The organism is Pseudomonas songnenensis, assembly GCF_003696315.1.
GTDB classification, from domain to species: domain Bacteria; phylum Pseudomonadota; class Gammaproteobacteria; order Pseudomonadales; family Pseudomonadaceae; genus Stutzerimonas; species Stutzerimonas songnenensis.
Genome location: NZ_RFFN01000002.1, coordinates 226,899 through 340,069, shown reverse-complemented (window position 1 = coordinate 340,069; position 113,171 = coordinate 226,899). Strand labels below are relative to the sequence as shown.

The following is a 113,171-nucleotide window of genomic DNA, read 5'->3' as shown; positions in this document are numbered from 1 at the left end:
GGCGACCGTTGGGGCGCTCGTTTCGCGTCAAGCTCTGGCCGACCCTGATCCTGCTGGAGAACGGTCAGGAGCTGGGGCGCGTCGTACGGCCGCAGCAGGCCCAGGCAATCGATCAGGCCCTGGGCGAGACGGGGAAGAACTGAGCCTCGCGACAGCGAGCGTGGCTTCGATCCGAACGCTCGGCATGTGCGCTAACGCTCATCCGGCGGCCAGCCGTGGCATAATCCGCCGTCCAGTTTTACAGGAGCCTTTGGAGAGTCGTTTATGTCCGGACCAGATCAACGCTTGTGCCTATACGGAATCAAAGCCTGCGACACCATGAAAAAGGCCCGTACCTGGCTCGACGAACACGGACTGAACTACGACTTCCATGACTACAAGAGCGCCGGCATAGACCGCGCCCATCTGGAAGCCTGGTGCAATGAACACGGCTGGCAAACCGTTCTCAACCGTGCAGGCACCACCTTCCGCAAGCTGGACGACGCTGCAAAGGCCGATCTTGACCAGGCCCGGGCCATCGAGCTGATGTTGGCCCAACCGTCGATGATAAAACGCCCTGTACTCGACCTGGGCGATAGAACCCTGATCGGCTTCAAGCCAGATCTTTACGCTGCCGCAGTGGCGGCGCCGAACTGATAGCCGCCCACCAGACGGCGCGGCCGACAAAAAAGGAAATCCTATGTCCGCAACCCTATTCAGCCTCGCCTTTGGCGTCGGCACCCAGAACCGCCAGGGCGACTGGCTGGAAGTCTTCTATGCCCAGCCACTGCTGAAGCCGGCCGGCGAGCTGGTAGCTGCCGTTGCCCCGCTGCTCGGCTACGCCGGTGGCAATCAGGCCATCACCATCACGACCAGCCAGGCAGCCCAGCTGGCCGATGCGCTCAAGCCGCTCGATGCCACTCAGTACGCCTTGCTGACCCGCCTGGCCGAGAGCCAGCGCCCGCTGGTCGCGACCCTGCTGGCCGAAGACGCACCGCTGAGCTCGACCCCCGAGGCGTACCTCAAGCTGCACCTGCTCTCCCACCGTCTGGCCAAGCCGCACGGTCTGAACCTGACTGGCATCTTCCCGCTGCTGCCGAACGTCGCCTGGACCAACCAGGGCGCCGTGGACCTGAGCGAGCTTGCCGAGCGCCAACTGGAAGCGCGCCTGAAGGGCGATCTGCTGGAAGTCTTCTCGGTAGACAAGTTCCCGAAGATGACCGATTACGTCGTACCGGCCGGCGTGCGCATCGCCGACACCGCCCGCGTGCGCCTCGGCGCCTATGTGGGTGAAGGCACCACCGTCATGCACGAGGGCTTCATCAACTTCAATGCTGGCACCCAGGGTCCGGGGATGATCGAAGGCCGCGTCTCGGCCGGCGTGTTCGTCGGCAAGGGTTCGGATCTGGGTGGCGGCTGCTCCACGATGGGCACGCTCTCCGGTGGCGGCAACATCGTGATTTCCGTTGGCGAGGGCTGCCTGATCGGCGCGAATGCGGGCATCGGCATTCCGCTGGGCGACCGCAACACCGTGGAATCCGGCCTGTACATCACCGCCGGAACCAAGGTCAGCCTGCTCGATGAGAACGATCAGCTGGTCAAAGTGGTCAAGGCCCGCGAACTGGCCGGCCAGGGTGACCTGCTGTTCCGTCGCAACTCACAGACCGGCGCAGTGGAGTGCAAGACTCACAAGTCGGCCATCGAGTTGAACGAGGCGCTGCACGCGCATAACTGACGCAGGAGCAGCGGCAAGCTGCGAGCCATGAGCGCCTGCCTTGCCGCATCCCCTGCAGCTGGAGGTTCGCCGCTTATGGCCCTGCTCTCTCCCTGGCGTGCCGACTTCCCCGCTCTGGCGGTGCTCGAAGCGCAAGGCCAGACCTACCTCGACAGCGCCGCCACGGCTCAGAAGCCGCAGGCGCTGATCGATGCCCTCAGCGGCTACTACACCTGCGGTGCGGCCAACGTGCACCGTGCCCAGCACCAACCTGCCGAACGCGCCACCCGTGCCTACGAAGACGCCCGCATCAAGGTGGCCAAGTGGTTGAATGCCGCCTGCCCGACGGAAATCGTCTTCACCCGCGGCGCAACCGAAGCTCTGAATCTGCTCGCCTACGGACTGGAGCACCTGATCGAAGCCGGCGATGAGATCGTCATCAGCGCCCTCGAACATCACGCCAATCTGCTGCCCTGGCAACAGCTGGCCAAACGTCGCAATGCCAGGTTGCAGGTGTTGCCCATCGATGCCTCCGGGCGTATCGACCTCACTGCGGCTGCCGCGCTGATCGGCCCGCGCACGCGGCTGCTGGCAGTGAGTCAGCTGTCCAACGTGCTCGGCTGCTGGCAGCCGCTCGACCCGCTGCTGCGCCTGGCCAAGGCACAGGGCGCGCTGACTGTCGTCGATGGTGCGCAAGGCGTGGTTCATGGTCGCCATGACATGACCACTCTTGGCTGCGACTTCTATGTGCTGTCCAGCCACAAGCTCTACGGGCCCGACGGCGTCGGTGCGCTCTATGGCCGCGGCGAATCGCTGCTGCAGCTGCGTCACTGGCAGTTCGGCGGCGAGATGGTGCGGATCGCCGACTACCAGAGCGCCGAGTTCCATGCCGCGCCACTGGGTTTCGAGGCGGGAACGCCACCGATCTCTGGCGTCATTGGCCTCGGTGCCACGCTGGACTATCTGGCCGGGCTCGACGTTGCCGCGATCGAGCGCCACGAACAGGCATTGCATGATCAACTGCTCGCCGGGCTTGCCGCACGCGACGGCATCCACCTGCTCGGCTCCCCGCAAGTCGCCCTCGCCAGCTTCGTCGTCGATGGCGTGCATCACGCCGACCTGGGTCACCTGCTCACCGAACAGGGCATCGCCGTGCGCAGCGGCAATCACTGCGCCATGCCGCTGATGAAGCACCTCGGTCTGGATGGCGCCACGCGCGTCTCGCTCGGGCTGTACAACGATGAAACCGACCTCGAGCGCTTCTTCAGCGCGCTGGATCAGTCCTTGGCGCTGTTGCGATGACTGCTCTGCCGCAAGCGGCCGCCGAGGCGCTGGACACCTTCGGCCAGGCATCCGGTTGGGAGCAGCGCGCACGCCTGCTGATGCAGTGGGGCGAACGGCTGGAACCGCTGGACGAGAGTGAGCGTAGCGAAGCCAATCTGGTATCGGGCTGCGAAAGTCGCGTGTGGCTGGTGGGCGCGCCACATGCGGGCCGATGGCATTTTCGCGCGGCCAGTGATGCCCGACTGATTCGTGGCCTGTTGGCCGTGCTGCTGGCGAGGGTGAACGGTCTGGATGCGGGTGAGCTGGCGGGGGTGGACATGGCCGACTGGTTCAATCGCCTTGGGCTGTCACGACAGCTATCGCCCTCGCGCAGCAACGGCATGAACGCCGTGCTGCAGCGAATGCGTGAGCTGACCGGCTGATCCGGCCAGAAATGGTGATCAGCGCTTGCGCAGGATCACACTGCCGATCGAATAGCCGGCGCCGAACGAGCTGAGCACGCCCAGGCTGCCGCTGGGCAGGTCGTCCTGATGCTTGTGGAACGCGATCACCGAGCCGGCCGAACTGGTGTTGGCGTAGGTGTCGAGAATCACCGGTGCCTCTTGCTCGGTGGCGTCACGGCCGAGCAGCTTGCGCACGATCAGGTGGTTCATGTTCAGGTTGGCCTGGTGCAGCCAGAAGCGCTTGACCGACTCTACCGCAATGCCGTTCTCGCCCAGATGCTCACCGATCAGCTCCGCCACCATCGGGCAGACTTCCTTGAACACCTTGCGGCCTTCCTGGATGAACAGCTTGTCCGGATTGCTCATGTACTCTTCGGCGGTGCGGTTGAGGAAGCCGAAGTTGTTGCGGATGTTGTTGGAAAACTCGGTTACCAGCTTGGTGCTAAGCACTTCCCACTGATGCGCGGAGGTGGCCAGGTCTTCACGCTCGATGACGACCGCGGTGCAGGCGTCGCCGAAGATGAAGTGGCTGTCGCGGTCGCGGAAGTTCATGTGCCCGGTGCAGATTTCCGGGTTGACCATGAGAATCGCGCGCGCTTGGCCCAGCTTGATGCTGTTGACCGCGTTCTGGATACCGAAGGTCGCGGACGAGCAGGCAACGTTCATGTCGAAGCCGAAGCCCTTGATGCCGAGGGCGGCCTGCACCTCGATGGCGATGGCCGGATAGGCGCGCTGCAGATTCGAACAGGCGACGATCACACCATCGATATCGGCCGCCGTCTTGCCGGCGCGGGCCAGCGCTTCTTCGGCTGCCTTGACCGACATCTCGCAGAGAATCGACCACTCGTCATTGCTGCGTTCCGGGATGCGCGGGACCATGCGCTCCGGATCAAGGATGCCGGCCTTGTCAGTGACATAGCGGCTTTTGATGCCGGAGGCCTTCTCGATGAATGCGGAACTCGACTCGGCCAGCGGCTGGATCTCGCCGGCCTCGATGGCCGCGGCATTTTCGCTATTGAAGCGGTGCACGTAGCTGTTGAAGGACTCCACCAGTTCGTCGTTGGAGATACTGCTGGCAGGGGTATAAAGGCCGGTACCGCTGATGACGACGTTGTACACAGTCGTTCCTCTCGAATAGGGCTTGATCGTACTGACGGTGGGACGGTACGGCGGCTAGCCTTGGCCAACCACGATCATTCCAGCGCCTCTTATGGCGGCTATTGTGCATGAAAAGCTGAAAGAATCCGTAACATTGCACAGATTCCAGGGGCAGGAATTAAGCCATTTGACGGATCTACGCGTGACCATGCAGTCCAAATATGAAGAGGGCGCCAAATGGCGCCCTCTTTGGTTCGACAAGGTACTTGGCAGTTCTATTTTATGCCCTGCCCAAGCACGACTCCGCCGACTTCCTGGCCATAGAGATTGACGCCGTCGTTGGCGTGATAGCGCACGCGCGTCTTCTCCACGGAGCCTTCGACCAGCCGCGGATCCTGTGGCCGCTCATGGCTGTTCATATAGGCCGCGACATGCCAGGCGTCGTCGTCACTGAGCGATCCACCTTTGCCCAGCGGCATGCTCTCCTTGATGAACGCAGCCGCGGTATTGATCCGATGCATGCCGGCGCCCCAGTTGAACGAATCCTTGCCCCAGAGCGGCGGGAAGACATAACCGTCGCCGGCCTTCTGCCCCTGCCCGCTATCGCCATGGCAGATCGCACACTGTTCGGCATAGATCTGCTTGCCCTTGGCAAGGTCGAATCCCGCCTTCGGCTGTGGAACCTCCGGGTAGGCACGTCCCGGCAGTTCCTGGCCGGTCGGCGCTCCGGTGGAGAGCCAGTAGGAATAGGCCGTCAATGCATTGATCACGTGACTATCGGCGGCCGGCGGCTTGCCGTTCATGCTGAACTGGAAGCAGCCCTGCACCCGCTCGGCGTAGCTGTTGACCTTGTCATTCTTCTTTCGGTAGGCCGGATACATCGGATAGGCGCCCCACAGCGGAGCGGAGTTGGCCTTGCGACCTTGCTCGATGTGGCAATTGGTGCAGTTCATGCCATTGCCGACGTATTCGGCCGCATATTTCTGAGTGTCGACGAAAATCGCCCGCCCCTGCTGAACCAGCTCCCCGTAGGCGTTGGCGGGCAGCTCGCTCTCCTTGGGCGGCTGAAAATACTGCTCGCCGGCGTCCTTCGACGTCTGCTGAGTCAGCTGCGACTGGTCGTCCATCTTGATTTCGGCAGCATGCAGCGGGCTGCCGACAGCCATGGCCAGCAGGCCGAGCATCAGGTGCGCTCTCATTGGCTGACCTCCTTGAGTCCCACGCTGGCGAAGTATTCCGATACCGCCTGAACCTCGGCATCGGTCATGGAGCGGGCGATATGCCCCATCAGGTCGTTCGGATCGTTCTTGCGCGTACCCTGACGCCAGGCATTGAGCTGCGCACTGAGGTACTGCGCCGACTGCCCAGCCAGCGGCGGAAAGCTCTCGCCGACACCCACGCCGCCCGGCCCATGACAAGCCACGCACTCGGGAATGTTGCGCCCCCAGGCGCCTCGCAATGCCAGCGTGGCGCCGGCACCTTCGGTTTTCTCCGCACGACCGATCGCGGCGTAGGACGGTGCAGGCATCGCCTCCAGGGTCGCAGCAATCGCCTGGATCTCGTCATCGGTCAGCGCAGCAGCGATCGGCTGCATGATCGGATTGGCTCGGCTACCCGAGCGGAAGTCTGCAAGTTGCTTGCGCGTGTACGCGGCATCAATTCCTGCAAGGCGCGGAAAGCCTGCAGCCGCCATCCCCATGCCATCGGCACCGTGGCAGGTGCCACATGCCATCGCGGCAGGATTGGCGCCCCCCTGCGCATAGATCTTTTGCCCGTCGGCAGCCTGTGCCTGCATTGTCAGCAACAACGCAGCCACACCGGCCAAGGGCCAGCGAGTTAGTTTCATGAAAGGCCTCATCAGCTGTTGTAGTTATGCTGTCGCGCCACCGGTGTCGTTATCCCGACGCTCTTGTACGTGTGCGGCAGCTTGTCGCAGACGGGACGCTAACACAGCGCAGCGGCAGCCCTCCAGAAACAGAATAAGCTTAGAACTGCTTTGCATATGCCTAACACAGCGGTACGCCCGCCTGGCAGACGCGCATGAACCGATGAGCTTGGTTATCCTTGCGCGCTCACTACCGCAGGACTGCCCATGAAAGACCAACTTGCCGAACTGATCACACTCATCAGCTCCGGCTGCATGACTGATGATGAAATCGCCCGCGTCGCCGATGAGGCCGCCCAGGCCTACGCTGATCCGCAAGCCTTTCTGAAGGCCAATCCCGACATCAACTACGACGACAGCTTCCCCATCCCGCTGGGCGAATGGGTCGTAGTGGGCAGCCTTCCGGAAACAGTGCTGTTCCAGGCGGATGATTACCAGACGCTCTTTAGCGAGATCGTCGCCTCATTCGGCGACAGCGTGACCTTCGTTCTCAAGCCCAAGCAGCTAGCCAGGACCGAGCCACTGACGGCGCTGAATCGCATCCAGGTGCAGCTGAGCAGCCTCTATCCCGAGAAAGGCGGCTACGTGCTGGTGGACTTCAGCGAACCACTGGATGACGAGCTGCAGGCAGTCCTGGTCTATACCTGCGACGTGCCGCGGCTGATGGAGCTGGCGGTGGAAGTGGGCATCTATGCAGCGCCTGCTCTGGAAGCGCTGCGCCAGGAACTCGGGCAGTAGCGGCCAGCCGTGCCGGGACCAGCCACTACGCCTTGCGCCGGCGTAGCGGCTCGAGCAAGGCCGAGAGCCCGTTGTGATCGATCTCGTGCATCAGCGCGAGTAGCTGGCCGAGACTGCCGGGCGGAAAACCAGCGCGGGCGAACCAGTTGAGGTAATGGCCGGGCAGATCGGCGATCAACCGGCCTTTGTATTTACCGTATGGCATCGTCTGCGTCACCAGACGTTCGAGATCTTCAGGCTTCATGATGGAGGCAGCAGGGTCACGGGCGCCTGATACTGCCACAACCGGACCGTTTTGGTGCTGGGCCGTGACCGCGAACCTGACTGCCGGCTGCTTGCTCACCACTCGGAACATCTGACCAGAATCGCAGGTCGCCGGGTCTTGAGAGCGCACCGATTTTCTTCGCATTGCTGATGCATGACATACAGCAGCGCTATCCGCCGTATAGAAAGCCTTGCCTGGCACAGCCCGGCCGGCGGCTGGACAATTGCACACAAGTCAGCAAACGAAGCCGCCCTACTGTCGAACGGAGAACAGTCATGTCGCAAGCGCCCAAACCACTACCGGAGCTGGATGACGCCACCCTGGCCTTTGCCGAGCAGGTATTCGATAGCGCCCGCGGCGGTGACAGCGTACGCCTCGGTGAACTGCTTACCCAGGGCATGCCAGCCAACCTCTGCAACCACGCCGGCGACAGCCTGCTGATGCTCACCAGCTACCACGGCCACCTGGAAGCCAGCCGGATACTGCTGCAACACGGCGCCGATCCGCAGCTGCGTAACCGTCGCGGGCACACACCGCTCGCCGGCGCGGCGTTCAAGGGTGACCTGGCGATGGTCGAATTGTTGCTCGAGCACGGCGCCGACGTCGAAAGCCGCTGTGAGGATGGCAAGACCGCCCTGATGATGGCCGCAATGTTCAACCGCGTGGCAATCGTCGAGCACCTGGCGACGCAGGGCGCCGATCCGCGGGCCAGCGATAGCCATGGTGCAACGGCGCTGGCCGCGGCACGCATGATGGGCGCGGCCGACACCGAGGCATTGCTCCAGCGCCTTGGCGCATGATGCGCACTGAACGTGCCGGGACCATCGCCGACCTAATGCAGTGAAGTCATCCCCGCCAACTGCAGACAGGAGGCGACTCCCATGGCACTGCCCTCGACCGTGAACAGGGTTCCTGCGCACACCGCCGAACACGTCAACCAGCAGATTCGACTGCGCACCGAGCGCTCGGTGGCGTACTACCGACAGCACCCGCAACAGATCGGCCATCGGCTGCGCGAGCTGGATCGGGAATGGGACATCGAGCGTACCCTGGAAGCGAATGCGGCAACGCTGGTCGTAGCCGGTGCTGTACTGGGCCTGACGGTCAACCGCAAGTTCCTCGGTATTCCGATGGTGGTGGGCGGCTTTCTGCTGCAGCACGCGCTGCAGGGCTGGTGTCCACCGCTACCGCTGTTTCGCCGCCTGGGGCTGCGCACCGCCGCGGAAATCCAGCACGAGCGCTCGGCGCTCGAAGCCACCCGCAGCCACTCCTGACCGGGTAAACCGCCTTGGCCAGCCGTACTGCTGAACCAGTCAGTCCGTAGCGAGTGCCACCGCGGCATCGTCACGCTGCAGCGGCTGCGCCAGGGAAATGCGATTGCGCCCGAGGCGCTTGGCGTCGTACAACGCCGAATCCGCGGCATGTACCCAGGCGAGTACATCACTCATGCGCGGGTCGCACTCGGCAATGCCGATGCTCAGGCTGGCGCTCAGCTTGGGCGCCAGCGGGAAGTCCAACGCGGCAATTTCGGTGCGCAGTCGCTCGAGCACTTCCCAGGCGTCCTGTGCACGTGCGCCCGGCAGGACGACGCAGAATTCATCCCCACCGTAACGCCCAGGCATGTCCTCGGCACGCAGATTGCGCCGAATGCACTGGCCGACCTGACGCAACAGCTCGTCTCCGATGACATGGCCATGCCGGTCATTGACCAGCTTGAAATTGTCCAGATCGATCAGTGCCAGGCTGGCCACGCCGCGGGTGGCCTGGCAGTGGGAAAACTCCAGCTGTAGCAACTCGTTCCAGTACCCACGATTGAACAGACCGGTGAGGCTGTCGGTGCGGCTCAGGCTGCGCAGCGCCCGCTTGTTTTCGCCGAGTTGAGATGCCAGGCGATAGAGCACCATGCCGATGGTCAACGGATGCACCACCAGCATCGGCAGACATGCATACATCTGCAGCTGACTGGTATACGGGGAAAACTCGAAACCCAGTACCAGCACCGACAGCCCCGCGCCGATCAACTGTGCCGACAAACCCTGCAAGACGAATCGCGCACCGCCGGTGGCGGTGTTGTTCATCGCCATCATCGATACCAGCATGGCCGAAGGCAGCACATTGAATCCCATCGTGGCGACCCAGAAACCACCCATCAGCGAGTCGAACAACACGAATCGGCGTTCGCTGATGGTTGCTGAGCGGGCCCGCTGGGACAGGCTCAGCGCCAGCGATGGCCAGATGAAACAGAAGCCGACCAGCACCCCCCACACCCACCCGGGCGTTTGTCTGTCCAGCAAGACGGCAGCCACACAGATGAAACCGACCGCCAGCCCGATGGCTCTGGGAAAGAAGGCGCGCACCGCGAAGGATCCTGGCCTCGTAACCACGGCGGATAAATTCAAGGAGGATCTCGTCTGGCAGCCGGCGGAGCACTCAATATAGCTCGACGCCATCACGCCATGGAAAGAAAAACCTTGTTTTTTGCAGCAGAATTAAAAACCCAGACGTCAGCAAAAAACGGTGTGACGGATCTCTAGGCACGCCCGATTGCAGCGAATACGGCGTTCGTATGCTCGGCAAGCACGGCTGGCGCCAGCTCCACTTCCAACCCGCGACGACCGGCGCTGACGTAGATGCTCGCCTGCGCCTGCGCAGAACTGTCGATAAAGGTACGCAGGCGCTTCTTCTGCCCCAGCGGACTGATACCACCGACCAGATAACCGGTGGCCCGCTGGGCCGCCATCGGATCGGCCATCTCCACCTTCTTCACACCGGCCGCCTGGGCCAGCGCCTTGAGATCGAGGGTGCCGGCGACGGGCACCACGGCGACCAGTAGCTCGTTCTTCTCGCTACAGGCGAGCAGCGTCTTGAATACCCGTGCCGGCTCCAGCCCGAGCTTTTCCGCCGCCTCCAGACCATAGGACGCAGACTTGGGATCGTGCTCGTAGCTGTGTACGGCGTGTTCGGCTCGGGCTTTTTTCAACAGGTCGATGGCAGGTGTCATGGCTTTGTAGTGCTAATGATTGATGAATGGCGGTAACGTAAGGCGACAAAGAATCGGTAGTTATAAGCGCCCATGAATCATCCTCTTCTTGCACCGCTCGCGGAAGTCTACGACCTGGCCGTGGTGGGCGGCGGCATCAATGGCGCAGGCATCGCCGCCGATGCGGCCGGGCGCGGCCTGTCGGTGTTCCTCTGCGAACAGGGCGACCTGGCCGGCCATACCTCCTCCGCCAGCAGCAAGCTGGTACACGGTGGGCTGCGTTATCTCGAACACTACGAGCTGCGCCTGGTCCGCGAAGCGCTGGCCGAGCGCGAAGTGCTGCTGGCCAAGGCGCCGCACATCATCACCCCGCTACGCTTCGTGCTGCCCTACCGCCCGCATCTGCGGCCGTCGTGGATGATCCGTACCGGGCTGTTTCTCTACGATCACCTCGGCAAGCGCGAGAAACTCGGCGGTTCGCGCAGCCTGCGTTTCGGTGCTGACAGCCCGCTCAAGGACGAGATCACCCATGGTTTCGAGTACGCCGATTGCTGGGTCGATGACGCCCGGCTGGTGGTTCTCAATGCCATGGCGGCACGCGAGCTGGGGGCCCATATCCACACCCGCACTCGCTGCGTCAGTGCGCGCAGCAGCAAGGCGCTCTGGCACCTGCATCTGGAACGTGAGGATGGCAGCCGGTTTTCGATCCGCGCACGCGCCCTGGTCAACGCCACCGGCCCCTGGGTGGCTTCGTTCATCGAAGAGCAACTCCGGCAGACATCCCCGCACGGCATGCGCCTGATCCAGGGCAGCCATATCATCGTGCCGCAACTCTATGAAGGTGAGCACGCCTACATCCTGCAGAACGAGGACCGGCGCATCGTGTTCATCACGCCGTACCTCGGCCAGTTCAGCCTGATCGGCACCACCGACCACGAGTACCACGGCGACCCGGCGCGGGTGCAAATCACCGACGAAGAAATCGACTACCTGCTGGCCATCGTCAACGCGCACTTCAAGCATCAACTGAGTCGCACCGATATCCGCTACAGCTATGCCGGGGTCAGACCGCTTTGCGATGACGAGTCCGACCAGCCCTCGGCGATCACCCGCGATTACACGCTGACACTCAGCAACAGCGCCGGTGAGGGACCGTTGCTCTCGGTATTCGGCGGCAAATTGACCACCTATCGCAAGCTCGCCGAAGCGGCACTGGCGCAGCTGGCGCCGCTGTTTCCCGAAATGACACAGCCCTGGACGCACGACGCCGCCCTGCCTGGCGGTGAGCATCTGGACGAGCCATCGGCTCTGGCCCACGCGCTCTGCGCCAGTTATCCATGGCTGCCCGGTCCGATCGCCCGGCGCTGGGCACGCACCTATGGCAGCCGCAGCTGGCTGCTGCTCAAGGGCACCGATTCGCTGCAGGACCTTGGCGAGTGTTTTGGCGCCGGCCTGCACGCGCGTGAGGTGGACTACCTGATGGTCGAGGAATGGGCGCAGACGGCAGAAGACATCCTCTGGCGCCGCACCAAGCTCGGCCTGTTCATGCAGCCCGCGGAAGTCGCACTGCTGCAGCGTTATCTGGACAGCCGGACAGCCGAGCGCCTGACCCACTTCGACCACGTCGCCCAGGGCTGACGCACCACGGCGCAGCGCCCGCACTGGAGCGCTGCGCCCGCGTCGACCTCAGGCGACCTTGGCGTTGCGCGAGGCACGCAGCTGACGGGCAGCCGCCACCATGTTCACCAGCGCCGCTTCGGTCTCCGGCCAGGCGCGGGTCTTCAGCCCGCAATCCGGATTGACCCAGAGCCGCTCGGCCGGGATGCGCTCGGCGGCCTTCTCCAGCAGCTGCACCATTTCGGCAGTATCCGGAACGCGTGGCGAGTGGATGTCGTAGACCCCCGGGCCGATGTCATTGGGATAGTCGAAGGCGCGGAAGGCTTCGAGCAGCTCCATCTGCGAGCGCGAGGTCTCGATGGTGATGACATCGGCATCCATCGCCGCGATGGACTCGATGACGTCGTTGAACTCGCTGTAGCACATGTGCGTGTGGATCTGCGTCTCGTCGCGCACGCCGCTGGCACACAGACGGAACGCCTCGACCGCCCAGTCCAGATAGTGCTGCCACTGCGCGCGACGCAACGGCAAGCCCTCGCGGAACGCCGCCTCGTCGATCTGGATGATGCGGATGCCGGCGGCTTCCAGATCGCACACCTCGTCGCGGATCGCCAGCGCCAGCTGCCGTGCCTGAACCTCCCGCGACACGTCCTCACGAGCGAACGACCACATCAGCATGGTCACCGGGCCGGTGAGCATGCCCTTCATCACCCGGTCGGTCTGCTGCTGGGCGTAGCGAATCCAGTCGACGGTCATCGGCTGCGGACGGCTGAGGTCGCCGTAGATCACCGCCGGTTTCACGCAGCGCGAGCCGTAACTCTGTACCCAGCCGAACCGGGTAAAGGCATAGCCATCGAGCTGCTCGGCGAAGTACTCGACCATGTCGTTGCGCTCCGCTTCGCCATGCACCAGCACGTCCAGGCCGATCTGCTCCTGCACCGCCACCGCATGGCGGATCTCGGCCTGCATCGCCTCGGTGTAATCACCGAGCGGCAACCGGCCCTGCTTGTAGGCTTGCCGCGCCAGACGGATAGCCGGCGTCTGCGGGAACGAGCCGATGGTCGTGGTGGGGAACGCCGGCAGGTCGAGCCGCGCGCGCTGGTGTTCGATGCGCGCAGCGAACACCGAGGTACGCTGGCTGTCTTGTGGCTGGATGGCATTCAGGCGTGCCTGGACCTGCGGCTTGTGGATGCGTGGCGAGTGCTGACGTGCCGCCTGCACCGCACGGCTGCGCGCCAGCTCGACCGCGACATCCTCGTTCGTCGGCTCGTTGATGGCTCGGGCCAGGGTCGCCACTTCGGCGCATTTCTGTACGGCAAAGGCCAACCAGCCTTTCAGTTCATGATCGAGCCGGTCCTCGCGCTCAAGGTCCACCGGGCTGTGCAGCAGGGAGCAGGACGGCGCCAGCCAGAGGCGGTCACCCAGCCGCTCGGCGGCATGCCGCGCCACCTCCAGGGCCTTCTCCAGGTCGCAGCGCCAGACGTTGCGCCCATTGACCAACCCCAACGACAGCACCTTGTAGGTCGGCAACCAGTCGAGAATCAGCGGGTACTGCTCCGGCGCACGCACCAGATCGATATGCAGGCCGTCCACCGGCAGCGCCGCCGCCAGGCTGAGGTTATCCTCCAGTCCGCCAAAGTAGGTGGCGACCAGCTTCTTCAGCGGGGCGCGCTGCAGCAGGTTGTAGGCGCGCTCGAAGGCATTCTTCCAATCCTGCGGCAGGTCGAGGGCGAGGATCGGCTCGTCGATCTGCACCCACTCGATGCCCTGCGCCGCCAGACGGTCGAGCACCTCGCCGTAGACCGGCAAGAGTCGTTCGAGCAGCTCGAGCTTGTCGAACGCCTCGCCCTTGGCTTTGCCCAGCCACAGGTAGGTCAGCGGGCCGATCAGCACCGGCTTGACCGCATGGCCGAGCGCCAGCGCTTCTTCGACTTCCTCGAACAGTTGCGACCAGGACAGCTGGAACTGCTGATCGGCGCTGAACTCCGGCACCAGGTAGTGATAGTTGGTATCGAACCACTTGGTCATCTCCTGGGCCTGGCCGCCACCGCAGCAGCTGTGCGTCACGCCACGGGCCATGGCGAACAGCGTGTCCAGCGTCGGTTGGCCATCGGCCGGGCGGAAGCGCTGCGGCACCACGCCGAACATCAGCGAGTGCGTAAGAACCTGGTCATACCAGGCGAAGTCGCCTACCGGCAGCAGCTGGATGCCGGCATCGGCCTGGGCTTGCCAGTGTTGTGCACGCAGCTGACGACCAACCAGGCGCAACCCCTGCTCGTCCAGCTCGCCCTTCCAATATGCCTCCAGGGCTTTCTTCAGCTCGCGGTCCGCACCAATGCGTGGAAAACCGAGGTTGTGCGCTACAGCCATTTCTCACTCCAAATGTCGTTCTGCATGAATGGGCTGATTGTCCGCGCCATGACTGCGTGAAACAAACTCACGTAATTACATTTGAAATATAGAAATATTCATGCAGGAGCATTTCGACGCCTCGGGGCTCTAAAAGAAACCTCCTCCTACCAGGCGTGTTCATGAACCCGGATCAGCCACCGCAGAACCTCGAAAGCCTGCTGCAGCGTCTCGAACAGGCCGGCGAAGCCGACCAGCCGGTATCCATCGAGTGCATGCTGCAGGCCACCGATGAGCGCAGCTTCGGTGCCCTGTTGCTGGTGCCAGGCCTGCTGGTGTTCTCGCCGCTGTCGGGCATTCCGGGATTGCCCAGCGTGTTCGCGGTGATGGTTTCGTTGATCGCGCTTCAGCTGCTGATCGGCCGCAAGCACTTCTGGCTGCCCAAATGGCTGTTGCGCCGTAGCGCCTCGCGCAGCAAGTACGACAAGGCCATAGCCTTCCTGCATCGCATTGCCGGCTTCGTCGACCGGCTGCTCAAGCGGCGGCTGACCTTCCTTACCAACGGCCTGGCGAATCGGCTGAATGCCGTGCTGTGCCTGGCAATCGCGGCCACCATGCCGCCGCTGGAGCTGATCCCGTTCGGCAACTCCACTGCCGGCGCGGCGTTGAGCGTGCTGGGGCTGGGCATGATGGCCCGCGACGGCGCGATGATCGTTGCCGCGCTGCTGTTCTTCTTTGGCCTGGCCTACATGGTTTCGCGGCTCTGGTTCTGATGGTGCCCAGCCCCAACGCATAGCGGCGACTCGACAGCATCCGAATGCTAAGAGACACTTGCGGCGGATGAGCATCGCTCATTTGCATATCCATTTCCGGGACGCCGCGCCTGCCTTTCAGCGGCACCATGCTCCCGCTTCGCAAGGTAGTTCGACATGCTGGAAATTCGTCACCTGAAGACGCTTCATGCACTTCGGGAAACCGACAGTCTCGTCGAAGCCGCCGAGCGCCTGCACCTGACGCAGTCGGCGCTTTCCCATCAATTCAAGGAACTGGAAGAACGCCTCGGCCTGCAGCTGTTCGTGCGCAAGACCCGCCCGGTGCGTTTCACCAGTGCCGGCCTGCGCCTGCTGCAACTGGCGGATCTGATGCTGCCGCAACTGCGCAGTGCCGAGCGTGACCTCGCCCGCCTGGCCGGCGGCACCGCCGGCCGCCTGCACATGGCCATCGAGTGCCACAGCTGCTTCCAGTGGTTGATGCCAACCATCGACCAGTTCCGCGATGCCTGGCCCGAAGTCGAACTGGATCTGGCTTCGGGCTTCTCCTTCGCCCCGTTGCCGGCCCTGGCGCGTGGCGATCTGGATCTGGTGGTCACCTCCGATCCGCTGGAGCTGCCCGGCATCACCTACGTGCCACTGTTCACCTACGAGGCGCTGCTGGCGGTGGCGAACCAGCATGCACTGGCCACGCGGCCGTACATCCGCCCGGAAGACCTGGCCAGCGAAACGCTGATCACCTACCCCATCGAGCGTGACCGCCTGGATATCTTCACCCGCTTCCTCGAACCGGCCGATATCGAACCGGCGCAGGTACGCACCTCGGAACTCACGGTGATGATGATGCAGCTGGTGGCCTCGGGACGCGGTGTCTGTTCGCTGCCGAACTGGGCGCTGCACGAGTACAGCTCGCGGGGCTACGTCACCGCCAAACGGCTGGGCGACAAAGGGCTGTTCGCCACGCTTTATGCGGGCATCCGCGCCGACATGCTCGATTCACCCTTCATGCGCGACTTCCTGCTTACCGCCAAGGACACCTCCTTCGCCACGCTCGAAGGCGTCAGTGCCGCGCCGAAGGTGCGCTGACAGCCGCTCAGCGCCGCCGCGCCAGGCACACACCAAGGCCGATCAATCCGGCAGCCACTCCACCGATCAACAGCCAGCGCTTGTCATCATCCGGCGACGAGCGCCAGCCGCCATCGATGCGCCGCTGGCCCAGCGGCGGATGAAAGAGGTTGCCTGACGAAGGCGCCACTCGCTGCGCGCGGCCAAGTGCGAAACCGGTCAGCAGTCCATTGATACGATCGAAGCCCGGGGTGAGGAAATGCGCCAGGCGCAGCACTGTGGCAGTCGCACCGACCGACGTGGTGTGACGCGGATGCAGGGCCAGACTGACCATGGCATCGGCCACCTGACGTGGATCGAGCAGCGGTGGCGGCGGCTGCAACGAGCGTCCGGCGTAGTTGCCGCCGTCGCGAAAGCCGGGGGTATCGACAATGCCGGGATACACATCGCAGATATGAATCCCCGGCCAGGCGCCCAGTTCGCCGCGCAGCGCCTGGGACAGGCCGCGCAGGCCGAACTTGCTGGCCGAATAGGCTGCCGCGAACGGCTGCGCTACCCAGCTGCCGACCGACAGCGTATTGATCAGCACTCCGCTCTTTTGCTGCTTGAAATACGGCAGCACCACATGGGCGCCGCGCAGATAGCCGAGCAAATCGGTCTGCACCACCTGTTCATGGGCATCCAGTGGCGTCTCGTCGAACGCGCCGACCGCGCCGATACCGGCATTGTTGATCCACACATCGATACGCCCCTGACCAAACTCCGCCGCGGCGCTGGCCAGCGCTTCGACCTCGTCGCTATGGGTGACGTCGGTGGCTACTACCAGGACTTCGCCACCGAGCGCCCGGCACTCTTCGGCGGTTTCCGTCAGCGCTTCGACGTCGCGCGCAGCAAGCACCAGTCGCGCGCCCTGGCGGGCAAACGCCTGGGCAGCGGCGCGACCGATGCCACTGGACGCGCCGGTGAGTACCACCAGGGCGCCGTAGAGATTTCCGTGGGCCATCGCCGTTCCTCCGCAGTCTGCTGTCGTAGTTAAGGTGACAGCGACAACGGCGAGATCATTCCCCCCGGTGGTCGGCGCGCTCAGGCCTGAGCGACCGTCCCGGCGGCCTCGTCGGCCCAGGGGTCGTAGGTGCCGAAGCTCCACAGATGCCCTTCGAGGTCCCGGCAGGTGAAGCCGCGACCGCCGTAGTCCTCATCCTTGAGCTCGACGACGATCTGCGCACCGGCCGCCTTGGCCTGGGCGTAGAGCGCATCGGCGCTGTTGACGATCACGTAGATGCCCTGGGTCGATGCGCCGCCAATCTCGTCGGGCTGGCGCAGCTGCTGGCCGTACGCGGAATCCACCACCGGCCCGACCATCAGCATGCCGTTGCCGAAAGCCAGCTGTGCGTGGGTGATGCCGACCTGTTCGTCGCGGTACAGGCGCTGGCACTCGAAACCAAAGGCGTGACACAGCCAATCGATGGCCTTGTCCACGTCGCGATAGCGAAGACAGGGGATCAGGCTGGCCGAGGTGTTCTTGCTCTGCTGTGACATACGCAGCTCCCATCATGGACGGCCGGTTGCCGGCCCTCTCCTGTTGAGAGCCGCGCAGAGCGGATCAAATTCCCTTCAGATGCGCTCGCTCAAGCCCAGCCGGATGCCGAGGGCGATGAGCACCGAGCCCAGCGCCCGGTCGAGCCACTGGCTGACGGCCGGATTGTTGCGCAGCGTCTGCGAGGCCCGGGCCGCCAGCAAAACCAGCGCGCTTTCGACAATGATCGCCACCACGACCACCAGCACGCCAAGTACCAGCAATTGCAGCGGTACCGCACCATGCTCGGGGCGAACGAACTGCGGCAGGAATGCCATGAAGAAAATGGCGGCCTTGGGATTCAGCAAATCGACCAGCACACCCTGACGATAGGCTTTCCAGGCCGAGGTACGTGGCGCGGCTTGCAAGGCCAACGACGCTCCGCTCCCGGCCGAGCGCAGTGCCTGATAGCCGAGATACAGCAGGTAGGCGGCACCGACGTACTTGACCACCGTAAACGCGAGCGCCGAAGTGGCGAGGATGGCCGAGATGCCCAGCGCGGCGAACGCCACGTGCACCAGCGCACCGCTGCATACGCCACAGGCGGAAATGATGCCGATGCGGCGGCCGCCACTCAGGGTGCGCGAAATCACGTAGAGCAGATCCGGCCCGGGCGACAGATTCAGTGCCAGCGCAGCCGAAAGGAACACCAGCCAGAAGAGCGGATCACCCATTTGCCAATCTCCTTAGTCCATCAGGCCGCATGAGCGGCTTCCGTTCAGAAGCCCGACTCTAGGGCCAACGCTGAAGCGCTACCAGCAGAACTTTCCAATCACGCTTCGTCGGCAATCTGACACCTATTTCAACTTTTGACTTTTTTTTGTCGCATAGCTGAACTACTTTCAAGTGCGCTCCGTAACGCACCACTGACGAGTACGGGAAATTACGGATTCCCACCCACATTCAGCAAAGGACATGCGAATGAACGATCAAGCTGTGTCGGCTTTCCAGCCCACCCATCCTCGCGTGATGCTGCTTTCCGCCAGCAGGCTTCTCCACAGCACGCTGCGCCAGCATCTGCATGACGGCCCCGACTGCACCCTCGTCCATATGACCGCACCGCGACCGGAGCAGGCGGACGCGGCATTGATCCTGCTCGACATCGCCAGCTTCGACCGCGACGAATGCATCCATCTGCTGCGGCAGATCGGCGACGCCCCGGTAGCGCTGATCAATGCCCAGCCGGAGCAGGCGCGGCGATTGGTCGAAACGCACCCATGGATCCGCGGCGTGTTCTACCGCGCAACCCCACGCAACATCTTCGTGCGTGGGGTCCAGGCCATGCTGGCGGGCGGCGACTGGTTACCCAGGCAGCTGATGGAAACGCTGCTGTGCCGCTACCGCCAGCTCAGCAACTCGCATCAGGTGATCGACGAACTGACGCTGCGGGAAAAGCAGATCCTCGCCCTTGCCGGGCAAGGCCTGTCCAATGCTGCCATCGGTGAAAAGCTGCACCTGAGCATCCACACCATCAAGAGCCACGTGCACAACGCGCTGCGCAAGCTCGGCGCCAGCAATCGCGCGCAGGGGGCATCACTGGTGCTGGCCCACGTCGGCGAGGCGGTGTCGTGAAACGCACCGCCGCACTGCTTCTGCTGCTGTTGGGCCTGAGCGCCCACGGCGACGAAGCCGAGCTGCAGGGCTTCATCACCAACAACACCATCTCCCGCTCCGGACACGAATTCTACGTGCGCTTCTGCGAACGCCTGAACGACATCAGCGGCCTGGACTTCAACCTTGCCGTCAAGGAAAGGCCCTCGGCGCGCTGGGGCGTTCTGGTCTGGGTCGAGCACGAGAACCAGACGCTGTATCGCCGCTTCCTGCAGCCCAACGTGGCGGACATGAAGGAGCCGGCCTACGAGGCGGCCGACTTCGTGGTGGAGGAGATCAACCGGCGCAAGATCGAAGCGCTGTTCGAAGACAACATAGACATGGCCAAGGACGAGTTATGAAACAGCAAACCCGCAAGACGCTCGGCGCGCTGCTCGGCAGCCTGCTGCTCAGTGCTGGCGCCAGCGCCACTGAACTGGTCTACACCCCGATCAATCCATCCTTCGGCGGCAGCCCGCTCAACGGTGCCTGGCTGCTGGGCAACGCGCAGGCCCAGAACAGCAAGAAGGACCCGGACGCTCTGGATCGCTCCTCGCTGCTGGGCAAACAGTCGACACTGGATCGCTTCACCAGCCAGCTCGAATCACGTCTGTTGAATGATCTGCTCAACGACGCCAGAGACGGCAAGACTGGCGCGATAACCACTGACGACTTCTTCGTGCGTGTCTACAACGGCGACGCCGGCATGCTAATCGTCGAAATCACCGACCGGCTCACCGGCGAAATGTCCGAAATCATCATCGGCAAATGACCCAAGGAGAAACAAAGGCCATGAGAAGCCTATTCGTAGCCATAGGGATGATGGCTGTACTTCAGGGTTGCGCCGTACGCGAGCCCATGTCTGCCGATCAACACCCGCCAACCCTGACCCCGCGCACTTCGACCTATCAGGATCTGCTCGCCCTGCCACGCCCGAAAGGTCCGCTGGTGGCCGCGGTGTACGGTTTTCGCGACCAGACCGGCCAGTACAAGCCGACGCCGGCCAGCTCGTTCTCCACCGCCGTGACCCAGGGCGCGGCCAGCATGCTGGTCGATGCCATGCAGGCCAGCGGCTGGTTCGTGGTACTCGAACGCGAAGGCCTGCAGAACGTGCTGACCGAACGCAAGATCATCCGCGCCTCCCAGGCCAAGCCGGACGTTGCACCCAATATCCAGTCCGAGCTGCCTTCGCTGCTGGCGGCGAACATCATCATGGAAGGCGCCATCGTCGCCTACGAGACCAACGTGCGCAGTGGCGGCCAGGGTGCGCGCTACCTGGGTATCGGCCTGTCCCAGGAGTACCGCGTCGATCAGGTCACGGTGAACCTGCGCGCCATCGATGTGCGCAGCGGCCGGGTGCTCTCCAACGTGATGACCACCAAGACGATCTTCTCTGTCGGCCGTAGCGCCAACGTCTACAAGTTCATCGAGTTCAAGGAGCTGCTCGAAGCCGAAGCCGGCTACACCACCAACGAGCCGGCGCAGCTCTGCGTGCTTTCAGCGATCGAGGCGGCCGTGGCGCACCTGATCGCTCAGGGCGTCGATCGGCGCCTTTGGCAAACAGCCGAAGGCCACGGCAGCGAGCATCCGGAACTGAGCAAGTACCTGAGCAAGCTGAACTGACCCAACTCGTCGGTGCAACGCCGACGAGGTTTCATACCGCGCTGCTATCCCACCAGACAAAGGTCCGTCGATCGGTCGTTGGCGGTTCCGCCGGCGGCTGGCCGGCGCGGCCGCTGTCGCCGCGAACTTGCCTGTTTTGCACCAGATCGCAGCACTTTCAATCATTGGATGGATGTTCGCCGTCCCGATTCGGGGCAAGTATGTCGACACATGAGCTTAATCAGGAACGGACCCATGACCTGCTCGCAACGGATTGCGTATGAGCTGCTGCTACCCGTCATTCTGCTGATGGCTTCCTGCAGCTTCGCCGACAGCGCTCCCCCTGCCGACCTCGCCCCCGCCGAATTGTCCCGCATCAGCAGGGACCTTTCCGGGCTCGGCCAAAACCCGGTCAACGCTCAGGGCGCGATGGCAGTCGTTCAGCAATCCGGCCATGACATGGCCGGCCGCATCGTGCAAAGAGGTGCGGAGCTGGAGGCCTACATCATCCAGAGCGGCTACGCCAATAGCGCGTCCATCGAGCAGATCGGCCTGGGCAATGCCGCGTTGATCAGCCAGCACGGGTTCGACAACGACGCCCACATCGAACAATTCGGCTCGGACAACCGCGCCGCCATCGCACAGCAGGGCTCGAGCAATCGCGCCCTCATCGAACAGACCGGCAGCGGGCACAGCAGCAATGTCAGCCAGAGCGGCCAAGGTCTGACGGTAGTGGTTCGCCAGTACCGCTAATCCCAGGGAAATACCGCTGTACTTAAAACATCCATGGAGTGACAAAAATGTTTAAGTTAAAACCTCTTGTAGCAGCCATTCTGACTGTCGCCACTGCCCAGGCTTTCGCGGCCAACAACACCTCGGAGCAGAACCAGCTGGGCATCAACAACGTCGCAGAAGTGCTGCAAAGTGGCGGTTCGGGCAACCTGGCCAAGCAGGGCCAGGGCGGCTTCGCCAATAACGCGATGATCGAACAAACCAGCTCTTACAGCTCGACTGCAACGCAAAACCAGGCGGGCAATTTCAACGTCGCCGATACCCAACAGCACGACACCTTGTTGACCGGCTCGACGCAGAACCAGCGCGGTTGGGGCAACGATGCGCTGGTCGAGCAGACCGGCACCTACAAGACCGGTGCCACGCAGAACCAGAACGGTATCCATAACGTTGCCGAAACCTTCCAGACCGGCACGACGATGACCACCGCCACCACCAACCAGACCGGCAAGGACAACTACGGTCTTGTCACCCAAACCGCCAGCTACGGCAGCCAGGCCACCCTGAGCCAGAATGGTGATCTGAACAACGGCAGCATCACTCAATCGCTCAGCGCCAGCGACCGGGCGACCATCGACCAGCACGGCGTGGACAACGATGCTCATATCACCCAGCTCGCCAGCAGCGGCTCCATTGCCGAAGTCGAGCAGTTCGGCTGGCGCAACGACGCCATGGTTTCGCAGACCGGTCTGCAGCACGAGGCATACGTGCTGTCCGATGGCAGCAGCAACACCGTCGACGTGAATCAGAACGGCAACGCCCAGAACGCATTCGTCCTGCAGAACGGCACCGGTAACGACTCCAGCATCGTGCAGACCAATGGCTGGTTCGGCGGCAACAACACCGCCACTACCGAGCAATTCGGTACTGGCAACGAAGCCGATGTCTATCAGAACGGCCGCAACCAGACCGCCAAGACCATCCAGGAAGGCAGCTACAACGTTGCGTCCGTTGACCAGCAGGGCCGCGGCAACCACCTGCACTTCCACCAGGACGGCACCGGCAACGAGCTGAACGCCGTACAGAACGGCACCGATAACGAAATCATCGGGGTCAGCTACGGCTGGGCCAACAGCAGTGATATCGAACAGAACGGCCGTGACAACCTGGCCACTGTCCGCCAGGAAGGCTCGCTGAACGATGTGATGCTGAGCCAGAGCGGCGCCGACCACCTGATCAAGGTGACTCAGCACGGCTTTAGCAACGAGGCGATCGCCAACCAGGCAGGCTATGGCAACGCCGCCTACATCACCCAGAACGGCACGAACAACAGCGCCCTCGTCACCCAGCACTAAGCTGCTTCGCTCCACCAACTGCCGGCCACGTGCCGGCAGTTGCGTTTCTGCGGTGCCGCCTGGTCAACGGGCGCTGCCGGCCCGCGCACCGTTTCGGTGGCGAGCCTGGCAATCAGCCATCCGCCGCGCCCCAAACTGAAGCAAGCTGACGCATCGGTCAGATCATGCGCATCTGTGCTTCGGCCTGCGAGGCCGCCTGCCGGAATTATCCAGTAGCAAGACCTTTAAATAAAACATTTAAAATCAATTACTTAACCTAAAGCTACAGACGCATCGACGTATTGGCGCGGCGCTTGCTATGGGACCAAAGCCTGACCGCTTGGACAACTTACAAGCTCATTCAAATGCCAATACGGAGACACACCCAATGAAGCGCAGCCTGACCACCGCAGCCCTCGCGGCCGGGTTCATCCTCAGCAGCCAAGCCATGGCCAGCCCCATGCTCTGGCAGAACAACAGCCTTACCTATCTTTATGGCAAGGATTACAAGGTGGATGCTGGGGAAATCCAGCAAACCATTACCTTCGAACATGCCAGCGGCTGGACCTGGGGTGACATGTTCCTGTTCGTCGACAACAAGTGGTACAACGGCATCTCCGGCAGCGATGGCCACACCTACTACGGTGAATTCAGTCCCCGCCTGTCACTGGGCAAGATCACTGGCGCCGACCTGTCCTTCGGGCCGATCAAGGATGTCCTGATCTCCGCCACTTACGAGCGCGGTGAAAGCCAGGCCGACGGCACGCCCAACCAGAACTACCTGCTCGGCCCGGCCGTGGATCTCGCCATCCCCGGCTTTGATCGCTTCGCGCTGAACACCTACTACCGCAAGCCTGACGGCACTACCGGCAAGCCGAGCGGCCAGTGGCAGATCACTCCGACCTGGGCGATGACCTTCCCGGTAGGCAAGTCGGACATTCTCTTCGACGGCTATATCGACTGGGTCGTCAACGACAAGAAGAACAGCAACACCGAGCTGAAGAAGAACTTCCACTTCAACCCACAGATCAAGTACGACTTGGGCAAGGCGTTGGACTACACGCCAGGCAAACTCTATGTCGGTATCGAATACGACTACTGGTCTAACAAGTACGGCATCGAGGACGGTGGCTTCGTCAGCAAGAACTTCGTCGGCCCGACCGACCAGAACACCTTCAGCGCCATCGTCAAAGCGCATTTCTGATGCCCTCGCCGCCCGTACACCGGGCGGCGCTTTCAGCGCCCTGCCCACCGACCGCATCCACGCAAGCACAACGACTGCAATGATCGGTGAATCTCGTGCAGAATCGGCCTGCTTCGGCATCACCCGGCGGCGACTCGACGGCCAGGCACCGGCTCTGCGTCCAGCGCACGACCACCCCGAAGACGCCATCATCAACTCCACATCGGCTTGCCCCGCCCCGGGCGCAGGCCAACCGCCAGTGCGCCAACGGACAGGGACCATGGACAAGAACAACGCAGCGCAGCCGCTCTACACCGCCCACGGCAAACCCGCTGGCCGCATTCGCCAGAAGAACGAGGAAACCATCCTCGCCGCGGCTGCCGAGGAGTTCGCCCGTTACGGCTTCAAGGGCACCAGCATGAACGCCATCGCCAGCCGTGCCGGTCTGCCCAAAGCCAATGTGCACTACTACTTCAACAGCAAGCTGGGGCTGTATGTGGAGGTCATGCGGCACATCCTCGAACTCTGGGACACGGCCTTCGACGACGTGACCGTGGACGACGACCCGGCCACCGCCCTGGCCGAATACATCCGCATCAAGATGGAATTCTCGCGGCGCCATCCCGAGGCCTCGAAAATCTTTGCGATGGAGGTCATCAGCGGCTGCGAATGCCTGTCCGAGCACTTCAACCAGGACTATCGCAACTGGTTCCGCGGCCGCGCCGCGGTATTCGACGCCTGGATCGCCGCCGGCAAGATGGACCCGGTCGACCCCATGCACCTGATCTTCCTGATCTGGGCCGGAACGCAGCACTACGCCGACTTCTCCGACCAGATCCGCCGCATCAACGGCAAGCGCATGACCCGTGCGGACTTCGCCCATGCCAGCGACAACCTGATCGCCATCATCCTCAAGGGCTGCGGGCTCAAGCCACCGGCAGCGGAGCGCTGAACGCTTGGCCCGCAAGCTGCGCATCCACTCGCCGGCCATCCATTACTTCGACATGGTGCGCCGCTGCCAGTCGATCCGCGAAGCCTCGCGCCGGCTCAACGTTGCCTCCTCGGCGGTCAACCGGCAGATTCTCAAGCTCGAGGACGAGATCGGCACGCCGCTGTTCGAACGACTGCCCGGCGGCCTGCGCCTGACCGCTGCGGGCGAGATCTTCGCCCGCCACGTCATCGTCGTGCTGCAGGACACCGAGCGTGTGCGCTCCGAACTGGACGCGCTGCAGGGCCTGCGCACCGGCCACGTGGAAATCGCCACGGTATCGGGCGTCACCACCGATCTGCTGCCCGGCGTGCTGGAGCAGCTGCGCGAGCGCTATCCGCGCGTCACCGTCGGCGTGACCAGCCTCGGCTCGCAGGCGATTCCTGAAGCGGTGACCAGCGGCCAGGCCGATATCGGCCTGGCGTTCGCGCTGCCGCGTACCGCCGACCTGCAGCAGCTGGGCGTCGGTCATTTCCGCCTGGGCGCCATCGTCAACCCGGCGCATCCATTGGCCGAACGCGCGGACGTCAGCTTCGCCACTTGCGCCGAGTATCCGCTGATCCTGGCCAAGAGCGACCTTTCCATCCATCACCTGCTGGCGCCGCTGCTGGCGCGTACCCGCCCGCGACACAAGGCGCCGCTGGAAACCAGCTCCGTGGAGCTGGCCCTGCAGATGGCCAAGCGCGGCGCCGGCGTTGCCTTCCAGACACGCATCGGCATCGAGGCTGAACTGGCCAGCGGTACGCTCTTGCATGTGCCGTTGAACGACAGCGGCTCGGTATTCAGCGACCTCGGCGTGTACGTGCGCAGCTCGCGCTACCTGCCGGTCGCGGTGGATGCCTTCGTTCGCGCGCTTGCCGAGGAAATCGCCACCCGCGAAGCAGCGCAGGATGCCGACCTGCCCGCCACGATGCCGAAGCGACGCTGAACGTCCGCCGCGGATATCGCTCTATTGAGCGAACCCAACGCTCAGGAGCGTCATTGATGGCATCACGTCTGCTCACCGTACCGGCCGCCTTGCTACTTTCACTGACCGCCCTTTCATCGCTCGCTGCGGACGGTACACCGCTGGGCTGGGTGGAGCGCGGCCTGATCCTTCCTGAACAGGTCACGGTGAAATTCAAGCTCGACACCGGCGCCCTGACGTCGTCCATGCACGCCGAGGATGTCGACTACTTCGAGAAGGACGGCGACAAGTGGGTGCGCTTCGATCTGGACCTCAAGGACGTCGAGCACGACAAGCTGGTCAAGTCGCGCATCGAGCGCAAGCTGCAGCGCGAGCTGACCGTGCGCGGTGCCGGTGGCAAGGAAGATCGGCCCGTGGTGCTGATGAAGGTCTGCGTCGGCGATCGCCTGCTCGAAGAGGAGTTCTCGCTTCGCGACCGCGACGAGATGAACTACCCCGTCCTGCTCGGCCGTCGCACGCTGGAAAAGCTCGGCCCGGTGGACTCGGCGCGCACCTTCACCATCGAGCCCAACTGTTCCGAACTGGCCAATCGCTGAAAAGCTACGCGACGAACAGCATCGCCTTGAGCCCGCTCTCGGGGCTGATGTCGGGGAACTCCGGCGGGTTTTCCAGGCGCTGCTCGAAGCGCAGCTGCGGCGCCTCGGCAGCCATACCCTGGATCAGGAAGTCCGCGCCGATATCCGGGTCGTTCACACAGGCCAGCACCTGGCCGCCGGCATTCAGCAGTTCCGGCAGCTTGCGCAGGATCTTCTGGTAATCGCGGGTCAGGGCGAAGCTGCCCTTCTGGAAGGACGGCGGGTCGATGATGATCAGGTCATAGGGCCCGAGCCTGCGCACCTTGCCCCAGGATTTGAACAGCTCGTGGCCGAGAAAGCTCACCCGGCTGAGGTCATGACCATTGAGGCGATGGTTCTCCCGCCCACGGGTCAGCGCGGCACTGGCCATGTCCAGGTTGACCACATGCTCGGCGCCACCAGCGATCGCCGCGACGGAGAAGCCGCAGGTGTAGGCGAACAGGTTGAGCACCCGCTTGCCCTGCGCCTGTTCCTGCACCCAGCGTCGGCCGTAGCGCATGTCGAGAAACAGACCGTTGTTCTGCTTTCGCCCGAGATCGAGCTTGTAGCGCAGGCCGTTCTCGCTGATCTGCCACTCGGCGGGCACATCGCCCAGCAACGCCTCTGTCGGCGCATCCGGCAGATAGCGATGCTGCAGCAGCAAGCGCTGCGCCTGGCTCTGCTGCCAGGCCGCGGATTCGGTCAGCGCCATGAGCATCTGCCCTAGCGCCGCCCGTTCCGCCTCGCCGGGATCACGGAACAGCGCCACCAGCACCACACCCTGCAGCCAGTCGACGGTGAGTTGTTCGAGCCCCGGATAGCAGCGGCCGCGGCCATGAAACAACCGCCGCGTCTCGTCGGGCACGTTGGCCAACGCGTCGAGCAGGTGATCTTGCAGGGCGGAGAGGTGTTCAGGCGTCATGGGCGGGCATCGTCGGCAGCGTGGCCGCGCATTCTAAACGCAGCCGCCGCCGGCGCCAGGCTTCAGATATCCAGGCAGATCTTGCCGAAGTGCTGGTTGGTTTCCTGGTAGCGGAACGCCTCGACGATATCGTCCACGGCGAAGTGCTTGTCGATCACCGGGCGGATGCCGTTGGCGTCGATGGCGCGGATCATTTCCTGCTGCTGAGCGCGACTGCCGACCAGCACACCCTGCAGACGCAGCTGGCGCACCAGTGCCGGTACCAGCGGCAGCTCGCCGGCAACGCCAGTGAGAATGCCGATCACCGAGATATGCCCGCCGATGCGCGCCGCGACCATCGATTGCTCCAGCGTTGCCGGCCCACCGACTTCGATCACATGGTCGACGCCGCGGCTATCGGTGAGCTGACGCACCGTCTCACCCCAGGCTGGCGTGCTGCGGTAGTTGATCAGGTGATCAGCGCCCATTTCGCGCAGGCGCTCCAGCTTGGCGTCGCTGGACGAAGTGGCGATAACCGTGGCACCGGCCATCTTGGCGAACTGCAGGGCAAAGATGGAAACGCCGCCGGTGCCCTGGATCAGCACGCTGTCACCGGGCTTGAGCTTGCCGTCGGCCATCAGCGCACGCCAGGCGGTGAGGCCGGCGGTGGTCAGGGTCGACGCCTCGGCATGGCTGTAGCCCTTGGGTGCATGGGTGAACGACGTGGCGCGAGCGGTGACCATTTCCCGTGCGTAACCATCGACGCCATCGCCCGGCACCGTGGCGAAACCTTCGATCAGCGGCTCACCGGCCAGCCAGTCGGGGAAGAAGGTGCTGACCACCGCATCGCCGACCGCAAATTCGGTCACGCCTGCACCCACCGCCACCACTTCACCGGCACCATCGGCCATGGGAATACGCGGCTCGCTCGGCCCCCACATGCCGCTGACCACCGCGAAGTCGTGATAGTTGAGCGAGTTCGCGCGCAGGCGCACGCTGATCTCGCCGGCCCCTGGCGTGGCGGCCTCGCTGGTGCCGACGACGACCCGGTCGTAGCCGCCACCGGGCTGCACGAAAATGGCTTTATGGCTCATGGCGTTCTCCTCTGCTAATGGAATGACCTGCATGGGAGCGGACGGCAACGACATCGTTCTACCTGCCAAAGCCTGCTGCGCATCGCTGCACGAGCGCCGCTCGAATGCGCGACAGCATAGCCAATCCGCCATCGACGTGGCTGCCGCGAACTTACGTCCTTTAGTACCGTCGAAAGCGCGTCCGCCAATACCTACGGCTCGCTTGCAACCTGCCGTACACGATGATCCAGTGCCGTCCCGGAACCGCAATCTCATGCTCGAGCTTCGCCATCGCCCCCAACAGCTGACTACACCACGTCTGCGCACAGCCATCGCCGTAGCCCTGCTGACCATCACCGCGCCTGCCCTGGCCGCCCTGTCGGACAGCGAAATGGCTGCCCGCGACGCCGAGAACAAGCGCCTGACCGCTGAGCTCATGGCCAAGCCGAACGAGCTGACGCAGCCGCTGGAGAGCAAGTACAACCACGTCATCACCTATGGCCAGTCGCTGGCATCGGCGGCCGAAGGCTGGCCGGCGCTGTCCGTCGCGCCGCGTTACGACAACCTGATGCTCGGCGATTCGCCGAGATCGGCCGCCTTCAGCGGTGCAACGTTCAAACCGGTCGGTGACGCCGCGTTCACACCGCTGCGCGCCGTGGTGCAGCAGAAGAGCAATGCGGCGGTGCTGCTCGATAAGGAAAAGGTCGCCAAACTCGACCCGAAGGCGCAGGAGGAAGGTGAATCTGTGGAAGTCGGCGCGCTGAACATGGCGCGGCGGCTGTATCTGCATCACCTGGGCCGAGACACCGACCCCGATCACCTGCTCGTCGCCAGCAACGCGTCGACCTCCGGCCGCTCCGTCGCACAGCTGTCGAAAAGCGGCGGCACCAACGAGTATCGCCGTGTGACCCAGGCCGTGGACCAGGCCAAGGCACTGGCCGACGCGCAGCAGGCCAGTTACAGCATCAGCGCGTTCTTCTGGCTGCAGGGCGAGTTCGATTATTCCCACACCAACGGCGGCAAGAACGACAAGGATTACTACAAGGCCAAACTGCGCCAGCTGCGCGACGACCTCTACGCCGACACCGCCAAGGCCATCGCCGGGCAGGAAAAGATGCCCGCCTTCTTCAGCTACCAGACCGACGCCAAGTCCTCGGTCAAGGACGGCTCGCTGGCCATCGGCATGGCGCAGTGGGAACTGGCCCAGGAAGAACCCGGCTGGTACCTGGTCGGGCCGGTCTACCCCTACACCGACAAGGGCGTGCACCTGTCGGCGAACGGCTATCGCTGGTTCGGCCAGATGCTCGGCAAGGTCTACCACCACGTCGTCGTCGAGCGTAAAGGCTGGACCCCACTCGCACCGCGCCAGGCCACGCTGGACGGCCGCGATGTGCTGATCGACTTCCACGTGCCGCACCCGCCCCTGGCGTTCGACCAGCCCTACATCGGCCACCAGGCCCGCGATGTGAAGGACAAGGGTTTCGTGCTGCGTGACGACCAGGGCGAAGTGCCCATCGACGCTGTCGACATCGTCGCCGACACCATCGTGCGCCTGCGCGCCGGTCGCGACCTCAGCGGCCAGCCACGCATCAGCTACGCCAGCCACCAGGTCGGCGGCGCCGGCCAGCTACGCGACAGCGACCCGATGCGCGCCGACGCCACCTACGAATACCTGCCCGACCTCATGCCTGCCGAAGCCAACATCAAGGCACTGGTGCACCAGCCCTACCCGCTGCACAACTGGAGCATCGCCTTCGATATCGCCGCTGAAAAAGGCACGCCGGCACAACAGCCGGTCAGCGAGTAACACCACGGCGCCGGTCACACCGGCGCTTCGATCCCCAGCACGCGCATGCGCCGGTACACCGTCGGGCGCGACACGCCAAGCTCCCGCGCGACGGCGCTGACGTTCCAGCGATGCCGCCGCAGCTGCTCGCGCAGAGCCGTCGCCGACTCGGGTTCGACCGCGGCGGCCGACTGACGACAGCGCGCCAGAATCGGTGGCAGGCATTCGTCCGGCAGATCCTGCACGGTGATCTCGTCACCCTCACAGGTCGCCAGCGCGTACTGCAGTACGTTGCGCAGCTCGCGGATGTTGCCCGGCCAGGGATAGGCCAGCAGCGCACTCATGGCATCGCCACGCAGGTGCGGATTGCCCGGCCGGCCCTCGGCGAGTTCGGCGAACACCCGCTCGATGAGAAAGCCCTTGTCGGCGCGCTCGCGCAGCGGCGGCAGCTTCAGCGAGGCGCCGTTCAGGCGGTAGAACAGGTCCTCGCGAAACGCACCGCTTTCGACCATCTGCCGCAGGTCGCGGTGGCTGGCGGCCACCACGCGGATATCCACCTTCACCGGTTTCTCGGCACCCAGCGGCATCACTTCCTGCTCGGCCAGCACCCGTAACAGCCGGGTCTGCAAGTGCAGCGGCATGTCGCCGATTTCATCGAGGAACAGCGTGCCGCCGTCGGCCTGCTGGATCAGTCCGCGCATGCCCTTGCTACGGGCGCCGGTAAAGGTGCCAGGGGCGTAGCCGAACAGCTCGCTCTCGATCAGCGACTCAGGCATCGCGCCGCAGTTGATCGCCACGAAGGGTTTGCTGCGCCGGCAGCCACTCTCATGCAGCGCCTTGGCCAGGCGTTCCTTGCCGGTCCCGGTCTCGCCATTGAGCAGCACGTTCAGCGGCTCGCTGCACAGGCGTCTGGCGCGCGCCAGCATCTTGCGCATCACCGGGTCGTCGTCAGCCAACGCATCGAGCGCGGAATGCCCGCCGGGCGCGCTGCGTTCGGCCGGCTCCGGCGCACGGCGACGCGGCTCCATCAAGGCGGCGAAGAACAGCTGGTGGCGATGGGTGCGAAAGGCACGGACCTGGTCGTGACTGGCGTAGGGAATGCTCAGCACATCGCCCAGCTCGCAATCGAACAGCTGATCGATGCGCGCCTGCGCCGGGGTGCCAAAGGGGCCCGGCATCATCAGCCCGTGTTCGGCCAGCAGACCCCGAGCGGCGGTATTGCCGGCGAGCAGCTCGCCATCGTCTCCCAGTGCCAGCAGGTAGCGGCGGTTGATCAGGACGAACTCGCGGGAGCCGTCGAAACAGAGGATTGGCCGCTCGCGGTAGACGCGCATGAAATAGGCATCCTCGATCATCCGCGCGTACTGCTTGACCAGCTGCAGGGCGAAGGTCTGGGAATCCTTGGTCGGTGGTGAATGCAGCGCGGAGATATCCAGCACAGCCAGCAGCTGGCCTTGCGGGTTGAACATGGGCACGGCGGTACAGGTGAGGTTGGTATGCCAGACGCTGAAGTGATCGTGCTGGTGACAGGTGAGCGCCTGCTGTTCCTTGATGCAGGTGCCGACTGCACAGGTGCCGGCGTGGTCCTCGCCCCAGTCCGAACCGAGGAACAGGCCGGTCTTGCGGTGCGCCTTTTCGTCTGCCGGGTCGCCGAGAAACTGCACGGCGATACCGCGGTTGTCGGTCAGCAGGATCACGTAACCCAGCTCGGCGATCTGCCGGTACAGCTGCTCGACCCCGGCGCGGGCGACATTGATCAGCTCGTCGGCCTGATCCTGATGCTCGCGCAGCACCTGCCGCGGGACGAAACGGGCTTCGGCAGGTCGCGCCGGGTCCAGGCCGTAGTCGTGCACGCAGCGGCGCCAGGAGCGCGCGATGATCGGGTCGCGATCACCGGGCAGGTGCGGCGCATTGGCCAGCGATAGCACCGCGTCGATATGGCTGACCGGACCGGATAGCAGATTCATGCCTTCTCCTCGAAGCGCTCGCGCCAGACTGACGCGGGCTACTCCAGCGAAACGCTTTATTGTTATTGCAATAAACGAAGGATAAACCATTGAACCGCACAGACCAGCCTGAACTTTAGAAGCACTTTGCCTGCACATATTGTTTCTCGCAGCACTGTAAAGCGCTTTACAGCCCTTTACAGGTGTAACGTTCAAAGCGCTTTACACATTAAACACAACAACACCATAAAGTTATCTAAAAACCATATGCATCAATCACTTATCCAAAGATAAAGCCACAACTAAAAGTTGGCATGACACCTGCTCCTACTGTTTTGCGGAACAAACTCTTCGCATAACAAGATCGCCAGCATTCCGATCACCACGGAACTGCCGGTAATAATCAGGAGCCATGTCATGCACGATTCAGCTCGCCCGCAGGGCACGCTAAACCGGCGACGCTTTCTTTCCATTTCCGGCCAGTCCTTGCTGGCACTCAGCCTGTCGCAACTGATCCCGGTGAACCTGCTCGCCGAGGAACGCCTGCCAGACCTGCCCGATGGCCTGCTGCGCATGGGCCGCGACGTCTTTCCCCACGATTTCATCAGCGATCGCCACTACGTACAGCCCTTGCTCGGCCTGATGGACGAGCAGCCCGCGCTGGTCGCTCGCGGCCTGGACGACCTGCAGCAGCAGGCGCGCCAGGCCCATGGCTCGACATTCGAACAGCTCGACGAGGCCGAGCGGGTGGCCCTGCTGACCGACATCGAGAACACCCCCTTCTTCAAGGCCGTGCGCAGCAGCCTGATGTTCGGCCTGTACGACAACAAGGCGCTGTTCCCGCTGTTCGGCTACGAGGGTTCGTCCTGGGAGTACGGCGGCTACGTCAACCGCGGCTTCAACGATCTGAACTGGCTCTGAGCACCCCGTGCACACGGGATAACAACAAGAACAAGATGAGGAATACCCCATGGCAACTTTTGCCCAGGATGACGATGGCGTCGTGGTGATCATCGGCTCCGGTGCCGGCGGCGGGACGCTCGCCAACGCGCTGGCCAAGCAGAAGATTCGAAGCGTGGTGCTGGAAGCCGGCAAGCGCCACTCGCTGGAGGACATCGAGAACGACGAGTGGGCGATGTTCAAGAAGATCTCCTGGCTCGACAAACGCCAGGCCGCCGGTGGCTGGCACCTGACCGAAAACAATCCGACCCTGCCCGCCTGGATCGTCAAGGGCGTCGGCGGCAGCACGGTGCACTGGGCCGGCATCGCCCTGCGCTTTCGTGACTTTGAATTCAGGATGCAGAGCATCAACGGCGACATCGCCGGCGCCAACCTGCTCGACTGGCCGGTGACGCTGGAGGAAATGGCGCCCTGGTACGAGAAGGCCGAAAAGCACATGGGCGTGACCGGGCCGAGCACCGGCATGGCCTATCACCCCTGGCACAACTCCTTCAAGGTGCTGGCCACCGGCGCCAAGCGGGTCGGCTACAAGGAGATCCTCTCCGGGCCGATGGCGATCAACACCGAGCCCTACGACGAGCGCGCCGCCTGCCAGCAGCTCGGCTTCTGCATGCAGGGCTGCAAGATGGGCGCGAAGTGGTCGACGCTCTACACCGACATCCCCCGCGCCGAAGCCAGCGGCTACTGCGAAGTGCGGCCGCAATCGATGGTGCTGCGCATCGAGCATGATGCCAAGGGCCGCGCCAATGCCGTGGTCTACGCCGATGCCAGCGGCACCATCCAGCGGCAGAAGGCCCGGGTGGTCTGCGTGGCGGGGAACTCCATCGAGTCGCCGCGCCTGTTGCTCAACTCCGCCTCGGCGATGTTCCCCGACGGGCTGGCCAACTCCTCCGGCCAGGTCGGGCGCAACTACATGACCCACACCACCGCCGGCATCTTCGCGGTGATGCCCAAGCCGGTGAACATGCACCGCGGCACCACCTGCGCCGGGGTCATCTCCGACGAGTCCTACAACGATCCGTCGCGCGGCTTCGTCGGTGGCTACCGTCTGGAAATCCTTGCCCTCGGCCTGCCCTTCCTCTCCGCGTTCCTCGACCCGACACCCAAGGGCTGGGGCAAGCAGTTCACCTCGCGGATGGAAAAGTACAACCACATGTCCGGAGTCTGGCTGTGCGGCGAAGACCTGCCGCTGGAGAACAACCGCATCACCCTGCATGACAGCGAAAAGGATCAGTACGGCCTGCCGATTCCGGTGGTGACCAAGAGCGACCACCCGATGGATGCGGCCATGCGCAAGCACGGCGTCGCCGCTACCGCCAGGTGCTACGAGGCCGCCGGCGCCACCGACATCATCGAGCTGCCGCCCTACCCGGCCAGCCACAACATGGGCACCAACCGCATGAGCGCCAAGGCCCGTGACGGCGTGGTGAACAAGTGGGGCCAGAGCCATGACATCCCCAACCTGTTCGTCTCCGATGGCAGCCAGTTCACCACCAGCGGCGGCCAGAACCCCACCCTCACCATCGTCGCGCTGGCCCTGCGCCAGGCCGAGCAGATCGGCCGTCTGCTCAACGAACGCGCGATCTGACCCGCCACTACAAGGGAGTCCACCCATGACCCAGCCCAACAACTCACAGCGCCTGTGGATGTACGAGCAGATGCTGACCAGCCGCTACATGGAGGAATCCATCGAGCGCATCTACATGGAAGGCAAGACGCCGGTGTTCAACATGGCCAAGGGGCCGATTCCCGGCGAGATGCACCTTTCCAACGGCCAGGAGCCGTGCGCCGTGGGTGTCTGCGCCCACCTCGATGCCGGCGACATCGTCACCGCCACCCACCGCCCGCACCACATCGCCGTGGCCAAGGGCGTCGACCTCAACGAGATGATGGCCGAGATCTTCGGCAAGGCCACCGGGCTTTCCGGCGGCCGCGGCGGGCACATGCACCTGTTCGATGGCCGGGTGAATTTCTCCTGCTCGGGGATCATCGCCGAAGGCATGGGGCCGGCCGTCGGCGCCGCATTGTCGCGGCAGATGCAGGGCAAGCCCGGGGTGGCCGTGTCCTTTATCGGCGAGGGTGCGGCCAACCAGGGCGCCTTCCACGAAACGCTGAACCTCGCCGCGCTGTGGAAGCTGCCGGTGGTGTTCGTCATCGAGGACAACGCCTGGGGCATCTCGGTGGCCAAGGCCAGCGCCACCTGCATCGCGCAGCACCACGTACGCGCGGCGGCTTACGGCATGCCCGGTGTGTTCGTCGAGAACAACGACCCGGACGGCGTGTTCCGCGCCTCCGGTGAAGCCATCGAGCGCGCCCGTGCCGGGGGCGGCCCGACCCTCATCGAGATCGAGACCTATCGCCTGGCCGGCCACTTCATGGGTGATGGCGAAACCTACCGCCCCGAGGGCGAGAAGGACGGCCTGATGAAAAAGGACCCGATTCCTGGCTACCGCCAGCGCCTGATCGACGAAGGCGTGATGACGGAGGCCCAGGCCGAGGACATCGCCGCACGCGCCCGCGGACGCATCGACGAGGCCGTGCAGTTCGCCCGCGAAAGCCCGTACCCGCGGCCGGAAGAGGCGCTGGAACAGGTCTTCGTGTGAGCCCATCCGAAAACAACAAGAGGAACGCCCGATGAACAGCCAAGCCACCATGACCGCCGCCGTCTGGCACGGTCGCAAGGACATCCGCCTGGAACAGGTGCCACTGCCCGGCGCACCGCAACCAGGCTGGGTGCAGATCCGCGTGCACTGGTGCGGCATCTGCGGTTCCGACCTGCACGAATACCTCGCCGGCCCGGTGTTCATTCCGGTGGATGCGCCGCACCCGCTCACCGGCATCAAGGGCCAGTGCATCCTCGGCCACGAGTTCTGCGGCGAGATCGTCGCCACCGGTGAAGGCGTCGAGGGTTACGCGCCGGGCGACAAGGTCGCCGCCGATGCCTGCCAGCATTGCGGTCAGTGCCGCTTCTGCAAGACCGGCCAGTACAATCTCTGCGAACAGCTGGCCTTCACCGGCTTGATGAACAACGGCGCCTTCGCCGAATTCGTCAACGTGCCGGCCGAACTGCTCTACCGCCTGCCGGAAGGCTTTCCGCTGGAGGCCGGTGCGCTGATCGAACCGCTGGCCGTCGGCATGCACGCGGTGAAGAAGGCCGGCAGCCTGCTCGGCGAAACCGTGGTGGTGGTCGGCGCCGGCACCATCGGCCTGTGCACCATCATGTGCGCCAAGGCTGCGGGAGCCGGCCAGGTGATCGCCCTGGAGATGTCCGCCGCACGCAAGGCCAAGGCGCTGGAAGTCGGCGCCAACCGGGTCATCGACCCCAGCGAGTGCGACGCCATCGCCGAGATCAAGGCGCTCACCGGCGGCTACGGCGCCGGCGTCTCCTTCGAGTGCATCGGCCACAAGTCCACCGCCAAGCTCGCCATCGACGTGATCCGCAAGGCCGGTCGTTGCGTGATGGTGGGCATCTTCGAGGAACCCTCGGAATTCAACTTCTTCGAGATCGTCGCCACCGAGAAACAGGTGATCGGCTCGCTCGCCTACGCCGGTGAATTCGCCGACGTCATCGCCCTGATCACCGACGGCCGCATGGACGTGACCCCGCTGATCACCGGTCGCATCGGCCTGGACAACATCCTCGAGCAGGGCTTCGAGGAGCTGGCCAACCACAAGGACCGCAACGTCAAGATCATCGTCAGCCCCGCCGCACTGGCCGGCTGAGCAGGAGAACCCCATGACCACAGCAGTAAAGGAAAGAAAACTCACCGTCGCCCGTGCCATGGCCGAAGCCGTGGCCCAGGAGATGCGCCTGGACCCGAAGGTGTTCGTGATGGGCGAGGACATCGGCCAGCTCGGCGGCGTATTCGGCAACACCCGTGGGCTGTATGACGAGTTCGGCAAGACGCGCATCCGCGATACGCCGATCTCCGAAACCGCCTTTATCGGTGCCGCCGTGGGCGCCGCCTCGGACGGCATGCGGCCGATCGTCGAGCTGATGTTCGTCGACTTCTTCGGCGTCTGCATGGACGCCATCTACAACCTGATGGCGAAGAACACCTACTTCTCCGGCGGCAAGATACCGGTGCCGATGGTGCTGATGGCCTCCACCGGCGCCGGCTACTCGGACGCCGCCCAGCACTCGCAGTGCCTCTACGGCACCTTCGCCCACCTGCCGGGCATGAAGGTCGTGGTGCCGAGCAACGCCTACGACGCCAAAGGCCTGATGACCGCGGCGATTCGCGATGACAACCCGGTGGTGTACCTCTTCCACAAGTCACTGCAGGGCATGGGCTGGCTGGGCACCGAGAAAGGCGCCACGGTGCCGGTGCCGGAAGAGCCCTATATCGTCGAGATCGGCAAGGCGAAGACCGTGCGCGAAGGCCGCGACGTCAGCCTGGTCAGCCTCGGCGCCGGTGTGCACCACGCCCTGCGCGCCGCCGCGCAGCTGGAAAAGGACGGTGTCAGCGCCGAGGTCATTGACCTGCGCAGCCTGGTGCCGCTGGACCGCGAACATGTCATCGCCTCGGTACGCAAGACCGGCCGGCTGATCGTCATCGACGAGGACTACCACAGCTTCGGCGTCAGCGGCGAAATCATCGCCAGCGTCGTCGAGCACGACATCGGCATGCTCAAGGCGCGCCCGCAGCGGGTGGCCTTCCCCGATATCCCCATCCCCTTCACCCCGGTCATGGAGCAATGGGCCCTGCCCAACGCCGACAAGATCGTGGCCGCCTACCACGCCATGCATAAGGAATGATGTTTATGAGTACCCCCATCGTGATTGCAGACGACCTCTGGGAAGGCGACGCCGAAGCGGTGATCACCTCCTGGCTGGTCAGCGACGGCGCCGAAGTGGCCGCCGGTGACTTGGTCGCCGAGGTCATGTCGGAAAAGGCCCAGTTCGAGATCGAAGCGCCGGCTGCCGGCGTGCTGAAGATCATCGAGGAAGAAGACGCGGTGATCGCCAAGGGTGCGGTCATCGGCCAGGTGGAATAGCCATGACTCGACTGGAAATCCTGCCCGAGCGCGCGCCCGAACGGGTGCCGCTCAAGGGCATGCGCAAGATGATCGCGGCGAAAATGCACGAAAGCCTGCAGACCACCGCGCAGCTCACTCACCACAGCGAATGCCGGCTGGATGCGCTGAAAACCCGCCGCGCCGAGCTGAAGGCCGAGGGCAGCGCGGTGTCCGTGCAGGACCTGTTGCTGCTCAAGGTGATCGAGACGCTCAAGGCCCATCCCGGACTCAATGCCACGCTGGAGGACGAGGTGATCCACCAGCATGCGGCGGTGCATCTGGGCCTCGCCATCCCACTGCCGGGCGACCTGCTGGTCGCCCCGGCGCTGTTCGACGCCGAACAGCTGGACGGCGAAAGCCTGTGCCTGGCGCGCAAGGCGTTGGTGGACAAGGCCCTGGCCGGCAAGCTGTCGGTCAAGGAGCTGACCGGCGCCACCTTCACCGTCTCCAACCTAGGGCTGTCGCGGGTGCACCACTTCACCCCGATCCTCAATCCGCCGCAGGTGGCGATCCTGGGGGTCGGCGGCATTCAGCGGCGGCTGGAACTCGGGCCGAGCGGCGAACTGGTGGAAGTCGAGTGGATGGGCCTGTCGCTGACCTTCGACCATCGCGCTGTCAACGGCTCGCCCGCGGCCGAGTTTCTCGATGATCTCTGCCGGCGCATCGAGGAATACGCGGCATGAACGGCATCGCCCGGTTCAGCGTGGGCGCCGGCCTGAATGCCGAGCGGGCCCTGCTACAGCGCGTCTGCGACGGGTTGTTCGACTGCCAGCTGCTGCTCTGGCGCCCCACCGGTCAGGCGCTGGTGATGCCCGGCAGCTTCGAGCGCCGGCCCGGCTTCGCCCTGGCCAGCCAACGCTGCGCGGCGCAGGGCTGGCCGATTTTGCTGCGCGATACCGGCGGCGAGCCGGTGCCGCAATCATCGGCGGTGCTCAACATCGCCCTGGCCTGCGCCCTGCCGGCCGGCGACGAGGTCGGCAAGCGCATCGACATCGCCTATGAACGGTTGCTCGAACCCCTGGCGCTGTGGCTGGCGGAGAACGGCCTCAAGGCCGGCGTAGGCGCGGTGCCGGGTGCATTTTGCGACGGCCGCTTCAACCTCACCCTGGAGGGCCGCAAGCTGGCCGGCACCGCCCAACGCTGGCGGCGCAGCCGCGATGGACGCCCCGTGGTGCTGGCTCATGCCGCGCTGCTGATCGAAGACTGGCGCGAACCCATGGCCGACGTGGTGAACCGCTTCTACCACGCCTGCGCCAGCGACCTGCGCTGCCAGGCCGGGAGCCATCTGGCGCTCGCCGAGCGACTGGCCGATGCCTGGGCAACCGCCACATCCCTGCCCGAGTGTTACCAGCGTGTTCTCGCCTGGCAGGGTCTGGAACTCGGCGCCCGCGCCAGCACTTATCCGCCCGAAGGCCTCGCCGCCGGACGGCACTCCCCCTTGCTTTGAATAACAACAACACGGCAGGCCATCCGGCCCGGCCATGCATCGGAGGAAACACCATGAGGCATCCCACACCTTCCCTGCGCCAAGGCGGCACCACCCAGCCAGCGCGATGTACGGCAACTCTCTGCGGAGCGTTACCGCCGGGGTACAACCGCCACTAACGCTGACAACAAAAGCGCAACTAAACCGGACCTGTAGTTATTGCCGTTTAAATAACAATCCCGAAAGGCAGCGATATACGCGCACGTCATGTTGCCCGCTATTACAGAGCGCAACACAGGAAGTCGTTTTTACAAATAAATAACTATCAGCAGAGCTTTATCCGCGAATGCTCGTTTGAGGGATGCCTGAAGCGAGAAACAACCCTAAACAAGGAAATAATAAAAATGAAATTTAAACAGTCGAATTTAAGGGTACAGATAATCATGGCGGCCTCGCTTCTTGCGATGACGTCACTGCACGCATCAGACAGAGTCATTACCGACAAGGAATTATCTGATGAATCCAACACCACTGATTGGCTGGCTTACGGGCGAACACACTCCGAACAGCGATTCAGCCCGCTTAAAGACATCAATGTAGAAAACGTCAGCGGGCTCAAGCCTGAATGGTACGCCCCACTGCCGGATCGCTCCGATATCGTCGGAACGCCTTTGGTTGTCGATGGCGTCATGTATTACGTTGGCGAAATGAACAGAACACGTGCGTTCGATGCACGCACGGGCAAGATGCTCTGGGAATATGATCCGCAAGTTTCCAAAGAGATCATCGACAACAACATGAAGAAGGTCTTCTGGAAGCATAACCGCGGCCTTTCAACCTATGGCGACAAGCTATTCATCACCACCTGGGACGGCCGCCTGATTGCGATCACCCGAAAAGACGGCAAGGAAGTCTGGCAGACCCGGACCTTCGATCACGACCAGCCGTTGAATATCACAGGCCATCCCAAGGCCTTCGACGGCAAAGTATTCGTAGGTAATGGCGGGACAGAACTCGGTCCGATGCGCGGTTATGTGACCGCTTATGATGCCGAAACGGGTAAGCAGGTCTGGCGTTTCTATATCGTCCCTGGCAACCCTGCCGATGGATTCGAGGATGCCGCTCAGGAAATGGCGGCCAAAACCTGGACTGGCCGGTGGTGGGAAAACGGCGGCGGCGGCAATGCCTGGCATGGCTGGACGTACGACGAGAAATACAACCAGCTCATCTTCGGTACAGGCAACGGTGGGCCATGGAATATCAAGGTGCGTAGCCCGGACGGCGGCGACAACCTGTTCCTGTGTTCGGTCGTGGCTGTAGATGCGGATACGGGCGAATACAAATGGCACGTCCAGACTGCACCAGGCGACACCTGGGACTACAACTCGAACATGGACATCGTGCTGGCCGATCTGAAAATCGATGGCAAGGATGTTGATGCGGTACTGCATGCGCCGAAGAACGGCTTCTTCTATACGATCGACCGCTCGAACGGGAAGGTACTGTCCGCGGAGAAATTCGCAGACGCCAACTGGTCAACCAAATACGACCTGAAAGAACAGCGCCATATTGTTGCGGAAGACGCCAGATATCCCGATGGCGAGAAGAATATCTATCCGTCGGCATTCGGTGCTCACTCGTGGCATGCGATGTCTTATAACCCCGAGTTGAATCTTGCCTTTATCCCCACCAACCATCTGGGCAACACCTTCAAGGACGATGGCAAGGAAACAAAGCCTGGCCACAAGATGGCGAGTCACAAACTCTATCTGGGACTGACCGGTTGGGAATTGACCAAAGACCCACATGAGTCACGCGGCTCCCTACAGGCATGGGACCCGGTCAAGAACAAGCGCGTGTGGCAGGTAAACCAGAAGAGCCCATGGGGTGGCGGAACCTTGACCACAGCCGGCAACCTGGTTTTCCAGGGCCAGCCTGATGGCATGTTGAAAGCCTACGATGCCCGCACCGGAGACGTTCTTTGGTCCTATGACGTGGGCCTCGGTATCTCTGCGCCACCGATCACTTACAAGTTGGATGGCAAGCAAATGGTTTCCCTGCTGGTGGGCCCTGGTGGTGCATTGGCCTCCAACTTCGGCGGCTCGGGTGAACTGGGATTTGAAAGCCATGGCTGGAAATATGGTGTGCATGAACGCCGCATCATGACCTTTTCGCTAGATGGAAAAGCGGTTGTTCCTGAACAGCCTGCACCGCAACTTGCCAAGCCAATCATTGATGAGAAGTTCGAGGTCGACGCCAAAAAGGCAGAGGCCGGCGCGGGTGTCTTTGCGGAGAACCTCTGTGTTGGCTGTCATGGCGCCGGAGCTGTTGCGGGTATGAAAGCACCCGATCTGCGGGAGTCGCCGATATTGCTCACAGGCAGTGAAAAGGCGTTCGAGAGTGTTGTGCGCGGTGGCGCGTTACTTGCCAACGGCATGCCCAAGTTCCCGGATCTGACCGATGCAGAGCTGGAAAGCATTCGTCACTTCGTCCGCAGGCAAGCACGCGACGGTGTGAAGTCTGGTGGCGGACATTAGGCCTGCAACTGTCGATCGCCAACCAAACACTTGAACCGGTAACGCCTACATAGTCAGGCGTTACCACTGAGCAGAAACGCACGCGAATACCGGGAATGCCCACAGACATTGTGGCTAACGGTATTCGCTGCACCCCGCACCGGTACATCCGAAGGATCAGAACAATGACAACAAGCCTGCGCTTCGGCAGCGGCGTTCTCGCCGCCTGCCTGTTCACTTCTGCCCAAGCGGCCGAGTATTCACCCGATCAGTTCCTCTTCGGCGACTGGAACGGCAGTCGCACCCGTCTGCATGAGGCCGGCGTCGACCTGCAGATCACCTACGTCAACGAGTTGGCCTGGAACACCCAGGGCGGCAATGACCACACCGGCACCTACTCCGATCAGCTGATGTTCGACGCCGCGCTGGACCTGGAGAAACTGCTCGGCTGGTCCGGCGCCGGATTCCGCTTCAGCGTGGTCAACCGCAACGGCGAGAACCTCAACGCCGAGGCCGACCTCGGCGTCCTGCTGCAGCCCCAGGAAATCCACGGCTACGGCAGCGTCACCCGGCTGGTGCAGTTCTATTACCAGCAGGCGCTGCTGGACGACCGCCTGCTGATCAAGCTCGGCCGTTTGCCCATGAGCGGCGAGATCTACCCCTTCGCCTGCCCGTTCCAGAACCTCGGCTTCTGCGGCACGGTGCCGGGCTATGTCACGCCGAACTGGTTCACCTGGCCGATCAGCCAGTGGGGCGCCACCGCGCGTTACCAGCTGGACGCAGAGTGGTCGCTGCAGACCGCGCTTTATCAGGTCAACCCGCGTTTCACCGAGCGCGAGCAGGGCCTGAATTTCGGCAGCCCGTCGGGCACCACCGGCTACCACGCGGTTGCCGAACTGGGTTGGACGCCGACCTTCGCCGGTCAACCCGGCGCCTATCGTCTGGGCCTCTGGCGCAATACCGGCGACTTCGAAGACATCTACCGTGACGCTGCCGGCCGGCCGATGGCGCTTTCCGGGGCGCCAGCCGCCGAACACGACAAGGCCACCGGCGGCTATCTGATGGCCGAACAACAGATCTGGCAGAGCAGCGCGGTGGCCGAGCGACGCTTGAAACTGTTTGCCAACTTCATCCAGTCCGACCCGGACGTGACCTATATCGAGCGCATCTGGCAGGTTGGCGGCATCCTTTCAGCACCCTTCACCTCGCGCCCGCATGACGAGCTCGGCCTGGGCCTTGGCCGCCTGGAAATCAACGACGACGCCCGCAAGCACCTGCGCGAACAGGGCGAACCGGTGCCGGACGTGGAATACCCTGCCGAACTCTACTACCGCGTCGCCCTGACGCCGGCCATCTCGCTGACGCCGAACATCCAGTACTTCCACCGGCCCGGCGGCTTCGACGATGCGGAGGACGTGGTGGTCGTAGGGCTGAAGACGGTGGTCAGCTTCTGATAACGCGACAAGGGGCGGCCCGGCTTACCGGGTCGCCTGTCGACAGTGGGCGTCTGCACGCTATGGCTTGGGCAGATACCCCGGCAACGCCTCCAGCCGCTCCATCCAGCGGGCGACGTGACTGTACGGCGTGAGATCCACATCCCCTTCCGGCGCCAGCACCACGTAGGGGTAAACCGCGCAATCGGCGATGGTCGGCCGGTCGATCGCCAGCCAGTCGTGGCGCTGCAGATGATCGTCCAGCAGCTTGAGCACCGCCGGTGCCTTGGCCAGCGCCGCGGCCTTGTCCAGCGGATAGCCGAACTTCTGCACCAGCCGCGCCGCATTCAGGCTCTGCTGGATCTCGTTGGCGGTGAAGGACAGCCATTGCACGATCTCCGCCTGCCCGCGCGGATTGTCCGGCCACCACGCCAGGCCGCCGTAAGCGCCGGCGAGGTAGACCAGAATGGCCTGCGAATCGCGGACGATATGCCCGCCATCGTCCAGAATCGGCAACTGCCCCAGCGGGTTCAGCTCGGACAGCGGCGGCTTCTTGTGCGCACCATTGGCGAAATCCACGGCCACCCGTTCAAGTTCGATGTTTGCCAGCGCAGCGAACAGCCGCACCTTGTAGCAGTTGCCGGATGGTCCCAGGTCATACAGTTTCATTGCGCACCTCCTCTGATGAGCTGATTGAATTCGAGCACGTTGCCGTCCGGGTCGCGGATAAACAGCGCGATCCGCCGTGGGCCGATGGGATGCGGCCCCTCGGTGATGACGATGCCCCGCGCTTCGAGCCAATGCTGGAGCGCCGCGAGGTCATCGATGATAAAGGCCGGATGGGTCATGCCGGGTCGCTTGACCGGCGCATCCAGCAGCACGTTGTGCGCATCAGGCGCACGTGCGCCGTTGAAGATCAGGTTGATGCGCACGCCGTCCGGGCTGAGCATTTCGTTCGCTTCGAACAGCGGAAAGCTCGCGCTCTCGACGAAGCCAAGCGCCTGGTAGAAGGCCATCGCCCGCGGCCTGTCGCTGACACGAATACCGATGTGGTCATAGGCGAGAATGCGGGCGGGACTGGCTGATTGATGCATGTGCGAAACTCCAAAAGACCTCAGTCCCTGAAGTGTCAGCCGCCCTGCGGGTTTCACCTATGCCGCCGGCCTGACAACATCTATGCAGCAATCGCACAAATCCCGGGGTGGCAATGGACAAGCTCAAGGCAATGGCCAACTTCGTTCGCATCGTCGACAACGGCAGCCTGAGCTCGGCCGCCGATGCCACCGGGCAATCCGTGGCATCGGTGGTGCGCTCGCTGGCCGCGCTGGAACGCCACCTCGGCGTGCGCCTGCTGAACCGCAGCACCCGGCGCATGGCACTGACCGACGAGGGCGCGGAATACCTGGCCTGGAGCAGGCGCATGCTGGCGGACTTCGCCGACATGGAGCAGCGCCTGGAAGCCAGCGACGGCGCCGTCCGCGGCCTGCTGCGCATCACCGCGCCGGTGGAGTTCGGCCAGCGTTACGTTGCGCCGCTGGTGAACGAATTTCTCAAGAAGCATGCGGATATCAGAGTCGAGCTGAACCTGAGCGACCAGATCGTCCCGCTGCTCGACGAACGCCTCGACCTCGCCCTGCGCATCGGCCACCTCCCCGACTCGGCAATGGTCGCCCGACAAATCGGCAGCACCCGGCTGGTCACCTGCGCCAGCCCCGACTACCTGAGCACCGCCCCCGCCATCGACATCCCGGCGGCACTGGAGGACCACGCCTGCATCCTCTTCGCCGCCCAGGGCCGCCACTGGTACTACCGCCACGGCGAAAAGGAACAGGCCGAAGAAATCACCCCACGCCTGACCTGCAACCAGATCCGCACCGCCAGCCTGGCCTGCGTACAAGGCCTGGGCATCACGCGGCTGATGCACTATCAGGTCGCCGATGAACTGGCTGATGGTCGCCTGGTAAGGGTGCTCAGGGATTACGAACCGAAGGACCTGCCGATCCAACTGGTCTACCCGCACGCCTTGCAGCTATCGCCAAGGGTACGGGCTTTTGTGGAGTGGGTTTGTCCGAGGTTGGAGAGGGGTTTGCCGGGGTTGGGTTAGGAATCGAGGCTGGCTGCTTTCGGCCACTAGAGGTCATTGAGTGCCCCGGAAAAACTGGACTGACTCGCTAATCGCCCGCAGGCATCGCCTTTGAATATTAGTTTTTGATTAATCACCGAGAATCATAAGGACCTGTTCTTTATAGGGATGAAAGGCACACCCACCTTTCACTAGCCCTCCATCCAGTGATGGTATTGATTCATTTAGCAGTGAGAAATACTCATTGGATGCAGACCAATATGGCGGGGTGAATAGTACTGCGAGCAGATGATTGCTTTGCGGTATGTTGCTCAACGGTCTCCGCATTTGCTCGACGCATTCTCCGCGCACCAAGTTGAAGCTCAGTAAAGAACTCTTTGTCCCCAGTAGTACAGATGAGATGTCGTGGTTGTCAAAAGCAGGAATGGATGGTGCAAAGAAGCACGCGCAGAGGTAGCGCATCACTGCCGCTGCCCAGGCCGTAAAGATTGGCTCTTCTATTGTCGGCGAGAAGACCAATTGAAAATGATGAGGGACGACTGGCCGCTCGACAGGTTCTGCGTCTAAATAAAAAATGTAGTTCGCTTTTATACTAGACAATTCCGACACATTGCTTTGGCATGAGTTTATTAGGAAAATTATCCGAACGAAGCTTTCGGTGTCGTTAATTCCGGGAACCAAACCCTCATCATCTGTATAACTGTAAAGCTTCTCCGAGCTGCCCGTTAAGGAGAAGGAAAATAACGCATCCAGTGTCAAATAATGGTGTTTGGCAGGTAGCTCATAAAGCATCGGCGCTGCCTTTCCCAGCGTGTGGAGATTTAATTTTTACCTGATGAATGGCATGCACGTCTAGCCAAACTCGATCTATATCCAGTACCTGATACCAATCAAGTCCATGATGATCGTGCAGGTCGTGAAATGACCAACAGATTCGCTCTTTATTGAGACGAGGGATGTCTTCTACCCCATCGCTCCAGTTGTAATGGAATAGCGCGAACATCTCTAACGCATGCTCTGGCGTCGGGTTGAGATAGTACCATTTGAGCGGCGGCATAAAGATATAGTCAGCTTGAAGTATCAGTTCTTCTTGCCCTTGTTCCGAGGACTCAGAACGGTAGTAGCCGATTTTGCTTTCAAGCTCGAAGTCTTCCCCTGCAGCCCAGTCAGAGGGTACAGGTCTGTTTCGGAAGTCTTCGACAAGCTTTTTAGCACGCTGAAGGCACCAATATTCCAATTTCGTGAGTTGCCTATTTAGGGCAATGAGACGTTCAGTTTGTGCGTGAGAGAAGGCTGGAAGGTTGCGGCGCATGATGAAGTGCTCCTCTGCTTTCCGTCATTTTTCACCACCGCCACGACAACATGCGTCGCACCTCCACGCGACACATTTCGTCGCAGCTTGATGCACAATCACGCCAAGCCAATCTCACACCTAGATGCAAGGGTCGCTATCGTGCCGTCCAATAAGAGCAGGGATACTCTCAGCCGCCAGTGGGAGCTGCTGAAGCTACTACCGATCAAGGGCAGTGGAGCAACTGCGAGCTCGCTCCAACGCCGTCTGGCCGAGATGGGTTTTCCGACCACCAAACGCACGGTTGAGCGCGACCTGGTGGACTTGTCGAGCGTCTTTCCCTTGCGCATCAACGACAAGAGCAAGCCATATGGTTTTAGCTGGTCACCACCAACGAGCCTGCAACTGCCAGGTGTCAGTGTTTATGAGGCGCTGACCTTGCAACTTGTGCAGGAAATGCTTCGCCCACTGATGCCCACCGCCATGCTTACTGCGCTGCAGCCGCATTTCGAGCAGGCAAACAAAAAGCTAAAGGCACTAGCCCGAATATCGCCAGTTGCGGATTGGCCTAGCAAGGTCGCGAGCGTACCGGCCCATCTCCCGCTGATGCCTCCTCAGATTGATGCCGCCTCGCTTGCGCTCGTTCAGCAGGCGCTGCTCGAAGAGAAGGCATTCAGATGCCGCTATTACTCCGCTCATCGAGATCTGGTTAGCACACTGACACTTTCGCCGTTGGGCTTGGTTCAACGAGGAAGCGTTACGTATCTCATTGCGACAGCGCCTCCTCATGCGGATGTGCGTCAGTTTGCATTGCACCGAATCAGCAATCCCGAACTGTTGGATATCCCTAGCGAGCCCTCCAACGGGTTCGATTTGCGTGAATACGCCACGTCCGGAGCGATGCAATTTGGCGACAACGTCGGGCGTACCATAACCCTTGAGGCATGGGTGAATACTGGTCTCCTGGGGCTACTTCGGGAGACACCTCTTTCCGAGGATATGCAAACGATGTCCGATGAGGACGGAGGCAGGATACGTGCGACTGTGACGGACAGCTGGGAACTGGAATGGTGGTTGTTATCGCACACTGGATCGATTGCCGTAACAGCGCCTGAGACTCTCAGGCAGCGTCTGCTCCAGCGTTTGCGTCGTGGTTTGGAGCTTTACGACGAGTAGCGTCGATGGGCTTTCTTAAGGCAGCTGAGCAGCTCCGGAGTGCTCCCCATGTCGTGTCAGCCGTGCTGCTTTGCAGTTACCCGCCTCTATGGTAGCGTTAAGCCACCAGTATTGATGGCAACTGACTTTTAGCCGGCGCCACTTCAAAAATGTTCATCCGGCGGCTGCGCTTCCCTGCGATGTAAGGGAAAAGTGGCGGCCAGCATATTTACATTAGCTCCGAAGTATCTGCGTAGGGTCGTGACATGCACCTGCCTAATGCAGCAGAAGGCTGAATAGGTGCATTGAACATACTTGAGCATTAAATTAACCATCTAAGCATCTATATAAATCAAGCACGAAAAAATGACTAAAATGACCACGCCTGAATGGATTGAAGTTTTTGATAATGCTTTTCAATGCATGGGGGAGCGACTTGAGCAAGTACTTCAGTTAAATAGCTGCCGAGAGCATTGGATTCAAGCCGAGATCAGCCTCCATGCATGGTTCAAAGATAAACTAGAGGTCTGGACGGATTTCCCCATTGGAGGCAACCGCAAATCCGATTTATATGCAGAACATGGTGACGGATCGATATCAATGGTTGCTGAGGTTAAATGTCTCAGCGACTTTTCACAAGCCAAGTGCCTAGAAGGAGATTGGTCAGTGCGCTCCGACATTGATCGTCTTCACTCTATTCAGAGCCCCACTCGGCTCTTTGTTCTTGTGATCGAAAAAAATGAGGTGGAGACAAACATAGGAAGAGCCTTGCGTACGGAGGCATGGGTAGAGGGAAAATTCCCCCATGAGCTTGACTTGGGATTTTGCCTAATTCGTATATGGGCTATTTGATTCTATTCTTGATCCCCTGCCCGTACCTCCTGCAGGGGATTAAAAAAATTAAAGCTATAAGTTTTTTTGTGTAATCTGGCGAAGACAACGAATAACCTCTAGTGCGTCTAGAGCTGCTCGCGTGTGAATGCCTGAAGCTGCGCCTTACAACAATATCTCTCTAGTAACGTAAGCAGTCTCAGCGCAGCCAAATTCTCCACATCCCCTTAGCACCCTCTTCAGTCCAGCCACCCTCGAGTAGAGCCGATCCGAATGTATGCAGGGTTGCCCTACCATCGGAACCCAATGCTAGAGTGCCTGCTCCATAGCCGCACAACTCCAACCACCTAGCGAGGCCCCCATGCTCAACCATGTAATGGTCGGTTCGAATGATATTGAACGGTCGAAGCGGTTCTACGATGCCGTGCTCGGCGTACTCGGCGCAGGCGAGCCGCTGCGCAATGTGGCGCCGTCCGGGCACACGCGCCTGTTCTACCGCCACGACGGCAGCCTGTTCGGTGTCACCGAGCCCATCAACGGTGAGGAAGCGACCGTCGGCAACGGCGGCACGATTGGTTTCAAATGCAACTCGGCCGAGCAGGTCAAGGCGTTTCACGATGTCGGCGTCGCCCATGGCGGCACCACCTGCGAGGACCCGCCAGGACTGCGCGAATCCAGCCTCGGCGCGATGCACCTCAGCTATGTGCGCGACCCTGACGGCAACAAGCTGTGCGCCATCTACCGCCCGCAGTAACCCTCCCCTCTTTCAACGCCGCACGCCATGTGCGGCGTTGAAGCTGAACGTCATGCGTCGCAGCGCGCTGCGGCGCATGAGGTTTCAAGAGTCGACTGCGATTCTCTCCGCGTGCCGCCCCTCGCCCATCAAGGTTTGACGACCATCCCCACGCCACGCCCGCGCGGGTCCGAGCCGGTCTGCAGGCGCGTGCCATCGACGCGTATCGCCTGGATATCACCCATCAGCCAGCCCTGATCCTCCAGCGTGTAGCCCATGGCTTTCAGCTCGTCGGCCACCTTGCCGGTCAGCGGTGCATGGGCGTCGTAGTAGATGGTGTCCTTCGGCAGCAGCTGATGGTGCACGCGTTGCGCGGCCACGGCTTTTTCCAGCGGCATGTCGAAGTCGTAGACGTTGTTCAGCACCTGGAAGATCGAGGTGAAGATGCGCGAACCGCCCGGTGTACCGAGCACCAGGCTGACCTTGCCGTCACGCGTGACGATGCTCGGGCTCATGGAGGACAGCATGCGCTTGCCTGGCTCGATGGCATTGGCATCGCTACCGACTACACCGAAGGCATTGGCGACGCCCGGCTTGGCACTGAAGTCGTCCATTTCGTTGTTGAGCAGGAAGCCGGCGCCCTTGACCACCACACCGCTGCCGTAATCCAGGTTGAGGGTGTAGGTGTTGCTGGCCGCGTTGCCGTCGGCATCGACGATGGAAAAGTGAGTCGTCTGCCTTGGCTCGAGGCCCGGGCGCACCTTCTCGGTCTCGGAGATGGCCGTTGGATTGATCTCGGCCGCGCGCTGCTTCAGGTAATCAGGCGATGTCAGCTTCGTGACCGGAACGTCGGAGTAGTCCGGGTCGCCGAGGTAGTCGGCACGGTCGGCAAAGACGCGTTTCTCGATCTCCGCCAGCAAGTGGATGTAACGCGCCGAATTCAGCTCGACCCCCTTGAAGTCGGCGGCGCGCTGCTCCTTCATGCCGATCAGCTGCGCCAGAGCGATGCCGCCGGAGCTTGGCAGCGGCGCGGTGTAGAGGCTGTTGCCCTGCCAGTCGACACGCATCGGCTCGCGCCATTTGACGCGGTAGGCGGCCAGGTCCTCCTTGGTGATCAGCCCGTCGTCACGCTGCATCTGAGCCACCAGCAGGTCAGCGGTCTGGCCTTTGTAGAAATCATCCGGCCCCTTGTCGGCGATGCGCTCCAGGGTCTCGGCCAGCTCCGCCTGGCGGAAGGTGGAACCGGCCTTCATGGCGCCGAAGTAATCCTCGAAATTGGTCGTACCCTTGAACAGGCCGAGGGCGTCGTCGCGGTACTGGTACTGCTGGTCGGCCACCGTGAAGCCTGCACGGGCATAGCCCACCGCCGGGGTGATGAGCTCGCTCCAGGGCAACTTGCCGAAGCGCTGATGGGCCTCCCACATGCCCAACACGGTGCCGGGTACACCGGAGGCCCTGGCGCCGACCAGGCTCAGGTTCTCGACTACCTCGCCCTTGTCGTCGAGGTACATGGTCCTGCTGGCGGCCTTGGGCGCGACTTCCCGGTAATCCAGAAAGTACGGCTTGCCCTCGATGTACAGCGTCATGAAGCCACCGCCGCCGATATTGCCCGCCTCGGGGTAGGTGACGGCCAGGGTGAAGGCGGTCGCCACCGCGGCATCCACCGCATTGCCGCCGGCCTTGAGCACCTGAGCGGCCACCTTGGCGCTGTACTCATCCGGAGCTGCGACCGCCCCGCCTTCCAGAATCGCGCCGTGGGCGATGTGGCCCGTGGCGACGATCGCCACGCCAAGGGTCAATCTGCTGATCTGAAGCAAACGCATCGTGCTCATCCTTATTGTTGTGGTCACCGCCGCCCCGCGATGGCTGGGGCGGTTATCACCAACATAGACAATGGGGACGAGGCGTAGGTGCGCAGCGGATCGTGCGATGCCGAACGGCGCGGCAGATGCGTCCGGCCTGGAGCTGCGACACCTGGCGGCCCGCCGCGCAGGACGGCGCTACGGGGCGGTGGAAGTCGCCAACCTCCCTGCAGCGCCCCGCTATCGCTCGTGCTCCGCCGCCGATACCATGCCGCGCTGCCTATTGAAACCAGGCGATCCCCCGGGAACGCTCCCGCTTGTCCGCAGTCCGGACGATAACGGATACGAACGCTTCGCCCGCGCCTGATCGCTCATGGCGGGGGTGGCTCGGCCGATGAGCAGCGTCCTTACCGTAACGCCTGATCACTGAGAGGCCTGGCATGGCAAGCGGCGACACGCACGCAAAATGTATCGTTCTCGGAGCAGAGGAGAACGATGATAGAGACCAGCTCGCCAGCCTGCTGGGCGCCCACGGCTACAGGGTGGTCCGCTGCCCGGACCAGGCCGCACTGGCCCAGGCGCTACGTCACCCTGTCGAGGCCGTCATACTCGCTGACGAGCTCGCCGCGGCCCCACTGGACGAAGTGGCCGAAGCACTTGATGCCCTGGCGGACGGACAGGTCGTCCCGTTCATTGTGCTCAGCCGGGCGCTCGATCACGGGCCTGACGCCTATGCCGCACTTCGCGCCCGGCTGCCCGTCGCGATTCGCGACGTGCTGATGCTGGATGACCCGGTCAGCGCGAGCACATTGCTCAGTTGCCTCGCCACCTGCGCGCACCTGCAACAGGACCGCTTCGCCAGGCAGCACCGGATGGCCACCCAGGCCGATCAGCAGTCGCACTTCGAGCGGCTGATCGAGAACCTTCCAGTGGGCGTCTGCTTCATCGACGCCGACGGCAAGACCGTGCTGAGCAACCCGAAGTACGACGAATACGTACCGAACCGGCGAATCCCCTCGACCGAACCCGGCCGCGCCCGGCGCTGGGTCGGCCTGGATAGCGACGGAAAGGTCATACCGCCGAACCAGTATGTCGGCGCGCGTGCGCTGCGCGGCGAGCAGGTGAATGGTCAGGACTACCGCTATTACCCTGAGGACGGCGGCGAACGCTGGCTGCGCCTGAGCGGCGTGCCGCTGTACGACCATACGGAACAGCCGGCCGGTGCGGCGCTGGTGATCATCGACGTCGATGCCGAGAAGCGCAACGAGGAGATGCTGCGTCAGTTCAACCAGCAGCTCGAACAGGAGGTCAGGCTGCGGACCGAGGCGCTGCAACAGGCCCTCGACCGGCTGACCGTAGAGGTTCAGGAGCGCAGCCGAGCCGAGGAGCAGCTTCGCCATTCGCAAAAGATGGATGCGGTCGGCCAGCTGACCGGCGGGATCGCCCACGACTTCAACAACATGCTGACCGGCATCATTGGCGCGCTTGACCTGATCCGCCTGCGCCTGGCCTCCGGGCGCCATGACGACCTGCCACGCTATCTCGAGGCGGCGCGGGGCTCGGCGCAGCGTGCCGCTTCGCTCACCCAGCGCCTGCTGGCGTTCTCCCGCCGACAGCCGCTGCAGACCCAGCCCTGCGCAGTCAATCCGCTGATCCGCTCGCTGGCCGAGCTGCTGCAGCGCAGCCTGAGCGAGACGGTCCGCTTCGAGCTGGCCCTCGATGACGACGCCGGGCTCGCGCTGGTCGACCCCGGCCAGATGGAAAATGCCCTGCTCAACCTAGCACTCAACGCCCGCGATGCCATGCCCGACGGCGGCACGCTGCGCATCGAAACGCAGCGGCTCGCGCTGCCGCGGGAGCAAGCCTCGCGTCACGGCGTGCAGCCCGGTGAGTACCTGTGCATCCGCGTCATCGACAGCGGTGTCGGCATTCCCGCGGCGCTGGTGGACAAGGTATTCGAGCCGTTCTTCACCACCAAGCCGCTCGGTGAAGGCACGGGCCTCGGCCTGTCGATGGTCTATGGCTTCGTCCGCCAGAGCAGCGGCTTCATCACCATCGACACCCGCCAGGGCGAAGGCACCCGCGTCACGCTGCACATCCCGGCGGCGCCGGCCGACGCACGGGAGCAGCCGGCCGCGGCACCGATCCGCAAGGCAGACGCAGGCGGCGGACGCACGGTACTGCTGGTCGAGGATGACAACGCGGTGCGCCCGTTGCTGCAGAGCGCGCTCGAGGACTTCGGCTATCGCGTGCATCTGGCGGCCGATAGCCAGCGTGCACTGGAGGTCGCTGCCGGCCTCGACTCGCTCGACCTGCTGCTGACCGATGTCGGCCTGCCTGGACTCAACGGCCGCCAGCTAGCCGAAATGCTCCAGCAACGACGTCCCGGCCTGCCGGTCGTGCTGATCACCGGCTACGCCGAACAGGCGACGACCCGCGTCGATTGCCTGGCACCGGGCATGCACCTGATGACCAAACCCTTCACCCTCGAGTTGCTCGCCGAAACCGTCTCCCGCGCCTTGGCACGCGGGGTGGCTGAGGGGCGCTACCAGGGCAATTCCTCGCCACTGTAGGCGTAGAACCCACCGCTGGCCTCCGGCTCCAGGCTGTCGATCACCCGCAACAGATCCTGCGCTGCTTCGCTGGCAGGCCTGCCGATTTCGGCGCCACGAAATGGTTGTGAAAGCCGCGAGTTCACCGTGCCGGGATGCAGCGCCAGCAGCACGGCATTCGGCTGGCTACGGCGCACTTCGATGGAGGCGGTCTTGAGCAGCATGTTCAGCGCCGCCTTGGACGCGCGGTAGCTGTACCAGCCGCCGAGGCGGTTGTCGCCGATGCTGCCGACCTTGGCCGAGAGCATGGCGAGCACGCCGCGCTGGCGGTCGAGCAGGCCGCTGAAGTGGCGCAGCACCAGCGCCGGGCCGAAGGTGTTGATCTGGAAGGTGGCGAGCAGCTGCTCCTGGTCGAGATCGGCCAGGCGTTTCTCCGGCATGAAGTCGGCACCGTGCAGCACGCCCGCGGCGTTGATGATCAGATGAAATGGCCCCTGCCCCGCCACGCTGGCCGCGGCCTGTTCGATGCTGGCGGGAACGGTCAGGTCCAGCGCCCGCTCGGACGAGCGGCTCAGGGCGATCACCGACGCGCAGCGCGGGTCGCTGCGCAAGGTAGCGACCAGCGCGGCGCCGATGCCACCGGATGCACCGATGATCAACGCGCGAAACCCTTCGGGAAATGAGTCCAGTGGCATGACGATCTCCAGCTTTACGGTCAACGGACACCGGCTGCGCTGCGCCAGCGTTCGATATGTTCGGCAAGCAGGTCGGCGATGGGCAGGCAGGCGCCGAGCCGGTAGAGATTCCAGTAGTGGCCTTCCAGGGTGCGGTTGATCAGCAAAGTGCCGGAGGCCGGTTGCAGGCTGCCGAGCGCGGACATCATCAGGGGGAACAGCTCGGACAGTCGTTGATGCAGCGCCGCTTCGCGGAAGTCCCATTGCGCACCGGGTTGCAGCAAAGGGTGCAGCATCAGGTGGATGCGTCGGTACAAGCCATGGGGCGGTGTGCTTCCCGGCTGGCGTCCACCAAGGGCCTGGAATCCCGGCTCCAGCGCCTCGCTGGAGGTGCCACGTAGCGCTTCGAATATCTGCACGTAGCCCGCCAGCAAGCGCGGTTCCAGGCGCAGCACGCTGCCGAAATCGTAGACCACCAGCTCGCCAGTCTCGGTCCAGGCGAGGTTGCCGGGATGCGGATCGGTATGCAGCCGTTGCAGGCCGAATGCCTGTTCGGCCAGCCATTCGCAGAGGGTTTCGGCCAGGCGCTGGCGCACCTCCGCCGGGGCCTGCTCGACCTCGGCCATGGAGCGGCCAGGCAGGTCTTCCAGCACCAGCACACCGGGCCGACAGAGTTCGGCGGCGGCAAAGGGGATGCGGATGCCCGGCCAGTTGCTGAAGTGCTCGCGGAAGGCTTCGAGATTGGCGCGCTCGGCGTCGTAGTCGAGCTCCTCGGCAATGGCCCGTTGCAGTTCGATATACACCGCATCGAGACGCGCGCTCGGCGTGCCGAACAGCCGGCCCAGCGGCATCAGCCGACGCAACTGGCGCAGATCGGCGTCGCAGATGGCGCGGATGCCGGGGTACTGGACCTTCATGATCAGCGCCCGGCCCTGCCGGTCGCGGGCGCGATGAACCTGGCCCAGCGAGGCGGCCGCCGCGGGCTCCGGCTCGATGGTTTCGAACAGCTCGTACAGTTGGCCGTCGTAGACACGCTGCAGATTGGCTTGCAGCGCATCGAACGGCAGCGAGGGCACCTGGTTCTGCAAGCGCGCCAGCGCGGCGCTGATCGGCTCGGGCAGCAGATCCTGCCATTGCGAGGCCTGCTGACCGAGCTTGAGCACCGGGCCCTTCATCTGCCCGAGCGCATCACCGAGCAATTCGCCCACCGGCGCCCAGTCGATGCTCCCCTTGCCGGGCGTGATGCGCTGCACCAGCAGGTTGCCGGCGATGCGCGCACCGGTGCCACCCAGTTGCAGAAAGCGACCCAGCGCCGAAGCCGATGGACGAGAGAATCGAGACATGCCAGCAACCTGTGAAGGCAAAGGCCGATCATGGGCCAGCCCGTGCCGTGAGCCAAGGGTGAATGGTTGCAGTCTGTTGCGCCGCGGCGCCTCCGAAAGCGCGGCGCACCGAACGAGCGAAACGGCGCCGGACAGGCATTCCGGAACGCTGCTACGAGACGAAAGCGGCGCACATCAGGCCATGCGGAAAGTGACCCGAGCGGAACGGGCAGCGGCCCGGCGAGTCGGATCAGATGACTGCGCCGCTCGGCCAGGACCTGTCAGACCCACGTGTCGAGCGTGCACGACAGTTGATCCTGGCGATGATTCGAGCGGCTTTTTGGCCCGACCTGCCTTCACGGCACCACGGGCGTGTTCCCTCCTCCGCGACCCTCTTCACAGGGGTGCGACCGGTGCGGGGACAAAGCACGCAGCGGAGTCTGCGCAAGGAGAGCGGAATGACCGATTTCAATGATCCTTCCTTCCACCCCAACAACGAAGCCCCCCGCATTTCCACCGGCAGCAAGGGGCTTGATGACATCCTCGGCGGTGGCCTTGACCCCAACCGCATGTACCTCTACGAGGGCAGCCCGGGCTCGGGCAAGACCACCATCGCCCTGCAATTTCTGCTTGAAGGTGTACGCCAGGGCGAGCGTGTCCTCTACGTGACACTGTCCGAAACCAAGGACGAGCTGGAGCTGGTAGCCAAGCGGCACGGCTGGACGCTCGAGGGCATCGACGTGTTCGAACTGATCCCGCCAGAAACCAGCCTCGACCCGGAGCTCGAACTGACCGTGCTGCATCCGGCGGAAATGGAGCTCAGCGAAACCACTCAACAGGTATTCGAACGCGTCAGCCAGACCAACCCGACGCGGGTGATCTTCGACAGCCTTTCGGAAATGCGCCTGCTGGCGCAGAGCCCGCTGCGCTACCGGCGCCAGGTGCTGGCGTTCAAGCACTTCTTCACCTCGCGCAACTGCACGGTGATTCTGCTGGACGACCAGACCTCCGAGATCGGCGACCTGCAGCTGCATTCCATCTCCCACGGCGTGGTCATGCTGGAGCAGCTCGCCATCGACTATGGTGCGGAGCGCAGGCGGCTGCGCGTGATCAAGATGCGTGGCATCCAGTTCCGCGGCGGCTACCACGACTTCGTCATCCGCAAGGGCGGCCTGCAGATCTACCCACGCCTCATCGCCGCAGAACACCACTCACCCTTTACCGGTGAGCTGGCCTCATCCGGTAACGCGGCGCTGGACAAGATGCTCGGCGGCGGGCTGGAGCGCGGCACCAACGCGCTTCTGGTCGGTGCCGCCGGTGTCGGCAAATCCTCGCTGGCATTGAGCTACGCGGTAGCGGCATGCGAGCGCGGCGAGCAGGTCGCCTTCTTCGTCTTCGACGAGAACATCAGCACGCTGCTCGCCCGTGGGCGTGCGCTGGGCGTGCCGATGGAGCCATGGATCGATCAGGGTCTGCTGCATCTGCAACAGGTCGACCCCGCCGAACTGTCGCCCGGCGAGTTCACTGCCGCAGTACGCCACAGTGTGGAGACCCAGGGTGCCAGGCTGGTGATTCTGGACAGCCTCAATGGCTACTTGCACGCGATGCCTGACGGCAAGTTCCTGATTCTGCAGATGCATGAACTGTTGAGTTATCTGGGCCAGAAAGGCGTGATCAGCATCATGGTGCTGGCCCAGCACGGGCTGATCGGTCCGATGGATACGCCTGTGGATATCAGCTATCTCAGCGATGCGGTTATCATGCAGCGCTATTTCGAGCATACCGGTGTCGTTCGCCGGGCATTGTCGGTGGTGAAAAAGCGTAGCGGGCGGCATGAAAACACTGTCCGTGAATATCGCCTCAGCAGCGCCGGCCTCGAGGTCGGGCCGCCGCTCAGCCACTTCAGCGGCATCCTATCGGGCACTCCGGAATACACCGGTGATGCGACTCAGCTACTGACAGACGAGCATGACGACGCCCACTAAACGAGAAGGCCCCATCGTAGTCGTCTATGCCCCCATCGGCCGGGACGGTCCCGCCTCGGCCGAGCTGTTCAACCGCAGCGGCATGGACGCCGTCGTCTGCCACAGCGTCGGTGAAGTCCTGCGCCGCGCTGAAACCGACGCCGATGCCGTCTTCATTGCCGAGGAAGGCCTCTTCGGCCACGACCTCGAAGCGCTGGCCAGCTGGGTCGACCAGCAACCGGCGTGGTCCGATTTCCCCTTCGTCGTCCTCACCAGCAAGCACCAACAGCCGGCAGTCGCCGCGTGGCGCCAGCGCATGGTCGCGGCACTGCGCAACGTTTCTCTGCTGGAACGGCCGGTGCAGAGCATCACCCTGACCAGTGCGGTAAAGGCCGCGCTGCGCGGGCGCCATCGCCAGTACGAGGTCCGGGCGTTGCTGGAAGCACGTGAGCGGGCTTCGCAGGAGCTGGAAGCGCTGGTGGTCGAGCGGACCAGCGAACTGGAAAAGACCAACCTCGAACTGCGCACCCAGATGGCCGAGCGTGCGCATATCGAGGAAACCCTGCGCCAGACCCAGAAGATCGAGGCCATCGGTCAACTCACCGGCGGCATTGCCCACGACTTCAACAACCTGCTCATGGTCATTACCGGCGGCCTCGACATGCTCGACCGCCGCGCCGACCCTGAGCGCCGCAAGCGCCTGATGGATGGCATGCGCCAGGCCGCCCAGCGCGGCTCCGCCCTCACCCGCCAGCTGCTGGCATTTTCCAGACGCCAATCGCTGGCACCCGAGCCCGTCGATCTGGCACGACGCATCAGCCAGATGCGCGAAATGCTCGACCGCAGCCTGCGCGGCGACGTGCATGTACGTCAGCAGTTCGCGCCGGATCTGTGGCCGGTCCAGGTCGATCCGGGCGAGCTGGAGCTGGTCATTCTCAATCTGGCCGTCAACGCCCGCGATGCCATGCCCGTAGGTGGCTCGATTCTGCTACAGGCCAGCAACGCCCCCGACGAGCAGGTGCTCGGCCGCCGCGCAGACTTCGTCCGCCTGGCCGTGACCGACACCGGTACCGGCATACCGGCCGAGGTTCGCACCCGCGTGTTCGACCCGTTCTTCACCACCAAGGAGATCGGCAAGGGCTCCGGCCTCGGCCTCGCCCAGGTCTACGGGTTCGCCCGGCAGTCGGGCGGCACCGTATGGATCGAAAGCGAATGCGGGCAAGGCACCAGCGTGATCCTGCTGCTGCCGCGCGCGGAGGAAACTCCGCAACTGGCTGACGAAACCGAGCGCGGCGCGGATGACAAGACTGGCGCAGCGCTGGGCAGCGTCCTGCTGGTGGACGATGACGAGGAAGTGGCCGCACTGGTCGGCGAGATGCTCGAACACCTTGGCTATTGCGTCACCCATGCCGGCAGCGCCTCCGACGCCCTCAGCGCGCTGGCGAACGGTTGCAAGGTGGACATCGTCTTCTCCGACGTGATGATGCCGGGCGGCATGAACGGCGTAGAGCTGGCCCGCGAAATCCGCACCCGCGCCCTGGGCGTCCCCGTCCTGCTCACCAGCGGCTACGCCGAAGCCGCGCAGCAATCGGCTGCCGCGGAGGGCGTGCACGTCCTGGCCAAACCCTACCGGCTGGAAGAACTGGCAACCTCGTTGCGTACCGCCATCGAGGGTGTAGGCATTCACTGATCCTCACGCTTCCTGGTGGCCGGTCCAGGCGGGTGAGTCAGTCCAGCATCACGCCTTCAGCCGAGGCGACGCGCAGCTGTCCAGGCGAAGCGTCAAGTCGGCTCGATGCGGTCATTGGTCTGTAACGGCGTAACAAGCCGGCGCGCCTGCGGTCTTCTGACTGGGCCCGACCAGAACGCCGGGCGCAAACATGATGCCGAACCCGCATTGACTCTTGCTCCGACCAGGAACTTGCTTCGTGTCGATACGCGCCCGTCTCATCTGGCTGGTGATTGCCGTCATTGCACCGGCACTGGCCTTCGCGCTGTTCGCTACCTATTCGGTGTACCGGGCGCAATCGCAGCAGATCGACCAAGGGATGTACGAGACCACCCGGGGCGTAAGTCTCGCCGTCGAGCGCGAACTTGATCGCTTCGGCGCAATCGTCACGACCCTGGCCTCCTCACCCACATTGGTGAGCGGCGATCTACGTGCCTTCCATGAACGCCTGCAACAGACCATCCAACCAATAGCCACCGGCATCACCATATTCGACCCGAATGGCGCGCCGTTGGCTGACACGGACTACCCTTTCGGCGCGCCGTTGCCGATGCCACCAAGCCTGCCGGGGTTCGAAAACGCCCCACTGCTCGACGTCAGCCCCATGTTTCGCGACCCGCTGACGCGCGCGCACAGCGTCGCCATTCATCGTCCGGTGCTACGCGACGGACGTGTCGTGTACTACCTGACCATGAAGTTTCCGGCCAGCCGCATCGAAGCCCTGCTCCAGGCGCAGGAGCTCCCCGAGCGCTGGCTTGGTGCGGTACTGGACCAGACACACACCATCGTTGCGCGCACCCGGGACCCCGGCAGGCATGTCGGTGAAGTTGCGAGCGCCAACTTTGTCGCCGACTTGCGCGGGACTGCCGCTCGTGAAGGCAAGCTGATCTCCGTCACACGCGACGATCAACGCGTGGTTTCTTTTTTCAGCCGTGGCGAACGTTCAGGCTGGACGGTACTGATCGGCATTCCCCGCAAGGATTTGCTCGCGAGCGTATTGGCACCCATCGGGACCGCGGCCATCGGCATCCTGATGGTGCTCGCACTGGCAATCGGACTGGCCGTCGCGCTCGGCCGCACCATCACCCGCCCCTTGATGCAACTGGACCAGGCCGCCGGCGCCCTGGCGCGCGGGGAAGTCTTCGAGGCGCCACGGACCGGCATGGACGAGACCGACCGGACCGCCCAGGTGCTTGCCCAGGCCAGCAGGATCATTCATCGCTCGAGCCAGGAGATGGCAGAGCGGGTCGAGGAAGCCGTAGCGCAGGCCGAACGCTCGCATCGGGCGCTGCTGCAGGGCCAGAAGCTCGAGGCGCTGGGCAATCTCACTGCGGGTATATCGCACGAGTTCAATAACCTGCTGCAGAGCATGACCGTCGGCTTGCAACTGGCAGACATGCTCTCCCCGAACCCAAGGGCCAAGCGTGCCATCGAGGCGTGCCAGCGCTCGGCTCAACGGGCCACCCGTCTTACGCGGCATCTGATGACCTTCAGTCGAAGCCGCACCGGCGATATCGAACAGGTCGATTTGCGTACATTGATTCTCGGTATGCACGAACTGCTTACTGGCGCACTGCCCAACAACGTCGTTCTGCAGCTCGATCTGCCGGACCGTCCCTGGCCCGCAGCGCTGGACCCGGTGCAATGCGAACTCGCCATCCTGAACCTCGCGATCAATGCACGGGACGCCATGCCAGACGGCGGTCCGCTGATCGTCAGCCTGCACGACGTCGAGCATGGAGACACTGCCCTGCCCGGCCTGGGCGCGAGAACTTATCTGGGCATCGACGTCATCGACACCGGCTGTGGAATGAGCAGGGAGGTCCAGGCGCGGGCATTCGAACCGTTCTTCACTACCAAGGCCATCGGCGCGGGCACGGGCCTCGGCCTTGCGCAGGTCTACGGCTTCGCGCACCAGTCAGGTGGCGCGGTAGCGATCGACAGCGAAGTAGGCAGGGGAACCCGCGTCACGCTGCTCCTGCCACGCGTCGAGCACCGGAGCGAGCCGGCTGGCCCGGTACAGAAGGCACCAGCGCGTGCTAACCGAACCACGCGCGTGCTTCTGGTCGACGACGACGCTGAAGTGCGTGAGGTGGTGATGTCGATGCTCGAGGAACTGGGCTATCTGGTCGACGAGGCGCAGGACGCGGATGCAGCCCTGGCAAGGCTGGCCGACGACACGGGGCCGTCTATCGATGTGCTTCTCTCGGATATCGTGATGCCCGGTCGACTGGACGGAGTTGGCCTTGCGGCGGAAGTCCAAGGCCGATATCCCGCACTGCCCATCATCCTCGCGACCGGCTACACCGAGCGCCTCGCCGCCGAGCACGGGCTGCGTGTACTGGCAAAACCCTTCACCAGCCAGACCCTGGCCGAGGCGCTTCTCGACGCGCTCAACACGCCGAAGAGCGACGCCTCGGGCGCCCAGTGACTGACGCCTGCGCTATCGACTGAAAAAATAATCGGTTTTGCCGCCAGCCGACAGGCAGCACTGAAACGGTGCGCGTTCGCTTATTTTCGGTGGATGGAGCCTGAAATATCCGCAATGCCGGGATCTTGCGACGCACCGTTCAGGTTCACCTTCTGCCTCCTTTAGAGGCATCGGGCAGCGCTGCCGAAACGGCATCAGCATGCTCGATATTCTCTGCTTCTGCGCACAGCACGCGCCGCCAGATACTGCGCTCGCCGACCGCCATTCCGCGTCGGCAGAGCAGGATCGAGCCATGAACCAAACCCTTTGCGCCCGCCATCTCGAAGCCGCCGCGCTGCCGCTGATCGATACCGCCGGGCTGTTTTCTCCCGACCTTGCCGAGCGCACTGCCGTGGCCGAACGCATCGGTGCGGCCTGTCGCGAGGTCGGCTTTTTCTGCATCGCCAACCATGGTGTCGACCCCGCACTGCAACAGGCGGTGTTCGAGCAGGCGCGGACTTTCTTCGCTCAGCCGGAAGCCGGCAAGCGCGCGCTGGACAAGGTGTTCTCGAAGGCCAATCGCGGCTATGAGCCGTTGCGCGGCCAGGTGCTGGAAGCCGGTGCCCCGGCCGATCTCAAGGAAGGTTTCTACATCGGCGAAGAGCTGGCCGAGGACGACCCACGCGTATTGGCCGGGCGCTTCAACCACGGTGCCAACCAGTGGCCGAGCGAGCTTGCGGACTTTCGCCCGACCATGGAGCGCTATCGCGACGCGATGAATGCGCTGGCGAATCGGCTGATGGGCGCCATCGCGCTGTCGCTGCAACTGCCGGAGGAACATTTCGCCAGCTTCTGCCGCGACTCCATGAGCACCCTGCGCCTGCTGCATTACCCGCCGCAGCCGGCCAATGCCGCGCCCGGCGAAAAGGGCTGTGGCGCGCATACCGATTTCGGCGGGCTGACGCTACTTTTGCAGGACGAGAACCCCGGCCTGCAGGTCTGGGATCGCCACAGCAAGAGCTGGATTCACGCAGCGCCCGTGCCCGGCACCTATGTGGTCAATCTGGGCGACATGATCGCCCGCTGGACCAACGATCAGTACCGTTCGACGCTGCATCGGGTGGTCAACATGTCCGGGCGCGAGCGCTACAGCGTGCCGTTCTTCTTCAGCGGCAACCCGGACCATCTGGTCGAGTGCCTGCCGACCTGCCTCGCGGCGGGTGAAGCCCCTCGCTATCCCGCCGTGACGGTGGAAGAACACCACCGCGAGATGTACCGGAGGACCTATGGCTGACATCGTCCTTATCCATGGGGCCTGGGCCGGTAGCTGGGTCTGGGAATTGCTGCTGGATGGCCTGCGCGATGCCGGGCACCGACCGCACGCGGTCGATCTGCCGGGCAATGGCCACGACGCCACACCACTCGCCGAGGTCTCGCTGCAGCGCTATGTCGAACACGTCGGCGCATTGATCGAAACGCTGCCCGGCCCGATTCAGCTGGTCGCGCATTCCGGCGGCGGCGTCACCGCCACCGCCGTGGCCGAACATTATGCCGAGCGCGTCGCCGGGGTCGCCTACGTCGCCGGCATGATGCTGCCCAGCGGCATGGGCTTCGGCGAACTCTGTGCCGAGCTCGCCCGCGACTTTCCCGAGGTCAGCGGCATCGGTCCCTATCTCGAAGCCACGCCCGGCGGCAGCCGCGTACCGGGCGATGCCGCCTGCGCCCTGTTCTTCCACGATGCACCGGCACAGGCCGCCATCACTGCCGCGCGCCGCCTGACGGTGCAGCCCGATGGTGGCCGCGACATCGCTGCGCAGTGGACGGCCGCGCGTTTCGGTCGTCTGCCGCGCCTGTATATCGAAGCCACGCAGGACCGCTCCGTGCTGCCACGGGTGCAGCAGCGCATGCAGCAACTGGTGCCGGGTGCCGAGCGCGTGCGCCTCGATTGTGGCCATGCGCCGCAACTGGCCATGCCCGACGCACTGCTCGCCGCCCTGCTGGATTTCTTCGCTCGCCATCCTGAACCCGTGCACTGACCCGTTTATTGCATCGCGCTCACCACGCCGAACCTTCAAGGAGCTTCACCATGTTCAACAAAACCCTGCTCGCCAGCGCCCTGTTCGCGCTGTTCAGCCAATCCGCCCTGGCCGCCGACAAGGTGCGCTGGCTCAACGACTGGCTGCCGGCCGGCGACAAGGCCGCGATCTACCTCGGTGTCGAGCAGGGCCTGTTCGCCGCCGAAGGCATCGAAGTGGAAATCGCCAGTGCCCGTGGCGGTAGCGACGTGGTGACCAAGCTGGCCACCAACAGCGCGGACTTCGGCTCGGCCGGCCTGGCCTCGCTGCTGCAGGCCAAGGCCCAGGGCGAGGTGCCGGTGGTCGCCGTCGCGCCGATCTACAACAAACAGCCGGACGCCTTCTTCACCACCGAAGGTTCGGGCATCGATAGCTTCAAGGACATCGTCGGCAAGACGGTCGCCACGCCGACCTTCTCTGCCTCCAACGTGGTCTGGCCGCTGCTGCTGGAGCGCAACGGCATCGACCCGGCCAGCGTCAAGCTGCTCAAGCTCGACCCCGGCGCGCTGGCACCGATGCTCGCCACCGGCAAGGTGGACGCCACCATCAACTGGCTGACCGTCGCGCCCGGCTTCGTCCGTGCCCTCGGCGAGGCGGACAAGACGCTGACGACCATTCCCTGGTCGGAATACGGCTTCGAGGGCTACGGCCTGTCGCTGGTAGCCTCGCAGCGCTTCGTGCAGAGCCATCCCGAGGTCGCCAAGAAGTTCGTCAAGGCCTACCAGCAGGCGCAAAAGAACGCCATCGCCGACCCGGCTGCAGCGGCCGCCGCGCTGAAGAAAATGGTTGCCGAAGTCGACCAGCAGCAGGCCGAAGAACAGTTCGCTGCATCCGTGCCGCTGATGCAGAACGAGATCAGCGATGCAGAAGGCTCGGGCTTCAATGCCAAACGGCTGGCCACCACCTGGGAATGGGTCGCCAAGGCGCAGGGCATGCAGATCGATGCCCTCGACCCGGCCAGTGCCATCGACACCAGCCTGAGCGAGTGAAGCCATGAATGCCGCCGCCCTGCCCGCCACACCGCGCCCCAATATCAGCTTCGATCGGGTCAGCCAGGTCTTCACCTCCTCCGATGGCAGCGAGGTGGTGGCGCTGGACAACGCCAGTTTCGACATCGGCCGCCACGAGTTCATCGCGGTGCTCGGCCCCTCGGGCTGCGGCAAGTCCACGCTGCTGCGCATCCTCGCCGGGCTGGTGCGACCGACCCACGGCCAGGTCAGCATCTACGGCAGCCCGGTGGACGGCCCGCGCGACGAGATCGGTATCGTCTTCCAGCGACCGACCCTGCTGCCGTGGCTGAACATCCGCGACAACCTGACCTTTCCCATGCGCCACAAGTACGGCCGCGTCACCGCCCAGGAGATCACCCGCGGCGAGGAGCTGCTGGAGCTGGTGGGGCTGAAGGACTTCGGCAACAAGCGCCCGGACGAACTCTCAGGGGGCATGCAGCAGCGCGCGGCGATTGCCCGGGCGTTGCTGCACGACCCGGAAATCCTGCTGATGGACGAGCCCTTCTCGGCCCTCGACGCCCTGACCCGCGACGAGCTGAGCCTGGAGCTGCTGAACATCTGGACCCAGCGTCCAAAGACGGTGCTGTTCATCACTCACTCGATTCCCGAAGCGCTGCTGCTGGCCGACCGCATCCTGGTGATGTCGGCGCGCCCCGGCCGTGTGCAGGAAATCATCGACGTCGACCTGCCGCGCCCGCGGTCCATGGAAACCCTCACGGAGCCACGTTTCAATGAGCTCGCCAACCATATCCGCCGCAAGGTCTTCTCGCGCCATGCCGACCATTAAGCCCAGGGCACAACGCCTGAAGGCGCTGGCCGACCGCTTCGCGCCCTGGCTCGCCCTGCTCGTTTTGCTGCTGATCTGGGAAGCGGCCTGCCGCCTGCTCAAGCTGCCGAGCTTCGTGCTGCCCTCGCCCAGCGCCATCTTCGCGGCGACGCAGAAGGTCGGCCTCGGTGCCTGGGCCGAGCATATTTTCGCCACCCTGCGGGTGACGCTGATGGGCTACGGCCTGTCGATTCTGATCGGCATCCCGCTGGCCATCGCTCTAGCCTCTTCACGGGTGATGTCGCGCACGCTGTATCCGCTGCTGGTGATCGTGCAGTCCACACCCATCGTCGCGGTAGCGCCGATCATCGTGGTGGTGATGGGCGCCGGCGACCTTCCTCGGGTGTTTATCACCTTCCTCATCGCTTTCTTCCCCATCGTGGTGTCCTGCGTGACTGGCTTGCTGGCGACACCGGAGGAGCTGGTGGAGCTGTCGCGCTCACTGGGCGCATCGAAGGCCCGCGAGTACCGCAACATCCGCCTGCCCTATGCGATTCCGCACCTGTTTTCGGCGCTGCGCATCTCCATCACCCTGGCGGTGATCGGCGCGGTGGTCGCCGAGTTCGTCGCGGCGGAAAAAGGCCTGGGCTATTTCATCAACTTCTCCACCTCGATGTTCCAGGTGCCGCAAGCGTTCGCCGCGCTACTGATGCTGGTGGTGATCAGCCTGGTGCTGTTCCACCTGATCGGGCTGCTGCAGAAGGTCTGCTTTCCCTGGAGCCTGCCCAAGGCTGGGCATTGAAGCCCACCACCTCTTCATCTCAGTCTGGATAACGCCATGCCTCTCGACGATCTCGCCCTGCTGCGCAAAAGTTTCGACGTCGCCCGCCGCGCGCTGGAAAACGGCACCCATCCGTTCGGCGCCATCCTGGTCGGCCCGGACGGTGAGGTGCTGCTGGAACAGGGCAACGCCTACATGCCCGACCACGACATGACCGGCCATGCCGAGCGGGTGCTGATGACCCGAGCCTCGACCCGCTACACGCCGGAATTCCTCTCGCGCTGCACCATGTACACCTCGGCCGAACCCTGCGCCATGTGCGCCGGCGCCGCCTACTGGGTCGGTCTTGGGCGCGTGGTGTACGGTCTTTCCGAGCGCAGCCTGAAGGACCTCACCGGCAACCATCCGGAAAATCCGACGCTGGACCTGCCGTGCCGCATCGTCTTCGACGCCGGCCAGCGCAAGGTCGAGGTACTCGGCCCGCTGCTGGAGGACGAGGCTGCCGCCCTGCACGAAGGCATCTGGTAAGCAGCGCCAGAATCAGGCAAGCGCCCGGCAGGATCGCCATAACGCCGGCACCGTCCTCCATCGCAGTATTCGAACCACGGCGTCACCGACGTCGCCCGAATCCATCTGCGGAGGACAACCCCATGTCGAACATCACCGGCAAAATCGTACTTATCACCGGCGCCAGCAGCGGCATCGGTGAAGCCACGGCCCGCCTGCTGGCGGCCCAGGGCGCAACCGTCGTGCTGGGCGCGCGGCGTCTCGAACGGCTGGAAAAGCTCGTCGCCGAGATCGGTGAAAGCGGTGGTATCGCCGCCTGCCGCGCGCTGGACGTGACCAGCCGCGAGGACACCCAGGCCTTCGTCGACTTCGCCGAACAGCGCTTCGGCCGCGTCGACGTGATCATCAACAACGCCGGGGTGATGCCGCTTTCGCCGCTGGACGCGCTGAAGGTCGACGAGTGGAACCGCATGATCGACGTGAACATCCGAGGCGTGCTGCACGGCATCGCCGCCGGCCTGCCGCTGATGCAGCGCCAGCGCGCCGGCCAGTTCGTCAACATCGCCTCCATCGGTGCCTATGCGGTGAGCCCGACCGCGGCGGTGTACTGCGCCACCAAGTATGCGGTGCGCGCCATCTCCGAGGGCCTGCGCCAGGAGGTCGGCGGCGATATCCGCGTGACCCTGGTATCCCCGGGCGTCACCGAATCGGAACTGGCCGAGAGCATTTCCGATGACACCGCCCGCTCGGCCATGGACGACTTCCGCCGCATCGCCATTCCGGCCGACGCCATCGCACGCGCCATCGCCTATGCCATCGACCAGCCGGCCGATGTCGACGTCAGCGAACTGGTGGTGCGCCCCACCGCCAGCCCCTACTGAGGACGCCACCATGACCCTTCGTACCAGCACCACACTGGCCGCGGCCTGCCTGGCCGTATTCGGATCACTGACCTTCGCCTCGCTGGAAGCCGCCGGCAACGAGCGCCACGAACGTGGCGTCGAGGTGATGGATCACCTGTCCGGCGGCGCCGGGCAACCCGTGCTCGAAGCGTTGCGCAAGGACTATCCGTTTCTCGCCGAGGGCATCACCCAGTACGCCTTGGGCGATGTCTGGGGGCGCAGCGAGCTGGATGATCGCACCCGCCAGCTGGCCGTGATCGCCGCCTTTGCCGCTCAGGGCAATCTGCAGTACATGAAGGTGCACGCCGGCTACGCGTTGCGCCTGGGCGTCACCCGAGAGGAGCTGAAGGAGGTGGTCTACCTGACCACCGTGACCGCCGGCTTTCCCCGCGCCATCGATGCCGCCCAGGCACTGCGCGAGGTGCCGGACCCGGCGCCGCGCTGAGTATCAGAGCCTTTTCACGATCTCGCGAGCTAAAGGGCCGACGCGCAGTAGATCGTGAATAGGCTCTCAGGCGGTGCTGCGCAGCCGGGCCAGATCCTTCACCGGCGAGGCGCCGAACAGCCGGCTGTACTCGCGGCTGAACTGCGAGGGGCTTTCGTAGCCGACCCGGTAGCCGGCGCTGGACACATCGAGCCCCTCGGCGATCAGCAGCCGGCGCGCCTCCTGCAGGCGCAGCTGCTTCTGATACTGCAGCGGGCTCATCGCGGTGAGCGCCTTGAAGCGGTGATGCAGCGTCGAGCTGCTGAGGTTGACCCGCTGTGCCAGTTCCTCGATGCGCAGCGGCTCGACGTAGTTGCGGTTCAGCCATTCGATGGCGCGGGTGACGCGATGGCCCTGGCTGTCGCGCACGGCGATCTCGTGCAGGTGGCGCCCCTGGCGGCCGCAGAGCAGGCGATAGAAGATCTCGCGCATGGCCAGCGGCGCCAGAACCGGGATGTCCTGCGGGCTGGCGAGCAGTCGCACCAGACGTAGCGTGGCATCCAGCAACGGCGCATCGATGCGGTCCAGATAGACCCCGCGCGCCGGCCCTTCCACCGGCTGGCTCAACGGCGAGCTTTCGGCCACCAGGGTGGCGACCATCGCCGGGTCGATATCCAGGCGGATGCACAGGTACGGCTCGCCGGACGAAGCCTCCAACACGCGACCGGCCACCGGCACGGTGACCGAGACCACCAGGTAGTGCAGCGCATCGTAGGTATAGAGCTCGTCGCCCAAACGCACCTCCTTGCTGCCCTGCACGATGATGCACAGCGCCGGCTTGTGCAGCCCATGCACCAGTTCGCTCGGCGCGCTGCAGCGGATCAGGTGGAGGTCGTCAATCGCGGTGGGATGCATGCCGTCGTCGCGCACGAGGCCATCGATCAGCCGCGCCAGTGCGGCACGCTGGGCAATCGTTTCCTCGGCGGAATGAAGATCCATCTGGTTCATTGCAGGCAAACCGGTGGGAGCGGAAAGGACGGTTAGCTTAGCAGCCCATCCGGCCCGTGGTCGTCCCGCCCCATGGCAGTGCATCGGCACGACAGCGCTACCGAGTGAAGCACCAAAGCGATGCACCGGCTAACATCGTCGCATGGCCAACCGGTGGCGCAGCTGCCGTGGCCACGTCGCATCAAAATTCCTGACTGCCTGGCCAGCTTTTTGCTACACCCTGGTCATGAAAAACCCAGCGGACGCCCCCATGCCCGAATCCCAGACCGCACGCCTCCAGCTCTGCGGCATCACCAAACAGTACCCAGGCTGCCTGGCCAACGACCGTATCGACCTGTCGATCCAGCCGGGCGAGATCCACGCCCTGCTCGGCGAGAACGGCGCCGGCAAGAGCACCCTGATGAAGATCATCTACGGCGTGACCCAGCCGGACGCCGGCGAAATCCACTGGCAGGGCGAACGGGTGACCATGCGCGACCCGGCCCAGGCCCGCGAACGCGGCATCGGCATGGTGTTCCAGCACTTCTCGCTGTTCGAGACGCTCTCTGTGGCGGAGAACATCGCCCTGGCGCTGGGCGCCAAGGCCGGTACGCCAAAGCAGCTGGAGCCGAAGATCCGTGAGGTCTCGCAGCGCTACGGCATGCCGCTGGAACCGCAACGGCTGGTGCACAGCCTGTCCATCGGCGAGCGCCAGCGGGTGGAGATCATCCGTTGCCTGATGCAGGACATCCGCCTGCTGATCCTCGACGAACCGACCTCGGTGCTCACCCCGCAGGAGGCCGACGAGCTGTTCGTCACCCTGCGCCGGCTGGCGGCCGAGGGCTGCAGCATCCTGTTCATCAGCCACAAGCTCAATGAAGTGCGCGCGCTGTGCCAGAGCGCCACGGTGCTGCGCGGCGGTCGCGTGTCCGGTGAATGCATCCCCGCCGAATGCTCGGACCTGGAACTGGCGCGGCTGATGGTCGGCGATGCCGAGGGGCTGGAAGCCGAATACCCGAAGAGCGAGGGCCGCGCGCCGTTCCTGCGGGTGGAGCGGCTGTCCTGGCACAACGCCGATCCGTTCGGCGTATCCCTCGAAGAGGTGGACCTGGAAGTACGCGCCGGCGAGATTGTCGGCATCGCCGGGGTCGCCGGCAACGGCCAGGACGAACTGCTCGCCCTGCTCAGTGGCGAACAGCGATTGTCCGCCGCACAGGCCATGCGCATTCGTTTTCTCGGTGACGATGTCGCCCACCTGCGCCCCGACGCCCGCCGTCGCCACGGCATGGCCTTCGTGCCGGCCGAACGTCTCGGGCACGGCGCGGTGCCGAGCATGAGCCTGGCCGACAACGGCCTGCTCACCGCCTATCAACAGACCGGAATGGTCGAGCAGGGCCTGATCCGCCGCGGCAAGGTGCACGCCTTCGCCGAACAGGTCATCCAGCGTTTCGCCGTGAAGACACCGGACGCACAAACCCCGGCGGCGAGCCTGTCCGGCGGCAACCTGCAGAAATTCATCCTTGGTCGCGAAATCCTGCAGCAGCCGAAGCTGCTGATCGCCGCGCACCCGACCTGGGGCGTGGACGTCGGCGCGGCAGCGGCGATCCACCGCGCGCTGATCGAACTGCGCGATGCCGGCGCGGCGATCCTGGTGATCTCCGAAGACCTGGAGGAGCTGTTCCAGATCAGCGACCGCATCGCCGCCCTGAGCGACGGCAGGCTGTCGCCACAGCGCGCTACTGCCAGTACCTGCCCGGTCGAAGTCGGCCGCTGGATGGCCGGCCAGTTCGACACCAGCGACGCCCCCGTTTCCACCTCTGCTGCCTGACGAGAACCCATCATGCTGTTATCCCTGCAACCCCGCGGCGAGGCCTCACGGGCCATGCTTTGGTTTTCGCCATTGCTGGCGGCGCTGCTGACGCTGCTGAGCGGCGCGCTGCTGTTCGCCCTGCTCGGCCATCCGCCGCTGGAGACCCTCAAGGTGCTGCTGGTCGACCCGCTCGGCGATCTCTACGGCGTCTCCGAACTGCTGGTCAAGGCGCTGCCGATCCTGCTCTGCGCGCTGGGCCTGGCGGTGGTCTACAACGCACGCATCTGGAACATCGGCGCCGAAGGCCAGCTACTCATCGGCGCCCTGGCCGGCAGCGCGCTGGCGGTCAACATCATCGACTGGGATTCGCGCTGGGCACTGGTGCTGACGCTGCTGCTCGGCACGCTCGGCGGCGCCGCCTGGGCCGGGCTCTGCGCCTGGCTGAAGACGGCATTCAACGCCAACGAAATCCTCACCAGCATCATGCTCAACTACATTGCGCTGAACCTGCTGCTGTTCGCCGTGCATGGCCCGCTGAAGGACCCGGAAGGCTTCAACTTCCCCGAGTCGGCGATGTTCGGCGACGCCACGCGGCTGCCGGAGCTGATCGAAGGGCTGCGCGTGCATGGCGGTTTCTACTTCGCCCTGCTGGCGCTGGTGGTGGTCTGGGTACTGCTGCAGAAGAGCTTTCTCGGCTTCCAGATCAAGGTGCTCGGCCTGGACAAGCGCGCCGCCGGCTTTGTCGGCTTCCGCGACAAGAAGCTGGTGTGGATCGCCCTGCTGATCAGTGGCGGTCTGGCCGGTCTGGCGGGTGTCGCCGAAGTCACCGGGCCGATCGGCCAGCTGGTGCCACAGGTGTCGCCGGGCTACGGCTACGCGGCGATCACCGTGGCCTTCCTCGGCCGCCTAAACCCCATCGGCATCGTCTTCGCCAGTCTGCTGATGGCGCTGCTCTACCTCGGTGGCGAGAACGCGCAGATGGCCGCCAACCTGCCGCAATCCATCACCCAGCTGTTCCAGGGCATGGTGCTGTTCTTCCTGCTCGCCTGCGACGTGCTGATCCTCTATCGCCCGCGCCTGAAACTTTGGGCACGCAAGCCCCAGCTCGTCAGTGCCAAAGAGGGGCCGGCCACATGATCGTCCGCGCTGCGCTACTTCCCTTTTCACCTGCTGCCTGCCGCTTGAAGTTCGAGGCCTGACCGATGGACATGGATCTGCTGACCAATATCTTCTACGCCATGATCCGCACCGGTACGCCGCTGCTGCTGGTCGCCCTCGGCGAGCTGGTGTGCGAGAAAACCGGCGTACTCAACCTCGGCCAGGAGGGCATGATGCTGTTCGGCGCGGTGATCGGCTTCATCGTCGCCTTCGCCAGCGGCAACCTCTGGCTCGGCGTGCTGTTCGCCTGCCTGGCCGGTGTGCTGCTCTCGCTGCTGTTCGCCATGGTGGCGCTGGGCTTCAACGCCAATCAGGTCGCCACCGGTCTGGCACTGACCATCTTCGGCGTCGGCCTGTCGTCCTTCGTCGGCGCCAGCTGGGTCGGCAAGCCGCTGGCCGGCTTCGAGCCGATCGCCATTCCGCTGCTCAGCGAGATCCCCGTGATCGGCCGCATGCTGTTCGCCCAGGATCTGCTGGTGTACCTGTCCTTCGCACTGTTCGCCCTGGTGGCCTGGGTGCTGCTGAAAAGCCGCATCGGCCTGATCATCCAGGCCGTCGGCGAAAACCCCAACGCCGCCAGCGCCATGGGCCTGCCGGTGCTGCGCGTGCGCACCCTGGCGGTAATGTTCGGCGGCGCCATGGCCGGGCTTGCCGGCGGCTACATGTCGCTGGCGTACACGCCGATGTGGGCGGAAAACATGACCGCCGGCCGCGGCTGGATCGCCCTGGCCCTGGTGGTGTTCGCCAGCTGGCGGGTGAGCCGCGTCCTGCTCGGCGCCTACCTGTTCGGTCTGGCCAGCATCCTCCACCTGGTGGCCCAGGGCCTGGGCTTGGCGATCCCCGGTAACCTGCTAGCGATGCTGCCGTATGTGGCGACCATTCTGGTGCTGGTGCTGCTGTCGCGCGATGCGATCCGTACGCGGTTGTACGCGCCGGTGTCGCTGGGGCAGCCTTGGCAGCCGGGGCATTGAGACTTTTTTCGGGCCGCCGACATCCGAGTCTGTCTGTTGCGCGGCCAGACTTCCCTCCTTCCGGTGCCGCTCCGGGGGCCGTCACGAAGGGACGTCCCCCTGCGCGACACCTCCACTCGGCCTCCTGACGGGAACGGAGTCCGAGTTGCCTGGAGGATCGTTGATGCTTGCTTTGGCTTGGCTTTTTCTTTCTGCACGAACCATCAGGCGACACCAAACGCCCCTTCAGGAGGGTGAGCGGAATCGTTGCGTAGGGGGTTGAGCCGCAGGGATGCGGCGAAAGGCTTAAAGGGCCATGGATGGCCCTTTAAGCCGACCCCTGAAGCGGCGATGGAGCGAACGAACCCCGCGCGAAGCGCGGGGCCGGATGCAGGGGCAAAGCGTTTTTGCTTACTTTTTTCGCGACTGAAAAAAAGTGAGTCGCCCAGCAGGGCGAAACCAAGCCTTCAAGCGACTCGGCAATCGCCAACCGCCATCAAGCAAAACCCTCCGCCCCAAACACACCGGAGCCAACCAGTCCGCAATCAATCCAACGTGTACTCAAACGTGCTCACCACCCGCAACCGCTTCCCCACGGTCCGTCCACTGTCCATATCGCTGCCATCGTCATCGATCACCCGAATCACGCCCTGGTTGGCGTTCTTCAAACGCCCCAGCGTGGCACCGGCATCATCGGCAAAACGGGTCGCCTGCTCACGGGCATTGCTGGTGGCTGCCTCCAGCAACTGCGGCTTGAGCTCGTTGAACCCACGCAGCTGATAACGCGGCCCGGCAAAGCCGTTCATCTCGGTATCCAGCTGCACACCGGCCATGATCAGCGGATCGATGGCATTGGCCGCCTTGCCCACCGCATCGACGCGCTCGGACTTGACCAGCACCTGCCCCTGGCCGTTGAAACGCAGCGCCACATCGCGCGAGGCCCATTCGCGCGCCAGCAGGTCCTGAACCTGCAACGGCCGCACCTCGAGTTCCTCGTCGGTGAAGCCCTGCTCGCGGAGGAAATCCAGCACCCGCTGGCGATCCTCGCTGAGCCCCTTCTGCACCTCGGCGAACTGATCGCCACCACGGCGAAAGCCCAGCGTCCACACCGCGAAGTCGCTCTTCACGTCCATCTCCGCCAGGCCCTTGACCGTCACCGTGCGGTCGGCCATGCGAAAACGCTCCACGCCCTGCCCCACCGACCAGCCGGCGAAGGCCACCGCCGCGGCAATCAACGCCGCCGGCAGAAATCCGATTCGTGCTGTAGCCACGTGCTTCTCCCTGTAGGAATTGACCGAATGCGCATGCTACTCCAGCGCCGAACGAACGCCAGCATCAGCGCTCAGCCGCGGCCCAGACGCTGCAACGCCTCCAGCCGGAAGGCGATGTGCTGCTCCAGCTCGCTCAGCTCGCGCTCCAGCCGCGCGCGCTGCTGCGTATCGCTGCAGGCATCCAGCCGTTCACGCAACGCGGCACGTTGCGCCAGCAGCTCCACTTCCCGTGGCGGCACCCCGGCGCTTTTCAGCACCGAGAACGGCAGGCGCAAGCCCGGCGGTGTCTGCAGCCAGCCTTCGTCCACCACCAGCGGTTCGCCTTTTTCCTGCACGCCGCGCTGCCATCTGGCGATATCGCGGGCGATGCGTTGTTCGATGTCCTGATCGCTCATGACTCGCGCCCTCTTCTACCTGCCCCGTCATGAAAACCCAGCTGCGTGGCTTTGTCAGCGGCCGGTCGACGCCAGGTCATTGGCACGCTGGTTGCGTCGCGTCTGTATGATTGCGCCGCGCGCGATGCGAACTTTTGCCGCAGCGTTCATTCTTTTGCTTAGCGCCACCGCTACCGATTCAAGGAGCCACCCCTTTGCCCAGTCTCAACCTGCAGATTCTCATCGCGGCCTGCCTGGGCGTCGCCATCGGCTGGCTGACCGGCACGCTGCCGGCCGATGCCCCTGTGCGCGAAGGCGTGCTCTACGCCAGCACCCTGCTTGGCAGCATCTTCATTGGTCTGCTGAAGATGGTGCTGATTCCGCTGATCTTCACCTCCATCGTCGTCGGCGTGGCCAATCTGCAGGCGCACCATCAGGTGCACCGGGTGTGGGGCGGCGCGCTGGTCTATTTCACCCTCACCACCAGTGCGGCGATGCTGGTGGCGCTGGTCGCGGCGAACCTCTTCAAGCCGGGCGCGGGGCTGTCGCTGGACCTGTTCGCCGAGGCGATGAACGACTTCGAGGCGCGTCAGCTGACGCTGCCGGAGTTCTTCCTGCACTTCTTCGCCAACCTGTTCCAGAACCCCTTCGCCGCGCTGGCCAACGGCAGCATCCTGGCCGTCGTGGTGTTCGCCATGTTCATCGGCATCGCCCTGGTGGCCGGTGGCGACCGCTACCGCAATATCCTCGTGGTGCTGCAGGAATTTCTCGAGCTGATGATGCGCATCATCGGCTGGATCATGCGCCTGGCCCCGCTGGGCATCCTCGCCCTGCTGATCAAGCTGGTGGCCGAGCAGGATGTGGCGCTGCTCAGTGCGGTGGGCGGCTTCATCGTGCTGGTGTTCGCCACCACGCTGTTCCACGGCATCGTGGTGCTGCCGGGCATTCTCTTCCTGGCCACCGGCAAATCACCGCTGTGGTTTTTCCGCGGTACCCGCGAGGCGCTGATCACGGCGTTTGCCACCAGCTCCAGCGCGGCAACGCTGCCGATCTCCCTGCGTTGCGCCGAGGACAACCTCAAGGTGCGCCCGGGCATCGCCGGCTTCGTGCTGCCGCTGGGCGCGACCATGAACATGGACGGCACCGCACTCTACGAAGCGGCAGCCGCGCTGTTCGTCGCCAATCTGATGGGTATCGAGTTGAGCCTGGCGCAGCAGGCGGTGGTGTTCTTCACCGCGATGATCGCCTCGACCGGCGCCCCGGGAATTCCCAGCGCCGGCATGGTGACCATGGTGATGGTGTTGCAGGCGGTCGGCCTACCGGCCGAGGCGGTGGCGATCCTGCTGCCGATCGACCGCTTGCTGGACACGGTGCGCACGGCGGTCAACGTCGAGGGCGACATCATCGGCAGTGTGGTGGTGCAGCGTTTCGCCGATCGCGCCTAGCGCAGGACCCCACGCAACATCAGCTCGACGACTCCTTGCGGGTCTTGGCGATCAGCTCCGAGTCGATGCCCCAGCATTCGTCCAGATACCAGTCCTCACCGAACATTTCCGCCGGATGCTGGGTGCGGCCCGCGCCGTTGCCACAGGCCATCGACGTTGCCGGGCAATAGCGGTCGCAACCCCAGCACACACGTTCGGGGTGGGATGGTTCGAGGGGAAATTTCTTGGCCATTGCGCGTGCCTTTCGGGCGTTGTTGCAGTGGCCACAGGCTAAGCCTCCTCGCCGCCGCCAGACTTGATCATGCTCAAGAACGACCGGTATCGGCGCACAACAACTGTATGCACATACAGATAAAGATTGCCTGAAGCGCCGTTTGTGCACATGCTTCGCGCCATCGACCGCTGCCGTCACAGCCTCCATGCAACTCTATCTCTGCGAAAAGCCCTCCCAGGCCCGCGACATCGCCAAGGTGCTCGGCGCCAACCGGCGTGGCGACGGTTGCCTGCAGGGCGCCGGGGTGACGGTGACCTGGTGCATCGGCCATCTGCTGGAAACCGCCCCGCCGGATGCCTATGACCCGCGCTACAAGCGCTGGGTGCTGGCCGACCTGCCGATCGTGCCGGAGCGCTGGAAGATGCTGGTCAAGCCGAAGACCGCCAGCCAGTTCAAGGCGGTCAAGCGCCTGCTCGGTGAATGCAGCGAACTGGTGATCGCCACCGACGCCGACCGCGAAGGCGAGATGATCGCCCGCGAGCTGGTCGAGCACTGCCGCTATCGCGGGCCGATCCGCCGGCTGTGGCTGTCGGCCCTGGACGACGCCTCGATCCGCAGGGCGCTGGCTGCACTCAAGCCCGGCGCCGAGACTTTCAACCTCTACCACGCCGCCCTCGGCCGCTCACGCGCCGACTGGCTGATCGGCATGAACATGAGCCGGCTGTTCACCCTGCTCGGCCGCCAGTCCGGCTATCAGGGCGTGCTGCCGGTGGGCCGCGTGCAGACGCCGACGCTGCGTCTGGTGGTGGACCGCGACCGCAGCATCGCCGACTTCATCCCGGTGCCGTTCTGGGCCATCGACGTGCAGCTGCTCGCCGATGGCGCCGCGTTCACCGCGCAGTGGCAGGCTCCGGACGAGCATTGCGATGAGCAGGGCCGCTGCCTCGATCAGGCCCGTGCGCAGCAGGCGGCGGACGCCATGCGCAACGCCGCCAACGCTCGCTTGGTGAAGCTCAAGACCGAACGGCAGCGTGAGGCGGCACCCTTGCCGTTCGATCTCGGCACGCTGCAGGAAGTTTGCTCGAAGAAGCTCGGTCTCGGCGCTCAGGAAACCCTCGACATCGCCCAGGCGCTGTACGAAACCCACAAGCTGATCACCTACCCGCGCAGCGATTGCGGCTACCTGCCACTGAGCCAGCACGGCGAAGCGCGGGCCATCGTCGCGGCGCTGGCCCAGGCCGACCCGACGCTCGCGGCGCTGCAGCCGCATCTGGACCTGTCGCGCCGCTCGCGGGCCTGGAACGACGCCAAGGTCGGCGCCCACCACGGCATCATCCCCACCGCCGCGGCGCGTGGTCTCGATCGCCTGGCCGGCCGGCAGCGGGCGGTCTACACGCTGATTCGCGCGCGCTACCTGGCGCAGTTCCTGCCCAACCACGAGTACGACCGCACCCAGGCCGACTTCGACTGCGCCGGCCAGGCGCTGCGCGCGGTGGGCAAGCGCGTCGTCGAACCGGGCTGGAAACGCGCCATGCCCGAGGCGCTGGTGCCGGCACGGGGCAATCGTGAAGCAGCCGCGCCGCAAAGCCTGCCGGCGCTGCAGCAGGGCCAGGACTATGCCGTGGGTGAGATCACGCTCAAGGACCAGCAGACCCAGCCGCCGAAACCCTTCACCGAAGGCGACCTGATCAAGGCAATGAAGAACGTCGCCAAGCTGGTAGACGATCCGCGGCTGAAGCAGAAACTCAAGGACACCACCGGCATCGGCACCGAGGCGACCCGCGCCGGGATCATCCAGGGCCTGCTCGACCGCGGCTATCTGGTTCGCCAGGGCAAGGCGCTGGCGGCGACACCGGCGGCTTTCAGCCTGATCGACGCCGTGCCGCGGCCGATCGCCGACCCCGGTACCACGGCGATCTGGGAGCAGGCGCTGGACATGGTGCAGAGCGGCGAAATGCCGTTGGAGGAATTCGTCGCCAAGCAATCAGCGTGGATGAGCAAGCTGGTCGAACGCTGCGCCGGGCTGCGCATGACCATCAGCGGCCCGCCGGTGGCCGCCGGCCGAGGCGGCAAACCGTGGAAGAAGAAACGCAGCGCCACGCCGCGCAAACCGGCTCGGCGACGCAAGCCGGCCACCGCAGACTGAGCAGCTGCTAGCGCGTCATTCAGTCCTTGTTCAGTGGGGTGGCGCTGGAGCGGTTTAGACCGGGAGTGCCCTCGCCAAGCCAGACCGATACGAGCAGCCGCGCTAGTGAACCTCCAGCACTTCGTAGCACTGCGGCTGCCCATTGACCTGCAATTGCACCTCATCGCCCACCTGGCGCCCGAGCAGGCCCTGGCCAAGCGGTGATCGCGGCGAGATCACCAGAATCTCCCGCCCGTCATGCTGCAGCTTCAGCCCCGCCGCATCCGGGCCGAGGAAGAACCAGCGTTCGACGCCATCATGCTCAAGGCAAAGCAGCGCACCGACCCGCACGCACTCATCCGAGCCGATGGTCGGCTGCAGGTTGCGATAGGCGGCCAGCGCCGTCTCGATCTCGTGCAGGCGTCGTCGTTGCCCGTCGGCGAGGTAGGCGGCTTCCAGGCCGCGGGTGTCGTACTTGTTCTCGGCCTTGCTCTCGGCATGGGTGGCGGCCTCGTGGGTCGCGGCCAGCACGGCCTTGGCAACCTCGCGGTCGGCTTCGAGGGTGGCGATGATCTGCTGTTGAAGGGCGCTCTTGTTCATGGGCGAGGCTTATAGCCCGACGGCGCGACGAAGGGAATGGCGTCGTCGCCCTGCGGCACTGCGCCGGGCTCGATCACCTCGTCGGCGAGCCAGGGATTGCGGCCCTCGGCGATCCATTCCAGCGACTCGCGCCAGAAGCCGTTGCGGTGCCGGTCGTGGAACAGACCGAAATGGCCGATGCGCTCGAAGCCCATCGCGCGGGGATTGAGCTGCACCAGCTGCCGCGGGCTGTTGCGGAAATAGCCGAGCCCGCGGCGCATCGCAGCCGGCGTGGCGAACTCGTCGTCGCTGGTACTGACCGCAAGGATCGGCGCACGGACGGCGGCAAAGCGGCTGAACAGCAGTTCGTGCTCATCAGGCGGATAGCTGTCTTCCAGACGCGCGCCGCGCCGGGACCACTCCAGCGCGACGCCGGCCGGCAGATCTTCCAGCCAGCCAAGGCGGCGACCGGGGAAATAGCCAACCAGGCGGGTCACCGCGGGCATGAACAGGTGCCACTTGGCGTACATGCGCATGCGCTGATCAGCGGCGTAGTCGCGCCAGTAGGCGTACTGCCCGGCGACGTTGAGGTAGCGATCCACCTCGCTGGCGGCCTCGGCAAAGCCCGGCATGAAGCCGCCGGCGCTGTGCCCCACGGCCACCAGCAGCCCATGCGGATCACGCTCACGCATGAAGCGCACCGCGGCGTCGAAGTCGTACTCGCCCCAGTCGCGCCAGCGCATCTGCATGTCGCGCAGGCACTGCGGTCGTGAGCCGCCGATGCCGCGAAAGTCGTAGGTCAGTGCAGTGAAACCGTGCTCGTTGAGAAAGCTCGCATAGCGTGCGTAATAGCGCGACAGCACGCCGGTGGCGCAACTGATGATCACCGCGCCACGCGCCGGTCCTTGCGGATTCCACAGCTGCGCGGACAGCGCATAACTATCGCGGCAACTCAGGGAAACGGATTCGGGCATGGCACGGACCTTTCGACTTGTTATGCCGCCACCTTGCCCCGCAGCGCACATTTTTGCCATAACCTGCCGGCACCTTTGCGCAGCGGCGGCAGTCTGTTTATGACAGCCGCATTACCACTGCAGCCGGTCCGCTGCAGCGCAATACCTCATCCTGGTTTCCACTGGCATTACCGCCCCGAAGTACCGCGCCAACGAGCGGCGGGTTCCTGGCGGATCGGAGAAAAGTACATGACCGGCGAACAGCTGATCGTCTTTGGCGTACTGGCAGCAACGCTGATGCTGTTCGTCTGGAATCGCTGGCGCTACGACCTGGTCGCCCTCGCTGCGCTGCTCGCCTGCGCGCTGACAGGCGTGGTGCCGGCGGACGAGGTGTTCGCCGGCATCGGCCATCCCGCCGTGATCTCGGTGGCCGCGGTGCTGGTGCTCAGCCGCGGCCTGCTCAATGCCGGCGTGGTGGACAGCGTGGCGCGCCGGCTGATGCAGGTCGGCGAGCGGCCCTGGGCGCAGGTGGCGGCACTCACCGGGATCGTCGCGCTCAGCTCGGGCTTCATGAACAACGTCGGCGCGCTGGCGCTGTTCATGCCGGTGGCGATCTGGATGTCGCGCCAGAGCGGCCGTTCGCCGTCCTACCTGCTGATGCCGCTGGCGTTCGGCTCGCTGCTCGGTGGCACCCTGACACTGATCGGTACGCCGCCGAACCTGATCATCGCCGGCTATCGCGCCGAAGCCGGCGAGGCGCCGTTCGGCATGTTCGCCTTTTTGCCGGTGGGCGCGGCGGTAACGGTCGCCGGCGTGCTGTTCATCGCCCTGCTCGGCTGGCGGCTGGTGCCCCGGCGCCAGGAGCAGGAAGGCAACGGCGATCTGTTCGAGATCAGCGCCTACCTCACCGAAGTGCGGGTGCCGGAAGGCTGCAAGTACGCCGGGCGCACCGTGCACGCGCTGATCAATGCGGTAAAGGACGAGGCCGATGTGCAGGTGATCGCCCTGGTGCGCGGCGACGAGCGCCAGCGCATGCCGTCGACCTACGAGGTGCTGCGCGAAGGCGACATCCTGCTGGTGGAGGCCGATTCGGACAGCCTAAAGGCACTGCTCGACGTCACCGGCGTCGAGCTGGCGGCCGAAGTCGACGAGCAGGAGGAGAAGGCCCATGACGAGCGGCAGGCCACCGAGCAGGCCATCGAGCAAGAGAAGGCCGAGAAGAAGCACAAGAGCCGGCACGGCGAACTGACCCTGGCCGAAGCCATCGTTTCGCCGGGCTCCATGCTGGTGGGCACCAGCGCCAGCGGCCTCGACCTGCGCGAGCGCCACGGCGTCAACGTGCTGGCCGTCGCCCGCCAGGGCCAGCGCTTGCGCCAGCGCCTGGGCCAGATCCGCTTCTCCGCCGGCGACATCCTGTTGCTGCAGGCCCGCGAAGATGCCCTGCAGTCCAGCCTGAACAGCCTGGGCTGCCTGCCGCTGGCGTCGCGCGGACTGAGCATCACCACCCCGCGCAACGTGATGCTGGCCAGCGCCATCTTCGCCATCACCCTGGCGAGCATCGCCTTGGGCCTGCTACCGGCCGCAACCGCGCTGGTTACCGGCGCGCTGGTGATGATCCTGGTCGGGCTGATTCCGCTGGGGCGCATCTACGAGAGCATTGACATGCCGGTGATCGTGCTGGTGGCCGCGATGCTGCCGGTGGGCCAGGCGCTGGAAACCACGGGCGGCTCGCAACTGATCGCCGAAGCGCTGCTGGAGCTGGGGCAGTCGTTGCCAGCGGCAGCGACCCTGGCGCTGCTGATGGTGGCGGTGATGCTGATCTCCAACGTGGTCAACAATGCCGCGGCAGCGGTGCTCGCCGCGCCGGTGGCGATCAGCCTGGCGCGCGGGATGGACGTGTCGGTCGATCCGTTCCTGATGGCCGTGGCGATCGGCGCGTCCTGCGCCTTCCTCACGCCCATCGGCCATCAGTCCAACACGCTGGTGATGGCACCGGGCGGCTATCGCTTCGGCGACTACTGGCGACTGGGCTTACCGCTGTCGATCCTGGTAGTGCTCTGTGCGGTGCCGGCGATCCTTTGGATCTGGCCGTTGTGACTGGCCAACTGACGGCGCCAAGTGGCGCCGTCCTCCGAACGGATACTCAACTCGCCTTGAAGCGGCTGACGTTGTCCAGCAGGGTGCCGGCCAGGTCGCTGAGTCGGCTGGCAGTATGGTGGTTGGTGCCCACCGCTTCGCCGTTTTCCTCGGCCATGCGCGCGATGGTTGACACCTGCTGCGCGATTTCCGCCGATGCCGCGCTCTGCTCACGCAGGGCATTGGAAATCTCCGCGACCGTCGACAACACCTGATTGGCCGCCTCGCGGATGCCGCCCATGGCTTCGCCGGCGCGCTGCGCACGTGCGACCCCCTCGTTGACCTTGGCAACGCCCTGCTCCATGCCTTGCACCGCGCCCTCGGTGCCCTGCTGAATGGCCGAAACCATCTGCGCGATCTCCTTGGTGGAGTTGGCCGTGCGTTCGGCCAGCTTGCGCACCTCGTCGGCCACCACCGCAAAACCACGCCCCTGATCGCCCGCCCGCGCCGCTTCGATTGCCGCATTCAGCGCCAGCAGGTTGGTTTGCGCCGCGATATCGCCGATCACCCCGACGATGGCCGATATCTGCCCGGAACGCTCGCCCAGCTCGGCGACGGTACGCGCCGAGTCGCCAACGGATATGGCGATCTGGCTGATTTCATCGACCACTGCGGCAACGATCTCGCCCCCCTGACGCGACAGTTCGCCGGAGCGATTGGCCAGCGCATCGGCCTCGCCCGCGTTGCGTGCAATGCTCTCGATGCCGACGGTCATCTGCTCCACCGCAGCCGCCATGCTCGATGCCGCATCGCTCTGGCATTGCGAGGCGACATGAATCTGCCCCGACGCGGTCGCCAGGCTGCGCGCCGAGTCGGCGACGTGGTCGGAGTTGCTCTTGATGCTGCCGATCAACTGGCGCATGGCCTCGGCCATGTCATTGAAACTTCCGGCAACGTAGCGCAGCTCGTCCCGCGCAGCGAGCTGGATATGCGCGGTGAGATCGCCGGCGGCGAGCCGCTCGCTGCCGTCGCGCAGGCTGCGAATGCTGGTCATCACCGACAGATAGGCGCCGACTGAGAGATAACCGATCACCGCCAGCACCACCAGCAGCATGGCGAGGTTGCCATGCAGCATCTGCCGCGCGTCGTCGATGCGCTGCTGCAGCAGCTGGTCCAGACTCGGCAGCAGCACGTCGTACATCTGCGTATAGGCGATGCCGATCGCGTCGGTGGTCATGTCGAAGAACTGCGCCGACGAGGTGCTAGTGAAATCACCACGCACCACCATGCCCTGCACCACACGGTCGACCGCTTCGCCACGCTCACGCAGCGTCGCCACCGCGCGATTGAGCTGTGTCTGCAGCTCTGGTCGCTGGGCGATGACCTTTTCCATGCTGCGTTCCATCTCCACCGTGGCCGAGCGGATCTCCTCGGTGATGACGATCAGCACGGTGCGCTGCTCGTCGCTGATTTCGCCCCTGGCGAGCATCGCCGAGGCGCTGCCGCGCAGGCGGCCGAGTCGCTCGATCAGAAACGGCAGGCGGTTGACTGCGGTGGTCATCAGGTAATAGGTCTGCGGTTCCGGATCGAACGTCAGGCCATAGGCATCGGAGATTAGCGTCTGGAAATTCAGCAGCTCACCGATCAGTGCGGTATGCGCCTGATAGCTCTGCGGCTGCGACCAGCCCTGCACGCTGCGCTTGATCTGGTCCCAGCCGCGGCTGATGTCCTGCCATTCGCGCATGGCGCGCTTGTCATCGGCCAACGTGCGGTTCATTTCCGCCACGGCCGCATCGACGCTGGCTTGCAATGCGGTTCGACGATCCGCCATCGCCGCGTTGCCGCCCAGCAACATCGCCGAAACGCCGCGGTGCTGCTGGGTCAATTCGACGAGCTTGGACAGTGGCCGCGCCAGGGCGGACGCCACCAGCTCGTTCTCGGCACGCTCGATGGTGCGGTTGAGCTGGCTGGCGATGGTCCACATCAGGCTGGCGAAGGCGAGAAACACCAACAAGCCGATCAGAGCGAACTTGCTCGGATAGTTGAGACGGTTCATCAGCAGTTCGGCTGGGGAAAACAGGAGTTTCATGGTGCATTCCTGAACGATGCGAGGTGCTGCAGAGGCTGATCGATTTCATGGCACCCGGACGCGGACGGCGGACGGACGCTCGCGAGCGATCAAATCGATATGAGATGTGCCGCGCAAAATACGGATCCGACCCGGCGGTCACCCTGACCATAATCAAGATCGGAGGCCAAAAAATCGACGCCACTCAGCCGTAAATCCAATTGGATGCCGAAGCGCTCAACGCTTTTCGTCATGACGGACGAACTCCGCTGCTTCGATGCAATCCCACCTCCCTGTGTTTGTCCTTCTTCGGCGGTAGGGCTTTACCGGAGCCCGCAAGCGTGAATAATGCCGCCCCCTTTCGACGAGACGAGGTATCCATGACGGCGCCAGCCACCGCAGCGACCCCGCCCCTTTCCGCCCGCGCCGTGCTGCTGCTCGAGCTGGCGCTGGCCATGGGCGGTTTCGCCATCGGCACCGGCGAGTTCGCCATCATGGGGCTGATGCCTAACGTCGCCGAAGGGCTGGGCATCAGCGAACCCCAGGTCGGCAACGTGATCAGCACCTACGCACTGGGCGTGGTGGTGGGTGCACCCTTGCTGGCGATCCTCGGCTCACGGCTGTTCCGCCGGCACCTGCTGCTGTTGCTGATGGGTTTCTTCGCTCTGGGCAATTTCGCCAGCGCCCTGGCGCCGGACTACTCGACGCTGATGATTTTCCGCTTTATCACCGGCCTGCCTCACGGCGCGTATTTCGGCGTGGCAATGCTGGTGGCCGCCTCCATGGTACCGCCGGACAAGCGCGCCCAAGCCGTGGCCCGAGTGCTGATGGGCCTGACCGTGGCGATCCTGATCGGCAATCCGCTGGCCACCTGGCTCGGGCAATGGCTGAGCTGGCGCTATGCCTTTGCCTTGGTTGGCGCCATCGCCCTGCTAACGGTCTTGCTGGTGGCGCTGTTCCTGCCGCTGAACCGCGACGAGCCGCGCAACAGTCCGTTGCACGAAATCCGCGCGTTCAACCGGCCGCAGGTCTGGCTGGCGCTGGCGATCAGCTCGATCGGTTTCGCCGGGATGTTCTGTGTGTTCAGCTACATGGCGCCCACGCTACTGGAAGTCACTGGCGTCAGTGCCGGCTGGATTCCGTTCGCCCTCGCCGCCTTCGGCCTTGGCGGCATCGTCGGCAACCTGGTCGGCGGCTGGCTGTTCGACAAGCTGCGCTTCAAGGCGGTCGCCTGGCTCTTGCTGTGGAGCGCGCTGGTGCTGCTGGTATTCCCGCTGGCCGCGCACTCCGTGTGGACGATCTTTCCGGCGGTGTTCGCGGTGGGCACCATGGTCTCGCTGTCGCCCGCTCTGCAGACCCATCTGATGGACGTCGCCGCGGATGCCCAGACCCTTGCAGCCGCCTCCAACCACGCCGCGTTCAACGTCGCCAATGCGCTTGGGCCCTGGCTGGGCGGCCTGGCGATCACCGCCGGTTTTGGCTGGACGTCCACCGGCTATATCGGCGCCGCTACCGCCGTAGGGGGCCTGCTGGTGTTCGCCTGGGCCTGGAAAATCGAGCGCGCAGTGCGGGAAGCCGAGGCGGAGCCAGCGGCCTGCTGCTCCTGACTCCGACGACCGCCCCCCTGGCGCGCAACATGCAGTAATCAGTGAGACACGGGGCCGTCTTGCAGATCATTCGGCAAGCGGGTCCTATTCATAGCCCCTGATTCGAGACCCTGACCTTGCAGCGCTTCTTCCTGTTCCGCAGCAAAGCCCGGCGGCTCTGCCTGTTGCTCATCGCCCTGTTCGCCGTCGGCCTGCCGGTGGGCTGTTCGGTGCTCGAACAGAAGGAGCGCGAGCTGGTGTTCCGCATCGAGCCGGGCACTGCGTCCTGGTTCAGTGGCCTGCCGCGCGGCATCGAAGAGTTGCAGCTTACCGATTCGGCGTTCGGCGACGAGCAGAACATCCACGCCTGGTGGTGGCCGGCCGCCGAAGCCGACGCACCGGCATTGCTCTACCTGCACGGTGTACGCTGGAACCTCACCGGCCACCTGTTCCGCCTGGAGCAACTGCGCGCCCTGGGCTTTTCGGTGCTGGCCATCGACTACCGCGGCTTTGGCCAGAGCCTTGGCGAGCTGCCGTCGGAACGCAGCGTCTATGCCGACGCGCGCATCGGCTGGGAACGCCTGAAGGAATTGCAGCCGGACGCCAGCAAGCGCTTCATCTACGGTCATTCCCTCGGCGGCGCGGTGGCGGTCGACCTGGCGGCGGAGCTGGGCCAGCAGGCCGAACGCGACGAAACACCCGCCGAGGCGCGCGCGCTGATCATCGAGTCGACCTTCACCTCACTGGCCGACGTGGCGACCGTGGTATCGGACACCACGCTGCCGGTGCGCTGGCTGCTGTCGCAGAAATTCGACTCGCTGAACAAGATCGGCCGCATCGGCATGCCACTGCTGGTGGTGCACGGCACCGACGACCGCTATGTGCCGCCGCGCTTCAGCGAGCAACTGTATGAGGCCGCGCGCCAGCCCAAACAGTTGCTGCTGGTCGAGGGAGCCACCCACAACAACAGCCTGCGCGTGGCGCTCGGCGCCTATGGTCGTGCGTTGCAGGCACTGCTGGAATCCGGCACGCAGCCGTCTATCGAAGTCTCCCGGCGCGGTTAGATTCGACAGCAATACGCTGCTGCCTATCGATAAGTGATGTAGAGTTCGAACACATTTGCGTGAGAACTCTACAGTGACCCATTGGCTCTGTTTGATATTGGCTTTGCCGACATCGAATGCCGCAGAACGCATGCGCGCCTGGCGAGCACTGAAGGCCGCCGGCGCTGCGGTATTGCGCGACGGCGTCTACCTACTACCAGATCAGCCGGCATGTCGCGAAAGCATGTCCCGCGTCGAGCGCGACATCCTTGGCGGCGAGGGTTATGCCTGCGTTTTGCCGGTGTGCGATCCCCAGGGCGAGCGCTTCGTCTCACTGTTTTCCAGAGCGTCGGAGTACGCCAGTCTGCGTGCCGAGGCCGATGCTCAGCTCATCCAGGTCACGCCGGAAACCGCGCTGTCGCTGACGCGCCAGGCGCGCAAGTTGCGCAAGGCCTACGCCCAACTCACGGAGATCGACTTTTTCCCGGATGCGGCGCAGCAGCAGGCCGACGCCAGACTGCGCGAGCTAGAACTGGCCATCAGCCGGGCGCTTTCACGCGACGAGCCGAGCAGACAGGAACAGGCGCTGGAGCGGCTGTCGTTGCACGAGTTCAAGGGACGCACATGGGCCACCCGTTGCCGACCCTGGGTCGACCGCCTGGCCAGCGCCTGGTTGATCAGGCGCTTTATCGACCCCGCGGCACGCATCCTCTGGTTACCGACGCCCGAAGCCTGCCCGAGCGAGGCACTGGGCTTTGATTTCGATGGCGCGCGCTTCAGCCATGTCGGCGACCGCGTCACTTTCGAAACCATTCAGGCCAGCTTCTCCCTGGCGGCGCCCGGGCTCGACCGAGTGGCCGCTGTTGTGCACTACCTCGACATCGGCGGCACCCAGCCTGCCGAAGCCGCGGGCGTGGAGCGAGTGCTGGCCGGCCTGCGCGCCAGCCTGGAAAGCGACGACGAATTACTGGACGCCGCCTGCGCCATCTTCGATGGATTGCTGGCGGCCTTTGCCGTGGAAACGCAGACCGATGAATGACAACAGCATGCAACCCGACTCGGCAAAACCGCGTAGCGAGCCCGTGAGTTTCAGGCAGGCGCTGCTGTTCTGGCTCAAGCTCGGCTTCATCAGTTTCGGCGGCCCGGCCGGGCAGATCGCGATCATGCATCAGGAGTTGGTGGAGCGGCGTCGCTGGATCTCCGAACGGCGCTTTCTCCACGCACTCAACTACTGCATGCTGCTGCCCGGCCCGGAGGCGCAGCAACTGGCGACCTATATCGGTTGGCTGCTTCACCGCAGCTGGGGCGGAATCGTCGCCGGTGCGCTGTTCGTATTGCCGTCGCTGCTGATCCTCATCCTGCTGTCCTGGATTTACCTTGTCTTCGGCGAGGTGTCGCTGGTCGCCGGCATCTTCTACGGCATCAAACCGGCCGTGACCGCCATCGTGCTGCATGCAGCCCACCGCATCGGCTCGCGCGCACTGAAGAACGGCTGGCTGTGGGCTATCGCCGGCGCCTCGTTCGTGGCGATCTTCGCGCTCAACGTGCCCTTCCCGCTCATCGTGCTGGGGGCTGCCCTGGTCGGCTACCTGGGCGGACGCTTCGCCCCCGGCCAGTTCAACCTTGGCGGTGGCCATGCGGCGGCGGACAAATCCTATGGCCCGGCGGTGATCGATGACGACACCCCACCACCTGCCCATGCGCGCTTTCGTTGGCCTCGCCTGATCGCGCTGCTCGGCATCGGCGCAGTGCTCTGGATACTGCCGATGGCGCTGCTGATGGCGCTGTTCGGCTGGGGCGGCACACTCACCCAGATGAGCTGGTTCTTCACCAAGGCCGCGCTGCTGACCTTCGGTGGCGCCTATGCGGTGCTGCCCTATGTCTATCAGGGTGCAGTCGGGCACTACGCCTGGCTGACCCCGACTCAGATGATCGATGGCTTGGCGCTGGGCGAAACCACGCCCGGCCCGCTGATCATGGTGGTGGCCTTCGTCGGCTTCGTCGGCGCCTACGTGCAGCCGGTCTTCGCTGCCGACCAGGCATTTGCCGCCGGCGCCCTCGCAGCGTGTCTGGTCACTTGGTTCACCTTTCTGCCGTCGTTCCTGTTCATTCTGGCCGGAGGCCCCGTGGTGGAGTCGACTCACGGCCAGCTCAAGTTCACCGCCCCGCTCACCGCAATCACGGCCGCGGTGGTCGGCGTGATCGTCAACCTGGCGCTGTTCTTCGGCTACCACGTGCTCTGGCCAGAGGGCTTCGCCGGCAGATTCGACTGGCCCTCGGCGATGATCGCGCTAGGTGCAGCCGTGGCGCTGTTCCGCTACAAGCGTGGCGTGATCCAGGTGTTGCTGGCCTGCGCTGTGGCCGGCCTGGCGGTGCATCTGCTGAGATAAGCCATCCGGCGACTCAGCTGTATCGCTCAACGCTGCAATCCTTCGAGCAAGGCACGGTGAAATTCTTCCGGCGCCTCGACCTGGGGCGAGTGCCCCAGATCGGGGAAGGCCACCAGCTTGGCATCCGGAATCATCGCCGCCGCCTGTCGGCCCAGCTCGGGGTAGTTGCCCAGGCGTTTGGCGACCTCGCCCGGCGCCCGGTTGGCACCCGGCGCGGTGCGGTCCAGGCCGCCGATCAGCAGCAGTGTCGGTGTGCTGATGCGGGGAAACTCGTGGATCACCGGCTGGGTGAAGACCATCTCCGAGGTCTGCGCCTGATTCCAGGCCACCCGCTCCTTGCCCTTTCCGGCATACATCCCGGCGAGCATTTCCACCCAGCGGTCGTACTCCGGCTTCCAGTTGCCGTTGTAGTAGAACTTCTGCTGGTAGGCCTTGATGCTGTCGAAATCGGTCTTGAGTTCCGACTGGTAGAGCTGATCGATGGAGGCGTAGGGCACGCCCTCGGCCTGCCAGTCTTCGAGGCCGATGGGGTTGACCAGCACCAGCTGCTCGACCCGTTGCGGATAGTTCAGCGCCAGCCGCGCCGCCAGCATGCCGCCCATGGAATGACCGATCAACGTCACCTGTTCGATACTCTCCTGCTCCAGCAACGCCTGGGTGTTGTGCGCCAGCTGGGCGAAGCTGAACTGGTAGCCCTCGGGCTTGCTCGAGCTGCAGAAACCGACCTGATCGGGGGCGATGACCCGGTAGCCAGCCTCGCTGAGCGCCTCGAGGGTGCGTTCCCAGGTCGCCGCGCAGAAGTTCTTGCCATGCAGCAACAGCGCGGTGCGGCCGTTCGCCTTGCCCTTTGGCGCGATGTCCATGAAGGCCATTTCCAGCGCCTTGCCCTGGGATTCGAAACGGTAGTGCTTGAGCGGATGCGGATAGCTGAAGCCTTCCAGCTGCGGACCGTAGGCCGCTCGGCTTTCGGCCAGCAGTGGCAGGCTCAGGGATAGACCGGCGGCAAGCGCCAGGGCGGACACGGCTGTTTTCACGCGCGACTCCTGTTTCACTACGGATCGGGAAACTCCGTACATAGGAATGCGTTCGTTCCGCCAGGTTCGCGGTCGGATTGCGACAATGCATGTCCCGACCGCGTCAACCGTCCCCTTCCTCGCTTACAGACGAAAGCGCCCGACCAGCTGATTGAGCTGCGTCGCCAGGCGCGCCAGCTCGTCGCTGGCCACCGAGGTCTGCTGCGCGCCGGTGGCGCTCTGCTCGGAGATGTCGCGGATGGCCACCAGGTTGCGATCCACTTCCCGCGCGACCTGTGCCTGCTCCTCGGCGGCGCTGGCGATGACCAGGTTCATCTCGTTGATCTGCCCGACCCGCTCGGCGATCAGCCCCAGCGCCTGATCCGCTTCGCCGGCCATGGTCTGGCTGCGCGAGGCGAATTCACTGCTCTGCTGCATGTCGCGCACCGATTGCTCGGTCGCGCTCTGGATCGCGCCGATCATGCGCTCGATCTCCTGGGTCGAACTCTGGGTGCGCTGCGCGAGGTTGCGCACCTCGTCGGCGACCACCGCGAAACCACGCCCGGCCTCACCGGCCCGTGCCGCCTCGATGGCGGCGTTGAGCGCCAGCAGGTTGGTCTGGTCGGCGATCGCACGAATCACATCCACCACCAGGCCGATGCTCGCCGCCTCCTCGGCCAGTCGGGTCACGGTTCCGGCGGTCTGCTGCAGCTTGTCGCTTAGCTGGTCAATGGTCTGCCGCGTGGCGGTCACCTGCCGGCGTCCATCGTCAGCCACGGTCTCGGCATCGCGCGAGGCATCCGAGGTGCGGTTGGCATTGCCCGCCACTTCATCCACCGCAGCGGACATCTCGGTGACCGCGGTGGCGGCCATCTGCACTTCCTCGTTCTGCTGATGGATGCCCTGTGCGGTGTGCTGGGTGACCGCGTGCAGCTCTTCGGCGGCCGACGCCAGCTGGGTGGCCGAGCCCTGGATATCCTGCAGCGTATCGCGCAGGGTTTGCTGCATCTGCCGGATCGACTGCTGCACCTCGGTGATCTCATCCTTGCCGCGACACGCGATGGTGCGGCTCAGATCACCCGCCGCCACCGATGCGGCTGCCTGCTTCAGCTCTTCCAGCGGCCGGCTGATGCTGCGCAGCAGGACCATGGCGAACAGCCCCCCGCCAATCAGCAGTGCCAGCAACAGGCCGATATTCAGCACCCGGTTGCGCTCGTACAGCGCCAACGCCTCGTCGTATTCGGCCTTGGCTTCGCCCAGTTGCAGATGAATCAGCTCGCTGAAGCCTTCGGAGATGGGGTCGATCAACGGATACAGATCATTGATGACGAACGCGGCCAGGCGCTTCTCGCTGTGGCGGTCGAGAATGCGCTCAAGATCGTCCAGCGGAGCGTCGGCAGCTTTCATTAAACCCTCCAGGTGAGTAGCCACCCGGCGTTCGGCTTCGATCAGCTTGGTGCTCATGAAGTCGCCCCAGAGACGACGAATCTCGCCGCGTGCATTACGCACATCATCACGCGCCTGTCCGTAGGTGAGCATGCCGCTTCGCGTCTTATGCGTGGTATCGACGATCTTCACCGCATACAGATCAGCGATCAGCTTGAGGTCTCGCAGCGGTACGACACGGTCGAGATAGACAGTGTTGAGGCCTGCGACGCTGCGCTGCTGCGCATTCAGCCCGGTCAGGCCGATGACCAGGCACGCCGAGAGCATGGCCCCGACCAGAATCAACAGGCGGGCTCGGATAGTCAGTTGCTGCATCATTCGTTCTTTTCCATATGGCGTGCCGACCCCGGGGCCGGCAAATTGGCAAGTAAGGCATCAATCTCGAATGGTTCATGCCGACGTTCGATCGTCGGTCTGTAGTTCCTTTGCGGAACCTGCATGCAATGAGGTAACGAGGTGCTTGTTGTTGAATCCCCGAACGGCTGGTCATCCGATGAAGGCCAGATGCCAGCCCCCTCACCTATCGGCTGTGACCGCCGTCTCTTTAACGAAACCGTACTGAAACACCGATCCCAGAGCGGTTAGCTCAAAACGGCGATGATCGTGAGAGGTGGTCTGGTGCTCCTGGCAAACGACGATCTCCGGGCTGGAAAACACCCAGAAACGACCGGCCTACCCGGCTGCTATGCGACTAATGGCGCAGCGCAGACTGTGCGCTGCTGCACAGCGTCCCGACGAACAGGTGGTACCTTCGCGCCCCATAATTTCCAGCTAGGGACCTGTCGTGAAAACGCTTATTCAGAGCGCCGTTCTGGCGTTGACCACCATCGCTGCCGGCCATGCACTGGCCGACGCCCAGCCATCGCGCAACCTGGCCGAGGCCGTGAAGAATTTCTCCGAGTACAACAGCCGCCTCGAACAGGCCCTGGCGCAAGGCCTGACGTCCGAAAGCATGGCGCAGATCCATGAGCTGACCTACACGCTCAAGGACGCCCTGGAGAAGATCAACGAAGAGATGGATGGCCTGACGGACACCCTCGAGGAAATCCACATCGCCTCGGAAGCCAAGGACGCCGACGAAGTGAAGAGTTACACCAGCGAATACCTGAAGACCGCGCGGACAGTGATCAAGTAATTCGCCGGACCATCAGGGCTCGACTGGCAGGATGTCGAAGCCGATGCGATTGTCGCTGATCACACGAAACTCCAGCGTCTGCCCGGCCTGCACCTGCGCCAGCTTCTCGCGGCGCAGGCTGAGCTTGCCGCACAGCGTGTCATCCAGTGGATCGGTGCCGATGCTGACGATGCGCGCGCCGGCCGGCACCTGGAAGCGCACCACCTCGCCGACATGAATCCGCGCCGCCAGCTGGCGGTCGATCAGCACGGCGATATAGCAGCCACCGCCCCGCAACCCGTAATCGCGTGTCACCACCACCTCACCCGCATTCTCCAGCGCCTGCTGATAGGCCAGCACCCGCTCGGCCGGTACCGGAACGATATCCTCGGCGTCGGGCTGCCAGGATGAACAGCCGGCCAGCGAAAGCAGTGCGGCGAAGGCAAGGATTGGGCGCATGGGGAACTCCTGTTCGGAAGACGAAACGGCGAGCGACGATCGAGCATGCCAGAGCGACGGATGATTGCTAGAGTCAGGTTCCAGTTTTTGACCACGGCGCTCTCAACGTGAATGGTTCGGACGATAGCCAACCCCGCTTCTGGCGCGATGCCGCGCTGCCCTTCCTCGAGGCGCGTGCCGTCGCTGACGGGCGCAAGGTCTGCTATGCGCCGCATTGCCACGAGACCTTTTCCATCGGCGCAATCACCGCTGGCGCCAGCACCTACTTCAACGGCGACGCCCAGGAGCGAATCGCCCGCGGCACGCTGGTACTGATCAATCCACAGACCGTGCACGCCTGTAATCCCATCGACGGCCGCCCCTGGTCATACCTGATGTTCTACGTCGATACGCACTGGCTGGGTGCGTTGCAGCATGAGCTGGGCGTCAGCAACGACGGTCACTTCATGCCCTACGCGCCGATCCAGAGCCTCGACCAGGCGCTGTTCGACGGGCTGACCCGGCTGTACGCCACGCTGCGCGATCCGCAGGCGCACACGCTGCACAAACAGAGCGCCGCAGTGGAATATTTCACGCTGCTGCAGCAGACGCTGGCGCCCGCGCCGACTCAGCCGCATGCCGAGCCGTTGCAGCAGCTGAGTCGCGCTGCCGACTACATCGCCGAACACTGCACCGAGGCGCTGCGCCTGGAAGACATCTGCCAGGCTGCCGAGCTTTCGCCGTCCTACCTGATCCGCGCCTTCAGACAGCACTACGGCATGACTCCGCATGCCTATCTGCTCAACCGCCGCATCCAGCGCAGCCAGCACTGGCTTCGCCAGGGCCTGGACCTCGCCGAGATCGCATTGGCCGCGGGCTTTGCCGATCAGGCGCACTTCCAGCGCACCTTCAAGCGCCAGCTCGCCGCAACGCCCGGGCAGTACCGCGACCGGGCTGCGCGCAACTAGCCCAGCACGAGATAAAGCGCGCTGCCGGCCAGCAGCAGCGCCATCGTTCGATTCAACCAGCGCACCCGCGCAGGCTCCTGCAGGTAGCGACTCAGAAAGGCACCGGCGCCGGCCCAGCAAGCGATCGAGGCATAACAGATCAGGAAGTACAGGGCCGCGAACAGCCAGACCCGCTGCACCTCGCCGTTCGCCGCGAACAGGCCCATGCCGGCAACGGAGGCCAGCCATGCCTTGGGGTTGAGCCATTGCATCAGCGCCCCCTGCAACAGCGAAGGCCCACTGGCAGCGTCTTCCGGTTGCAGTCGCCCGTCATCGGTCGCCAAGCGCCATGCCATATACAGCAGGAATGCCACGCCGCCCCACTGGATGCCGCGCAGCAATATCGGTGCGCGCTCCAACAGCTCGTACAAGCCCAGACCAATGAGCAACAGCAACAGGGTGAAGCCGATGGTTGCGCCGGCAACGTGCCGCCCGCTGGCACGGAAACCGAAGCGGGCCCCGCAGTTCAACGCCACCAGATTGACCGGCCCCGGGGTGATCGAAGAAGCCAGCGCGAACGCGGCCATCGACAGATAGAGTTCCATAAGTGCTCTGCTCGCCAGTCGAAGAAGGCAGCAGACTAGCGGCTCGTGGAAGTCACCTTATTGAAGGAAATTGCCCTGCCTGCGCTACAGATGCTGACTGCCGGGGTACGGCCGCTCTTCCTCCAGCTCACCGTCGCGGCCGATGACTTCGACCGATGCCGTACGCCCCTCCATGAAGGCGTCGAGCGCGCTGTACATCTCGTCCTTGGTGAGGGTGCGCAGCACGGTTTCCTGCGATTGCTGGTCTTCCAGCTCCCAGCCCATTTCGGTGGGCCTGACTTGATAGATGTTCATGGTGATTCCTGTGGCGCGAGTAATCCGCTGACGGCGCGGATGGATTGGAGGATGGCTAGCCCGGCTGGCTGGAGCCGTCGCGACCCTGAATATCCGGGTCGTCGGGCAGCACTTCCGGCTCGTCGGGGTCATCCAGCGGCGATGACTGATCGTCACCACCGGCGGTCTGATCGTCGAAGTCCGGATCTTCACCGGCGTTCTTTTCGCCGCCATCGGTCATGGTTACATCAGGCTCATCGCCTGCCTGCTGATCATCTGGCTTCATGGTCGCCTCGGCTGTCGCGGGTGGGTGACTGATATCGATTGGAGGCGACAAACCACGCGGCGTTCGAATCGCGCTGCACCGGCGGTCTGAAGGTTGCGATAGCGACGCCACAGGGATTGGCCGACCAATGCCGGCCACTATCGGCGGGCGCGACCATGCAACCGATTGCACTGCCCGGGCGGCTCCACCACACTGCCCACTCACACCCAACCGCAGTCGGAGATTCCATGCAGACACTCACCCCACAATCCCGCGCGGCCATTCTCGAAAACCCGGAAGCCCTGGAATGCACCCTGTACCGCCCCGACGAATATGACGAGGAAGCGGAAGAGCAGGACCTGGGAGACGCGCGCATCATCATCAGCGGCCCCTTCGAGGCGCCAGCCGAGTGGGATGCCAAGGACCGTGACGACTACTTCGACGGCACCGCGCCGGAAGCCTTCGTCGTCGCCCGCATCGCCTGCCAGGCAGCGCCCGATTCCGGCGTCTACTTCACTGCCGTGCCCGGCGACTACGCCGCCGTCACGGAAAGCCCGGGCCAGGTATCGATGTTCTACGTCTGGGACTGCCTGAACGATGCCGAAGGCCAGTACGTGCTGATCCGCGAGGAAGAGGACGACGAGGTCTGATCCAGCGTCGGCGATCACATTCATCGGGCGCGCCCCGGTGAGTGTGGCTGGCGACATCCAACATGCAGTCGTGCCGCATTCGCAGGGTGGGAACCGCCGCAGCCTTGCCCGCGGGAGCTGCAGTATCGGCCCGGCATGACTCATTTCTGCAGTTGCTCCCTGCGAGTCCGAGCGCCTTCGAGCAAGTCATTGCGCTTTTGCTGCAAGCGCCGACCTCATCGTCCCCCTTTGCTGTCTACCGGCTAGAAACGCCATCCGCCCCACCCGACGAGGACCTGCATGCGTTCCATGATCAGCGCCTGGCAGTCACCGGTATCGCGCATGAAGCTGGTCGCCGGCCTTCTGTTGCTGTTGGCCGCCCTGCTCTACATCGTCGCGACACGCTTCGAAGCCAGCCATCCGGCCTGGGGCTACGTCGCCTCGTTCGCCGAAGCCGCCATGATCGGCGCGATCGCCGACTGGTTCGCCGTCACCGCCCTGTTCCGCCGCCCGCTGGGCCTGCCGATCCCGCACACGGCGATCATCCCGCGCAGCAAGGCGCGCATCGGCCAGAACCTGTCCAGTTTCATCACCACCCATTTCCTCGCCACGCCATTGGTGCTGGCCAAGCTGCAGGAACTCGACATCGCCTCGCGCCTGGCCGGCTGGTTGCGTCATCCGACCAATGCCGAAGCGGTCGGCCGCCGGCTCACCGGCGTCGCGCATTTCGGCATCGCCGCGCTGCATGACGAACGCGTGCGCGCCTTCGTCGAGGCCAAGGTGACCACGCGGCTGCGCAGGTTCGACCTATCCGCCCCGCTGGCCCAGGCCTTGCGCGTGCTGACCAGCCAGGGCCGGCATCAGGCGATGCTCGACGAGCTGCTGATCCGCCTCGATTCGATCATGCAGGATGAGGAAACCCGCGCCCTGGTCGCCGACGCCATCAGCCGGGAAATCCGCACCCTGCGCTACCTCGGCCTGAGCCGGCCGGTGAGCGGCTGGTCGGCGAACAAGTTCGTCGACGGCCTGTCCGCGCTGATCGCCGAGATCGCCGCCGACCCCGAACACCTGATCCGCCAGCGCTTCGACGAGCACGTCAGTGAATACATCGAGCGCCTGGAGCAGGACCCGCAATACGCCCTGGAGGTCGAGCGCATCCTCGCGCAGCTCCTCGAGCACCCGGCCACCAGCGCCTATTTCGGCAACCTCTGGCAGGAACTCACGGCCTGGCTGGAAAGCGACCTGGCCAGCGACGATTCGCGCATCGGCCGACGCATCGTCAGCCTCTGCCGCGGCCTCGGTGACGGCCTGGCGGCGGACGATTCCATGCGCAACTGGATCAACGAGCGACTGCTGGCCGCCGCGCCCAGCCTGCTGGAGCGCTATCGCGGGCAGATCGGCGCCTATATCGCCCAGCGCGTGGAGAACTGGGAAAGCCGCGAGCTGGTCGAGCAGCTGGAACAGAGTGTCGGCAAGGACCTGCAGTACATCCGCATCAACGGCACGCTGGTTGGCGGGCTGGTCGGCCTGGCGCTGCATGCACTGACGCAGCTGCTGACCGGTTGAAAGCCGCTCAGGCGCGGCGCTGGCGCTCGCTCAGCTGGCTGAGGTTGACGGCGCTGCCGGGCGGCTCATCGCAGCGCAATGTCGCCGGGGCGCCGCCCAGGTACCACAGGCGATTGGCCAGATCGTCGGCATCGCGCGGATCGTGGGTCACGCAGATCATCGCCATGGCCGGGTGCTGATCCAGCAGGCGCGCGATCAGGCCGCGCAGCTCGGCGGCGCGCTCGGCATCCAGCGAGGCGAAGGGTTCGTCGAGCAGCAAAAGATCCGGCTTGATCGCCAGGCAGCGCGCCAGTGCCGCCCTGCGCGCCATGCCCAGCGAGAGCTGATCCGGCAGGCTGTCAGCCGCACCACTCAGCCCGACCTCGGCCAGCAGCCGCTCGATATCCGCCGCGCCCGCGCCGACCAGTGCCAGGTTCTGCCGCACCGTACGCCAGGGCAGCAGGCGATGCTCCTGAAACAGGTAGCCGACGCGCAAGCCGGCGCGCTGCCCGATCATCGGCCGCAGCTGCGGATCGAGCCCGGCGATGCCGTTGAGCAGCGTGGTCTTGCCGACGCCGGACGGCCCGAGCAGACAGATGCGATCGCCTTCGCGCACCTGCGCATCGATCATGCCCAACACGGGATGACGGCCATCCAGACGCAGCTCAAGCATGGCGCACACCCGCTTCGCGCCAGGACGATGCGCGACGCTCCAGTGGCTGCAACAGCGCCAGTTCGATCAGCTGGACCACGGCGATGAACGCCAGGCTGTAGGCGAGGATGCTCGCCACGTCGAACACCTGAAAGGCCATGTGCAGCTGAAAGCCGATACCATCCGAACGCCCGAGCAGCTCGACCACCAGGACGATCTTCCAGATCAGCGCCAGGCCGCCGCGGGTGGCGGCCATCAGGTAGGGAAACAGCTGCGGCAGCCAGACATGCCTGATCCGCTGCCAGCGGGTGAAGCGGTAGACCAGGGCCATCTGTTCCAGCTTGGGATCAATACTGCGGGCGCCCTCGCGCACGGTGACGGCCACGTTCGGCACCTTGTTGATCACCACCGCCAGCACCGCCGCGGCTTCCACCAGGCCGAACCAGACATAGAGCAGGATGATGGTGACCAGCGCCGGCAGGTTGAGAAACAGCACCAGCAGCGGATCGAGCACGGCGTTGGCCAGCCGCGAGCGGCCCATCCATACGCCAAGCAGCGTGCCCAGCGCCATCGCCAGCACGAAGGCGAACAGCACGCGGCGCAGGGTTACCAGCAGGTGCTCGGGCAGCTCACCGCTCTGCGTGGCTCGCCAGAAGGTGTCGAACACGGCGACCGGAGTGGGCAGCAGCGGCGTCTGCACGACCAGCGCAATCAGCGTCCAGAGTGCCACCGCGCATGGCAGAGCGATCCAGCAGGCCCAGCGCGAGCCGTTCATGGCGTGCTCTGGAACGACGCGGCCGGCATCAGTTTCGCCGGATCGGCGCCGGTGAGGGCCAGCAGCCGCTGCAGGTCGGCGATACGCGGCTCATCCAGCGGCTGCGGGATGCCGGCGAGGAAACTGTCACGCAGCGCGGCGAACACGCCATCCTCGTCGGCACGCATCAGCGGCCGCAGCGCCTGCCAGTGCGCGGGCTCGCTGGCAAGTTCGTGCTTGGTCTGGCCCAATGCCGTGGCGAAGCGCTGCAGTAGCGCCTCATGCTCGACGGCCCAGGATTCGGGAAACAGATAGCCGAGCACCGGCAGGTGGGGATCAAGCTCCAATGATCGGAGCAGATCATCGAGACTGAACGCCACCTGCACACCACCCTCGCCACGCATGCGCGCGGAGAAATGCCAGAAGGTCAGCAGCGCATCGACCTGACCGCGGCGCAGCGCCTGGCTGAGCAGGGGCGGTGCGGCGTACTGAACAGTCGCCTGTGTGGCCAGATCGATACCGGCCTGGGCTGCGGCATGCTGCAGCAACTGCCAGCCCAGCCCGTCCGGCCCGCCAGCGACGCCGATGCGTTTGCCACGCAGGTCGGCCAGCGTGCGGATGGTGCTGCCTTCGGGCACCAGCACTTCGCCGATCTGCGAGGAAAAGGGTACATAGCGATAGGCCGTGCCGGCCTGGTAACGCGCCTGCGCCCAGAGCAGATCGCTCACCGCGCCGTCGACGCTGCCGCTGGTCAACGCCAGCCGCGAGGCCGGCACATCGGCCACCAGCCGCACCTTCAGCTCGAAGCCGTTGGCACGGTCCAGTCCCTGACGCCTGAGATGCTCGAGCTCCCAGTGCGGCGTGCCGAACTGCAGCACGCTGAGGGTCAGCACCGGCAGCTCCTGCGCCTGCGCCCACAGGGGCAGCAGCACAAGCGCCAGCAGCGCTCGGCGAGTGCGCAGAATGAACAGGGTGAGGACGGGCAATGAAAGCATCATGCCCGCAGGGTACGAAGCCCCCTGCCGGGCACGAATTGTACTTTGGTGCCTGTTGGTTGCTGCGATGGTCGCAGCGGGCTTGACCCCCGCCACGACATCGCAGCCTGGCTCAGCCCTGCGCGGCGATACGCTGCTGCAGGCGCGCCTGAAGCTTTTCCAGCTCGGCCGGATCGGCCTTGCCGGCGGCATGAATGCCGAGCCCTTCGCCCGAGTAGCGCGGCACGATATGCACATGGATGTGGAACACCGTCTGCCCCGCCGGCGCGCCATTGAACTGCGCGACCTGCACACCATCCGGCTGCAGCTCGTCGACGATCACGCGGGTGAGCTTCTGCACCACGGCCATCACCTTGGCCAGCGCGTCGGTGTCCACATCGAGGATGTTGCAGGCCGCCGAGCGCTTGGGAATCACCAGCGTGTGGCCGAAAGACTGCGGAAACAGGTCGAGGAAGGCCAGCACGTCGTCATCCTCGTAGAGCTTGTAGCAAGGCGCATCGCCGCGAATGATCTGGGCGAAGATGTTCTGCGGGTCGTAGGGCGTGGTCAGGGACACCTGGAGTTCTCCGGCAAGTGGAAAAGACAGACATTAGCATTCTCTGCGCGGCTGCGACCTGTGCAGCGATGCTTCGGAACGTTGCGGGCGTGGCGGCGCTCTCAAGCTCATCACCCCGAAGCCGAGGTTGTTCCGATGCCCATCCGCGCCGTCGCCCCAATTGCCGCTGCAGTCGCGCTCTGCCTGTCTTCACTGTCTGCCATCGCTGCCGAAATCAAACCCGCCGAGTTGCTCGAGCAGGCCAAGGCCGAACAGAGCGCCTATATCGAAACCGTGAAACAGCTGGTGGCGGTGGATACCGGCACCGGCCAGGCCGAGGGCCTGGCAACGGTCAGCAAAATGCTGGTCGAACGCTTGCAGGCGCTTGGGGCGCAAGTCAGCACCAGCCCGGCCACGCCATCGGCCGGCGACAACATCGTCGGCACCCTCAAAGGCACTGGCAGCAAGGACTTCCTGCTGATGGTGCATTACGACACGGTGTTCGCCGAAGGCACCGCCGCTGAGCGCCCGTTTCGCATGGACGAGCAGCGCGCCTACGGCCCCGGTGTGGCCGATGCCAAGGGTGGCGTGGCGATGATTCTGCATGCGCTGGAGCTGCTCAAGGCGCAGCAGTTCGACGAGTACGGCACGATCACCGTGCTGTTCAACCCGGATGAGGAAATGGGCTCGGCCGGCTCGAAGAAGATCATCGCCGAGCTGGCCCGCAAGCATGACTACGTCTTCTCCTACGAGCCGCCGGACAGCGACGCGGTGACCACCGCCACCAATGGCATCAATGCGGTGATGCTGGAGGTGAAGGGCAAATCCTCCCACGCCGGCTCCGCACCGGAGGACGGTCGCAACGCCGTGCTGGAACTGGCGCACCAGCTGGTGCAGCTCAAGGACCTGGACGACCCGGACAAGGGCACCACGGTCAGCTGGACCATGATCGCCGGCGGCGAGAAGCGCAACATCATCCCGAACAAGGCGACCGCCGAAGCGGACATGCGCTACTCCGACATCAGCGAGACCGAACGCGTGCTCGCCGATGCGCAGAAGATCATCGAGGACAAGCTGATCGACGACACCCGCGTCGAGCTGCGCGTCGACAAGGGCCGCCCGCCGCTGGCGAAGAATCCGGCATCGGAGCGCCTGGCCGAGATTGCGCAGCGCCTGTATGGCGAGATCGACCAGCGTATTGAGCCGATCGCCATGCGCTTCGGCACCGATGCCGGTTACGCCTACGTGCCGGACAGCGACAAGCCGGCCGTGCTGGAAACCATGGGCGTGGTCGGTGCCGGGCTGCACTCGGAAGACGAGTACATCGAGCTGTCGAGCATCGCGCCGCGGCTGTATCTGACGACGGCGATGATTCGCGCATTGTCCGCCGAAAGCGCCGCACGCTGACACGCTAGCCAGGCCCGAGCGAGGGGCGAAGGTCGCAGTAGGCGAAAGCCGGCGCTGCGGGTATCTTCGCCACCTCTAACTTCAGGACCGCCCGCTCGATGCTTCGCCTTCTCACGCTCTGCGCACTGGCGCTGTTTGCCTGCACCGCTCACGCCAAGGTCGAGGTATTGCTGCTGGAGCATGAAGGCCAGGGGCAGGTGCTGGTCGCGCGGGTTACCGAGCAGATCGCGCCGGGTGACTACGAAGCGCTGCTCAAGGGCATCATGGCCCACCCTGGCAAGCACGCGCGCAAGCTGCTGATCCTCGACAACATCGGCGGCAGCGCAGCGGAAGCGATGCGCATGGGCTATCTGCTGCGCGAGACGGGTTTCGACGCCCTGGTGCCAGAGGCGGCGGTCTGCCAGGGCAGTTGCATCTACCTGCTGGCGGCGGGACGGCAGCGCACCGTGCGCGGCCATGTCGGCCTGCATCGGCCCTACGTCGCCAATGGCGAGTCAGCGCTGTCCATCAGCCAGCGACCACACCGCGCACCACGCATCTACTTCCGGGACATGGGCGTCAATACGCGGCTGGCGGACGACATGCAGCTGATCGAACCGTGGCGCATGCGCGTGCTCACGCCAAAGGAGCTCGCGCGCTATCGGCTGCAATAGAGTGATTCGCAGGCTGCACTACTGCATTCCGGTCGTCGCGCTATCACTCGGCCTGGCCCTCGGCATGATCGAGCCGGTTGGCGCGCTGGCCGTTCTGCTATTCGCTGGCTGGCTTGTCGCTCAGCCGCACATCCCCAACTCGCCGTGGCTGTTCGGTACGCTGCTCGGCGCGCTGTTGCTCGCCGCACATCTGCTGCCCGGCTTCAGCCCGCTGCCGCTCGGCCCACCGCAGGATCTGGGCGGTGCCTCGCCTTGGCAATTGCGCATCAGCCCGGACAAGGCGATGGTCGCGGCACTGCTGCTGGCCTGGTGGCTGGGCCAGCCACGAACGGATTGGCGCTCGATCAGACTCACCCTGCTGGCGTCAGGCGCCTGCCTGATCCTCGTCCCGCTGCTGGCACTGGCCTCTGGCGTACTGGACTGGCAACCGAAATGGCCGGCGCTGTTCCTGCCCTGGCTGCTGGTCAACCTGGGCATCACCTGCCTGGCCGAAGAGCTGATCTTTCGCGGCCTGCTGCAGCGTGCACTGGCCCGCCACTTCGGTCCGGCCATCGGCATCGGCCTGGCGACTGCCCTGTTCGGCGCCGCGCACCTGCCGGCAGGCTTCGGTTTCGCCGGGCTCGCCACGCTGGCCGGTCTGGGCTACGGCCTGGCCTTCCATTACTCCGGTGATCGCCTGTGGGTCGCGGTGTTTCTGCACGGTGCGGTCAACAGCCTGCATCTGCTTCTGCTGACCTATCCGCTGCCCTGAGCAAAGAATTCTCAAAGACCTGTCGATTCCTTCCGCGCCCGTTCGACCAATGATCGGAGCCGACGGAAATTGCCGTATGCCCGTCTAGGCTCTTTCCATTCCACTGAAGGAGTCCACCGATGCGTTTCATGGTGATGATCAAGGCCACCCCGCAAACCGAAGCTGGCGAGATGCCCAGCGAGGACGTTCTCAGGGCGATGGGCCGCTACAACGAAGAACTGGCCAATGCCGGCGTACTGCTCGGCGGCGAGGGCCTGCACCCCAGCGACAAGGGCGCACGGGTTCGTTTCAGCGGCGGCCAGTGCAGCGTCACCGATGGCCCGTTCGCCGAAACCCGCGAGCTGATCGCCGGCTACTGGCTGTTCCAGACCGCGTCGCTGCAGGAGACCATCGACTGGATCAAGCGCTGCCCGCAACAGGCCATCGGCGATGCGGAAATCGAGATTCGCCAGATATTCGAAGCGGAAGACTTCGGCGCCGAGTTCACCCCCGAACTGCGCGAGCAGGAAGACCGCCTGCGCGCGCAACTCAACCACTGACCGCAAGGAGCAAACCAATGAAGATCACCACCTACCTCACCCTCGACGGCACCACCCGCGAGGCGTTCACCTTCTACAAGGATGTGCTGGGCGGCACGCTGGAGATGATGACCTTTGCCCAGGCGCCGGATGCCGAGCAGTTTCCCGCCGAGTACCGCGAACGGATCATGCATGCCTGCCTCGACCTCGGCGACGGCGTGCTGATGGCCTCCGACACCTTGCCCGGCGACACCTGCGGCGGCGGGCCGTACGAAGGCATCAAGGGTTGTTCGGTTTCCCTGCACCCGACCAGCGTGGACGAAAGCGAAAAGCTCTTCGCTGCACTGGCCGAGGGCGGCACGGTGGTCATGCCGCTGGAGAAGACCTTCTGGGCCGAGCGTTTCGGCATGCTCACCGACCGCTTCGGCGTGTCGTGGATGGTTAACTGCGAATAATCTGAGCGCAATCTGCCGTTTGCAGGTCAGTAGCGGCATTGTGGTTGATTCGCATTTGGAGAGGCGGCGTCTTTGTTATAACGTATCGCACCTTCTGGCGGGCGCAGCGATTCTGCGCCCGCATTGCGTTCATCCCGTTGTGAGCCATCCATGCCCTCCCCTGACCTGACCTCGCCAGCCGCGGCGCGCCTGCAATCCATCGACGCGCTGCGCGGCCTGGTGATCCTGTTCATGCTGCTCGACCATGTCCGTGAAACCTTCCTGCTGCATATGCAGGTGCCCGACCCGATGGATGTGGCGGTCACCGAGCCGGCGCTGTTCTTCAGCCGCACCCTGGCGCATCTCTGTGCGCCGGTGTTCATCTTTCTGACCGGCTTGTCGGCCTTTCTTTATGGCGAAAAGCACCAGGACCGCCGTGCGGTATCGAGCTTTCTGCTCAAACGCGGGCTGTTCCTGGTGGCGCTCGAATTCACCCTGGTCAACTTCGCCTGGACGTTGCAGTTCCCGCCTCAGGTGATCTATCTACAAGTGATCTGGGCCATCGGCCTGAGCATGCTCGCGCTCTCGGCACTGCTATGGCTGCCGCGCCCTGCGCTGGTCGTACTGGGGCTGGTGATCATTGGCGGGCATAACCTGCTCGATCCGCTGCAGTTCGCAGCAGACTCCGCGCTGCATGTGCCATGGGCGATCCTGCACGACCGCGGCTGGCTCGAGGTTTCGGAAAACCTGCGGCTGCGCACTTCCTACCCGCTGCTACCGTGGATCGGCGTGATCGCCCTCGGCTATGCCGCCGGCCCCTGGTTCGCCAGGAACGCCGACCCGGAGCGACGCCAGCGCTACCTGGGCGGCTGGGCTCAAGGCGCATTGCTCACCTTCGTTCTGCTGCGGCTGATCAACAGCTACGACGAGCAGCCCTGGGTCGTCGGCGAGGACGGCCTGCGGACGCTGATGAGCCTGCTCAACGTCACCAAGTACCCGCCGTCGCTGCTGTTCCTGTGCCTGACGCTGGGTTGCGGCCTGCTTCTGCTGCGTTACTTCGAACGCAAGCAGGGCCGCGCCTGGCTGCGGCCGCTGACCGTATTCGGTGCCGCACCGATGTTCTTCTACCTGCTGCACCTGTACGTGCTGAAGCTGCTCTACATCGCCGCCGTGGCGATCTGGGGCCTGAACCGCGGCAATCACTTCGGCTTCGACGCAGTCTGGCCGCTGTGGTTGTGTACCGTGGCGCTGGCGGTGGTGCTGCTCCCGGCGGTGCGCTGGTTCGCCGAACTGAAGGCACGACGGCGGGATATCGCCTGGCTGAAATACCTCTGAGACCGAGCCGGCCCCGCAAAACTGAGCCCGGGCGCGGGGCGGTTTTCGCTGGCAGATGCCTCCCCGTCGGTAGCCGTCGATCCGGGAAAATGTGAACAGCTTGGCAAAGTGCCATCATTGGAAGATCATAGCCACTCTCACGTTCATGTCGGGGGAGTAGGCCGCCCGCCATGGCCGCCCGCCATGGCCGCCTGCGGGCGCACCGGTCCGCCCCCGGCTACTGATGGCACGGGAACACTATGTCGCCCTTTCGTCTCGCTGTTTGGCCGTTCACGCTGATCGCCGCCGTTTTCTCACCGTTCGCCTGCGCACTTGGGCTGGGAGAGATCAACCTGCATTCGGCGCTGGCGGAGCCGCTGAAGGCCGACATCGAGCTGCTCGATGCGCGCAGCCTGAACAGCGATGAAATCAAGGTGCGCCTCGCGCCGAGTGATGTTTTCAATCGCGCCGGAGTCGAGCGCTCGGCCTTTCTGGCAGGTTTGAATTTCCTGCCGGTGCTCGAGCAGGGCAGGCAACGTATCCGGGTGACCTCTACCGCCCCGGTAAAAGAGCCCTACCTGAATTTCATCGTCGAGCTGACACTACCGGGCGGCCAGCTATTGCGCGAGTACACCCTGCTGCTCGATCCGCCGTTGTATCAGCCGGAGCTTTCGGCGCAACCACTAGCCCGACCAGAGGCGCCGCGAGTCACCCTTACCCAGCCCGCACGGACGGAACCCATCGAGCCGCTGCCCGTGGCCGCGCAAGACAAACGCTATCGGATCATGCCGGGCGACAGCCTGTGGAGCATCTCGGGGCGGATGGACGTTTCCCCATCGACCTCCCGTGAAGCATTGATGGCCGACCTGTTTCGACTCAATCCTGCGGCCTTCATCAATGGCGATCGCAATCGTCTGCGTGTCGGTGAAGAGCTGCTTCTGCCCGATAGCGTAGCGGCTGGCGCATCGATCGTATCGGCCGCAGCGGAGCCCGCTGCTCCAGCACAAGTCCGCATGGAGCAGCCGCAAGCCCCTTCTCAACCCGCATCGCCTGCAACGCTCGCCGAAGCGCCTGAGGGGCCGGACCAAAGCCTGGTCGATGTACTCAGACAACTCGAAGCTCAGGTGCTGAGCCTGCAGGCACAGATGGACGAACAGAATCGCCTGCTCGCCGAAGCGCAGAGCACCCTCGCCCTGCGGCAGGCAGCCACGGTCGCCGTTGAAGCCACCGTACAGGATGCTACTGCCGTAACCAGCCATGCCGAACAGCCGGCGCAGCTGAAGCCGCAGACGATGCCTGTACAGCCAGTAGCGATGGCACCGCCGATGCAGGAGACTAGCACCGGCAGCTCCTGGCTGATTCCCCTGCTGGGATTACTGAGTCTGCTGGTCGGCTTGCTGTGGTATCGCCGTCGCTCGGTCGCTGTGACCGGCATCGGCGAGCCCCGCCAGGCCCAGGCCAAGCGTGCAGAAGCGTCTTTCCCGGATATCAACCCCTTCCAGCGGGACGTTCCGGTTGTAACTGAGATGTCGTACGACGAGTACCTCGATCGGACCCCCGCCGTCCCTGCAGCCCCTGCCGCCGTGGCGCTGGTTGCAGCGCAGCCGCAAGCCGTGCAACAGCCACAGCAAGCGCAGTTGCTGGATGACATGCTCGCCAGCCTACCGGATGACCTCGATGCACTGACCAACGCGCCCCCCGTCGCGGCTGTCGAGGCTGATCTGCGCGAGCGGCTCAACGAAGCACTGGCCAGCATCGACCGCGGCGAGGTCGACCAGGCGACTCGCCTGCTGATTGCCCTGCTCGACCAGAGCGACAGCGATGACCGACGCTTCATTGGCGAGCAACTGGCACGCATCGCCTGATGCACGGGCTTGTGCTTTGCCAGACAAACACTCCATGCCCCCGGGCGGTTGGCTGAGGAAGCGCGCTCCCGGCGACGGGCCGACGGTCGTCCTCCACGGGGTACGGCATACTAGCCAGCCCAACCTGGAGAACATGCCCCGTGGATCTTCTCTTTCTCGGCACCTCGTCCGGCACCCCGACCCGCGCGCGCAACGTCAGCGCGCTGGCACTGCTGGAAGAGACCGGCAAGGCCTGGTACCTGATCGACTGCGGCGAGGGCACCCAGCATCGTCTGCTGCGCACGCCGCTGTCGCTGCACGACCTGCGCGCGATCTGCATCACCCATGTGCATGGCGACCACTGCTACGGCCTGCCCGGCCTGCTGGCCAGCGCAGGCATGATGGGGCGCAAGGCGCCGCTGACGATCATCGCCCCGCAGGGCATCGAGACCTGGGTACGCGCCACCCTGAGCATGAGTCAGAGCTGGCTGAGCTACGAGCTGGACTTCCATGCGGTCGAGACATTGGACGAATGGCGCAGCCCGAACATGCGCATCGAGGCGACCGAGCTGTCCCATCGCGTGCCCTGCTACGGCTACAGCTTCAGCGAGGCGCGCCCCGATCCGCGGCTTGACATCGAACGTCTGGAACATGACGGTGTGCCGCGCGGCCCGCTCTGGGGCCAGCTGGCGCGCGGCTTCGACATCGAGCACGAGGGGCGCGTGCTGCGCAGCCACGACTACCTGAGCTTCAGCCGCAGCCCGCGGCGCATCGTCGTCGGGGGCGACAACGACCGTCCCGACCTGCTGGCCGAAGCCTGCCGCGATGCCCAGCTGCTGGTGCACGAGGCGACCTACACCGAGGCCGTGGCCAACGACGCCCGCAACGACTTCGGCCACAGCACGGCCGCCACCGTGGCGCGCTTCGCCCAGGCGGTCGGTTTGCCCAACCTGGTGCTGACCCACTTCAGCGCGCGCTATCAGAAGCACGTCGGCCGCGGCCATTCGATCGAGGACCTGCGCGCCGAAGCCGCTGCGCTCTACGCCGGCCAGCTGCTGCTCGCCGAGGATTACCTGCGCCTGCATCTGGGCAAGGATGGTCTGCTGACGGTCGTCGAACCGCCGTCCACTTCGCGCCCGCCGCGCCGCGACGGCGAATCCAGGGCCTGAACCGGTAAATCGTCAGCAACCGCACCGGTGTTGACATGGCTGTCTACACTGGCTGCTGCCACCCAGCGCAACCGCCCTGCCATCTTTCGCCCCACCGAAGGAGCCGCCGATGGAACGTCTGACTGCCAGAGACTTCGCCCCCGAACTGCTCGAGCTCTACGATTTCTACGTGCACGGCAAACTCAACCGCCGCGAATTCCTCGACCGCGCCACCGCCTTCACCCTGTGCAGCATGACGGCGGTCGCCGTGCTCGACGCGCTCACGCCCAACTATGCGCTGGCGCAACAGATCGCCTTTACCGACCCCGACATCATCGCCGAGTATGTCCGCTATCCCTCGCCCAGAGGCCACGGCGAGGTCCGTGCCTATCTGGTGCGCCCGGCCAAGGCCGAGGGCAAGGTGCCGGGCATCGTCGTCGTGCACGAGAACCGTGGCCTCAATCCCTATATCGAAGACGTGGCCCGGCGCGTGGCCAAGGCCGGGTTCGTCGCCCTGGCGCCCGACGGCCTGAGTTCGGTCGGCGGCTACCCCGGCAACGACGACAAGGGCCGCGAACTGCAGGCTCAGGTCGATCCGCAGAAGCTGATGAACGACTTCTTCGCCGCCATCGAATGGCTGATGGCCCACGAGACCACCGGCGACACGGTCGGCATCACCGGCTTCTGCTACGGCGGCGGGGTGGCGAACGCCGCAACGGTGGCCTACCCCGAACTCGGCGCCGCCGTGCCGTTCTATGGCCGCCAGGCAGACCCGGCGGATGTGGAGAAGATCCGCGCGCCACTGCTGTTCCACTTCGCCGAACAGGACGAGCGCGTCAACGAAACCTGGCCCGCCTACGAAGCCGCACTCAAGACCGCCGACAAGCCCTACGAGGCCTACATCTACCCCGGCACCCACCACGGCTTTCACAACGACAGCACGCCGCGTTACGACGAACAGGCAGCCGAACTGGCGTGGCAACGCACCATTGCCTGGTTCCAGCGCCATCTGAGCTAATCCGGCTCGACCCTAGCCGGCGCTGCCTCCCATCGTTCCTAGCGATCTGCAGGTGGGACATGAGCGGGTTCGCCAGCACCCCGGATCCGCCCGACAACTGGCGCTTCTCGATCAAGGCGCCGCCTGGCGATACATTCGCCACTGCATGTTGACGTTTACGTAAAAGAACAGTACTGCTATGCGTTCGCTACGTTCAGGAATCCCCGTCCATGTCCCTCAGTGCAACGCTCGATCACCGTCTGGCCGATCTCTGGATAGAGCACAACCATGGCCGGACCTTCGTCCGCAGCTGGATCCCGGACGCCGATGCGCTTCGGCCGGACCGGGCACCGATAATGCTGCTGCATGAGTCGCTCGGTTGCGTCGAGCAATGGAAAGATTTTCCCGCCGCCCTTGCCAACGCCACCGGTCGACCGGTCATCGCCTATGATCGGCTGGGTTTCGGCCGCTCCGATCGCCTCACTGAGCCGCCTGCCCCGACCTTTGTTGAGGACGAGGCCGCGCAAGGCTTCGCCCATGTGCTGGAACATCTGGGGATCGAGCGCTTCGTGGTGCTCGGACATAGCGTCGGTGGCAGCATGGCCGTGCATTGCGCCGCGCGGTATCCCGAAGCCTGCCAGGCGATGATCACGATGTCGGCGGTAACCTTCGTCGAACAGCGCACGCTCAGAGGCATCCGCCAGGCCAGGGCCTGGTTCGCCGACCCCGCGCAACGCGAACGTCTGCGCCGCTATCACGGCGAGCGCAGTGACTGGGTCCTGAGCGCATGGATCGATACCTGGCTGGCGCCGGATTTCGCCACATGGACGCTGGCCCACGCGCTGCCTGCGGTCGGCTGTCCGAGCCTTGCCATCCATGGCGATGACGATGAGTTCGGCTCCGAACGCCACCCGCAGCTGATCGCCGACTGCGCCAGCGGTCAGGTCGAACAGGCGCTGCTTCCGGGGGTGGGCCATGTTCCGCATCGAGAACAACCGGAACAGGTGCTGGAGCGGATCGAACGGTTCCTGCAGCGGATCGGCTAGTTCGCTGCGCGCAAAGGCGCAGCAGAGCGTATCCGCGCGAGGGCAGGCAGGCGTGCCTTCGCCGCTCGCGAAGGCACTGGAGGTCAGGCCCGCTGGTTGAAACGACCCAGGTCCATGTGTCGGTTCACATCCTTGTACAGCAGGTAGCGGAACTTGCCCGGGCCGCCGGAATAGCAGGCCTGCGGACAGAACGCGCGCAGCCACATGTAGTCGCCCGCCTCGACCTCGACCCAATCCTGATTCAAGCGATACACCGCCTTGCCTTCCAGGACGTAGAGGCCGTGTTCCATCACGTGGGTTTCTGCGAAGGGGATAACCGCACCCGGCTCGAACGTGACAATGTTGACGTGCATGTCGTGGCGCATGTCGCTCATGTCGACGAAGCGCGTGGTCACCCATTTGCCATCGGTACCCGGCATGGGGATCGGCTCGATATCGTTCTCGTTGGTCACGAAGGCCTCCGGGTAGGGCAAGCCTTCGACGGCCTGATAGCCCTTGCGGATCCAGTGGAAACGTACCGGCGCCGCCCCGGTGTTGCGCACGCTCCATTTCGCCGCAGGCGGTATGAATGCATAGCTGCCGGGACGCATGTCATAGAGGGTTCCCTCGATCGTCAGAGAGAACTCTCCGTCCACGACGAACAGCACGCCCTCGGCGTTCGGGTCATGCTCCGGCCGGTCACTGCCGCCGCTGGCGCCAAGCTCCACGATGTACTGGGAAAAGGTTTCGGCGAAGCCGGAAAGCGGACGGGACAGCACCCACATCCGCATGTTGTCCCAGAAGGGCAAATGGCTGGTGACGATGTCGCGCAGCACGCCCTTGGGAATGACTGCATAGGCTTCGGTGAACATTGCACGATCGGTCAGCAGTTGAGTCTGCTCGGGATGTCCGCCCTTGGGGACGTAGTACGTTGTGCTTGCCATGGTTCTCCAGGTGCATGGAGGGCTTGCCGATACTCAACCGCAAGCCGGGTGGATGGAAAGCCAACTGTATACAAGGAAGATGTGAATGGTCAAAGATTGTATACAATCTTTTCTGCGCCCGATGCCCACGAGTAACGCGGCATGGCATATGGCGCGCTGAACTCGCCGCGGCGCTGGTGGGGAGGTCATCTGGCTGGATGGGAATGGCCAACCGGGCAGCTTCGAAGTTGCCGCCGATGGCCAGGGAAGAAGGGCTACGCCGCCTATCTACGCGACTCGACGCCATCGACTATGGCGCGGAGACGCGAGGAACTGAAAAATCATGAATGAGAAGGGATCGACAAGCGCATCCGCATTCCTCAAGACCGCACCGCCAGAACGCTCAACAGCGGCAGCCGGCCTTCGGACCCGCCTTTGCGTCACGCCGAATCGCTAGCCCTTGAAGCCTTTGGCCACCAGATAGACCTCCCGCGAACGCGGGCGCGACGCCTCCGGCTTGCGGATCACCACCTTCTCGAACGAGCTGCGCACGTCCTTGAGGAACTCGTCGGAGCCTTCGCCCTGGAACACCTTGACCACGTAATTGCCGCCGGGCTTGAGCACCTGGCGAACCATGTCGAGGGTGAGTTCCACCAGATACATCGAGGCGGCCTGGTCGGCAGCGGCGACGCCGCTGATGTTCGGCGCGATGTCGGACACGATCAGGTCGGGCTGCCGGCCGTCGAGCATGTCGAGAATCTGCTGGAACACGGCGTCCTCGGTGAAGTCGCCCTGAACGAAATCGACGTTATCCAGCCCGCCCATCGGCAGGATGTCGGTGGCCAGCACCCTGCCCTTTTCGCCGACGATTCCGCCGGCCACCTGCGACCAGCCGCCTGGGGCGGAACCGAGATCCATGACCAGCATGCCGGGGCGTATCAGTTTGTCCTTCTCGTTCAGCTCGATCAGCTTGTAGCTGGAGCGCGAGCGCAAGCCATCCTTCTGCGCGCGTTTGACGAAGGGATCGTTGACGTGTTCATCCAGCCAACGACGGCTGCTTTTGGATCGTTTCATGATAGAGCCAACCACGGAGAATCAAGGTAAGACGCGCGCCAACAGGCAGGACCCTGCGC

Annotated in this window: 111 protein-coding genes and 1 pseudogene (1 of these 112 only partly in view); 72 read left to right on the top strand and 40 right to left on the bottom strand. The window is 64.3% G+C overall.

Annotated elements, in window-relative coordinates; all coding sequences use genetic code 11:
* The 5 genes from EA798_RS05955 to EA798_RS05935 all read left to right on the top strand — a co-directional run.
* Window positions 1–143, top strand: partial view of a thioredoxin family protein gene (locus EA798_RS05955; protein ID WP_106158095.1) — the end only. Its footprint begins 187 nt before the window's first position; 143 of the gene's 330 nt are visible here — the last part of the coding sequence; its start codon lies off the left edge, out of view; its stop codon occupies window positions 141–143.
* Between the two features lie 121 nt (window positions 144–264).
* Window positions 265–636: an ArsC family reductase gene (locus EA798_RS05950; RefSeq protein ID WP_122098381.1), complete on the top strand. Its 372-nt coding sequence runs from the start codon at window positions 265–267 to the stop codon at window positions 634–636.
* A gap of 43 nt (window positions 637–679) precedes the next feature.
* The gene (gene dapD, locus EA798_RS05945) at window positions 680–1,714 is read left to right on the top strand and encodes a 2,3,4,5-tetrahydropyridine-2,6-dicarboxylate N-succinyltransferase (RefSeq protein ID WP_122098380.1); all 1,035 of its coding nucleotides are present in this window, start codon (window positions 680–682) and stop codon (window positions 1,712–1,714) included.
* A 75-nt stretch (window positions 1,715–1,789) separates the two neighbouring features.
* Window positions 1,790–2,995 carry an aminotransferase class V-fold PLP-dependent enzyme gene (locus EA798_RS05940; RefSeq protein ID WP_122098379.1) on the top strand — a complete coding sequence of 402 codons (1,206 nt, stop codon included), beginning with the start codon at window positions 1,790–1,792 and terminating at the stop codon, window positions 2,993–2,995.
* The gene (locus EA798_RS05935) at window positions 2,992–3,399 is read left to right on the top strand and encodes a SufE family protein (protein WP_122098378.1); all 408 of its coding nucleotides are present in this window, start codon (window positions 2,992–2,994) and stop codon (window positions 3,397–3,399) included. The genes EA798_RS05940 and EA798_RS05935 overlap by 4 nt, the downstream gene beginning before the upstream one ends.
* 18 nt (window positions 3,400–3,417) lie before the next feature.
* Here EA798_RS05935 and EA798_RS05930 read toward each other — a convergent pair whose 3' ends face one another.
* The 3 genes from EA798_RS05930 to EA798_RS05920 all read right to left on the bottom strand — a co-directional run bounded on the left by EA798_RS05930 (window position 3,418) and on the right by EA798_RS05920 (window position 6,364).
* Entirely contained in the window at window positions 3,418–4,539 is a 1,122-nt protein-coding gene (locus tag EA798_RS05930) for a beta-ketoacyl-ACP synthase III (RefSeq protein ID WP_106158090.1), read from the bottom strand.
* Window positions 4,540–4,793: 254 nt separating this feature from the next.
* Window positions 4,794–5,717 (bottom strand): c-type cytochrome, encoded by a 924-nt coding sequence (locus EA798_RS05925; RefSeq protein WP_122098377.1) that lies wholly within the window; start codon window positions 5,715–5,717, stop codon window positions 4,794–4,796.
* Window positions 5,714–6,364: a c-type cytochrome gene (locus tag EA798_RS05920; protein ID WP_122098376.1), complete on the bottom strand. Its 651-nt coding sequence runs from the start codon at window positions 6,362–6,364 to the stop codon at window positions 5,714–5,716. Before EA798_RS05920 ends, EA798_RS05925 begins: the two co-directional genes overlap by 4 nt.
* A gap of 246 nt (window positions 6,365–6,610) precedes the next feature.
* Here EA798_RS05920 and EA798_RS05915 point away from each other — a divergent pair, with 246 nt between their 5' ends.
* The gene (locus tag EA798_RS05915; RefSeq protein ID WP_106158087.1) at window positions 6,611–7,141 is read left to right on the top strand and encodes a hypothetical protein; all 531 of its coding nucleotides are present in this window, start codon (window positions 6,611–6,613) and stop codon (window positions 7,139–7,141) included.
* A 25-nt stretch (window positions 7,142–7,166) separates the two neighbouring features.
* Here EA798_RS05915 and EA798_RS05910 read toward each other — a convergent pair whose 3' ends face one another.
* Window positions 7,167–7,385 carry a DUF3820 family protein gene (locus tag EA798_RS05910; protein ID WP_122098375.1) on the bottom strand — a complete coding sequence of 73 codons (219 nt, stop codon included), beginning with the start codon at window positions 7,383–7,385 and terminating at the stop codon, window positions 7,167–7,169.
* Window positions 7,386–7,681: 296 nt separating this feature from the next.
* On the opposite strand from EA798_RS05910, the gene EA798_RS05905 reads away from it, so the two are divergent.
* Both EA798_RS05905 and EA798_RS05900 read left to right on the top strand, forming a co-directional pair.
* Complete coding sequence (locus EA798_RS05905; protein ID WP_122098374.1) at window positions 7,682–8,206, top strand: ankyrin repeat domain-containing protein; 525 nt, start codon at window positions 7,682–7,684, stop codon at window positions 8,204–8,206.
* Window positions 8,207–8,287: 81 nt separating this feature from the next.
* Complete coding sequence (locus EA798_RS05900) at window positions 8,288–8,680, top strand: YgaP family membrane protein (protein ID WP_122098373.1); 393 nt, start codon at window positions 8,288–8,290, stop codon at window positions 8,678–8,680.
* 39 nt (window positions 8,681–8,719) lie between these two features.
* Here EA798_RS05900 and EA798_RS05895 read toward each other — a convergent pair whose 3' ends face one another.
* Together EA798_RS05895 and ybaK are read right to left on the bottom strand one after the other, a co-directional pair.
* Entirely contained in the window at window positions 8,720–9,805 is a 1,086-nt protein-coding gene (locus EA798_RS05895; protein ID WP_106158084.1) for a diguanylate cyclase, read from the bottom strand.
* 131 nt (window positions 9,806–9,936) lie between these two features.
* Entirely contained in the window at window positions 9,937–10,407 is a 471-nt protein-coding gene (gene ybaK, locus EA798_RS05890) for a Cys-tRNA(Pro) deacylase (RefSeq protein WP_122098372.1), read from the bottom strand.
* Window positions 10,408–10,479: 72 nt separating this feature from the next.
* On the opposite strand from ybaK, the gene glpD reads away from it, so the two are divergent.
* Window positions 10,480–12,024 (top strand): glycerol-3-phosphate dehydrogenase, encoded by a 1,545-nt coding sequence (gene glpD / locus EA798_RS05885; RefSeq protein WP_122098371.1) that lies wholly within the window; start codon window positions 10,480–10,482, stop codon window positions 12,022–12,024.
* Between the two features lie 48 nt (window positions 12,025–12,072).
* Here the strand turns inward: glpD and metE are convergent, their stop codons facing one another.
* Window positions 12,073–14,373: a 5-methyltetrahydropteroyltriglutamate--homocysteine S-methyltransferase gene (metE, locus tag EA798_RS05880; RefSeq protein WP_122098370.1), complete on the bottom strand. Its 2,301-nt coding sequence runs from the start codon at window positions 14,371–14,373 to the stop codon at window positions 12,073–12,075.
* A gap of 161 nt (window positions 14,374–14,534) precedes the next feature.
* Here metE and EA798_RS05875 point away from each other — a divergent pair, with 161 nt between their 5' ends.
* Complete coding sequence (locus tag EA798_RS05875; RefSeq protein WP_106158080.1) at window positions 14,535–15,125, top strand: exopolysaccharide biosynthesis protein; 591 nt, start codon at window positions 14,535–14,537, stop codon at window positions 15,123–15,125.
* Window positions 15,126–15,281: 156 nt separating this feature from the next.
* Entirely contained in the window at window positions 15,282–16,208 is a 927-nt protein-coding gene (gene metR / locus EA798_RS05870; protein WP_003280225.1) for a transcriptional regulator MetR, read from the top strand.
* Window positions 16,209–16,215: 7 nt separating this feature from the next.
* Here the strand turns inward: metR and EA798_RS05865 are convergent, their stop codons facing one another.
* The 3 genes from EA798_RS05865 to EA798_RS05855 form a co-directional block, all read right to left on the bottom strand.
* Window positions 16,216–17,190 carry an SDR family oxidoreductase gene (locus tag EA798_RS05865; protein ID WP_122098369.1) on the bottom strand — a complete coding sequence of 325 codons (975 nt, stop codon included), beginning with the start codon at window positions 17,188–17,190 and terminating at the stop codon, window positions 16,216–16,218.
* An 80-nt stretch (window positions 17,191–17,270) separates the two neighbouring features.
* Window positions 17,271–17,726 carry a VOC family protein gene (locus EA798_RS05860; RefSeq protein ID WP_106158077.1) on the bottom strand — a complete coding sequence of 152 codons (456 nt, stop codon included), beginning with the start codon at window positions 17,724–17,726 and terminating at the stop codon, window positions 17,271–17,273.
* A gap of 75 nt (window positions 17,727–17,801) precedes the next feature.
* A complete protein-coding gene (locus tag EA798_RS05855; protein ID WP_122098368.1) occupies window positions 17,802–18,437 on the bottom strand; it encodes a LysE family translocator in 636 nt (211 codons plus the stop codon).
* 247 nt (window positions 18,438–18,684) lie between these two features.
* Between EA798_RS05855 and EA798_RS05850 the strand changes: the two genes are divergently transcribed.
* The 10 genes from EA798_RS05850 (at window position 18,685) to rloA3 (ending at window position 26,695) form a co-directional block, all read left to right on the top strand.
* Window positions 18,685–19,335, top strand: a complete 651-nt coding sequence (locus EA798_RS05850) for a helix-turn-helix transcriptional regulator (protein WP_106158075.1) — start codon at window positions 18,685–18,687, stop codon at window positions 19,333–19,335.
* On the top strand, window positions 19,332–19,715 hold the full coding sequence (gene csgE, locus EA798_RS05845; RefSeq protein WP_106158074.1) for a curli production assembly/transport protein CsgE: 384 nt from the start codon (window positions 19,332–19,334) through the stop codon (window positions 19,713–19,715). The genes EA798_RS05850 and csgE overlap by 4 nt, the downstream gene beginning before the upstream one ends.
* Entirely contained in the window at window positions 19,712–20,125 is a 414-nt protein-coding gene (locus tag EA798_RS05840) for a curli assembly protein CsgF (protein ID WP_106158073.1), read from the top strand. Before csgE ends, EA798_RS05840 begins: the two co-directional genes overlap by 4 nt.
* A gap of 20 nt (window positions 20,126–20,145) precedes the next feature.
* Window positions 20,146–20,976, top strand: a complete 831-nt coding sequence (locus EA798_RS05835; RefSeq protein ID WP_036990855.1) for a CsgG/HfaB family protein — start codon at window positions 20,146–20,148, stop codon at window positions 20,974–20,976.
* 234 nt (window positions 20,977–21,210) lie between these two features.
* Window positions 21,211–21,708: a curli production assembly protein CsgB gene (locus EA798_RS05830; RefSeq protein ID WP_106158072.1), complete on the top strand. Its 498-nt coding sequence runs from the start codon at window positions 21,211–21,213 to the stop codon at window positions 21,706–21,708.
* 47 nt (window positions 21,709–21,755) lie between these two features.
* On the top strand, window positions 21,756–23,042 hold the full coding sequence (locus EA798_RS05825; RefSeq protein ID WP_122098367.1) for a hypothetical protein: 1,287 nt from the start codon (window positions 21,756–21,758) through the stop codon (window positions 23,040–23,042).
* A gap of 367 nt (window positions 23,043–23,409) precedes the next feature.
* Window positions 23,410–24,225, top strand: a complete 816-nt coding sequence (locus tag EA798_RS05820) for an outer membrane protein OmpK (protein WP_106158070.1) — start codon at window positions 23,410–23,412, stop codon at window positions 24,223–24,225.
* Window positions 24,226–24,484: 259 nt separating this feature from the next.
* A complete protein-coding gene (locus tag EA798_RS05815) occupies window positions 24,485–25,156 on the top strand; it encodes a TetR/AcrR family transcriptional regulator (RefSeq protein WP_122098366.1) in 672 nt (223 codons plus the stop codon).
* A 4-nt stretch (window positions 25,157–25,160) separates the two neighbouring features.
* The gene (locus EA798_RS05810) at window positions 25,161–26,120 is read left to right on the top strand and encodes a LysR family transcriptional regulator (protein WP_122098365.1); all 960 of its coding nucleotides are present in this window, start codon (window positions 25,161–25,163) and stop codon (window positions 26,118–26,120) included.
* A gap of 56 nt (window positions 26,121–26,176) precedes the next feature.
* Window positions 26,177–26,695, top strand: a complete 519-nt coding sequence (gene rloA3 / locus EA798_RS05805; protein ID WP_106158067.1) for a retropepsin-like aspartic peptidase RloA3 — start codon at window positions 26,177–26,179, stop codon at window positions 26,693–26,695.
* 4 nt (window positions 26,696–26,699) lie between these two features.
* Here the strand turns inward: rloA3 and EA798_RS05800 are convergent, their stop codons facing one another.
* Together EA798_RS05800 and EA798_RS05795 are read right to left on the bottom strand one after the other, a co-directional pair.
* Complete coding sequence (locus EA798_RS05800; RefSeq protein WP_122098364.1) at window positions 26,700–27,635, bottom strand: class I SAM-dependent methyltransferase; 936 nt, start codon at window positions 27,633–27,635, stop codon at window positions 26,700–26,702.
* Window positions 27,636–27,697: 62 nt separating this feature from the next.
* Complete coding sequence (locus tag EA798_RS05795; protein ID WP_122098363.1) at window positions 27,698–28,708, bottom strand: zinc-dependent alcohol dehydrogenase family protein; 1,011 nt, start codon at window positions 28,706–28,708, stop codon at window positions 27,698–27,700.
* A gap of 253 nt (window positions 28,709–28,961) precedes the next feature.
* Between EA798_RS05795 and EA798_RS05790 the strand changes: the two genes are divergently transcribed.
* Window positions 28,962–30,494 carry a phosphate ABC transporter substrate-binding protein gene (locus EA798_RS05790; RefSeq protein ID WP_122098362.1) on the top strand — a complete coding sequence of 511 codons (1,533 nt, stop codon included), beginning with the start codon at window positions 28,962–28,964 and terminating at the stop codon, window positions 30,492–30,494.
* Window positions 30,495–30,508: 14 nt separating this feature from the next.
* Here EA798_RS05790 and EA798_RS05785 read toward each other — a convergent pair whose 3' ends face one another.
* A complete protein-coding gene (locus EA798_RS05785) occupies window positions 30,509–32,440 on the bottom strand; it encodes a sigma-54-dependent Fis family transcriptional regulator (RefSeq protein ID WP_122098361.1) in 1,932 nt (643 codons plus the stop codon).
* A gap of 396 nt (window positions 32,441–32,836) precedes the next feature.
* Here EA798_RS05785 and EA798_RS05780 point away from each other — a divergent pair, with 396 nt between their 5' ends.
* The 10 genes from EA798_RS05780 to EA798_RS05735 all read left to right on the top strand — a co-directional run bounded on the left by EA798_RS05780 (window position 32,837) and on the right by EA798_RS05735 (window position 43,794).
* On the top strand, window positions 32,837–33,340 hold the full coding sequence (locus EA798_RS05780; protein WP_122098360.1) for a gluconate 2-dehydrogenase subunit 3 family protein: 504 nt from the start codon (window positions 32,837–32,839) through the stop codon (window positions 33,338–33,340).
* A 49-nt stretch (window positions 33,341–33,389) separates the two neighbouring features.
* Window positions 33,390–34,967 carry a GMC family oxidoreductase gene (locus EA798_RS05775; RefSeq protein ID WP_122098359.1) on the top strand — a complete coding sequence of 526 codons (1,578 nt, stop codon included), beginning with the start codon at window positions 33,390–33,392 and terminating at the stop codon, window positions 34,965–34,967.
* A 25-nt stretch (window positions 34,968–34,992) separates the two neighbouring features.
* Window positions 34,993–35,982 (top strand): thiamine pyrophosphate-dependent dehydrogenase E1 component subunit alpha, encoded by a 990-nt coding sequence (locus EA798_RS05770; protein WP_122098358.1) that lies wholly within the window; start codon window positions 34,993–34,995, stop codon window positions 35,980–35,982.
* Window positions 35,983–36,031: 49 nt separating this feature from the next.
* Window positions 36,032–37,102, top strand: coding sequence for a 2,3-butanediol dehydrogenase (locus tag EA798_RS05765; RefSeq protein ID WP_122098667.1), 1,071 nt, complete (start codon window positions 36,032–36,034; stop codon window positions 37,100–37,102).
* A 13-nt stretch (window positions 37,103–37,115) separates the two neighbouring features.
* Complete coding sequence (locus tag EA798_RS05760) at window positions 37,116–38,138, top strand: alpha-ketoacid dehydrogenase subunit beta (RefSeq protein WP_122098357.1); 1,023 nt, start codon at window positions 37,116–37,118, stop codon at window positions 38,136–38,138.
* 5 nt (window positions 38,139–38,143) lie between these two features.
* Complete coding sequence (locus EA798_RS05755; RefSeq protein ID WP_023444395.1) at window positions 38,144–38,377, top strand: lipoyl domain-containing protein; 234 nt, start codon at window positions 38,144–38,146, stop codon at window positions 38,375–38,377.
* A gap of 2 nt (window positions 38,378–38,379) precedes the next feature.
* Window positions 38,380–39,081 (top strand): 2-oxo acid dehydrogenase subunit E2, encoded by a 702-nt coding sequence (locus EA798_RS05750; RefSeq protein WP_122098356.1) that lies wholly within the window; start codon window positions 38,380–38,382, stop codon window positions 39,079–39,081.
* Complete coding sequence (locus EA798_RS05745) at window positions 39,078–39,845, top strand: lipoate--protein ligase family protein (RefSeq protein ID WP_122098355.1); 768 nt, start codon at window positions 39,078–39,080, stop codon at window positions 39,843–39,845. Before EA798_RS05750 ends, EA798_RS05745 begins: the two co-directional genes overlap by 4 nt.
* Window positions 39,846–40,228: 383 nt before the next feature.
* Window positions 40,229–42,361: a PQQ-dependent dehydrogenase, methanol/ethanol family gene (locus tag EA798_RS05740; RefSeq protein WP_122098354.1), complete on the top strand. Its 2,133-nt coding sequence runs from the start codon at window positions 40,229–40,231 to the stop codon at window positions 42,359–42,361.
* 164 nt (window positions 42,362–42,525) lie between these two features.
* Window positions 42,526–43,794 (top strand): carbohydrate porin, encoded by a 1,269-nt coding sequence (locus EA798_RS05735; RefSeq protein WP_122098353.1) that lies wholly within the window; start codon window positions 42,526–42,528, stop codon window positions 43,792–43,794.
* Window positions 43,795–43,854: 60 nt separating this feature from the next.
* Here the strand turns inward: EA798_RS05735 and EA798_RS05730 are convergent, their stop codons facing one another.
* Both EA798_RS05730 and EA798_RS05725 read right to left on the bottom strand, forming a co-directional pair.
* Window positions 43,855–44,442, bottom strand: a complete 588-nt coding sequence (locus EA798_RS05730; protein ID WP_122098352.1) for a glutathione S-transferase family protein — start codon at window positions 44,440–44,442, stop codon at window positions 43,855–43,857.
* The gene (locus EA798_RS05725; protein ID WP_122098351.1) at window positions 44,439–44,867 is read right to left on the bottom strand and encodes a VOC family protein; all 429 of its coding nucleotides are present in this window, start codon (window positions 44,865–44,867) and stop codon (window positions 44,439–44,441) included. Before EA798_RS05725 ends, EA798_RS05730 begins: the two co-directional genes overlap by 4 nt.
* 113 nt (window positions 44,868–44,980) lie before the next feature.
* On the opposite strand from EA798_RS05725, the gene EA798_RS05720 reads away from it, so the two are divergent.
* On the top strand, window positions 44,981–45,877 hold the full coding sequence (locus tag EA798_RS05720) for a LysR family transcriptional regulator (protein WP_122098350.1): 897 nt from the start codon (window positions 44,981–44,983) through the stop codon (window positions 45,875–45,877).
* 108 nt (window positions 45,878–45,985) lie between these two features.
* Here EA798_RS05720 and EA798_RS20525 read toward each other — a convergent pair whose 3' ends face one another.
* Complete coding sequence (locus tag EA798_RS20525) at window positions 45,986–46,648, bottom strand: hypothetical protein (protein ID WP_147456778.1); 663 nt, start codon at window positions 46,646–46,648, stop codon at window positions 45,986–45,988.
* Complete coding sequence (locus tag EA798_RS20520) at window positions 46,638–47,168, bottom strand: hypothetical protein (RefSeq protein ID WP_147456777.1); 531 nt, start codon at window positions 47,166–47,168, stop codon at window positions 46,638–46,640. Before EA798_RS20520 ends, EA798_RS20525 begins: the two co-directional genes overlap by 11 nt.
* A 141-nt stretch (window positions 47,169–47,309) precedes the next feature.
* Between EA798_RS20520 and EA798_RS05710 the strand changes: the two genes are divergently transcribed.
* From EA798_RS05710 to EA798_RS05700, 3 genes are all read left to right on the top strand, one after another.
* Window positions 47,310–48,323: a helix-turn-helix transcriptional regulator gene (locus tag EA798_RS05710; protein WP_122098666.1), complete on the top strand. Its 1,014-nt coding sequence runs from the start codon at window positions 47,310–47,312 to the stop codon at window positions 48,321–48,323.
* A gap of 345 nt (window positions 48,324–48,668) precedes the next feature.
* Window positions 48,669–49,154, top strand: a complete 486-nt coding sequence (locus EA798_RS05705) for a hypothetical protein (RefSeq protein ID WP_239060833.1) — start codon at window positions 48,669–48,671, stop codon at window positions 49,152–49,154.
* 340 nt (window positions 49,155–49,494) lie between these two features.
* Entirely contained in the window at window positions 49,495–49,887 is a 393-nt protein-coding gene (locus EA798_RS05700; protein WP_042926531.1) for a VOC family protein, read from the top strand.
* A 128-nt stretch (window positions 49,888–50,015) separates the two neighbouring features.
* On the opposite strand, the gene ggt is transcribed toward EA798_RS05700, so the two are convergent.
* On the bottom strand, window positions 50,016–51,689 hold the full coding sequence (gene ggt, locus EA798_RS05695) for a gamma-glutamyltransferase (protein WP_122098349.1): 1,674 nt from the start codon (window positions 51,687–51,689) through the stop codon (window positions 50,016–50,018).
* Between the two features lie 419 nt (window positions 51,690–52,108).
* Here ggt and EA798_RS05690 point away from each other — a divergent pair, with 419 nt between their 5' ends.
* Complete coding sequence (locus tag EA798_RS05690; protein WP_122098348.1) at window positions 52,109–54,241, top strand: ATP-binding protein; 2,133 nt, start codon at window positions 52,109–52,111, stop codon at window positions 54,239–54,241.
* On the opposite strand, the gene EA798_RS05685 is transcribed toward EA798_RS05690, so the two are convergent.
* The gene (locus EA798_RS05685; protein WP_122098347.1) at window positions 54,214–54,915 is read right to left on the bottom strand and encodes an SDR family NAD(P)-dependent oxidoreductase; all 702 of its coding nucleotides are present in this window, start codon (window positions 54,913–54,915) and stop codon (window positions 54,214–54,216) included. The two genes, EA798_RS05690 and EA798_RS05685, sit on opposite strands and share 28 nt — an antisense overlap.
* A gap of 20 nt (window positions 54,916–54,935) precedes the next feature.
* A complete protein-coding gene (locus tag EA798_RS05680) occupies window positions 54,936–56,237 on the bottom strand; it encodes an ABC1 kinase family protein (protein ID WP_122098346.1) in 1,302 nt (433 codons plus the stop codon).
* Window positions 56,238–56,674: 437 nt separating this feature from the next.
* Here EA798_RS05680 and EA798_RS05675 point away from each other — a divergent pair, with 437 nt between their 5' ends.
* The 11 genes from EA798_RS05675 to EA798_RS05625 all read left to right on the top strand — a co-directional run bounded on the left by EA798_RS05675 (window position 56,675) and on the right by EA798_RS05625 (window position 68,805).
* Window positions 56,675–58,201, top strand: a complete 1,527-nt coding sequence (locus EA798_RS05675; RefSeq protein WP_106158047.1) for an ATPase domain-containing protein — start codon at window positions 56,675–56,677, stop codon at window positions 58,199–58,201.
* Complete coding sequence (locus EA798_RS05670; protein ID WP_167462898.1) at window positions 58,185–59,870, top strand: response regulator; 1,686 nt, start codon at window positions 58,185–58,187, stop codon at window positions 59,868–59,870. Before EA798_RS05675 ends, EA798_RS05670 begins: the two co-directional genes overlap by 17 nt.
* A 238-nt stretch (window positions 59,871–60,108) precedes the next feature.
* Window positions 60,109–62,340 (top strand): ATP-binding protein, encoded by a 2,232-nt coding sequence (locus EA798_RS05665; RefSeq protein ID WP_122098345.1) that lies wholly within the window; start codon window positions 60,109–60,111, stop codon window positions 62,338–62,340.
* A 292-nt stretch (window positions 62,341–62,632) separates the two neighbouring features.
* A complete protein-coding gene (locus EA798_RS05660) occupies window positions 62,633–63,613 on the top strand; it encodes an isopenicillin N synthase family dioxygenase (RefSeq protein ID WP_122098344.1) in 981 nt (326 codons plus the stop codon).
* On the top strand, window positions 63,606–64,355 hold the full coding sequence (locus EA798_RS05655) for an alpha/beta fold hydrolase (protein WP_122098343.1): 750 nt from the start codon (window positions 63,606–63,608) through the stop codon (window positions 64,353–64,355). The genes EA798_RS05660 and EA798_RS05655 overlap by 8 nt, the downstream gene beginning before the upstream one ends.
* A 50-nt stretch (window positions 64,356–64,405) precedes the next feature.
* Window positions 64,406–65,383 (top strand): ABC transporter substrate-binding protein, encoded by a 978-nt coding sequence (locus EA798_RS05650; protein ID WP_122098342.1) that lies wholly within the window; start codon window positions 64,406–64,408, stop codon window positions 65,381–65,383.
* Between the two features lie 4 nt (window positions 65,384–65,387).
* Complete coding sequence (locus EA798_RS05645; protein ID WP_104096943.1) at window positions 65,388–66,191, top strand: ABC transporter ATP-binding protein; 804 nt, start codon at window positions 65,388–65,390, stop codon at window positions 66,189–66,191.
* The gene (locus EA798_RS05640) at window positions 66,178–66,972 is read left to right on the top strand and encodes an ABC transporter permease (protein WP_106158043.1); all 795 of its coding nucleotides are present in this window, start codon (window positions 66,178–66,180) and stop codon (window positions 66,970–66,972) included. Before EA798_RS05645 ends, EA798_RS05640 begins: the two co-directional genes overlap by 14 nt.
* A gap of 36 nt (window positions 66,973–67,008) precedes the next feature.
* The gene (locus tag EA798_RS05635) at window positions 67,009–67,479 is read left to right on the top strand and encodes a nucleoside deaminase (protein WP_003280143.1); all 471 of its coding nucleotides are present in this window, start codon (window positions 67,009–67,011) and stop codon (window positions 67,477–67,479) included.
* A gap of 122 nt (window positions 67,480–67,601) precedes the next feature.
* Complete coding sequence (locus EA798_RS05630; protein ID WP_122098341.1) at window positions 67,602–68,339, top strand: SDR family oxidoreductase; 738 nt, start codon at window positions 67,602–67,604, stop codon at window positions 68,337–68,339.
* 10 nt (window positions 68,340–68,349) lie between these two features.
* Entirely contained in the window at window positions 68,350–68,805 is a 456-nt protein-coding gene (locus EA798_RS05625; RefSeq protein ID WP_122098340.1) for a carboxymuconolactone decarboxylase family protein, read from the top strand.
* Window positions 68,806–68,871: 66 nt separating this feature from the next.
* On the opposite strand, the gene EA798_RS05620 is transcribed toward EA798_RS05625, so the two are convergent.
* Window positions 68,872–69,792, bottom strand: a complete 921-nt coding sequence (locus EA798_RS05620; RefSeq protein WP_122098339.1) for an AraC family transcriptional regulator — start codon at window positions 69,790–69,792, stop codon at window positions 68,872–68,874.
* A 250-nt stretch (window positions 69,793–70,042) separates the two neighbouring features.
* Here EA798_RS05620 and EA798_RS05615 point away from each other — a divergent pair, with 250 nt between their 5' ends.
* From EA798_RS05615 to EA798_RS05605, 3 genes are all read left to right on the top strand, one after another.
* Window positions 70,043–71,599: an ABC transporter ATP-binding protein gene (locus tag EA798_RS05615; protein ID WP_122098338.1), complete on the top strand. Its 1,557-nt coding sequence runs from the start codon at window positions 70,043–70,045 to the stop codon at window positions 71,597–71,599.
* Window positions 71,600–71,611: 12 nt separating this feature from the next.
* Window positions 71,612–72,718, top strand: coding sequence for an ABC transporter permease (locus tag EA798_RS05610; protein ID WP_122098337.1), 1,107 nt, complete (start codon window positions 71,612–71,614; stop codon window positions 72,716–72,718).
* Window positions 72,719–72,783: 65 nt separating this feature from the next.
* Complete coding sequence (locus EA798_RS05605; RefSeq protein WP_011914010.1) at window positions 72,784–73,710, top strand: ABC transporter permease; 927 nt, start codon at window positions 72,784–72,786, stop codon at window positions 73,708–73,710.
* Between the two features lie 524 nt (window positions 73,711–74,234).
* Here the strand turns inward: EA798_RS05605 and EA798_RS05600 are convergent.
* Both EA798_RS05600 and EA798_RS05595 read right to left on the bottom strand, forming a co-directional pair.
* Window positions 74,235–74,960, bottom strand: coding sequence for an SIMPL domain-containing protein (locus tag EA798_RS05600; protein ID WP_122098336.1), 726 nt, complete (start codon window positions 74,958–74,960; stop codon window positions 74,235–74,237).
* A 71-nt stretch (window positions 74,961–75,031) separates the two neighbouring features.
* Complete coding sequence (locus tag EA798_RS05595) at window positions 75,032–75,355, bottom strand: hypothetical protein (RefSeq protein WP_122098335.1); 324 nt, start codon at window positions 75,353–75,355, stop codon at window positions 75,032–75,034.
* A gap of 194 nt (window positions 75,356–75,549) precedes the next feature.
* Between EA798_RS05595 and EA798_RS05590 the strand changes: the two genes are divergently transcribed.
* Window positions 75,550–76,779: a dicarboxylate/amino acid:cation symporter gene (locus tag EA798_RS05590; RefSeq protein ID WP_122098334.1), complete on the top strand. Its 1,230-nt coding sequence runs from the start codon at window positions 75,550–75,552 to the stop codon at window positions 76,777–76,779.
* A gap of 19 nt (window positions 76,780–76,798) precedes the next feature.
* Here the strand turns inward: EA798_RS05590 and EA798_RS05585 are convergent, their stop codons facing one another.
* On the bottom strand, window positions 76,799–77,011 hold the full coding sequence (locus EA798_RS05585; RefSeq protein ID WP_122098333.1) for a DUF3079 domain-containing protein: 213 nt from the start codon (window positions 77,009–77,011) through the stop codon (window positions 76,799–76,801).
* Between the two features lie 187 nt (window positions 77,012–77,198).
* Here EA798_RS05585 and EA798_RS05580 point away from each other — a divergent pair, with 187 nt between their 5' ends.
* Window positions 77,199–79,139 (top strand): DNA topoisomerase III, encoded by a 1,941-nt coding sequence (locus EA798_RS05580; RefSeq protein ID WP_122098332.1) that lies wholly within the window; start codon window positions 77,199–77,201, stop codon window positions 79,137–79,139.
* A gap of 102 nt (window positions 79,140–79,241) precedes the next feature.
* Here EA798_RS05580 and EA798_RS05575 read toward each other — a convergent pair whose 3' ends face one another.
* Complete coding sequence (locus EA798_RS05575; RefSeq protein WP_122098331.1) at window positions 79,242–79,718, bottom strand: GreA/GreB family elongation factor; 477 nt, start codon at window positions 79,716–79,718, stop codon at window positions 79,242–79,244.
* Window positions 79,715–80,671: an alpha/beta hydrolase family protein gene (locus tag EA798_RS05570; protein WP_122098330.1), complete on the bottom strand. Its 957-nt coding sequence runs from the start codon at window positions 80,669–80,671 to the stop codon at window positions 79,715–79,717. The genes EA798_RS05575 and EA798_RS05570 overlap by 4 nt, the downstream gene beginning before the upstream one ends.
* Before the next feature lie 228 nt (window positions 80,672–80,899).
* On the opposite strand from EA798_RS05570, the gene EA798_RS05565 reads away from it, so the two are divergent.
* The gene (locus EA798_RS05565) at window positions 80,900–82,747 is read left to right on the top strand and encodes an SLC13 family permease (RefSeq protein ID WP_122098329.1); all 1,848 of its coding nucleotides are present in this window, start codon (window positions 80,900–80,902) and stop codon (window positions 82,745–82,747) included.
* A gap of 46 nt (window positions 82,748–82,793) precedes the next feature.
* Here EA798_RS05565 and EA798_RS21075 read toward each other — a convergent pair whose 3' ends face one another.
* Complete coding sequence (locus EA798_RS21075; protein WP_122098328.1) at window positions 82,794–84,815, bottom strand: methyl-accepting chemotaxis protein; 2,022 nt, start codon at window positions 84,813–84,815, stop codon at window positions 82,794–82,796.
* Window positions 84,816–85,174: 359 nt separating this feature from the next.
* Between EA798_RS21075 and EA798_RS05555 the strand changes: the two genes are divergently transcribed.
* From EA798_RS05555 to chrA, 4 genes are all read left to right on the top strand, one after another.
* Complete coding sequence (locus tag EA798_RS05555) at window positions 85,175–86,401, top strand: MFS transporter (protein WP_122098327.1); 1,227 nt, start codon at window positions 85,175–85,177, stop codon at window positions 86,399–86,401.
* A 116-nt stretch (window positions 86,402–86,517) separates the two neighbouring features.
* A complete protein-coding gene (locus EA798_RS05550) occupies window positions 86,518–87,444 on the top strand; it encodes an alpha/beta hydrolase (protein ID WP_122098326.1) in 927 nt (308 codons plus the stop codon).
* 73 nt (window positions 87,445–87,517) lie between these two features.
* The gene (locus EA798_RS05545; protein ID WP_276330358.1) at window positions 87,518–88,462 is read left to right on the top strand and encodes a chromate resistance protein ChrB domain-containing protein; all 945 of its coding nucleotides are present in this window, start codon (window positions 87,518–87,520) and stop codon (window positions 88,460–88,462) included.
* Window positions 88,463–88,469: 7 nt separating this feature from the next.
* Window positions 88,470–89,813, top strand: coding sequence for a chromate efflux transporter (gene chrA, locus EA798_RS05540; RefSeq protein WP_232102361.1), 1,344 nt, complete (start codon window positions 88,470–88,472; stop codon window positions 89,811–89,813).
* Between the two features lie 26 nt (window positions 89,814–89,839).
* Here the strand turns inward: chrA and EA798_RS05535 are convergent, their stop codons facing one another.
* From EA798_RS05535 to EA798_RS20895, 3 genes and pseudogenes are all read right to left on the bottom strand, one after another.
* Complete coding sequence (locus tag EA798_RS05535) at window positions 89,840–90,847, bottom strand: alpha/beta fold hydrolase (protein ID WP_122098324.1); 1,008 nt, start codon at window positions 90,845–90,847, stop codon at window positions 89,840–89,842.
* Between the two features lie 123 nt (window positions 90,848–90,970).
* Window positions 90,971–92,029, bottom strand: a complete 1,059-nt coding sequence (locus tag EA798_RS21070) for a methyl-accepting chemotaxis protein (RefSeq protein ID WP_476748395.1) — start codon at window positions 92,027–92,029, stop codon at window positions 90,971–90,973.
* 24 nt (window positions 92,030–92,053) lie between these two features.
* Window positions 92,054–92,587, bottom strand: a pseudogene (locus EA798_RS20895) (MCP four helix bundle domain-containing protein); the annotation flags it as partial.
* A gap of 469 nt (window positions 92,588–93,056) precedes the next feature.
* On the opposite strand from EA798_RS20895, the gene EA798_RS05525 reads away from it, so the two are divergent.
* Window positions 93,057–93,407 (top strand): DUF6746 family protein, encoded by a 351-nt coding sequence (locus EA798_RS05525; protein WP_122098322.1) that lies wholly within the window; start codon window positions 93,057–93,059, stop codon window positions 93,405–93,407.
* Between the two features lie 12 nt (window positions 93,408–93,419).
* Here EA798_RS05525 and EA798_RS05520 read toward each other — a convergent pair whose 3' ends face one another.
* Complete coding sequence (locus EA798_RS05520) at window positions 93,420–93,845, bottom strand: protein-tyrosine phosphatase family protein (protein ID WP_122098321.1); 426 nt, start codon at window positions 93,843–93,845, stop codon at window positions 93,420–93,422.
* A 107-nt stretch (window positions 93,846–93,952) separates the two neighbouring features.
* Here EA798_RS05520 and EA798_RS05515 point away from each other — a divergent pair, with 107 nt between their 5' ends.
* On the top strand, window positions 93,953–94,792 hold the full coding sequence (locus EA798_RS05515) for an AraC family transcriptional regulator (protein ID WP_122098320.1): 840 nt from the start codon (window positions 93,953–93,955) through the stop codon (window positions 94,790–94,792).
* On the opposite strand, the gene EA798_RS05510 is transcribed toward EA798_RS05515, so the two are convergent.
* The 3 genes from EA798_RS05510 to EA798_RS05500 form a co-directional block, all read right to left on the bottom strand.
* Window positions 94,789–95,376: a LysE family translocator gene (locus tag EA798_RS05510; protein WP_106158021.1), complete on the bottom strand. Its 588-nt coding sequence runs from the start codon at window positions 95,374–95,376 to the stop codon at window positions 94,789–94,791. The genes EA798_RS05515 and EA798_RS05510 overlap by 4 nt on opposite strands.
* A gap of 84 nt (window positions 95,377–95,460) precedes the next feature.
* Entirely contained in the window at window positions 95,461–95,670 is a 210-nt protein-coding gene (locus tag EA798_RS05505) for a hypothetical protein (RefSeq protein ID WP_013983553.1), read from the bottom strand.
* A gap of 55 nt (window positions 95,671–95,725) precedes the next feature.
* A complete protein-coding gene (locus EA798_RS05500; protein WP_106158020.1) occupies window positions 95,726–95,935 on the bottom strand; it encodes a hypothetical protein in 210 nt (69 codons plus the stop codon).
* A gap of 227 nt (window positions 95,936–96,162) precedes the next feature.
* On the opposite strand from EA798_RS05500, the gene EA798_RS05495 reads away from it, so the two are divergent.
* Together EA798_RS05495 and EA798_RS05490 are read left to right on the top strand one after the other, a co-directional pair.
* The gene (locus EA798_RS05495) at window positions 96,163–96,564 is read left to right on the top strand and encodes a hypothetical protein (protein WP_015276232.1); all 402 of its coding nucleotides are present in this window, start codon (window positions 96,163–96,165) and stop codon (window positions 96,562–96,564) included.
* A 279-nt stretch (window positions 96,565–96,843) separates the two neighbouring features.
* Window positions 96,844–98,109: a DUF445 domain-containing protein gene (locus tag EA798_RS05490; RefSeq protein ID WP_122098319.1), complete on the top strand. Its 1,266-nt coding sequence runs from the start codon at window positions 96,844–96,846 to the stop codon at window positions 98,107–98,109.
* 7 nt (window positions 98,110–98,116) lie between these two features.
* Here the strand turns inward: EA798_RS05490 and EA798_RS05485 are convergent, their stop codons facing one another.
* The 4 genes from EA798_RS05485 to EA798_RS05470 form a co-directional block, all read right to left on the bottom strand.
* On the bottom strand, window positions 98,117–98,761 hold the full coding sequence (locus tag EA798_RS05485; RefSeq protein WP_106158824.1) for an ABC transporter ATP-binding protein: 645 nt from the start codon (window positions 98,759–98,761) through the stop codon (window positions 98,117–98,119).
* A complete protein-coding gene (locus tag EA798_RS05480) occupies window positions 98,754–99,515 on the bottom strand; it encodes an ABC transporter permease (protein WP_122098318.1) in 762 nt (253 codons plus the stop codon). Before EA798_RS05480 ends, EA798_RS05485 begins: the two co-directional genes overlap by 8 nt.
* Window positions 99,512–100,492, bottom strand: coding sequence for an ABC transporter substrate-binding protein (locus EA798_RS05475; protein ID WP_208643710.1), 981 nt, complete (start codon window positions 100,490–100,492; stop codon window positions 99,512–99,514). The genes EA798_RS05480 and EA798_RS05475 overlap by 4 nt, the downstream gene beginning before the upstream one ends.
* Window positions 100,493–100,601: 109 nt before the next feature.
* Complete coding sequence (locus EA798_RS05470) at window positions 100,602–101,045, bottom strand: HIT family protein (RefSeq protein ID WP_122098317.1); 444 nt, start codon at window positions 101,043–101,045, stop codon at window positions 100,602–100,604.
* Between the two features lie 135 nt (window positions 101,046–101,180).
* Between EA798_RS05470 and EA798_RS05465 the strand changes: the two genes are divergently transcribed.
* The 10 genes from EA798_RS05465 (at window position 101,181) to EA798_RS05420 (ending at window position 111,136) form a co-directional block, all read left to right on the top strand.
* The gene (locus EA798_RS05465) at window positions 101,181–102,431 is read left to right on the top strand and encodes a M20/M25/M40 family metallo-hydrolase (protein WP_122098316.1); all 1,251 of its coding nucleotides are present in this window, start codon (window positions 101,181–101,183) and stop codon (window positions 102,429–102,431) included.
* 98 nt (window positions 102,432–102,529) lie between these two features.
* Entirely contained in the window at window positions 102,530–103,084 is a 555-nt protein-coding gene (locus EA798_RS05460; protein WP_106158014.1) for a COG3904 family protein, read from the top strand.
* Window position 103,085: 1 nt separating this feature from the next.
* On the top strand, window positions 103,086–103,835 hold the full coding sequence (locus EA798_RS05455) for a CPBP family intramembrane glutamic endopeptidase (RefSeq protein ID WP_122098315.1): 750 nt from the start codon (window positions 103,086–103,088) through the stop codon (window positions 103,833–103,835).
* 119 nt (window positions 103,836–103,954) lie between these two features.
* On the top strand, window positions 103,955–104,374 hold the full coding sequence (locus EA798_RS05450; protein WP_122098314.1) for a YciI family protein: 420 nt from the start codon (window positions 103,955–103,957) through the stop codon (window positions 104,372–104,374).
* 17 nt (window positions 104,375–104,391) lie between these two features.
* Window positions 104,392–104,808, top strand: a complete 417-nt coding sequence (locus EA798_RS05445) for a VOC family protein (protein WP_003283873.1) — start codon at window positions 104,392–104,394, stop codon at window positions 104,806–104,808.
* A 150-nt stretch (window positions 104,809–104,958) separates the two neighbouring features.
* The gene (locus EA798_RS05440) at window positions 104,959–106,122 is read left to right on the top strand and encodes an acetyltransferase domain-containing protein (RefSeq protein ID WP_122098313.1); all 1,164 of its coding nucleotides are present in this window, start codon (window positions 104,959–104,961) and stop codon (window positions 106,120–106,122) included.
* Window positions 106,123–106,361: 239 nt separating this feature from the next.
* Window positions 106,362–107,966: a type IV pilus assembly protein FimV gene (locus EA798_RS05435; protein ID WP_122098312.1), complete on the top strand. Its 1,605-nt coding sequence runs from the start codon at window positions 106,362–106,364 to the stop codon at window positions 107,964–107,966.
* Between the two features lie 140 nt (window positions 107,967–108,106).
* The gene (locus EA798_RS05430; protein ID WP_122098311.1) at window positions 108,107–109,114 is read left to right on the top strand and encodes a ribonuclease Z; all 1,008 of its coding nucleotides are present in this window, start codon (window positions 108,107–108,109) and stop codon (window positions 109,112–109,114) included.
* Window positions 109,115–109,223: 109 nt separating this feature from the next.
* Window positions 109,224–110,111, top strand: a complete 888-nt coding sequence (gene yghX, locus EA798_RS05425; RefSeq protein ID WP_122098310.1) for a YghX family hydrolase — start codon at window positions 109,224–109,226, stop codon at window positions 110,109–110,111.
* Window positions 110,112–110,320: 209 nt separating this feature from the next.
* Window positions 110,321–111,136, top strand: coding sequence for an alpha/beta fold hydrolase (locus EA798_RS05420; RefSeq protein ID WP_122098309.1), 816 nt, complete (start codon window positions 110,321–110,323; stop codon window positions 111,134–111,136).
* Window positions 111,137–111,219: 83 nt separating this feature from the next.
* Here the strand turns inward: EA798_RS05420 and EA798_RS05415 are convergent, their stop codons facing one another.
* Window positions 111,220–112,059 (bottom strand): bifunctional allantoicase/(S)-ureidoglycine aminohydrolase, encoded by an 840-nt coding sequence (locus tag EA798_RS05415; RefSeq protein ID WP_122098308.1) that lies wholly within the window; start codon window positions 112,057–112,059, stop codon window positions 111,220–111,222.
* Between the two features lie 432 nt (window positions 112,060–112,491).
* Entirely contained in the window at window positions 112,492–113,112 is a 621-nt protein-coding gene (gene rlmE, locus EA798_RS05410; RefSeq protein ID WP_013983571.1) for a 23S rRNA (uridine(2552)-2'-O)-methyltransferase RlmE, read from the bottom strand.
* Window positions 113,113–113,171 lie beyond the last annotated feature (59 nt).

Coding starts and splice junctions, on each gene's coding strand:
- EA798_RS05910 (WP_122098375.1), bottom strand. CDS start 7,385: ATGAAGCCTGAAGATCTCGAACGTCTGGTGACGCAGACGATGCCATAC.
- EA798_RS05585 (WP_122098333.1), bottom strand. CDS start 77,011: ATGGCCAAGAAATTTCCCCTCGAACCATCCCACCCCGAACGTGTGTGC.
- EA798_RS05490 (WP_122098319.1), top strand. CDS start 96,844: ATGCGTTCCATGATCAGCGCCTGGCAGTCACCGGTATCGCGCATGAAG.
- EA798_RS05660 (WP_122098344.1), top strand. CDS start 62,633: ATGAACCAAACCCTTTGCGCCCGCCATCTCGAAGCCGCCGCGCTGCCG.
- EA798_RS21075 (WP_122098328.1), bottom strand. CDS start 84,815: ATGAAACTCCTGTTTTCCCCAGCCGAACTGCTGATGAACCGTCTCAAC.
- EA798_RS05745 (WP_122098355.1), top strand. CDS start 39,078: ATGAACGGCATCGCCCGGTTCAGCGTGGGCGCCGGCCTGAATGCCGAG.
- EA798_RS05765 (WP_122098667.1), top strand. CDS start 36,032: ATGACCGCCGCCGTCTGGCACGGTCGCAAGGACATCCGCCTGGAACAG.
- EA798_RS05705 (WP_239060833.1), top strand. CDS start 48,669: ATGACTAAAATGACCACGCCTGAATGGATTGAAGTTTTTGATAATGCT.
- EA798_RS05500 (WP_106158020.1), bottom strand. CDS start 95,935: ATGAAGCCAGATGATCAGCAGGCAGGCGATGAGCCTGATGTAACCATG.
- EA798_RS05640 (WP_106158043.1), top strand. CDS start 66,178: ATGCCGACCATTAAGCCCAGGGCACAACGCCTGAAGGCGCTGGCCGAC.
- dapD (WP_122098380.1), top strand. CDS start 680: ATGTCCGCAACCCTATTCAGCCTCGCCTTTGGCGTCGGCACCCAGAAC.
- EA798_RS05830 (WP_106158072.1), top strand. CDS start 21,211: ATGACCTGCTCGCAACGGATTGCGTATGAGCTGCTGCTACCCGTCATT.
- EA798_RS05555 (WP_122098327.1), top strand. CDS start 85,175: ATGACGGCGCCAGCCACCGCAGCGACCCCGCCCCTTTCCGCCCGCGCC.
- EA798_RS05630 (WP_122098341.1), top strand. CDS start 67,602: ATGTCGAACATCACCGGCAAAATCGTACTTATCACCGGCGCCAGCAGC.
- EA798_RS05420 (WP_122098309.1), top strand. CDS start 110,321: ATGTCCCTCAGTGCAACGCTCGATCACCGTCTGGCCGATCTCTGGATA.
- EA798_RS05595 (WP_122098335.1), bottom strand. CDS start 75,355: ATGAGCGATCAGGACATCGAACAACGCATCGCCCGCGATATCGCCAGA.
- EA798_RS05415 (WP_122098308.1), bottom strand. CDS start 112,059: ATGGCAAGCACAACGTACTACGTCCCCAAGGGCGGACATCCCGAGCAG.
- ggt (WP_122098349.1), bottom strand. CDS start 51,689: ATGCGTTTGCTTCAGATCAGCAGATTGACCCTTGGCGTGGCGATCGTC.
- EA798_RS05670 (WP_167462898.1), top strand. CDS start 58,185: ATGACGACGCCCACTAAACGAGAAGGCCCCATCGTAGTCGTCTATGCC.
- EA798_RS05775 (WP_122098359.1), top strand. CDS start 33,390: ATGGCAACTTTTGCCCAGGATGACGATGGCGTCGTGGTGATCATCGGC.
- EA798_RS05920 (WP_122098376.1), bottom strand. CDS start 6,364: ATGAAACTAACTCGCTGGCCCTTGGCCGGTGTGGCTGCGTTGTTGCTG.
- EA798_RS05520 (WP_122098321.1), bottom strand. CDS start 93,845: ATGCGCCCAATCCTTGCCTTCGCCGCACTGCTTTCGCTGGCCGGCTGT.
- EA798_RS05760 (WP_122098357.1), top strand. CDS start 37,116: ATGACCACAGCAGTAAAGGAAAGAAAACTCACCGTCGCCCGTGCCATG.
- EA798_RS05915 (WP_106158087.1), top strand. CDS start 6,611: ATGAAAGACCAACTTGCCGAACTGATCACACTCATCAGCTCCGGCTGC.
- EA798_RS05460 (WP_106158014.1), top strand. CDS start 102,530: ATGCTTCGCCTTCTCACGCTCTGCGCACTGGCGCTGTTTGCCTGCACC.
- EA798_RS05510 (WP_106158021.1), bottom strand. CDS start 95,376: ATGGAACTCTATCTGTCGATGGCCGCGTTCGCGCTGGCTTCTTCGATC.
- EA798_RS05495 (WP_015276232.1), top strand. CDS start 96,163: ATGCAGACACTCACCCCACAATCCCGCGCGGCCATTCTCGAAAACCCG.
- EA798_RS05860 (WP_106158077.1), bottom strand. CDS start 17,726: ATGTCACAGCAGAGCAAGAACACCTCGGCCAGCCTGATCCCCTGTCTT.
- chrA (WP_232102361.1), top strand. CDS start 88,470: ATGCAACCCGACTCGGCAAAACCGCGTAGCGAGCCCGTGAGTTTCAGG.
- EA798_RS05750 (WP_122098356.1), top strand. CDS start 38,380: ATGACTCGACTGGAAATCCTGCCCGAGCGCGCGCCCGAACGGGTGCCG.
- ybaK (WP_122098372.1), bottom strand. CDS start 10,407: ATGACACCTGCCATCGACCTGTTGAAAAAAGCCCGAGCCGAACACGCC.
- rloA3 (WP_106158067.1), top strand. CDS start 26,177: ATGGCATCACGTCTGCTCACCGTACCGGCCGCCTTGCTACTTTCACTG.
- EA798_RS05935 (WP_122098378.1), top strand. CDS start 2,992: ATGACTGCTCTGCCGCAAGCGGCCGCCGAGGCGCTGGACACCTTCGGC.
- EA798_RS05900 (WP_122098373.1), top strand. CDS start 8,288: ATGGCACTGCCCTCGACCGTGAACAGGGTTCCTGCGCACACCGCCGAA.
- EA798_RS05680 (WP_122098346.1), bottom strand. CDS start 56,237: ATGTCTCGATTCTCTCGTCCATCGGCTTCGGCGCTGGGTCGCTTTCTG.
- EA798_RS05650 (WP_122098342.1), top strand. CDS start 64,406: ATGTTCAACAAAACCCTGCTCGCCAGCGCCCTGTTCGCGCTGTTCAGC.
- EA798_RS05795 (WP_122098363.1), bottom strand. CDS start 28,708: ATGAGCCATAAAGCCATTTTCGTGCAGCCCGGTGGCGGCTACGACCGG.
- EA798_RS05685 (WP_122098347.1), bottom strand. CDS start 54,915: ATGCCACTGGACTCATTTCCCGAAGGGTTTCGCGCGTTGATCATCGGT.
- EA798_RS05645 (WP_104096943.1), top strand. CDS start 65,388: ATGAATGCCGCCGCCCTGCCCGCCACACCGCGCCCCAATATCAGCTTC.
- EA798_RS05485 (WP_106158824.1), bottom strand. CDS start 98,761: ATGCTTGAGCTGCGTCTGGATGGCCGTCATCCCGTGTTGGGCATGATC.
- EA798_RS05435 (WP_122098312.1), top strand. CDS start 106,362: ATGTCGCCCTTTCGTCTCGCTGTTTGGCCGTTCACGCTGATCGCCGCC.
- EA798_RS05615 (WP_122098338.1), top strand. CDS start 70,043: ATGCCCGAATCCCAGACCGCACGCCTCCAGCTCTGCGGCATCACCAAA.
- EA798_RS05785 (WP_122098361.1), bottom strand. CDS start 32,440: ATGAATCTGCTATCCGGTCCGGTCAGCCATATCGACGCGGTGCTATCG.
- EA798_RS05855 (WP_122098368.1), bottom strand. CDS start 18,437: ATGGGTGATCCGCTCTTCTGGCTGGTGTTCCTTTCGGCTGCGCTGGCA.
- glpD (WP_122098371.1), top strand. CDS start 10,480: ATGAATCATCCTCTTCTTGCACCGCTCGCGGAAGTCTACGACCTGGCC.
- EA798_RS05720 (WP_122098350.1), top strand. CDS start 44,981: ATGGACAAGCTCAAGGCAATGGCCAACTTCGTTCGCATCGTCGACAAC.
- EA798_RS05770 (WP_122098358.1), top strand. CDS start 34,993: ATGACCCAGCCCAACAACTCACAGCGCCTGTGGATGTACGAGCAGATG.
- EA798_RS05580 (WP_122098332.1), top strand. CDS start 77,199: ATGCAACTCTATCTCTGCGAAAAGCCCTCCCAGGCCCGCGACATCGCC.
- EA798_RS05440 (WP_122098313.1), top strand. CDS start 104,959: ATGCCCTCCCCTGACCTGACCTCGCCAGCCGCGGCGCGCCTGCAATCC.
- EA798_RS05635 (WP_003280143.1), top strand. CDS start 67,009: ATGCCTCTCGACGATCTCGCCCTGCTGCGCAAAAGTTTCGACGTCGCC.
- EA798_RS05605 (WP_011914010.1), top strand. CDS start 72,784: ATGGACATGGATCTGCTGACCAATATCTTCTACGCCATGATCCGCACC.
- EA798_RS05690 (WP_122098348.1), top strand. CDS start 52,109: ATGGCAAGCGGCGACACGCACGCAAAATGTATCGTTCTCGGAGCAGAG.
- EA798_RS20525 (WP_147456778.1), bottom strand. CDS start 46,648: ATGCTTTATGAGCTACCTGCCAAACACCATTATTTGACACTGGATGCG.
- EA798_RS05950 (WP_122098381.1), top strand. CDS start 265: ATGTCCGGACCAGATCAACGCTTGTGCCTATACGGAATCAAAGCCTGC.
- EA798_RS05505 (WP_013983553.1), bottom strand. CDS start 95,670: ATGAACATCTATCAAGTCAGGCCCACCGAAATGGGCTGGGAGCTGGAA.
- EA798_RS05905 (WP_122098374.1), top strand. CDS start 7,682: ATGTCGCAAGCGCCCAAACCACTACCGGAGCTGGATGACGCCACCCTG.
- EA798_RS05800 (WP_122098364.1), bottom strand. CDS start 27,635: ATGACGCCTGAACACCTCTCCGCCCTGCAAGATCACCTGCTCGACGCG.
- EA798_RS05450 (WP_122098314.1), top strand. CDS start 103,955: ATGCGTTTCATGGTGATGATCAAGGCCACCCCGCAAACCGAAGCTGGC.
- EA798_RS05725 (WP_122098351.1), bottom strand. CDS start 44,867: ATGCATCAATCAGCCAGTCCCGCCCGCATTCTCGCCTATGACCACATC.
- EA798_RS05475 (WP_208643710.1), bottom strand. CDS start 100,492: ATGATGCTTTCATTGCCCGTCCTCACCCTGTTCATTCTGCGCACTCGC.
- EA798_RS05755 (WP_023444395.1), top strand. CDS start 38,144: ATGAGTACCCCCATCGTGATTGCAGACGACCTCTGGGAAGGCGACGCC.
- EA798_RS05730 (WP_122098352.1), bottom strand. CDS start 44,442: ATGAAACTGTATGACCTGGGACCATCCGGCAACTGCTACAAGGTGCGG.
- EA798_RS05570 (WP_122098330.1), bottom strand. CDS start 80,671: ATGCCCGAATCCGTTTCCCTGAGTTGCCGCGATAGTTATGCGCTGTCC.
- EA798_RS05820 (WP_106158070.1), top strand. CDS start 23,410: ATGAAGCGCAGCCTGACCACCGCAGCCCTCGCGGCCGGGTTCATCCTC.
- EA798_RS05840 (WP_106158073.1), top strand. CDS start 19,712: ATGAAACAGCAAACCCGCAAGACGCTCGGCGCGCTGCTCGGCAGCCTG.
- EA798_RS05465 (WP_122098316.1), top strand. CDS start 101,181: ATGCCCATCCGCGCCGTCGCCCCAATTGCCGCTGCAGTCGCGCTCTGC.
- EA798_RS05565 (WP_122098329.1), top strand. CDS start 80,900: ATGACCGGCGAACAGCTGATCGTCTTTGGCGTACTGGCAGCAACGCTG.
- EA798_RS05825 (WP_122098367.1), top strand. CDS start 21,756: ATGTTTAAGTTAAAACCTCTTGTAGCAGCCATTCTGACTGTCGCCACT.
- EA798_RS05675 (WP_106158047.1), top strand. CDS start 56,675: ATGACCGATTTCAATGATCCTTCCTTCCACCCCAACAACGAAGCCCCC.
- EA798_RS05875 (WP_106158080.1), top strand. CDS start 14,535: ATGAACCCGGATCAGCCACCGCAGAACCTCGAAAGCCTGCTGCAGCGT.
- EA798_RS05620 (WP_122098339.1), bottom strand. CDS start 69,792: ATGAACCAGATGGATCTTCATTCCGCCGAGGAAACGATTGCCCAGCGT.
- EA798_RS05780 (WP_122098360.1), top strand. CDS start 32,837: ATGCACGATTCAGCTCGCCCGCAGGGCACGCTAAACCGGCGACGCTTT.
- EA798_RS05835 (WP_036990855.1), top strand. CDS start 20,146: ATGAGAAGCCTATTCGTAGCCATAGGGATGATGGCTGTACTTCAGGGT.
- EA798_RS05740 (WP_122098354.1), top strand. CDS start 40,229: ATGAAATTTAAACAGTCGAATTTAAGGGTACAGATAATCATGGCGGCC.
- metE (WP_122098370.1), bottom strand. CDS start 14,373: ATGGCTGTAGCGCACAACCTCGGTTTTCCACGCATTGGTGCGGACCGC.
- EA798_RS05790 (WP_122098362.1), top strand. CDS start 28,962: ATGCTCGAGCTTCGCCATCGCCCCCAACAGCTGACTACACCACGTCTG.
- yghX (WP_122098310.1), top strand. CDS start 109,224: ATGGAACGTCTGACTGCCAGAGACTTCGCCCCCGAACTGCTCGAGCTC.
- EA798_RS05865 (WP_122098369.1), bottom strand. CDS start 17,190: ATGGCCCACGGAAATCTCTACGGCGCCCTGGTGGTACTCACCGGCGCG.
- EA798_RS05625 (WP_122098340.1), top strand. CDS start 68,350: ATGACCCTTCGTACCAGCACCACACTGGCCGCGGCCTGCCTGGCCGTA.
- EA798_RS05610 (WP_122098337.1), top strand. CDS start 71,612: ATGCTGTTATCCCTGCAACCCCGCGGCGAGGCCTCACGGGCCATGCTT.
- EA798_RS05940 (WP_122098379.1), top strand. CDS start 1,790: ATGGCCCTGCTCTCTCCCTGGCGTGCCGACTTCCCCGCTCTGGCGGTG.
- EA798_RS05700 (WP_042926531.1), top strand. CDS start 49,495: ATGCTCAACCATGTAATGGTCGGTTCGAATGATATTGAACGGTCGAAG.
- EA798_RS05480 (WP_122098318.1), bottom strand. CDS start 99,515: ATGAACGGCTCGCGCTGGGCCTGCTGGATCGCTCTGCCATGCGCGGTG.
- EA798_RS05445 (WP_003283873.1), top strand. CDS start 104,392: ATGAAGATCACCACCTACCTCACCCTCGACGGCACCACCCGCGAGGCG.
- metR (WP_003280225.1), top strand. CDS start 15,282: ATGCTGGAAATTCGTCACCTGAAGACGCTTCATGCACTTCGGGAAACC.
- EA798_RS05655 (WP_122098343.1), top strand. CDS start 63,606: ATGGCTGACATCGTCCTTATCCATGGGGCCTGGGCCGGTAGCTGGGTC.
- EA798_RS05850 (WP_106158075.1), top strand. CDS start 18,685: ATGAACGATCAAGCTGTGTCGGCTTTCCAGCCCACCCATCCTCGCGTG.
- EA798_RS05925 (WP_122098377.1), bottom strand. CDS start 5,717: ATGAGAGCGCACCTGATGCTCGGCCTGCTGGCCATGGCTGTCGGCAGC.
- EA798_RS20520 (WP_147456777.1), bottom strand. CDS start 47,168: ATGCGCCGCAACCTTCCAGCCTTCTCTCACGCACAAACTGAACGTCTC.
- EA798_RS05575 (WP_122098331.1), bottom strand. CDS start 79,718: ATGAACAAGAGCGCCCTTCAACAGCAGATCATCGCCACCCTCGAAGCC.
- EA798_RS05815 (WP_122098366.1), top strand. CDS start 24,485: ATGGACAAGAACAACGCAGCGCAGCCGCTCTACACCGCCCACGGCAAA.
- EA798_RS05735 (WP_122098353.1), top strand. CDS start 42,526: ATGACAACAAGCCTGCGCTTCGGCAGCGGCGTTCTCGCCGCCTGCCTG.
- rlmE (WP_013983571.1), bottom strand. CDS start 113,112: ATGAAACGATCCAAAAGCAGCCGTCGTTGGCTGGATGAACACGTCAAC.